Origin of the sequence: Methanolobus psychrotolerans (assembly GCF_002243045.1) — an archaeon.
Taxonomy (GTDB): domain Archaea; phylum Halobacteriota; class Methanosarcinia; order Methanosarcinales; family Methanosarcinaceae; genus Methanolobus; species Methanolobus psychrotolerans.
Genome location: NZ_MBKP01000004.1, coordinates 1 through 111,977 on the forward strand (window position 1 = coordinate 1; position 111,977 = coordinate 111,977).

Sequence of the window (111,977 nt, forward strand, 5' to 3'; positions counted from 1 at the left end):
CAAGCATCTCTTCCAGATGCTTGACACGTTCTTCCAGTTTTTCTATTATCAAAAATAGCTGAGTAACAAGTTCGACGACTGCCTCAGGACCAGCATCATAAACTGCAAGTATTTCTTCCCGTTCTATACAAATCCCCTCTGATCAATAAAATCTTTTTTCTGAACGTTAAAATGAGGTCATAGTATATTGATTTTTACTTTAGTGCTGGAAGGATGGCTGAATAGTTACAATTTTTCTTAATATAATCACAAACAGAATTGAAAATTTCCATTCGGGAAAATTATTATTTTTGTTCTTTCTCCTCTTACAGTTCTTGTTGATAATGTTTTATAACGATATATTTATGTACAATGCACAGTTTCTTATTTCCTAACAATTGTAATCTTATTTATATAAAGTAAAATTTACTCCGTACTACCTCTTAATAACGTGATTGAAAAATGACATACATTCTGGATGATTATGCAGTATTAAGTCCATTGAGGTTCAGGAATAACTGGCTGAAATTAGCTATAGTAACTTTCGGAATTCTGGCAGGTGTTTCATCTTCATCTCCGCTTGTTCCTTTAACAATAGCATTATGTATGAGTTTTACAACGATTCATTTTGGAAAGGTTCCTGCAAGGTTCTATCTCCATATACTTGCGGTTCCGGCAGGCTTTGTGCTTGTGAGTGTTGTTATTATTGCCTTCTTTTTTGGAGACGGTACTAAAATTTTTTCATTTGATGTTTTTGGCTATTCTCTGGGTGTGGATCCACAGGGTTTGAATATGGCTCTGCTGATCCTTGCAAGAACAATTGGCGGTATGTCATGCCTGTTTTTCCTGTCATTGACAACTCCAATGATAGAATTGTTTGCAGTTTTAAAGAAGGCAAAATTCCCGGATTCCTTTGTAGAGATCTCAATGATGATGTATCGCTATATCTTTGTATTTCTTGATGTTGCAATGGGCATAAAATATGCTCAGGAAGTCCGTTTGGGATACAGGAATTTTAAGACATCATTCAGGTCTATGGTGATGCTTGGTGCTAATCTTTTCATAAGGTCATGGGAGCAGGGTGAAAAACTCTACCTGTCTATGAATTCAAGATGTTATGACGGTAAATTGATAATGTATGACGAAAAAAGACCCGTGAAGATGCCTGAACTCTTACTGACTGGAGCTTATTTTACTATTGTGCTTACAGTTTTCTATCTTACAAGGGGAATGTCGCTTATTTGAGGTGAAATTGTGGTTATTTTAGAAACAAAAGATCTCAGTTACTCTTATCCCGATGGTACTCTGGCCCTTGATGGCATCAGTATAAAGATTGAGAAGGGAAAGAAAATAGCTTTTGTTGGTCGCAACGGGTCAGGAAAATCCACCCTTTTCATGACACTTAATGGTACTCACCGCCCTCAGAATGGTGAGGTGCTCTTTCATGGGAAAACCCTTAAATATGATTCAAAATCCCTCCGGGAAGTAAGAAAAAGTGTGGGTATCGTTTTCCAGAATTCTGATGACCAGATATTTGCTCCAACTATTTACCAGGATGTGGCTTTTGGCCCCACGAATCTTGACTATCCTAAAGATAAGGTTGCAAAGATAGTACATGATACTCTGGAGTATGTAGGACTGACCCACCTAAAGGACAAACCTCCTCATCATTTAAGTGGCGGGCAGAAAAAGAGGGTAGCAATAGCAGGAGTGGTTGCCATGGATCCCGAAGTAATAGTTCTCGATGAACCCCTTTCCAATCTGGATCCTGTGGGTGCCGATGAGATTATGGACCTCCTGAATGAACTGAATTATTTCGGTAAGACAATTATCATCTCAACTCATGATGTTGACCTTGCATACGGTTGGGCAGATTATGTTTTCCTTATGAACAATCGTAAGGTTATAAGTGAAGGCACTCCTGAGGAGATATTCAGGCAGACTGAGAAGTTAAAGGAAGCCTACCTTAAAAGGCCTATTACCCTTGAGATTTACGACGAGATCCGAAAAAGGGGTATTGCACGTGCTTCGAGGCCACCTCGTGACATTCCTGACCTAGTCCATACTCTGAGGCCACAGAATCTCATGTGGGTCGATGTCCCTCCTGAAGTGAAGGAAGGTGAGATCATAAACATGGGTATCCTTTACGGGGAGTTTGCCCAGGACTCTATGTATGAAGCGGCAAATTGTAAAGTACTTCACATACACGATGACGGTCTTGCAATAGTTGAGATGGGAAGGAAAGCCCTAAGGGCAGGTTCGATTGGCATCTATGACACTTCCCGGTATGACAATGAAGAACTTCTAAAGATCATAAAAAGAGATGGTTTTGAATGTGTCGGTGCCATGGGTAAGAAAAGCAAGATAGTCGCTGAAAGGGACGAGATCTATCTTGATGTCACCGCAGGTGTCATAGACCGCTCGATCCTAAATGCACTTTCAGGTCAGCGCTGCCTTATTCTCACACACGGTGGCATGGTGGACCATGCTCTTGATAGGATAAACGGGTATATTGAAAAGAGCGGAATAAACCTTCATGTGGGAATTGTTAATGGTGGTATGAAAAAAAGTGAAGGCGAGGAGTCACAGTGATTGGAATCGAAGTTCATACAATCTCACATGTTCTCATAGGTCTTTTTCAGCAAGAGTGCATCACCTTCGTTATCGGGGCTTTCACATATTAAAAGACCTTTTACTTTGAAGTCCTTCAATGCTTTCATCAGTCCGGTATATTCAAGATCAGAATCTTCAAGGTTAAGATGATTCTTCTCTCCTTTTTCACCATATTCGATACCTGATACATGCATGTGCATGTCATCAAGTCCTTCTCTGCCAAGTTTGTTTTCGACCAGTTCCAGCGTGGAAATGAATTCTTCGTAACAGTTCTCTTCTCCGCAGCTTCTTGCATGAAGGTGTGAAAAATCAATACATGGTAGCACGTTCTCAAGATCAAAGCCAAGCATTACGCTCTCTGTGAGACTACCGAACTGTGTTGCCTTTCCAGTGGTTTCCGGGCGGAGGATAACTTCGATGCCTTCATCTGCCAGTCGTGTAGTGAGCTGCTTTAATAATCCTGATACTCTGGCGTACACTATTTCCGATGTATCCTTCTGGTAGTATGCAGGATGGAACACGATATTCTTTGCACCACAAAGGCTTCCTATCCTTGCGGAGGTGTATATCCTTTCTATGCTCGCATCTACCTTTTCAGGTTCGGCTGAGTTGAGGTTGATGTAGTAAGGTGCATGCGCGCTCAGTGCAATATGTTCAGTTTTAGATTTCTCAAATACTTCTCGGGCGGTAGCTTCACCCATTTTTACTCCGCGGACAAATTCAAGTTCCATGCAGCCAAGTCCAAGTTCTCTTATTCTTTCAATGCCTGAGATGCTGTTACTTTTTTTTGAGCTGTTTGGAGTTCCTGCAGTTCCAAAAAGCAGTTTCGATGTTTTCATTATGCTATGCCCAGCTTTGCTTTAAGTTCCTTCAATTTTTCAGTTGATAATTTAATCTCAACCAGTTCCATGAAGGTGTCAATATCATCTTCTTCAAGTGAGCGGATGTCCTCTTTTCCTTCCATAGCAAGCTGAAACAGGTACTCCATTTCTTCCGGGTCCAGTTTATCCATCCTGTTCCTGAAATCTGCTCCATCCTCTGCAATTTTGTGCGACAGGGGCCTGAGGATAAAAGGATAATTGTGTCCTGCTGAAGACACAGTATTTCCGCTAAGTTCAGGTGCAAGTTTGTTAAAGATCCTAGTGTCAATTTCGTTGAATACTCTACCCATGGTCTCTAGTTGTAAAAAATAGTTTATAAAATTATGTGCTACAACCAGATTTCAGGTGACCGTGAATATCTATCTCTCCGTGGGCTATCCTTGTTGAAGAAATAGGTTTTTCGTCATCAGCAAGGACGTATTCAATTCTCACAACCTTTATGTCCTTCATACCATTCTCATTCCTGATTTTGTTGATCTTTAGGGCAACAGGATGTGTTTCTGGGGATACTACAATGTAGTCATAATCTTGGACGAGGGTATTCCCATAAGGGTCATTAAGTTCTATTATACTATAGTCCCGTTTTTTTGAAATTTCATTAATGTATTTACAAACCCTTTCCTTCCGGATGCTGTAGTCAGGGACACTGCGGGATCGCTTGTTTGCCATCTCGTTGGATGTAAGGCCGATATCCACATTTCCATTTTCGGCAAGTTCGAATGCTTTTCTTAAAAGTTTTCTGTGTCCGTCATGGAGCCATTCAAAAGTTCCGCCAACTACTACTCTGGCCATTGCTCCTTAATGCCTGCTTTTAATGATAAGCTTTGTGTTATAAATAATACTTTCACCCTGCTCTCTTCAGGTATATATACTCACAGATCAATTAGGTAATCGAATTGTGCACCAGAAGAAAACATGTGCACCCATGGAGTTAAGATAAATGTCAGAAGTGTTATTGGAAGAACTGGATCATGTAGGTCCTGCAACCGCACAGAAATTGAAAGATGCAGGATTTACGACGATTGAAGCAATTGCTGTATCCTCTCCGGCAGAGCTTGCAACTGCAGCCGAGATTGGTGAATCTACGGCATCAAAAATAATTCTTGCAGCTCGCCAGTCTGCTGATATAGGTGGATTTGAGACGGGTGATGTTGTATTGGAACGCAGGAAACTGGTGGGCAAACTATCTACCGGATGTACCGAGTTCGATGAGATGATGGGTGGAGGTATAGAAACACAGGCAATCACTGAACTCTATGGTGAATTCGGGTCCGGAAAGACACAGGTTGCGCATCAGCTTGCTGTCAATGTGCAGTTGCCAAGGGAAATGGGCGGACTTGGTGGTTCAGTAATCATCATTGATACTGAGAACACTTTCAGGCCGGAAAGGATTAAACAGATGGTAGAAGGTCTGTCTGAAGTATACGGTCAGGAATATGACCCCGAACAATTCCTTAGTCACATACATGTAGCACGTGCTTACAATTCCAATCACCAGATACTCCTTGTTGATTCGGCGATGGAACTTGCCAATGAATTGAAAGATACAGACATGCCGGTAAGGCTTCTTATTGTTGACTCTCTGACAGCTCATTTCAGAGCGGAGTACATAGGTAGGGGAACACTTGCTGATAGGCAGCAGAAGCTCAACAAACATCTTCACGGCCTGCAAAAGTGTGGAGATCTCTATAATTCATGTGTAGTAGTCACAAACCAGGTCATGTCCAAACCGGATGCATTTTTCGGTGACCCTACAAAACCAATCGGTGGCCATATTGTGGGACACACCGCAACTTTCAGGCTTTACCTGCGTAAATCCAAAGGTGACAAGAGGATAGTCAAACTAGTAGATTCTCCAAACCTTCCGGATGGGGAAGCAATTATTTCGGTAACTACTCCGGGTCTGCGTGATCCATAATTACGGATAATTAAGCTGGGAATCAACGTAAGGGGATTCCATCTCCATTTTTAATATCTGATTTTAGATTGTCAATATTTCTTATTTTGCGATGTTTTTCATTTCCAGTTTGCCTGATGTACCCTGAGCATCGAAAACACTTTTATCTCTCTCTTGCAATCTATTTGTTATGAAATTCAAGGCTCTTGTAATTGACATCGATGGCACTATCACCCACATTGACCGTAGGCTCAGTCTGGAGGCCGCTGCTAAACTGCGTTCACTTGACATTCCTGTTGTGATAGCAACCGGAAATGTCCTCTGCTATGCCAAAGCCGCAGCCAAGCTTGTGGGCGTATGCTGCAATATCATTTCTGAGAATGGTGGTGTCATAGTCGATGGGTTTGATAAGGAGCCTATTGTTTCAGATGTAATTCATGAATGTGAAGAAGCTTATGAATTCCTTTCCGGAACCTTTGATCTGGAGAAACTTGATTCGGTGCACAGGAAAACCGAAATCGTACTGAGGAACAATTTTGATGTAGAAGACGCCAGGAAACTGCTGGGTTCACGTTTTCCCGGAGTGGAGATAATTGATACCCATTTTGCCATCCATATAAAGAGCAGGAAAATAAACAAGGGTACAGGACTCATTAAAATAGCAGAATTAATGGGGCTTAAAACTTCTGATTTTGTTGCCATTGGTGATTCAGTGAACGACCTTGAAATGCTTGAAGAAGCAGGTTTTGCAATTGCTGTAGGCAATGCAGATGATTCCTTAAAAGAAATCGCTGATTACATCAGCACAGCAACATATGGTGACGGTACAGCAGAAGCCATTGATTTCCTTTTATCAAAAGATCTTATCTAAGCCTGCTCTAAATCAAAATCAGTGACAGAACTGCAAAGGTGGGATCATGCTTTGCAGCCTGATTATTTATATACTGCTATGTTCTAAAGTCAATCCGCGTGCTATATTCTTGTCAACAACTATGTAGTCCTTTATTGCCCTGACGGATTCAAAAGGCAATAATATATACTGTTCGTCAACTTTGTATCTTGATGTATCAAGACTCATATCCGGTTTAACTATCAGGTCTATAAGGTCTCCTGTCCTGATATCCATTACAATATTGAACAGAATACCTATTTCTGTTCCATCTGTTGCCATTACCTGTTTGCTCGAAAGGTTCTTTGCAAAGACATTCGCCATTTTCATTCACCCTTTGATATAAAAATCACATTTAAATTTTCATTTATTTATCTGTATCCTATATAAGAACTTGCTTCTTCTTTCTTTATGCCGCCCTTGAAGTGTGCCTGTATTTTCTCATAATATTCCATCATGTTCTCAGAAAGCGTTGGTCTTACCTTGTTCAGTGCTTCCCTGAAATATTTCATGCCAATTTTTTCCACTTCAAAGTTCTCTCTCAGTGCAAGCATAACAGCTTCCCTGCAAACAGCTTCTATATCTGCTCCGACGAAACCTTCTGTAATGGCTGCAAGATCATCTATTGTTACATCATCATCCAGGGGTATATTCTTGGAATGTATCCTGAAAATATCTTTCCTGCCTGTTAAGGTGGATTGACCTACAAGCACCATTCTGTCAAATCGTCCTGATCTCAGGAGTGCCGGATCTATAATGTCAGGGCGGTTAGTTGCAGCGACTACAACTATTTCTTTTAGAGGCTCAAGACCGTCAAGCTCTGTTAAAAGCTGGTTCACAATTCTTTCGGACACTTTAGAATCTTCAGACATCGTGCTTCTCATTGGTGCAATGGAATCTATCTCATCGAAGAATACAATGCATGGGGCTACCTGCCTTGCCTTTTTGAATGTTTCCCGGATGGCTTTTTCAGATTCTCCTACCCATTTTGAAAGCATTTGCGGTCCTTTGACACTAATGAAATTTGCATTTGATTCATTGGCAACTGCCTGTGCAATTAGTGTCTTTCCGGTACCCGGTGGGCCAAACAGTAAAACTCCTTTTGGAGGTTTAATTCCCATGCTGACAAATTTCTCAGGTCTTGTAAGTGGCCATTCCACAGCTTCCCTTATTTCTTGTTTTGCCTTGTCAAGCCCGCCGACATCATCCCACTTGACAGATGGTATTTCCACAAGCACTTCCCTCATTGCCGAGGGTTCTATTTCTCTCAGTGCATTCTCAAAATCGTCCTTGCATACCATTATAGTATCAAGTATCTCTTGGGGTATGTCTTCATCTTCGAGGTTGATATCAGGTAAAGCACGTCTCAGAGAACGCATTGCAGCTTCCTGTACAAGTGCAAGAAGGTCTGCACCGACAAATGCCTGTGTGTGTTTTGCAATGTAATCCAGAAAATCCTGATCAACATCTTCAGCCAGGGGTACGCCTCTGGTGTGTATCTGCAGTATCTCAAGACGGTCATCGGTATCTGGAACGCCTATCTCTATCTCCCTGTCAAACCTTCCAGGTCTGCGGAGTGCCGGATCAATGGCATCCAAACGGTTGGTGGCACCAATAACAACGACCTGTCCTCTTTCTTCAAGACCGTCCATCATTGTAAGCAGCTGGGCAACAACCCTGCGCTCAACTTCTCCTGTAACGTTCTGTCTTTTTGGTGCGATGGAATCGATCTCATCTATGAATATAATTGAAGGTGCTTCATCTTCAGCTTCCTCAAATATCTTACGGATACGCTCTTCACTTTCACCGTAATACTTACCCATGATCTCGGGTCCTGCGATGTAGAGGAAATTTGCCCTGGATTCATTTGCAACAGCTTTGGCAATTAGTGTCTTTCCGGTACCCGGTGGTCCGTAAAGAATTATTCCTTTTGGAGGTTCGATGTTAAGTCTTTGGAAGAGCTCAGGATGTTTCAATGGAAGCTCTATCATTTCCCTGACGCGCTGCATTTCTGATCCAAGGCCACCGATATCCTCATAGGTTATTCCTCTGGTTGCACCATCATAACCGCGGACAGGTTTCTGGCGAAGTTCAATTTCTGTAAATTCTCCGACGATAAGAATCTCTTCCTTAGGTTCGGCATCCACTGCTATAAGTGGTATTGCCTGTCCCCCTCCCATCTGGGTTGACATAGGCTGTGTCATCGAACTGATGATGGGGATTATGTCTCCTTCAACAAGAGGTCTCTTCATGATATTACGCTTGATTATTTCGCTGATATGGTCTCCGTACTCCATGGTGACGCCTTCAGGAGGTGCCAGCACAACTTTTGTAGCAGTTACAACGTCGGCTTTCCTTACAGTTACTCTCTCACCAATTCCAACACCTGCATTCTGCCTGATAAATCCGTCTATCCTGACAATTCCCTGTCCCCAGTCCTGTCTCTCAGCTCTCCATACCTTGGCTGCGGTTTTTCTCTTTCCTTCTATCTCAACAATGTCTCCTGGTGAGAGTTGCAGGCTTAAGAGTGTAGTAGGGTCCAGACGGATAATTCCCCTTCCAAAATCATTAGGGTGCGCTTTTTCTACTTTGATCTGTACTTCGTCCATTATTTACATCCCAAAAATCATTTTGAATCAATAGTTGATTGTGATTTATATCTACCTATTTTATTCTAAAGAATAAATAAGATATGGTGTCCGTCTTTATCTCCACTATGTTTTCCTGTCAAGAACATTTAAATACCTGTTGTGTATACTTATCGGTGTAAGATTTGATACTATTCTGGGATTCAGTAAAATTGGATTTTTAATCTATGGCGTTTTTCAGCATGGTCTTCAGTCTTAGTTTTGAATTAAAGGACGTGCATTATTTTGTTTAATAACAATGACAGAGAATCAACAGCTCCTGTAGATGTTGGAGAGACCTACGAAGTAACGATTGAAGATATCGCAAGAGAAGGAGATGGCATCGCCAGGGTAGAAGGATTTGTTATCTTTGTACCACAGACACAAGTCGGCGACACTGTAAACATTAAGATCACAAGAGTATTGCGTAAATTCGCTTTTGGAGAGAAAGAAGAATAATTCTTTCAAGAATGGTTATTAACCATTCTTCATACTCTTTTTGTTTTATTTCTTATTCATTTTCACGCATTCTATAGGAAACTTATTTATGTGCTAATATCTCATGTTTTGATATGGGGTTAAAAGCATTATTTCTCAATTGCACGCTCAAGCGTTCTCCTGAAATCTCAAATACCAGAGCTCTTATTGACAAAGCGGTCCGGTTATTTGGGGAAATTGGTGTTGAAAGCGAAGTTGTAAGAGTTACAGACTACAACGTCATGTTTGGTGTTTCTTCTGATGAAGGGGAAGGGGACGAATGGCCCCAAATACTGGAAAAGATCAAAGCATGTGATATCCTTGTCATAGGCTCTCCAATATGGTTTGGTGTGCGTTCATCTGTGGCACAGATGGTTTTTGAGAGGCTTGACGGTACTTATGAGGAAAGTGACTCAGATACTGGGCAATTCCCTCTTTACGGTAAAGTAGCTGGTGCAATCATAACCGGCAATGAGGATGGAGCCCATGACGTCGCAGCAAACACTCTTTTCAACCTGACGCATCTTGGATGTACCATACCACCGAATGTGGATAGTTATTGGGTCGGTCCGGCAGGTCCCGGTCCAAGCTATATTGAAGCCGGGGGTGAAAAGCATCTCTATACCAACAAGACAGTGCGGTATATGGTGCATAACCTTGCTTTCTTTGCGAAATTATTGAAAGATAATCCCATTCCTACAAATCTAAAGGAACTCTATGCTGATGCAGTAAAGGAAAGTGAATCGTCATTTCCATGAACGTTTGCAATTACATGAAATATTCCGACAGATATTATGCTATTTCAATAAACATAAATATCTATAAAACAATAATTCATTATTAGTATATGGGGTTTAAAGGGAGGTGAGTATCTTGCCTGAGATGAAAACTTTGGACTTAGTAGCTTTGGTTCTGGTCATAATTGGTGGTCTTAACTGGGGACTTGTGGGTATAGCCGATTTTAACCTTGTTTCTGCTCTTCTGGGAACAGGAATCGTGGCAAAAATTATCTATATCGTCGTAGGCCTAGCTGCTCTTTATATGATTTATTTTGCAACCAAAAAATGATAAATACAGTTGTAAAATTTGGTTTATATTACGAGCTAAGCAATGGATTGATAATGGTTTATTCCATCATCAATGTCATGAGACTTTCCCTTGCTTCTTTTATTTCTTCAGTGGTCAGTTGTATCTTCGAATCTCCTATTCTGATGCTCAATACATTTCCTCCAACAGTTCCAATTATTGCATGTGGTACATCCTTCAGGAGTTCTTTAACAGCATCAGGTTCAGAAGTAACTACCAGTGCTCTTGCATATGATTCGGAAAACAGGATTTCATCTGCCCGGAGGGTGTCTCCTACATTGGTCAGGTTAATATCCGCACCATAGGTTTCACACATTTCGCAAATTGCAGCTGCAATTCCTCCAAGTGATATATCGTGTGATGCACTGAGTTTTCTGCTTTTTACAAGGCTGATGAGCGCATCTATGATCTTTGTGACATTCTCAGGTACCTGTGGGGCTTTTCCTTCCTTTGCCTTTCCGATGATGTTGTAGTATTCAGAACCACCAAGCTCCTCACTCGTCGCCCCTACCAGAATTATAGTCTCGCATTCTTTTGTGAATATTCCGGAAGGTGCCATACTTACATCTTCGATGTAGCCCACAAGGCCTATGGATGGTGTAGGAGCTATTGCGGTCTTGAATTCCCCGCTTTCGTTGTAAAGAGAAACATTTCCTCCCACAACAGGTATTGTCAGGTCTCTTGCCGCATCTCCGAGTCCGCGGATTGCGTGCTTGAATTGCCAGTATATGTCCGGTCTCTCAGGATTTCCAAAGTTCAGGCAATCTACAATAGCAATCCCTCGCGCTCCTTTTACTGCAATGTTCATGGCATTTTCAATAACAGTTCCTTTTGCGCCGGAATATGGGTCAAGCAGGGTGTGTCTTGGGTTGCAGCCGCATGAGAGTGCTATACCCTCATTGCCGTCAATACGCAGTATGCCTGCGTCATCACCTGGCTTTCGGACAGTACGTACCTGAACTTCATGGTCGTATTGCCTGTAGATCCATCTCTTTGATGCTACATTATGGGATGAGAGTACGTCAAGAACAGCCTTTTTAAGGTCCGTCGGTACATCTGGTTTTTCCCCGATCTCACGGGGTGCGGGAGCCATAGATGGACGTTCAAAGGTTGGTGCTCCTTCTGTTAATAGTTTAATTGGTATGTCTGCAACAATCTCTCCTTTGAACACAACAGTGTAGTTCAGCTTTTGAGTGAGTTCTCCTATCATGCTTCCGTTAAGGTCGAACTTCGTTGCGATATCCAGAACAGCATCCACATTTTCAGGTTCTACTTCAAAAAGCATACGTTCCTGTGATTCTGCAATGAGTATCTCATAGGGTACCATGCCGGTCTCCCGCAGAATTACATTGTCAGCAATGATCCTCATTCCGAGGTTGCCTTTCGATGCCATTTCTGAACTTGCTCCTGCAAGTCCTGCGGCACCAAGGTCCCTGCATGACTTTACATATCCTTTTCCGATGGCTTCGAGGGTTGCTTCAATTAACAGTTTCTCTGTGAAAGGGTCGCCTATCTGGATACTTGGCCTGTCCTCTGCCTCTGAATCTTCCGAAAGGTCCCTTGATGCAAAAGATGCGCCTCCAAGTCCGTCCCTTCCAGTAGTTGATCCTATCAATACAAGCTTGTTACCTGCTTTTTGTGCGCAGGCCGTTACAACATTCTCTTCACGTGCAAGTCCTACTGCAACCACATTTACCAGTGGGTTTCCACTGTATGATTTGTCAAAGAATGCCTCACCACGTACAACGGGCACTCCGATACAGTTTCCATATCCTGCAATTCCCTCAATGATGTGTTCAAAGAGATAGAGGTTCTTAGGATTGTTAAGCGGTCCAAAGTATAGGGGGTCCATAAGTGCAATCGGTCTTGCTCCCATGGAAATTATATCGCGCACAATGCCACCGACACCAGTGGCTGAGCCGTTGTATGGGTCTACGTATGAAGGATGATTGTGGCTCTCCATCCCGATTGCAAGTACCCACCCGTTTCCAAAATTTACAATGGCTGCGTCGTCTCCGGGACCAATAATGACCTTATCTCCGGTTGTTGTAAATGTCTTAAGCAGTGGTGCACTTGAGCGATATGAGCAGTGCTCACTCCACAGGTTCAGGAAACAGCCCTGCTCCACGAGATTTGGTTCCCTTCCCATCTTCTCTGTTATGATCTTAAAGTCATTTTCAGGTAACATTCATGTGCCTCAGGTTTAATATGATGATTAATTATAGTGGTTAAATACATTAATTAAATAAGTGCTTTTTCAGGGCTTTAAAGAACCCGGAATGTAATAAACGTTTCTTTGAACAGGTTTTAAGGCAGATTTCTATATTCTGGCCTATGTGCCGGCTATGCTCCTATTAGCATTGATTCTCAAATTCAAATCTGTCGCCTGCACTGATTCCCATGTTCTGTGATTTACCGTGCGTAGTTTCGATGATGTATTTAACTTTATCTTTGCAGGAACATGTGCCAAGCCATGGACGCAGGCTTGTAGTCTTAATGACTCTTTTTTGCTCATCAAGAAAAATAGCATCAATGGGGAAATTAACAAAAAGCATGTGCAATGAGACTTTTTGTGTTTTTTTCATAACAAATACAAGGGCATAGTTATCATGTATCTTACTGCTGAACATGAGCCCTTTTACCTGCTTAAATAAGCTGCAGGCAAAATCAATGTCCGTTGCTACTTCTTTACCATTAGATTTTAATATCATCGAAGTTTTACTCTTATCATCTATTTTAGTTAAATACACATATATGGAGTGTTTAAAATAGATAATAATGTCGGAGGAAATACTGCAAGATGAGTTCTGAAATGTGTTCAGTATGTGGATTGCCAAAAGAGCTTTGCATATGTGAAGAAGTGGCAAAAGAACAGCAAAGAATAACTGTTAAAGTAAACAGAAGAAGGTACGGTAAGGAAGTAACAGTCGTAGATGGTTTAGATGCCCATGAAATCGATCTTCATGAACTTTCAACTTATCTCAAGTCTAAATTTGCATGTGGTGGTACAGTAAAAGGCAATTCCGTAGAATTGCAGGGCAACCACTTGAGCCGTATGAAGGACGTTCTTATTGAAAAAGGATTTTCTCCAGATCAGATCAAAAATTGATTTTATTCTCTAATGTGTGGAATATCCACACATTTTTGCGGGATGTATTCTGCCTGCACACAGTCCTGAAGGATATTTATTTATTGCAAGTCTTCTCTACTATTTGTAGATATTATGAAGCGAATCTATATGGATCATAGTGCAACCACTCCTGTGGACACTTTGGTGGTGGACGCCATGTTACCTTACTTTAGTGAAATGTTTGGTAATTCCTCCAGTTTGCACTCATTTGGCATGGAGGCAGCAGAAGCTCTTTCCACGGCACGAAAGCAGGTTGCAGATGCCATTGGTGCCCTGCCAGAAGAGATTATATTCACATCAGGAGGAACAGAATCGGATAATCTGGCAATAAGAGGTGTGATTACACATAATTCCGGAAAAAAACACGTTATCACATCAGTCATAGAGCATCCTGCAGTGCTCAATACGTGTGCTTTTCTTGAAAGCCTGGGTCATGAGGTAACATACGTCCCGGTTGATGCTGAGGGGTTGATAGTTCTGTCTTTATTGGAAAGGTCCATTCGTGAGAACACAGTTCTCATCAGTGTCATGCATGCCAACAATGAGGTCGGTACCATTCAACCAATAAAGGAAATTGCACAAATTGCAAAGAAACATAATATTTACTTCCATACAGATGCAGTACAGAGTGTGGGAAAAATCCCTGTAAATGTGGACGACCTTGGGATTGATATGCTCTCCCTTTCGTCTCATAAGATCCACGGGCCAAAAGGTGTTGGTGTACTGTATGTCCGCAAGGGCACAATAATTGAACCAATTGTCTTTGGTGGCAATCATGAAAAAGGTATGCGCTCGGGGACTGAGAACATCCCGGGTATTGTGGGTCTTGGTAAGGCAATGGTTCTTGCGCAGCAGCGCCTGGATACTGATTCAAAGTACATGCAGCAAATGCGTGATGGTATTATAAGTAAGATATTTTGCTCAGTTGCGGATGTTCGTCTTAACGGTCATCCAACGCAACGTCTTCCTAATAATGTAAACTTAAGTTTCAAGTACGTTGAGGGTGAATCCATGCTAATGCTCCTTGATATGAAGGGAATTGCAGTATCTACCGGCTCAGCATGTTCTTCCAAATCCTTAAAGGCATCACATGTGCTTAGCTCTCTTAATATAGAGGACGATTATATACATGGTTCCCTGAGGATAAGTCTTGGAAGAGAGAACACAATTGAAGATGAAGATTATCTGGTTGAGAGCCTGAAGGAAACAGTTTTTAGGCTGAGGATGATGTCTCCACTTTCCAGCCAATGATGTAAGGAGGAGTAAGTCTGTATTCAAAGAAAGTTATTGAGGAATTCAGCAATCCCCAAAACGTGGGCATCATAGAGGATGCTGATGGTGTGGGTGAGATTGGAAGCACCGTAGATGGCGATATAATAAATATCTCCATCAAGATTAAAGACAATGTGATTGAAGATGTCAAATTCAAGACATTTGGTTGTGTTGTTGCTATCTCCACATCAAGCATGGTTACGAATCTGGCAAAAGGAAAGACGATTGCTGAAGCTCTTGCATTAACAAATAAAGATGTTATCACTGCTCTGGATGGTCTTCCTGAAGGAAAGGACAGGTGCTCGGGCTTTGCCCTTGATGCCCTTAAGCGGGCTATTGAAGATTACCAGCATAAAAATAAATGACAACAAAAAAGGTGGCTTCTTGTGAAAACAACATGTGAGATCATGGTTCAACGGGTACTGCCTGCTATACGTGCAGAGCTTGCAAGATGCATGATCTGGGACCATGGGAAAAACCAGCAGGAAGTTGCGGAAGTACTGATGCTTTCAAGAGCAGCCGTGTCTCAGTACCTGAATGAAAAACGTGGGGCAGAGGTTGATTTTTCAGAGGATGCCCAGCAGGAGATACAAAGATTTGCTGCAAGCTTACTTGAAGGAATGAATTCCAGGGACCAGGTTGCTGGAATGTGCAACGTTTGCAAGTTCGTCCAACGTTCCGGCTGGCTCAATAAGAACGAACCTGATGCAGGTTATTGTGTTCTTTGCGGAGATGGCGAGGACCATTGACTCCGAATCTTTGCATAAAATGTAAGGGGAAAGGTCTCTGTGGAAGGCCAAGATGCCCTATCCTGGAAAAATTCAAGTCTATAGAATCTGTAATCCCTAAATCCTCAGGTGAAACTTCTATTTTTGGAGCATCTCCTCCATCGGTTTTTGTAGGGAGATACAATTATCCGGAGGTAAGGGCAGGCCCCATGATACCGCCCCAGCTTGGTGGGGATGAGGCAATGTTACTCGAAGACCCTAAAGCTTTGCTAAAAATGAATATACAGGATGTTATATCCTCCCGTTCCCAGCTTGTAAGGGCTAATACCGGCATTAATGTGAAAAATGCCCACTTACCTGATAATCCTTTGATCGAGAGATCACAGGAGCTAGCTCTTTCAAAAAAACCAGTGGATACTGAAGCCTGGTTCAATAAACCCATAAGTAACAAGCTCAAGTTCGATAATGTCCTGACGCCTATGGGTCCTTCAGGTGACCTGAAAAAATTCGATATAACGGAGAATCCCAAAGTCCCAAAGAAAGTGGATGCTCTGGTCTATGACACCGATGCACTTGCAAAGGATGCAATATCTGAATTATGGGACAGTAATATCCCGGCGGAACACATCACCCGCCTTCTTTCGATCGGGCTTTTGGGCCAGGAAAGAAAACTGGTTCCAACCCGATGGTCCATAACTGCAGTTGATGACATGGTGGGAAAAGACCTTCTTAGAGGTATAAGGGACTACCAGCAGTTAAGTGAAGTTCAGGTTTTCAATGGCGGTGTATTTGGCAACCACTTTGAGATCGTTCTCATTCCCCGTATGTTCTCATTTGAATTAATAGAAGTCTGGATGCCACGTACCGTCTGGTCAGGAGGGAACACGTGGATTGAAGCAGATAACGAGGGCTTTAGTGGGAAAAAGAATTATTCTAATCTTGCAGGCGGTTATTATGCGGCTCGCCTGGGTGCTCTTGAATATCTTCATTCCATACACAGGCAGGCAACTGTATTCATGGTGAGGGAGATAAGGCCTGAATACTGGGCACCTCTTGGTGTATGGGTTGTCAGGGAAGGTGTCAGGAAAGCTTTCAATAGTGAAGTCCGGAGATTTGAGTCCGTAGAACTGGCACTTGCAGATATTTCAATGCGTTTGAATACCTCTTCCTCGCAATGGATGCCAAAAACCTCTCTATTACCAGATATCCGCTTCCAGCGGACACTTGATTCTTTCTTTAAATGATGTCTATATAGATTATATAGCACTATATATAATATGGCACGCACATTTATGTCAGTGGTTTCCCTTGCCATACTACATCTATATAGTGGAGAATATTATCGATGAGTCTTTTTGATCCTCTCGTATTGTTACTGGTTGCAGCAGGTCTGTATATGGCATGGAACATAGGTGCCAACGACCTTGCAAATGCCATGGGAACGTCAGTAGGCAGTGGGGCGCTGTCTATCAAACAGGTAATAATCATCGCAGGTATTTGCGAGTTTGCTGGTGCCGTATTCTTTGGTAAAAGGGTCACGTCCACTATTGCCAAAGGTATTGTACCTGTTGATTCCATCAGTGCTATAGATCCGCATCTTGTGGCCGTTGGAATGCTTGCAGCAATCCTTGCAGCAGGTTTCTGGATCACTCTTGCTACTTTTTATAATCTGCCCGTATCAACAACTCATTCTATTGTGGGTGCAGTTCTTGGATTTGGTCTGATGGCAGCATATAAAGGCATCATTGGTTTTGAAGAGATCAGCTGGTCGGTACTTGGTAAAATAGTTGGCAGTTGGCTGGTCTCACCACTTCTTGGTGCATTGCTTGCTTATATCATATTTTCTTTTATCCGGTATTTCATTCTGCAAAAAGCGGATGACCCTTACAGTATTGAGAAAAAATTCGTCTTTCTTCAGACAATGACCGCATGTTACATTGCCTTTGCACATGGTTCCAATGATGTGGCAAACGCAATCGGTCCGCTTTATGCAGGATTGAACGCACTTGGTATGGCAGGTCTTAACATTCCTATTTGGGTAATGGTTCTTGGAGGGTTGGGGATGGTTGTAGGACTTGCGACATGGGGGCACCGTGTGATCGAAACAATCGGTACTCGCATAACTGAACTGACTCCGACACGAGGTTTCTCAGCAGAATTTGCCACAGCTTCTGTGGTGGTCCTTCATAGTTACAGTTCCCTGCCGATATCAACGACACACACCCTCGTGGGTTCTGTTATAGGTGTTGGTCTTGCAGGCGGTCTTGCAGCGGTTGATTTAAGTGTTATCGGTAAGATAGCTGTTTCCTGGATAGTTACTGTGCCAGTGGCGGCACTTACATCTGCGTTAATATTTGCGGGACTATTGGGAGTTGGAATATGATAAAAAAAGAGTATATACGTTCTGTATTGAACATATTTGCGAGTTCTCCTTTCAAACCACTGGTAATGCATGCCAACAAAGGCGGCGATTGTGTCAGGAAACTTAATGAATCCCTGCTCGCTTTCTGCGATGGTGACATGGAGAAAGTAGAGGCATTAAACCATGAGATCGATGTCATTGAACACGAAGCTGATGTCATAAAACAAACTATCCGCTCCGAGCTGTCCTCATCCATAATGCTTCCCGTGCATGTAATTGACCTGCTCAACTTCCTCAAACCACAGGACTCAATATCAGATGATGCCCAGGAGGTATCATTCTGGCTTACTGTAAGGAAGTTCGAGGCACCTGATGATATACGTGACGGATTCAGGGAGTTAATGGCGAAGACACTTGAAACAGTGGAATTGTATGAAGATCTTGTCTCAACTCTTGGCGAATTACTGGAAACATCTTTCAGTAAGAGGGATGTTGAAGACACGCTTCATCTTGTAGTAAAAGTAGAGGAAATGGAACATCAGGTAGATGTTATCGAAAAAGACCTGACAAAAATGATTTTCAGAAATGAAGATACAATCGGGGCACTTGGTGTATATCACCTGGCTCGCCTTGTGAGGAGTATTGGTGATATTGCCGACAAGTCTGAACATGCGGCCGACAGGTTAAGGACAATGATCTTGAGAAGGTAATAACCTTCTCCTTCTCACTTATGAAGGCATCCATCTTCGTTCATCTTTTTAAGTAATTCTATTATCGAATATGCCGCACGGGTAATTCCCATACTTCTTTTATCCGTATCGGTGCCTGCTGTATAAAGCCCTCTGATGGGTGTTCTCACATCGGCAAAATAACCATCTATTGTCACAGCTGCCTTTTCGGGGATGGTTATCTGGTTGTGCTTCATCTCGATATGGTCTTCAATTCCCGGAATTGCATTATATATGGTCTCATATGCTTTTTTTATCTGGCTGTCTTCGCTCTTTTTCCCATCAATTATGAATGTGAAGCCCACAAGTTGTTTACCCTTTGGCGCCAGCGAAGCATCATAATTGCTGATGGGCATGGCCCAGTAGGGTGCGTTTTTAAACCAGATTTCTGATCCAATATAGCTGAATTCCTCCATCACAGAATCAAGCCCTGTCCAGGCGGTCAGGCTCTTGGTATGTACAACACCCTTGAGTTCCTGGATGTAAGAGTTTGGAAGACTCTCGATCATGGAGGGAAAGTCGGTGACAAATCCTGTGTATATTACCCTCTGGGCATTGTATACTTCATCAGCCTCCACACCGGTAACCTTACCCTTTTCCGTTAGTATCTTCTTTACTTCACAGCCGGTTTTTATCTCTACTGTCTTTGGAAGTGAGAACAAAAGGGCATTGAGAAGTGCTTTTAATCCTCTTCTGGGATAACCCTGGGAATAGGCGACCTTGTTTGTTGCAAGTCTCCCAAGAGACGTAAATGGATTTGACACTTTATTGATCCTTGTCTGCAATGAAGCATGCAGGTTTGGTGGCAGTATGGATCTGGGGACAGGTTCCACAGCCATCTTCTCATTTGATTTCATTATATTCTCAAGCTGCTCTTCCGGCACACTGTCGCGCACAAAACTGCTGCCTGCAAGAATCCTTTGCACAGATGTCTGTTTCATATCCTTGCCAGAAAGGAAGTGACAGATGGTATTGACGAAATCATATGTATCTGCTGAAAGGTTGCCTGGCATGAATTCATACACTGATTGTTTTGCCAGGTCAGTCCCAAATGTAGAAAGAGTAAGTGCCTTTGTGATGGCCTGCGTGAGAACTATCCTATCTTTGCGCGGAAGAATATCGAATGTGACAAATTCCTTGATATTTGAAGGAACTTTCATGAACTGGTTCTCAGTTCTGATGTAATAGTTTCCGTAATCCTCAAAGACCGGAACGTAATCAAAATAATTGTCCATGAGCCTTCTTAGAGGTCCTACTTCAAGGTGTGTGATTGCATGAGCGCCTGTATCTACCTGGAAACCATCAACCACGTAGCTGTTACAATTGCCGCCAACAAATTTGTTTTTTTCAAGTACAAGTACTTTATTTCCGTGTTTAGAAAGGGTGAGAGCGGATAAAAGTCCGCTTATACCTGCACCCACAACTATCACATCGTAATTTTCCATCATATCCCCTCATTACGAGCAAAATGTGTGTGCTTATTCAAAGATCTCAGGCACTATACGCCTGGCAACTTCTTCGTATGCCTTGGAAAGGTCTCCCTTGTCAAAGCGGAAAATATCCTTGTCCATAGACTGGCCGGTGCTTTTATCCCAGAGACGGCATGTATCGCATGATATCTCATCTGCTACAACGATCTTGCCGTCAACCCTTCCGAACTCAAGTTTGAAATCCGGGAGTAGAAACCCTTTTTTATCAAGGTATTTTACAAGTATATCATTGACCTTCAGGGCCATAGTGCGGATCTGAGCAATCTCTTCATAGGTGGCAATTCCCATGGCTACTGCGATATCTTCGTTAATCATAGGGTCGCCATGCTCATCGCTCTTGTAATCCATCACAAGTACAGGTGTTTTGAATACAGTACCTTCCTTAATAGGATACTTACGTGTAATGGAGCCCGCAGCAATGTTACGTGGAATTACTTCGATCAGTATTATCTCGACAGCACGAACAAGCATCTCATTGTCAGATACCATGCTTATGTAGTGAGTAGGAATTCCTTCATCTTCAAGCATTTCAAAGATTTTTTTTGATATCTGGGCATTGAAATAACCCTTGTTCTTAGCTTCACTTTTCTTCTTGCCATCAAATGCCGTTAGGCTGTCCCTGAACTCGGATATAAGTTTTTCCGGGTCTTCAGTTTTGTAGATGGTCTTCGCTTTTCCTGAGTACAACTGTTCTTTTTTCATATGCATCCTCTTTTTGTTAATGGCTTTGTTGGTTACTCTTTATACCAGATGTTCTATAATTATTTATGTCTTAATTTAAGTATAATAAAAGTATTATTACTGCATACTAAATGTTATTATGGTATGAATGATTATAGGTGAATCATATGGAACAGGAACTTATGCGCATAGGGGTATCGCTTCCCGAAAATCTTCTGACCAAATTTGACACGATCATCGAACAGAGGGGTTACTCATCCCGTTCAGAGGGAATACGGGACTCAATTAGGAACTATATTACTCATTATGAATGGATGAGTGATGTGAAAGGCAGGCGTGTAGGTACTATAACTTTGATATATGATCATACAAAACGTGGCCTTTCAAGTGCTCTAACTGAAATACAGCATGATTATTCTCATATTATTAAGTCTTCTGTCCACATTCATCTTGACCACGACAACTGTCTGGAAGTCATCATACTGGATGGCGAAGGCGAAGAGGTAAAAGCGGTTGCAGAAAGGACAATGGCACTAAAAGGTGTCAATTACGTAAAACTCAATACAGCTCTTCCTACAGAGAAATTGTAAACTCATATCTCTTTCTTGAATGAGGATTCAATTGTCCTCAACATTTTTTCCCCGGGCTCTGTAAGATAATATATCTGAAAATTCTTGTCCCGTCTTGAATCCACCAATTCTGCATCCTTGAGCAATTTCAGGTGATATGAGAGTGCAGAATGTTTATAATCAGTAATTTCCACTAGAACGCAGACGCACAGCTCACTAACCCGAAGGGCTTTGAGGATACGTATCCTGACAGGATCTGAAAGCACTTTAAAAAGGGAAACCAGAGTGTCAACATTCTCTTTCATGACCTCATGGACTTTCAGAGTTGTTTCATCTGGAAGTATGTAAGGCTCCTGACATCCGTCGGTTTCCTGTATTGTCATCTGTTGGATTATTAGGTTTAACGGATTAATAGGTTTTGCAATAAGATTTTGAAAACAAATAAAAAAATTAGTTAACGCCTTTTTCTATAAACAGAGGTGCATACTTCTTATCTGTTAACTGGATATGTCCTACAAGCCATTCTTTAAGGAAGTTCAGTATTTCGTAGCTGACTCCAGCTTTCCCCTTCTCATATTCATCCCTGAATTTGAGCACATTTTTCACAAATTTTTCATGCTCAAGTTTGTGGTTAGAATAATCAGGATATGCAAAGCGCTGCATGTATTTCTCTTCAGTGGAAAAATGGAATTTAGTGTATTCTGCCATTTTATTGATGATTTCCAGGGATACTTCTTTACTTTTTGCCTGTTTCATGGCTTCATGAAGATCATTGATCATTCCTACCAGGACTTTGTGTTGGTCATCTATCTCTTTTATTTGCATACTGTATTTATCGGACCATGTAATAAGCGACATTGATTTTCACCATAATATAAAAGGCAATTAAAATATATATATGTTAGTATATTACAGTTGTAATTTCTATCATGGTCTTGCTTTCAAGTACCATTCTCTAATTCCAATTTAAGTTTCTGCGACCTGTAATGTATTTCAGACCCTCCGCGAAAAGGAATGTTGCAAAAGCAACACCAATGGGCATAATCCATTCACCCGGAGATAATGGCACCAATCCGAATGCTTCGTTCAGGCGGGGGATATACATGACTGACACAGTGGCAAAGAACGTAGCTAGCACGCCTGCTATCATGAGTCTATTGGTAAAGATGCCTATACTGATGATGGATCGCTCAAGTGACCTGAATGCCAGCGGTATGAAAAGTATCATGCTGACCACGGTTGCAAATGTTAGCGTTCTCGCCATGACAGTGTCGCCTGCCGGGTCGCTCAGGGCAAATACAAGGAAAGATGCTATTCCCATTATGAATGCCAGAGAGATTACCAGGAACAGGTTCCTTTTTTTCAGGAAATTATCATTCGGGTCCCGTGGAGGCTTTTTCATGATTCCGTCTTCAGAAGGGTCCAGTCCAAGTGAGATTGCAGGCATTATTTCGTTGAACATATTGATAAAAAGTATCTGTAGTGCCAGCAGCGGGATGAGGTCAAAACCAAGAAGGCTGATGCCCGCCATAATAAGTATGATCAGGGTAAAGTTCCTTGATATAAGGTATGTTATGAACTTCTCTATATTATTGTAGATTGTTCTCCCACCTTTCACCGCTTCCACGATTGTGGCAAAATTATCGTCCTGCAGGATCATTACACTTGATTCCTTTGCAACATCAGTACCTTTGATTCCCATAGCAATACCGATGTCTGCTTTTTTAAGTGCAGGCGCATCATTGACACCATCCCCTGTCATGGCAACAATATGTCCTTTTCTCTGCAGGGCATCAACGATCCTGAGCTTCTGCTCCGGCATTGTCCTTGCATACACTCTGATGTTTTCCGCAACGATTGAAAACTCTTCATCACTCAACTCGTTAAGCTCATCTCCCGTGACTGCACAGTCGGCTGCTATACGTTGCAGTTTTTCATCTTCATAAACTCCGCATCCCTTTTTTTCCTCAAAAAGTCCGATGCTCCTGGCTATAGCTTTTGCAGTTTCCTGATTATCTCCTGTTATCATAATAACCTGGATACCGGCTTCTTTGCACATTTCCATAGCACCTTTTACCTCTTCACGCGGAGGGTCTATCATGGCAACAAGCCCGAGGAAAGTCATATCTTTCTCAAATTCCCCGTCCAGTTCCTCTCCTGGACTTTCTTTGCATGCAACTGCCAGCACGCGATATGCCGAACTTGCAAATTCGAGGTTCTGTTCCAGTATTGTTTCCATGTCCTGCTGGTTCATGGCGTATAACTTACCTTTATTTTCAATATTGCTGCATTTGGGAAGTACAAATTCAGGCGCTCCCTTTGTGAATGATATCATTCCATTTCCTGTTCTATGGACTGTTGTCATGAGTTTTCTTTCGGATGTGAAAACAATCTCCTCGATCATCTCATAGTTCTTTGCCAGTTCATCTTTCCACAGTTCTCCCTTTGCAGCGGCAACAGTAAGTGCTATTTCTGTAGGGTCGCCGATAACTTCCCATTTATCCTGTCTCTTTTCTATGGCAGAGTTGTTGCACATGGCAATGGAAGTTAGCAATTTGACAGAGGTAGGGTCACTTGTCACATCGATGGCATCACCTCCTTTCAGGAACTCTCCTTTTGGCACGTACCCTGCACCAGTCAGTTCAAGCACGTTTCCGCTGACCAGTATTTTTTCCACGGTCATCTCGTTCTTGGTGAGGGTGCCTGTTTTGTCTGTGCATATGACTGTTGTGGATCCAAGGGTTTCAACAGCAAGCATCTTCCTTATAATGGCATTATGTCCTGCCATTTTCTTCATGCCGTATGCAAGGGTTATTGTAAGTGTAAGGGGCAACCCTTCGGGCACTGCTGCCACTGCGAGTGCAAGTGAGATTAGCAGCATATCTGCAAGTGGGGCGCCTATGGCAATACCTATGGCAAAAGTAATTGCAGAGGCAAATATTGCAAGTACTGCGAGGATAAGGGATAGTTTTGTTATCTTGATCTGTAAGGGAGTATCTTCCTCTTTTGTCTGTATAAGACTGGCTATCTGGCCAATCTTTGTCTGCATTCCTGTTGCATTTACCACTGCCTTGCATTTTCCGTGTACCAGTTGGGTACCGGCAAAGATATTCTCACTTTTGGCTTTACCGACAGGAACGCTTTCCCCTGTCAGGGCGGATTCATCTATTCTCAGGGCAACAACTTCAAAAACGACGGCGTCTGCAGGGATTTTGTCCCCTGTTTCAAGGACAAGCACATCACCGGGAACGATCTCCTCGGTGAGTATTTTCCTAAGTTTACGATCCCTGATTACAGTTGTTTCGGGCTGTACTATACTCTTGAGAGCTTCCATTGCCTTTTCAGCCCTGTACTCCTGAATAAAACCAAGTACAATAACAACGGTAATTGTGAACATTATCACCCAGAAATCAATCACTTCGCCTATTAGCAGGGAAATAACGGCAGCAGCTACAAGTACCCAGACTATCAGGTTCATGAACTGGCTGGCAAAGACCTTCAAAGCAGTAGTTTTCTTTTTCTCTTCAAGTTCGTTCTTTCCATACTTCTGCAACCTTTCAAAGGCTTCCTGCATGGAAAGCCCGGTTTCGGAACTCTGGAGGTCCTTGAATATATTCTCGATTTCCGTGGGTGCTTTTCCCATTCTATTTACTCCCTGTGTGCTTTTCTGTATAATAGGATACTTTATACTATAATTGTTACTGGCGATATATCCTTTTGAAACCTGGCAAAATCGTGGGATATATAGTTCTCATTGCTCATGCATACGTGAGATGAGAAATCAATCGCTTTTCCGATAATCTCATCCCATACCTGCTCAGTAATATTTTCCAGATTCCTGTCCTTTCTTGCATGCAACATGTAGACAATGCCTGCGTTGAAACTGTCTCCTGCACCCACTGTGCTGATAGTTTCTATTGCAGGGACTTTGTAGTATTTTGAACATGAAGGTGTCTTCAGATACACGCCATCGGAACTTGCGGTATATATAAGGTAATCACAGCCATTCTCTTTTATGAACCCGTATGCTTCCTCTGAGCTTCTGCAACCCTGTATCATTCTCATATCCTCATCTGAAGCTCTTACAATATTTGAGTATGCTATGTTTTCGAATATCATGGATCTTATTTCCTCTATCCTAAAAAGTTGTGATGACCGGAAATTTGGGTCATACAGGACAGTGGAGCCGGCATTCTTTGCAGCATTGATTAATTCTTCCAGCTTAGTCCTGGCTTCCTTTGTAACAGACAGGATGGAGCCAAACATTACAATGTCATCCGGAGAAAAGCATGGGATATCTATTAGAAGGCGCTTTTTTGGAAACTTTTCGTAGAACTCATAGGTAGCATCATTCCTGTTGTCTAAAAAAGCAAGTGATAAAGGCGAGTTTCCGTCGTACAGGCAGAGATAATCGGTGGATACTTTGTTATCCCTGAGAAATTCAAATATAATATTTCCTATATTGTCACGGCCAAACTCACTTATAAGTGAAACCGGAACACCTGACCGTCCAAGTGAGATAGAACTATTGAGCATAGCTCCGCCCGGGCAGGCAGAAATAGGTTTCCCTTTAGTGAATATTATATCGTAGAAAGTTTCGCTTATTGCAAAAACGCGGGATATGCTCACACCTGCCTTATTTCAGGTCATTGGTTATCGGTTATATCTTCCAGAACTCCCTGATAGTATATGACCTTTCCATTCTCATCTCTCATAATAGCGGTTCTGTCCTCTACTATCCGCACATGCCCTTTTTTCGTTCTGAACCGATATGTCTGCCTGAGGTCATTCGCGCCTTCCAATGCATTCTCGATAAGTTCCAGGTGTATGCGGTCAGCATCATCGGGGTGTATAAGGTCTTTGAATGTAACTTTGCCGGAAGTGAAGTCTTCAACCTTATATCCAAGAGCTTCTATTCCTGTAGAAATGAATTCAAACGGTGCATCTTCCTTCGGGCTGCGCAGGAATGCTATCATTCCGCTGTTGTTCACCAATCCCTCAAGGGCTTTAATACGAAGCTCCATCTTTTTGTCCATATCTATTGATTCGGTATTGCATTCCACAATTTCCGGATTTGTGTCTTCTTCCAGGCTATCTTCTTTTCTGTCATTATTGGAAAACTTACAAAATCCCATATTATTAGTTATAATACTCCCTCCTTTACCAAAAGATGGTCCTTATTAATCATCTAATTCAATAATTTAAGTAAATTGTTGTCCCGGATATTTGCCTACTAAGATGCTATTAATCCTTTTTCTTTGTATCTGATGGACATTTCCAGTAGTATGGGGGAAATAATGATTGAAATGACAACCATCAATACAATGGCAGAGAATACTTCATTGCTGATTATCTCAAGTTCTTTTCCTATGGCTATGACCACAAGTTCAACTCCTGCACGCGGCATCATGCCTATTCCAAATATCAGGCTATCCTTTGTAGTAAAACCTGCCAGTTTAGTACCAATGAATCCTCCTATCAGTTTTCCAGAAAGGGCAAATATGATAACAAGGATAGTAAAAGTCCCTGCTGTGAATAATACTTCGGTTTTCATCGAAAGCCCGATGAAAGCAAAGAACATGGGTGTAAAAAATCCATAGGCAATACCACTAACCTTTTTCTGTACGGTCTCTATCTTTGCAAGCGGCAGGTCTGAGAGGATTATCCCGCCAAAAAAAGCACCAATGACGGCATGCAGCCCAAAGACCTCGGCCAGGTATGCCGAGAACAGTGCAATGAGTAGCACAAAAGAGAACAGTGATTCTTTTGTGTGCATTTTTTGAATGTACTTAAAAAGAAAGGGAAATATCTTCCATCCCAAAAAGCCCATGATAAGTATGAACACCACTATCTGCCCTAGGGTCAAGAGTATCTGAATACCCGACGGGAACTGGCTGATTGTTGCAACGGATATTACAATGGATAACAGGAATATGCCAATAATATCATCGAATACTGCTGATGTCAGCATCATTGAACCTGGTTTACTTGATAGGTAATCAGTATCTATCAACGTTTTAACTACAACACTGATGCTTGTAGGACTGAAGGCAACAGCCATGAAAAGGCTCTCTGCAAACCCAAAACCAAACATTTCCCCGAGCATGAATCCCAAGCCAAATGCAACAATTATTTGTGATGCTGTAGGAATAAGTGCACTTGTTGATGCAGCTTTCAGGTCTTTTACATGAACTTCTTTGTAACCTGCAGTAAATAGCAGGAATATAGCTCCCAGTTCGGCAAAGAATGAAAAAGTCTCAATATCAGCAGGCTTTAAAACAAGTGCAAAGATAAACCCGGCCCCTATCTCTCCAACGATACCGGGCAGCCCAAGTCTTTCACCAAATTCACTGAAGATCCTTGCCAAAAACAGTATGACCATTATCTGGAGAAGAGTTTCCATTGGTCATTTTCCCCGTAATTCGTATATCTTTTTAATGATGTCTGATTTTGAAACGACACCAAGCAGTTTTTTATCGTGAACAACACATAAGCGGTCAATATGGTGTTTTATCATGAGGTCCGCTGCATCACAGAGGCTGGCATCATGGAAAATTGTGACCGGGTGATGCACCATAAGGGTGGCTGCTTCTTCACTCAATGCCTTTATGGCCATCAAATGGGTATGGTGGTCTCGGTGGCTTCTTTCAAAAAAGAGTAATTCAAGTATGGTGTCCTGGTCGATAACACCAACCAGTTCCCCATCTGAATTCAGGACGGGGAAACTGTGGTAAGGTGTCCTTGCCATGAGTTCAATGATAGCTTCAATAGGTTCATCATCCTTTATGATAGTGGCCTCTTTTGACATTATCTGGCTGATCTTTATGTCCGCGCAGATATCGGATAATCTGTTCCTGTCTCTTGGACTATCTCCAGTGTCTTTTTCATTTTCTGTTTTTTCCAGGTTTTCCTCTTCCGCTGTCATATGAATTAGGATATTAGATATGGAAAAAAGATTATCAGGAGTATTTACAACTCCATTTTCACCAATCAAAAAGAATATTTTAAGTTACTTTATGTAAAGTCCGCATTTGCATGCGCCACGCATTTCAACATCTCTGGCTCTTGCAGCACACGGACAGATAATCTTTTTATCCTGTTCCTTGTCTCCGGTTCTTTTCTGGCAGAAGCAGTACCATTCACCATACTGTTTCTTATTGTTGCAAATGCCCTTTACGGCAGTTGTGATAACATCCCAGTCAGTATTGAGTTTGTATCCGGTCGTTTCCGCATTTTTCTTTGACCTGTCATAGAATTCGGCTTCTAGATCATTTTCGAATCTCATTTTAACACTCTCGGTATTTTCATATCAACATTAATTTCCATTAATTTAATATTTTGCATTCTCTTTAGCCATTTCACCAAGCTTGTAGCCGATATCACGGCAAGCTTTTTTATCTTCTTCATAAGGTCTGAATTTAACCTGCATACTTTCCATGGCAAGTTCGAATTTTCCGCTTTCCAGCTCCTTCTCCATTCCCTTTACAGCCCCGCCGCCCCATCCGTAAGAGCCGAACAGGAAGTATTTCTTGCCTTTGGGTCGCAGTCCTTTCATATAACTGAGAAATCCGGACACGGTAAAGAACATTCCGTTGTTCATTGTGGGTGAGCCTATCGCAACGACCGGTGCATCCATGAGTTCTTTCATGGTCATGCTCCAGTCGTTCTTACGCAGGTGCCTCAGACGCACTTCTACCCCTGTTGCTCTTGCCCCTTCAACTATCTCCATAGCCATTTTCTCAGTGCTTCCCCACATGGTGTCATAGATAACAAGCACTTTCGGGACAGTATCTCCCCTTGCCCACTTTTCATATGCTTCCACAATTTCCTGTATACTCTTTCTCCAGATCACTCCATGTGCTGGGGCTATCATTTGAGGGTTGACATCAAGCTTTTTCAGCTTGTCAACATATTTGAGTACCTGTGATCCGAATGGTAACAGGATGTTAGCATAGTATATGCCCGCATCTGCCATTACATCATCAACTTCATCATCAAAACGTTTTGAGGTTGCAATATGCTGCCCGAAAGCATCATTTGAAAAGAGAATCCTGTCCTCTTTCACATATGTCTGCATGCTGTCCGGCCAGTGCAGCATAGTGGCTTCTATGAACATTAAAGTCCTTTTACCAAGGCTCAATTCATCCCCGGTCCCAACTATTCGCAGATCCCATTTGTCAAAACCTTCCTCTTTGTAATACTCGGAAAGTCCTGTCTGTCCTTTGGATGATGCAAACAACTTTGCGTTGGGCGCAATGTCCATAATAGTTGATATGGAGCTAGAATGGTCCATCTCAACGTGGTTGGAAATAACATAGTCTATCTTTGCTGGATCGACTATCTGTCTGATGCGTTTGAGCATCTCTTCTGCAAAAGGTGCTTTTACAGTATCTACTAGGGCAATTTTCTCATCAACTATAAGGTATGCGTTATAACTGCCACCTTTTGGTGTTTCGTATCCGTGGAAATCACGCAGGTTCCAGTCAACTACACCTACCCAGTATATACCTTTGGCCAGCTCGAGTGGTTTGTAATCATCCATAAACATCCCTCTGATTCATGTCTGCATTCTGAATTCAGTTGCAGCGCCAAGTAACTCGTCAATTATCATGTAATGACCTCTTTCAGCAGCAGCCACCTTCTCAAAGAATGCTCGCTGCTCATCATCCTCTGCTCTTTTTGCAAGCTCTGTATAGAAATATTCGCTCTTGTGTTCAAACCGTAAGGCTGCAAGAAGTATGCCTACTTCTTCGAGTTTCTCATCTGAGAATTCCTCGGTGAAAGATGCCTCGAATTTAGGATAAATGAATTCAACTTCCGGGATCTGCTTGCTTTCCCTATATTGCATAAGGTAACCGGAATGTTTTTTCTCTTCGTCGGCAAGGAATATGTATAATTTGCTTGCAGTCTCGTTCTTCATAACGGATGCTTTTTCGCTGTAATACTCCATCCCCTCCTCTTCAAGTTCTATTGCCAGAGCAATTGCTTGGTCTATTGATTTTAGTTTATCCAGCTCTTCTGCGATCTCGTGTAGTATATCTTTCATCTTAAAATCTCCTATAGAGCAATTAGTTATCATACTTAAAGTACCAACGCCCGCCTGTCGAACGAAGGCAAAACCCACTGTGTTAAATATTATTTAATTCTGGCTTAATATATCTTTCGAGCTCTGCTTCATCTTCCTGCAATTATATTCCCATATAAAAGTTGGCAACCATCCCCTATTTAGAAAACTTTTTATTTGTAACAATACATTAATGTGCTTATATTTATCTGTCATTGGTTTTAAAAAATCATTTTTATTATAGAGGTAGTTGAATGGACAAAATCAAGATCGCAATTGCAGGCATTGGTAATTGTGCAAGCTCTCTGATTCAAGGCATTGAATATTACAAAAACAAAGAGGAAAAAGATGCAGTAGGTCTTATGCACTGGGATATTGGTGGGTACAGGCCATTTGACATTGAAGTAGTTGCTGCCTTTGATATTGACGAAAGGAAAGTTGGAAGGGATGTTTCGGAGGCCATTTTTGCACCACCTAACTGTACGGCGGTATTTTGCCATGAGGTGCCTAAAACCGGTGCAATCGTCAAAATGGGGTGTATTCTTGACGGTGTTTCTGAACATATGCTAAATTACAGCGATAACCGGAGATTTATTCCTTCCACTGAAAAGGAAGCCAACAAAGAATTTGTAGTGAATGAATTGAAGGAGTCAGGTGCAGATGTATTACTTAATTATCTTCCTGTAGGCTCTGAACAAGCCACCTGTTTCTATGCTGAATGTGCCCTTGATGCAGGAGTTGCATACATTAACAATATGCCTGTTTTCATCGTAAGCAATCCAGAATGGGCTGAGAAATTCAAGAAAAAAGGTATTCCCATAATAGGTGATGACATAAAGGCTCAGCTTGGTGCAACTATCACCCACAGGACCCTTGTAGACCTCTTCCGCAAACGTGGTGTCAAACTCGAGAGGACATACCAGCTTAACACGGGGGGAAACACTGACTTCCTTAACATGCTTAACAGGAGCAGGCTTGCTTCAAAGAAGGAGTCAAAGACCGAAGCGGTCCAGTCCGTAGCTGGTCAGAGAATGGACGATGACAACATCCACGTCGGTCCTAGTGACTACGTGCCATGGCAGAACGATAACAAAGTCTGCTTCCTTCGAATGGAAGGTAAGCTTTTCGGCGATGTGCCTATGAACCTGGAGCTTCGTCTCTCAGTAGAGGATTCTCCAAACTCCGCTGGCGTGGTCATTGATGCTATCCGGTGCTGTAAGATTGCCCTTGAAAGGGGTATCGGTGGCATTTTGTACTCTCCGTCATCCTATTTCATGAAGCATCCCCCAAAGCAGTTCACAGATGATGAAGCCTATGTGATGACAGATGAGTTCATCAGAGGCCTGCGCGATAATTGAACCGGAATTATACATGACCTTTGATGCTGCCGGAAGAACACGCAGAATATATGGAGTTGATTTCAGTGGTGCAAAGGATGCAGGCCGCAAAATATGGATAAGTGAATGTGTTGCAGAGGGAGATGCACTCTTCCTTCTCAACTGTTATCCTGCATATGACCTTGTTCCTGGTAAGTTCAAAGATCGTGAGCTTTGTCTTTCTGCTTTGTGTGACCTGATTGTTTCAAGCAGAAATTCTGTTTTCGGGATGGATTTTCCTTTCAGTCTTCCGGAACAATTGATGTCCGGAAAGGACTGGTATTCTTTTGTATCTGATTTTCCTTGTGAGTATCACTCTGCAGACGAATTTCGAAAGGCTATGCAGGCAGCAGGGGGGAATACTGAGTTAAAGCGTCTGACAGATGTTGAGGTCAAAGCACCTTTTAGCGTGTATAATCTCTGGGTATTCAAACAGACATATCATGGGATTTGTGATGTTGTGCGTCCTCTTGTAATGGCTGGTAAAGTCTGTGTACTGCCAATGCAGAAACCACTGAATGATAAACCGTGGCTTATGGAGATATGTCCGGCATCAACACTAAAAAGTGAGGGCCTGTACATTACTTATAAAGGCAGGTCTGAAAAAGAGAAAAAGACAAGAGAACATATCCTGGATGAAATGCTCTGCAAAGGAATAACTATCCCGGAAATCCTCAGGGAAGAAATCATACATAATAAGGATGGGGATGCCCTGGACAGTTTCATTGCGGCATATGCCACATTCCGGTCTGTCAGGAAACTGGGCGATATAGTTGGCAATCTGCCCGATATCTATCTCCGGGAGGGTTATACTTTCTTCTAGTCCTTACTGACGCCAAGTAATTCATAGATGTCTTCAGGTTTTTTGAGTACAGTTATGTTCTCCATCTGCATGAGTTTCTCGGTATTGGATACATCTACTTCACGCATTTTTAATTCCATCACACGTCCTTCCGGGGATACTGTCTTCAATGTGCCTCTTTTCTGGTCAACAGGAAGGATGTAAATGGGTGTTTTTCCCTTTGCGGTTTGTGCAACAACGTTTGTGACAAGGGTATCTGCAATGCCGTATACAATCTTAGCCACGGTGTTTGAGGTTGTAGGGGCAATGATAAGGGCATCGTAATATCCTACTTGCAAGGGGCCAGCGATGAAAGGAGAATTAGGTCCTGCATCAGTCTTGAAATTAGGAAAGTCCTTTTGTATATCATTCCACATACGGTACCATTTCATGACGGTTTCGCCTTCCTTGGACAAGAATACCATTATCTCGATGTTGCTCTTCTTCTTGATATCGACCATTACGTCGTATGTTTCTTTTATCAGGTCTCCTGACCCGGTAATTCCCCATGCTATTCTTTTCATAATCCTTCCTCACCTCATGTATAGCTTAATTAATATCCTATCAACGATTCCTTGTTGATCTTGCTATCGGATATTTGTATATTGTGTAGCATCTCCATCATTGAATCCACCATCGGGGGTGGCCCGCAGACGTAGAATACCCTCTCTGCATAATCCGGCACTTCTCTCAGGAGCAGGTTCTCACATATACGCTCCCGGCATCCTGTCCATTCCTCTGAGGCTCTTGTGAGGGTATTGAACACTTTCAGTCCGGGATTCTTCACTTTCATTTCTTCGAGTTCTTCTACAAATATCATGTCCTGCTCAGTCTTGTCACTGCATATCAGCATAATATCCGTACTGAGCTTCATATCAGTGCAACATTTACATATGCTGATCATCGGGGTGATGCCGATTCCACCGCTCAGGAGTGCTATCTTCTCATATTCTCCTTCAAAGGTCATCTTTCCAAAAGGTCCTTTTATATCTGCGACATCTCCTGTTTCCATGTAATCCAGCATATTGGAGAATTCATGACCTGTAAGCTTCTTTGTAAATTCAATATGGTCTTTTTCAGTGGGACTGCTTGACAGGCTGAACGCCTTGCTCATCTTTTTCCCGTTGGCATTGAGTGCGACTGTGATGTATTGCCCTGCTTTGTAAACAAATCCATCAGGCCTTCTGAACCGGAAGCTCTTCACATTGTATGCTCTTTTTATTATTTCGGTTACAGGTTCTTCAAACTCCAGGCTTGCACCTCCTACCGGATATTTTTCATTGTGATGGCAGTCTTCATTAGTTTGTTGATGGTTCTGTGAAGGCTTCGGATCCCTTCTGAATCTTCAGCAACTCCTTCAGCACCCTTGTCCTTTGACCAGAAAGTTCCTCCCAGGTTCGATCCAAAGGAGCCGCCTCCAACGGGTATCATCTCACTGATAACATAAAAGTTGATAATTGCCTGTATTGCCGGTTCCTGCCCTCCGATCCTGTCTCCGCCAACTGCAGTTGCGGCACCTACTTTGTTCATGAAGGCCTTCGGGTCACGGGCAACAACCGCACGGCACCGGTCAATTATGGTTTTTGTCTGGGCACTTAAAGTGCCTTGATATACGGGAGTGCCAATTATCCAGGCATCAGCCCAGAGCATTTTGTCATAGAGCTCCACAAGGTCATCCTTGTGAATGCATCCTTCTTTTTTACGGACACAGTAATCGCAATGAATGCAGAATTTCATGTTCTTGCCACTAGCAGAAAAATATTCAATTTCTGCACCATATTTTTCATGTGCGTATCTAAGAGCTTCATTGACAATATAATCTGTAGATTTCTTCCGGGGGCTGCCTGAGATTCCCAGTAGCCGAATGCTGGTGTCATCGGACATTTATGGCACTCCGTTTTGTCTTAGTCCAATGTTATTGCTTCTGTGGGACAGGCATCAACACAGTTGCCGCATTCCACACAGTCATCAGGGCGTGCGATGACGGATTTGAGTTCTCCGTTCTCGTCTGCTTCAATGTCTATAACATCAGTTGGGCATGATTCAGAACATGCACCTATTCCTTCACATTTGTTCTTATCTACCTTTGGTGGCATTTTTCATTTCCTCCTTTATTTTCTGTTAATGTACATCCTCAGGATAAGGGCGATTGTAGCAGTAAAGGTGCTAAATCCTGGCGTTGGCTCTGTTCCCTCTTTAGGAGATGCATCAGGATGGTATATTGTATTGGAAGCTTCGTTCATCTGTATTACAGGTACTTCATAAGTTCCCTTCTCAAACAGTTTATCGATAAGTTCCTGGGATGCTGACCTGTAATTCAGGCTGGTTTCCACCTTCAGCGGATAAACAACATCTTCGGAGAGGATGAATGTGTGCTTTTCCTCCACAGTTTTCTCTGGTCCTATCCTGTTATCCTCCAGTACCCTGTCAGCCAGCCAGAAGCTTTCGGTTGCGGTACCTTCACTGTCGCCGAGTACATTATTGTAAATTCTCTTTGCTGACTTGATACTTCCCTCGGTGTCAAGGGTTCCGGCACTGTAAATCTCATGACCTTCAGCGTCTGTGACTACCATTTCAAGCCATATTTGCCTTATCTCGGAAACCCCGGTTGGTATATTGTGCCCGGCTCCAGAATTTGTGATGGATACTTCAATAATTACCTCTTCTCCTGCGGATGCAACTTCCGGTGCTCTTACCTCTAGGGTAGCAGCGTTCTGAAGTCTTTCAGTAGCCATTTTAGCTACGTCTTCAGCACCAAATATCATGGGGATGAATGCATTTCCACCCGTTATTGCATGTAATGAGATGTGTTCTCTTTTAGGGGCACCTGACCCCGAGCGTCCGGGATTTGCTTTATACTCTGTGATGCCTTCTGTCATATGGCAATCCTGGCAGACCACATTGTCTTTGCCATACTGGCTGTCCTTCCAGGTTGAATACGTGTCATCTATAACAAGTCCGTTTACGGGATGTATCACTTCATGGCACATGCCGCAATATTCTGCCTGGGTGTATAGCTTGAGGTATTCAGAATCATGATATGCAGATTTTGAGTCTTCAAATGGTCCCCATTTAATATCTCCGGGGGTAATTATGAAGGGTGCATTGCCTATTCCGTCACTTCCTGATATTACATGGCAGAAATCACACTGTACTCCAAGCTTGGAAATGTCACTCATTCCTGATCCGTCTATGGGTGGTATCTCACCTGATACAACGCCTATAGGTGTGTGGCAACGAGCACAAAATTCGTCTACAAGTCCGTCAGTGTCTATGCTTGCAACTTTTACTTCTTCCAGGTAGAAAGGGTCCAGATATGCATTGAAATGCATTGTGCCTTCCCATTGTCCATAAATAATGGCATGGCATTGACGACATCTACTCTCATATGTAAAGTCATCAGCAGAATATTCCCCAAACTTTGTAGCTTCTGCTGCAGCTGTAAAACTGCTGACCACAGATGCTAATATGATGGCTGCCAGTAAAAACAGCCCCCATTTTACACTAGTCCCCTTCATTTCCTATCCTCAGTAGCATATGGATGTCAAATTAAATAAGCTCAAAAGGGATCAGACAGGTCCCTTAACAGATTTTCTTACTTCAGCAGTTTCAATGCATCTCTGCATGCAGCAACTGCAGGAGCACCAGATGTTATGAATATAACATCCATTGTCTCCATTATTTCTTCTTTAGTTGCTCCGTTTTTCAGTGCACTCTTCATCTGTGATGCAACACAGCGTTCGCACTGCTTTGATGCAACGACCGCAAGAGCCATCAGTATCTTTGTTTTAGCAGGCAGTGCTCCGTCACTGAGTATCTTGTTATTGCACATATTGTATTTGTGAAGGAATTCCGGTTCAAGCTCTCCAAGGATTTCCAGTATCTGAGGTGTGAATCCTAATTTTCCGGACATGTCATCAATGATCTCTCTGTGTCCGCATCCTCTTCCTTTATTTTCTCCGCACATAATTTTCCTCCTTATTGTTACGTATGACTGTATAATTAGTCAAATGCATCTTCAATCGTCTGGTTAAAACAGTAGTGACACATGATCCTTGGCAATCCTTTTGGAAGCCTTTTAACATGAGGCGGCTGTCCTACTGATACAGGAAGTTCGAGTTCCTTTACATGTTCGGTACAAAGACCTTTTCCGCAAGTAATACATACACAAGTTGCTTCAGTGTCTTTCGCTTCTTCCATGCAGTCATAACATTTCATCATGATATCACCTAATAGTTCTCTACAAGTGCCTTATGGCAGGGCATGCAGAGCACTTTCTTCCAGTGCTGGACATCTTTGTAATCGCAGGCTATTCCCATGCCGCACTTTAGTTTTATGCTGTATTCACCTTCCCATACGGGTGTTTCTTCCCTGACCAGGTGTTCCTTACAGACACCTCTCCCACAAATTATGCAGATAGCCAATGTATCACTATCTTTCCCATTTTTTGAACATTCATAGCATTTCATGATGGTCACTCTATTCAAAATTCAATTTAGTCTCAAACAGTTCTCTTATTTGTTTCATATCTTTGCAGATATGTGAATGCTTATCCTGAGTAATAACTCAGTAACTCCCAACACCCTCACCTCCTGCAAATATGAACAATATGTGAACATTATTTCTTCTGACATTTACTGGATATATCTGTAACGGTAAATGCATGTTCATTTTATACATAGTGTTAGTTTCTAGCAGTTCTTCATGATATTACTGGCAGGCCTGATCATTTGCACTTTTGGGAGTATTTTAGTCTTGCTCTTTGCGAATTATATTTCTATGTTCTGCCAGTATCAAACCAACAAAGTTTTAAATATGTATAGATACCTGATTAGCAACACACTTTAGAGGAGGATTCAAATGACATTTGGAATAGAATTTGTACCTAGCGACCCGGTTTTGAAAATAGCACACTATGCAAAACTTGCTGAACAGCAGGGCTTTGACAACGTATGGATCACAGACCACTACAACAATCGTGATGTATACTCAACCTTAACTGTGCTTGCAATGAGCACAAACAGTATCAAGCTCGGCACAGGTGTCACAAACCCCTACACAAGGAATGCAGCTGTCACCGCATCAAGCATTGCTTCAATCAATGAGATTTCAGGCGGCCGTGCAATTCTCGGTCTTGGTCCTGGAGACAAGGCAACCTTCGATGCAATGGGTATTTCATGGGACAAGCCATTGACCATGACAAAAGAGAGCATTTCTGCAATCCGTGGTTTCTTCTCCGGTAAGAAGGTAAACCAGGATGGGGAAATGGTAAAGATCAGCGGTGCTAAGATGGCATTCAACGCTGGTAATGTGCCTATCTACATGGGTGCACAGGGTCCAAAGATGCTCGAACTCGCAGGAGAGGTAGCAGACGGTGTACTGATCAACGCATCACACCCTAAGGACTTTGAAGTTGCTGTACAGCAGATCGCAGCAGGCGCAAAGAAGGCAGGCCGTGACCCTAAGGAAGTTGACGTTGCAGCATACGCATGCTTCTCAATCGACAAGGATGCTGTAAAGGCATCAAAGGCAGCACAGGTAGTTGTTGCATTCATCGTTGCAGGTTCACCTGACATGGTACTTGAGCGCCACGGCATTGATGTAGCAGCAAAAGCTGACATCGGTGGAGCAATCGCAAAGGGTGACTTCGGTGCACTCATGGGCGGTATGGTAACAACTGACATGATGGATGCATTCTCAATCTGCGGAACACCAGAAGACTGTAAGGCAAGGATCAATGACCTGCTTGACATCGGTGTGACACAGATAGTTGCAGGTTCCCCAATCGGACCTGACAAAGAGAAGGCTATCAAGCTCATCGGCAAAGAAATCATTGGTAAATAAGAAAAGAACGTCGGAGGCAGTTAATGGCCCATCCAAAGATATTAGAGGTCATTGAGCACGACGTCTGTACTGCTTGTGGGGCATGTGTTTCAGCATGCCCTGCTGGCGCAATTGTTATGAACAAGCGTGCAGAAGTCCGTGACCCTGATAATTTAGAACTGTACGTCAAAGGAGCAGCACCTAATGTATGTGAAGGATGCCTCACATGCGGCAGACTCTGTCCTGTAATTGACGGGTATATGGAAGACGAATTTGCAAATGTAAAAGAGTTTTTTGGAGCAAAGAGCACTATTAAAGGTCAGGACGGTGGAGTAACCTCAATACTGGCAAAGGCTTTGCTTGAGACTGGTACGGTAGATTGCATTGTCGGTATCACCAAGGATGATAAATGGGGTACTGAGCTTATAGTCATGACCAAACCGGAAGATGTTGACAGAACAACAGGTACCAAGTATACTTATGATTCAGTTCTATCAGCTCTCAGGGAACCATTTGAAAAATATGATAAAATAGGTGTTATTGGAGTTCCTTGTCAGGCACATGGTGCACGTCTCCTTGTTGAGAATAACAACGACAAGATCGTTGTGATCCTTGGTCTGTTATGTATGGAAAGTTTCCATCATGATGTTATGACCGAGAAGATTGTTCCTGAGGTCATGGGACTTAACCTTGATGATGTCGTCAAGATGGATTTCGGTAAGGGTAAATTCTGGAACTACACAAAGGACGGTGAAGCCCACAGTGTGAAGATTCCTGAAGTCGCTCACTACGCAAGGAATCCATGTCACCACTGCTGTGATTATACATCAGTATCCGCAGATATCTCACTTGGTTCAGTCGGTACTCCTGACGGATGGAATTGTGTGCTTATACGCACAGATGTAGGCAAGAAGATATTCGAACTTGTCAAGGACAGGGTTGAGATCATGGAAGATCCAAAGCCAGGAATGGACCTCATCCAGAAACTTGCCAAAATGAAACACGATAACAACTCAGGACACTATCTTGAAGTGTGTGAGAAGTTCACATTCGATGAATGTGGCATTCACTGATGGTTATCATATATGTACATGAGAAGGGCGTTCTATATAGGACGCTTTCAACCATTCCATCTCGGGCATTATTCTATAATTAATGATATTGCCCGGGATGTGGATGAGGTAGTAATTGGTATAGGAAGTGCGCAGAAAAGCCATGAGCCTATGAATCCGTTTACTGCAGGTGAGCGCGTAATGATGATCAAGCACGCTCTTGAGACAGCTGATGTGAAACATTATGCAATACCTATAGAAGACCTTCAACGGAATGCCGTGTGGGTCTCTCATATCATTTCTATGACGCCGCCTTTTGATGTAGTTTATTCTAACAATCCGCTTGTTGTGCGTCTTTTCAAGGAAGCAGGTATCACTGTCAGGCAACCTCCCATGTACAAGAGGGAAGGTTATTCCGGCAGCGAAACAAGAAGGCGAATGTTGAATGATGAGGACTGGAGGTCTCTTGTTCCGCAGGCTGTTGCTGATGTCCTCGATGAGATAGATGGTGTGAACCGGCTTAAAAGCGTTTCAAAATCGGATATAGATTAGGTGTTTTATATTTTCAGATCCATTTTTAGTTTTCTTTTTAACCCTTTCTCCACTTCGTGCCGTCATTTCCATCTTCAATGATGATGCCTTTCTCCTTCAGTTCATCCCTGATTGCATCGGCCTTTACCCAGTCTTTACCCTCACGTGCCCTGTCCCGAAGTCCTATCATCTCCATTATTTTATATTCAGGTAGTCCCTCCGGTATATTTTTGTAAGCTTCATGTTCCTCCTCGCCAAATATGCCGAGTATCCCATCTATCTCTGAAATGAATTCCAGTACATCTTCAAGTGCAGCACGACTGTGCGCTTCGTTGGAAACTATATAATTTACCTTGCGGCTGAATACAAAAAGATTCCCTATCGCTTCTCTTGTATTGAAATCATCATCCATGGAATTAATGAGTGTTTCTCTGGTCTCATTAATCAATTCCGTAAGTCTGCAATCATTTCCATCTTTATGGGCTTCATTCAGGGCATGTTTTACGTTCGAGATTGTATTCAACAATCTCTTCCTTGCCCTGGCGGCCTCTTCCAGACTTTCCCCGCTGAAATCAATGTTGTTCCTGTAGTGTGTATAGACTATAAAGAATCTGATAGTTCCGGGAGAAAATTTATCAAGCACTTCTTTGATGGTAAAGAAATTACCAAGGGACTTTGACATCTTTTCCTTATTGATAGTTAGAAAACCATTGTGAAGCCAGTACTTGCTGAATGGATGTTTTCCGGTGCAGCTTTCAGACTGGAGTATTTCAGCTTCATGGTGCGGAAAAATGAGGTCCATACCGCCGCCATGTATATCCAACTGCTGCGAACCATACTTCATAGACATAACGGAGCATTCTATATGCCATCCCGGGCGACCTCTGCCCCAGGGGCTCTCCCATCCAGTTTCTCCCTGGGGTGCAGATTTCCACAGGACAAAGTCAAGCTGGTATTTTTTATCGTTTTCAACCTCAATCCTGCCGCCGGAACCTTCCAGAAGTCCTTTCACAGTCTGGTGGCTCAGGGTCCCTATTTTCTCCTCTGATCTCATTAGGTCATAATACACATTGCCTTTGTGGGTTGAGTACGCAGTACCTTTGTTTATCAACGTTTCCACCGCTTCAATAATCTCAGGTATGTGCTCCGTTACTTTGGGCTGGGCGTCTGGAGCCAATACCCTGAGAGCTTTCATATCTTCAATGAAAGATTCAGTAAACTTCCGGGACAGGGCAAAAAGGTCTTCACCTTTTTCTTTTGCGCGGTCTATCACCTTGTCATCGATATCCGTTATGTTGGATATATAGTTTACATCATATCCTCTGTAAATGAGATACCGTCTTATGACATCAAAAGAAACGTAGCTTCTGGCATGTCCCAGATGACAGTGGTCATATACTGTTGGGCCACAAATATACATGTTTACTTTTTTTCCACAAAAGGGAATAAAGTTCTCCATCTCCCTTGTCAAAGTATTGTAGACCCTTAATACCACATTAAAACTCCCACGAACTATATATGCGAATGCCGAGGGGAAGATTCGAACTCCCGGAAAACCGCTCTGCAGGCGGTCACATTAGCCACTCTGTCACCTCGGCAAAGAAATATCAGATTTATATTATAACTGAATACTTACTGGCAGCTTTATTTAGTTTTTGATTAATATTCATACAGTACTACTCTTTATTGCATACTTCTTAAATGAAGGACTATTGTAAAAAAGGGATGCATATCCTGAAGTTGCATTGTTTACAAGGTTTTTGAAAGTATACATAAGGATATTTTCAGTTTAAAAATAAAAACCCAGCTCATAATTTTTATTTCAACCTCCTATCATTTATATATAATAAACATTCATAATTGATATTCATGAAATATGTATTAACTACACACAAAGCCAGGTTCTATTCGATCAGTTCTCTTCAGATCTCAGGTATGTTCGATCGTCCTTGGAACTTTTCAGTTTCATAGTTACGAATAATGCAGAATTCAGGGATAGGTAGCATGCAAGTAAAATTCACAGGTATTTTTGACATGGGGGTTTTGTATGAACATTGAAGCGTTATTGTCTCTGATAAACAATGCAGCTCTGCTTCTTGCTTTAGTTGTCCTGTACGATGTCCTTTTTTTCAATATGAATATTAACACTCGCTTAAAAGGAGCAGTAATCGGGATTTTCATTGGCATGATAGGCATTGCTTTGATGTTAAACCCCTGGGAACTATCCTCCGGAATCTTTTTTGATACACGTTCCATTCTTCTGAGCATAACTGCTCTTTTCTTTGGTTTGATCCCAGCGGTCATTGCAGCAGTAATTGTCGGTTTTTATCGTTTTTACGAAGGTGGTGCTGGTGCCTGGCCGGGTATCGCTGTAATAGCAAGCTCTGTGATAATAGGACTATTATGGCGTCATTTTCATGATAGATTCAAAAAAGTCTTTAGTTGGTCCGAGTTATATATTTTAGGTATTCTGGTCCACATTGCTATGCTGATATGCATGTTATTGCTCCCATGGTCGATTGCTATTGAAGTTTTAAGCAATGTAAGTTTTCCTGTCATGCTTGTCTATCCAATAGGTACTGTTTTACTGGGAAGCCTTCTGAATAATCAGAATTCTCGGAAAAAAGCGTATGATATTGTAGAAGAGAATAAGGTAAAGCTTCAAAGCTTCATAGACAATGTACCTGTAGGCATTTTTCGCACCACTTCCAAAGGAAAAATGATCCAGGCAAATCCTGAAATGGCAAAGATTGTGGGTCTGAGAACCTCAGAAGAAGCTGTTGCTTATTTTCAGGATATAGGAACACAACTATATGTGAACCCGGATCGCCGTAATGAATTCCTGAACATCCTGAAAACTCAGGGTCATGCAGAGAATTTTGAATATGAGGCTTTAAGTGCAGATGGCAACCACATCTGGTTATTAATGAATGCAAGAGTCAGCGATGAATTGAACGATGATGGATTCATTATCGATGGTTTTATCCTTAATATAACTGAACTGAAAAACACCGAAAAAGTACTGAAAAAAACAGAGTCCCTTTTATATGAGGTCAGCTCGATAGCTCATATCGGTGGCTGGGAATTTGATGTTTCTACTGGTGAAGGAACATGGACCTCGGAAGTTGCATGTATCCATGATGTTGATCCTTCCGATGAAACTAATAAAAATATCGGATTGAGCTTTTATGCCCCCAGCTCAAAAGAGATTATCGAGAAAGCTATCCATGATGCAATCGAAAAAGGTGAACCTTATGATGTTGAACTGGAATTGATATCTGCTAAAAAGATTCACAAATGGGTACGTACACTTGGACGTCCGGTATTTAAAGATGGTAATGTTGTGAAGTTGACAGGCTCCATGCAGGATATAACAGAGCGTAAAATTGCCGCAGATAAGTTGCTTGAGAGCGAGGGGCGTTTCCGTGCCACTTTTGAGCAGGCAGCAGTGGGAATGTGCCAGTCAACCATGGAAGGTAGCTTCATTCAGGTCAACAAGCGTATGTGTGATATCACAGGTTACAGTTCCAAAGAACTGCTCTCTATGAACTTCGCAGACATTACATATCCTGAGGACTACCCAAAGGAAATCTATCATGTTGAAAACATTCTTGCCGGAAAAATAAATGATTATTCCATTGAGAAAAGATATGTCTGCAAGGATGGAAAGGTCGTATGGGTAAACTTGACCGTGGCTATCGTACGTCATCAAGATAATAAACCTTTGTATTTTATCGGTATCGTTGAGGATATTGATAAACGTAAGCATGCAGAGAAAGAAGTAAAGCATTATAATGAACGTCTTAATATGCTGCATGAGATAGATAAAGGTATAATCTCCTCTTTCTCCTCGGAACAGATTGCAAACACTGTGCTAAAACATTTGCGTAAACTCATTTCCTGTTCTCTTGCCCGTCTTATGTTAGTGGATAAGGACACAGATGAAATATTTGTCTTTGCCATGGATTCCGGTCATGTGTCTCAAATCCGTATCGGCACACGTGTGAAGCTAAATCATAATAGACAGCTTGATCAATTGCGATCCGGCAGGTCGTTGGTCTTTTCTGATCTGAGTATATTGGAGGAACCCACTTCTCCTATGGCAAGCATGTTAGTAAAAGAGGGTATATGTTCAGGTCTCAGTGTACCACTCATAATCAAAGAAGAAATGATAGGTATTCTGAATCTAGCTTCTTTCACACCTGGGTTCTTTAATCCGGACCATCAGGCAATAGTTGAAGAAGTTGCAACTCAGCTTTCAATAGCAATCCGTAACTCACATCTAAACGAGCAGGTCCGCAAGCACACGATTGAACTGGAGAGATATGTCAAGGAGCGTACTTCACAGCTGGAAGAAGCCAACAGTGAGCTTGAGGCATTTACTTATTCAGTGTCTCACGATCTTCGTTCTCCCCTGCGGGCCATCGATGGTTTTTCAAGGATAATAATAGAAGACTATGGTTTTCTCTTTGATGAGGAAGGCAAACGCCTGTTTGATATAATCAGGACAAACACACAAAAAATGGATAAGCTCATCACGGATCTGCTGGCATTTTCCCGGATTGGCAGAAATGAAATGAATTGCATTGATATTGACATGAATGCCCTGGTAAAATCGGTTTTTGCTGATCTTATAGTGCATGAAGACAAAAAAGTTGTATTTACAGTGGCTGATCTTCCGGGTGTTTGTGCTGACCCTACGTTGATCAGGCAGTTGTGGACAAATCTTCTGTCCAATTCTTTAAAGTACAGTATGCGCAGTGAAGAGCTGATAATTGATGTGGGGGCATATGCTGAGAATGGCATGAATGTCTATTATGTAAAGGATAATGGTGTGGGCTTTGATCCAAAGTACAGCCACAAACTCTTTGGGATATTCCAGCGTCTGCACAACGAAAAAGATTTTGAGGGGACAGGTGTGGGGCTTGCTATTGTCCAGCGTATAATTCACAGGCACGGTGGAAAGGCATGGGCTGAAGGGAAAGTAAATGAGGGTGCTACATTTTATTTTTCATTACCGGTAATGGAGAAAGAATATGTGTGCGGAGAATGAAGTAGAGATCTTACTTGTGGAAGACAACTCCAATGATGCAGAGTTGGCTCTGAGGGCTTTGAAAAAGAATAATATTGCAAACAATATAGTTGTTCTTGGGGATGGTGAACAGGCTCTTGATTTTATCTACGGCCGGGGAGAGTTTGCGGACAGGGATGTAAATGCACATCCCCGTTTGATTCTCCTTGACCTGAAGCTCCCAAAGATTGATGGGCTTGAGGTTCTGAAAGTAATAAAAAGTGACATGGATACTAAAGCCATCCCGGTTGTTATGCTGACATCTTCAAAGGAAGAATGTGATATTGTGGAGAGCTATCGCCTGGGTGTGAATAGTTATATTGTAAAACCTGTAGATTTTGACAACTTTGTAGAATCTATTAATAAGATTGGTTTTTACTGGTTACTTATGAATGAATTTAAAAGGTGCTAGAGGTCCACACCTATGGGAAACGATTCTAATATCCATATTTTGTTTGTTGAGGATATTCCCTCAGATACTGAATTGGCAGAAAGGATTCTTATAAAGGATGGAATACAATTCCAGTCAAGAAGAGTGGAAACAAGTGAGGATTTTTCAAGGGAACTTGCAGAATTTGCTCCTGATCTGGTGATATCGGATTATAGTCTTCCTGCGTTTGATGGTATGCAGGCACTGAAGATTTTGCAGGAATTTGACGAGAAGATACCTTTTATAATCTTCACTGGTTCTTTGAATGAAGAAACAGCTGTCACATGCATGAAGGCAGGAGCAACCGATTATGTTCTGAAGGATCGGATAAGAAGACTGTCGTTCTCTGTCAGGGAAGCCCTTGATAAAAAAGCTGCTCTTATGGCACAGGAAAGAGCAGAGTCTTCGCTTTTGAAAAGTGAGGAAAGGCTTAAACTTGCAATGGAAGTCTCAAAGCAAGGTTTCTGGGACTGGGATATGGACACAAACGATGCATATTTCAGTTCTGGCTGGTACTCCATACTAGGTTATGATCAGGATGAGCTTCCCAGGACATTTGAAACATGGAAATCCCTTCTCCACCCAGATGATCGTGAGTTTATAGTTTCAACATTACTGGGGCAGCTAACCAAGCTGGAGGTTTTCCAGATGGATTTTAGAATGCAATCCCGGTCAGGGGGATGGATATGGGTGACAGGCCGTGGGAAACCGTTTGATGTAGATCAAAATGGTGTTCCTCACCGGGCTATCGGGACTTTCATTGACATAACCAGCAGAAAGCTTGCTGAACAACAGATGTTGCGCGCAAGGATAGCTGCAGAAGAAGCCAACCGTTATAAAAATGAGCTACTGGCAAACATTAGCCACGAACTGAGGACTCCATTGAGTTCTGTAATAGGTTTTTCAGACGTGTTGCTGGAAGGCTTATCGGGCAATTTGAACCAGACACAGAAGAAACATGCATTGTCAATCTACAAAAGTGGTAACAGATTGCTTGAGCTTATTAATAAGATGCTGGACCTTTCCAGAATAGAGTCAGGGCAAATGGACCTTAGTTTTGAGAGCTTCGATCCAAGGTATGTCCTGTCTGTAGTTCTCAGCAGAACCCGTTCAATGGCAGCCAAAAAGGGTATTGTTATCATCACAAGGATAGACCCGAATCTGATAGAGCTAATAGCCGATGTTGATAAAATAACAGAGATCCTTTATAATCTGGTGGAAAATTCTCTGAAATTCACGCAAGAAGGTGGCAAAGTATCAATAAATATACAAAAAGAAGGTGACAGTATATTCATATCTGTTTCAGATACCGGGATTGGTATAAAAGAAAATGACAAGGAAAGGATATTTGAGCCTTTTGTACAGGTAGATGGTTCAGCAAGCCGTACGCACGGGGGTATAGGTTTGGGCCTAATGCTTGTCCGGGAATATACAAAAATGCATAATGGTGAGATCCGGATGGAAAGCGATTATGGTAAAGGCAGTACATTCACTCTGAAATTACCGGTATGTCCAAAAGATAATTCCTGGCAGATTTTTCAGGAAAAAAGTGTTAGGGATGACATCTAATCCCCGAAAAATTCGCTCCAGTCAACAGTTCCCGGTCTGTATCTATTTTCCAGTTCATTGGTATCTCCCATGCGAATTCCCATTATTATTTTTCCTATATCCTTGACAGTTCTTTCCACATTTCCTTCGGTTGTATCGAGTTCAAAGACCTTCTCGCACCAGTCCACCGCTTCTGCCAGGATGATATCGAGAGCTTCTGCTTCGAGGTTTTCCCGTACTTTTTCAACAGAATACTTCCTTTTTTCCAGTCTTTCTTTTAGTTTTGCAGGCGATGTTCTCAGTACGATTACAATATCAGCAATATGATGTGAGAGATGACTGTCAATTATGGTTACAGGATACGATATATCCTGTAGTTCAAGGACTCTGTTGTACACCATGTCCATATCAGCAACGACACAGTCTCTTTCAGTATCCACCTCGGAGTAGAGTTTCTCTTCTTTGATGAGTTCGTTGAGGTGGATCACCTGATACATATAGTCCTTTTCAAGCAACTTTGTCACCGATGTCTTTCCAGTTCCCGGTGTTCCTGTGATACCGATAAGCATAGTTAACAATAAGTCCGCAAATGCTTAATTCTTGTGCATACCATCAGCTATTTTCAGGAAGTTCTTGATTATCTTCAGTCCTTCATCTGTAAGGATAGATTCGGGATGGAACTGCACACCGTACACTGGGTACTTCCTGTGTTCAACTGCCATGATTATGCCATCATCTGTTTTTGCAGTGACTTTCAGGTCATCAGCCAATTTTTCAATCGCAAGGGAATGGTATCTTCCTCCCTTGAATTTTCCAGAAAGCCCGTCAAAGAGTGGTGAACTCTCATGGATTATATAGGATGTCTTTCCATGTACTGGTCCACTCTTCGCATGACCAATGGTCCCTCCAAAAGCGGCATTTATGGCCTGGTGCCCAAGACATACTCCAAGTACGGGTATCTCTGAACCAAAATCCCTAATGATGTCAAGGGATGTTCCGATGTCATCTGATCTGTGAGGTGTGCCGGGTCCGGGTGAAACAACGATAGCATCCGGGTTAATAGCTTTAACTTCTTCAAGGGAAATGGTGTTAGGAACTACAACGGTGTCTGGCTCGTATATGGAAACATAGTCCACAAGGTTCCAGACGAAAGAATCCTTGTTGTTGATGAACAGTACTTTCATTATTTGCCTCCTATCGCTTTTATCATTGCAGCCATTTTCCTTTCCGTTTCATTGTATTCGTATGTCGGGTCCGAATCAGCCACGATGCCTGCTCCTGCCTGTACATAAGCTGTGTTATTCTTTATCAGTACTGTCCTTATGACAATTGCAAAGTCTGCATCACCATTCCATGAATAGTATCCAACGCCTCCGCCGTAAATTCCTCTTGATTCCGGCTCAAGGTCGTCTATTATTTCCATTGCCCTTATCTTTGGTGCACCGGAAAGAGTGCCCGCAGGGAATATAGCTCTTGTGGCGTCGAACTGGTCGCATTCATCCCTTAGTTCTCCGCTTACTGTGCTCTCAATGTGCTGGAGATGAGAATATTTGACAATGCTCATGAGGTCATCAACCTTAACGGTCCCGCTCTTTGAAACCATCCTGACATCATTACGTCCAAGATCAACTAACATAACGTGCTCAGCACATTCTTTTTTGTTATTCAGCATTTCCGAGGCAAGCAATTTGTCCTCTTCATCGTTCTTCCCGCGAGGACATGTGCCTGCAATCGGATTTGTGATGACTTTCCTGTCAAAGACTGTCATAAGGGTCTCAGGACTTGCACCCACGATGCCAATGTCCTTGAAGTTGAAGATATACATATATGGGCTTGGATTGATGTTTCTGAGCCTTATGTAGAGTTGTAGGGGTGTCTGCTTCATCTTAACAGTATACCTGCGGGAGACTACTACCTGGAAGATGTCACCGTCGATGATGTGCTGTTTAGACTTTCTCACTGCTTCTTCATAGGCTTCCTGGTCCATGTTAGCGACAGGTTTTTCAGAATCTGCTGCCGGGATGTCTTCGCTAATGCCTATGACGGATGCCATCTGCAACGATCTCTCCATTAATTGCGCCTCTGAGTCCGCATGGGCGTAAACAGCTTCCAAGTCGCTGGTTTCTGTTATAAACGGTGTGATGACTATGTAGGTCTGGTTGGTTATATGGTCAAAGATAAAGGTCTTTGTCATTATTGCAAAGTGCATATCCGGCGTGTCAGAATCTGGCTTTTTGCCTATGTCCATCCAGGAATCGTAGACAAGGTCATAACTGTTGTACCCAATTGCTCCTCCAAGGAAGGTCTGCCTGTCAAAACGCTTCTGGTTAAGGATTGTTGTATCGGTACTTGTGGGGTATATCCTGCGGAATGCCGCAAGAGCATCATCATTCTCGCTGAATTTAACTCTGAACTTGCCGCCTATAAGGGATTCAACATTTCCCATAAACTTGAGTTTGCTGTAGATGTGTTTTGTAAGCTCGGAGTTCATCTGGCATTCGATGGTCAGGTAGCGGTCCTTTATAGACACTACCATTTCCGGTTCGTAACCTACAAATGAATACCGAGCATGTCTTTTTTCTTTCTCGACGGATTCAAGGAGATATGAATGTCCTGCATTCTGCAGGGTTGCGTACAACTGCAGGGGTGTACATATCGTATCCACTTTAGTCATAAGCTGCACGATTGCAGGCTTCTGTGAATTTTCAATAAGGGATATGAAATCCTCTTTACTAAAATCAAAATCAACCATTGATACACCTGATTTCTTCTATAAACCTGCACACTTTGGCAGGATCTTTTTTTCCATCGCTCTCTACACCCGAGGCAGTATCCACGGCAAATGGCATTACCTCTTTTACTGCATTTCGCACATTTTCAGGATTAAGTCCGCCGGCTAGTATTACGGGTGCATCAGTGTTATCGACCACCTGCCTGCTGATGGACCAGTCATGCACCATACCGGTACCGCCACTGGCACCTGCTTTGCCGGAGTCCAGAAGTATTCCATCTATAAGGTTACTATCAAGCAGTGCATTCATCTGTGAAATCATGTCTGCTGGCAGGTCTTTGCTTTTAACAGGTATGACAAATGTCCTTATGATCTTCTGGTGAGTGCCGTTGCGTATGATCTCTATTTCCTCAGCACTGAGCTCATTATGAATCTGAACTACGTCAGGTTTTACCTTCTCTATGAGGTCGAGTGCCTGTAGTCCGTTAGCTGGCATTATCACAAGCACTGAGTCTACAAATAACGGCACAGTCCTGACAAGGTATGCTGCTGTCGGTGCATCAAGTTTCCGGGGCGTGTTCACAGGAACCTCTGTGATAAAGCCAACAGCATCAGCTCCGCAGCTCGCTGCAAGTTCTATATCTTCAGCACACCGCATTCCGCATATCTTCACTCTTGGAAGCTGCTTCATTTATAACCTCATGAGTGATGTCTTCATCACTGAATTCCAATAGTTTCTTCATGGCTTTACCGCTGTCAATTATTTCTTCTACTATTGGTATGGCTTCTTTTATGGAACCAGCCTTGCCAGCAACATAAAGAACTGCTGCAGAGTTCATTACAATTATATCCCTCTTAGGTCCTTTCTCACCTTTGAGGATGTATATTATATCAAGTGCATTCTCTTTCGGCGTACCACCTACGATCTCATTTGCTTTTGCCCTACTGATTCCAAGTTCTTCAGGAGTGAGGGTATAGGTAGTGATCTTTCCGTTCTTTAGCTCGGCAACGTACGTCTCGGATATGTTTGATATTTCATCCATGCCGTCCCCATGAACTACCATTGCCCTTTCTACTCCAAGTTTTTTCATTACCTGTGCAAAAGGTTCGCATAGTTTCTGATCATAAACGCCAACAAGCTGCACCTTTGCGTTTGCAGGATTTGTGAGTGGTCCAAGTATATTGAAAACAGTCCTGATTCCCATTTCCTGTCTAATGGGTCCGACCCTTTTCATTGCAGGGTGGAAGATGGGGGCGAACATGAAACCGATACCGTTCTTTTCAATTGATCCCATTACCTCTTCAGGGGATTTATCTACTTTTATGCCGAGTTCTTTCAACACATCAGCACTTCCTGAAAGTGAAGTGATGGAACGGTTGCCGTGTTTTGCAACAACAACTCCGGCAGCTGCAGTAACAATAGCAGATGCAGTTGAGACATTAATGGTATTGTGTCTGTCGCCGCCAGTGCCTACAACATCCACGAGCACTCCTTTGACATCAGGTTTGATGGTATTTGCGGCCTTTTTCATCCCTATCGCAAAACCCGCAATCTCATCAGCAGTTTCTCCCTTCATTTTCAGGGCTATGAGGAGGCCGGCGATCTGTGCGTCTGTAGCATCAGTGAATATCTGTGTGATGGCATCCTCTGCTTCCTGTATTGTAAGGTTGTTATTTTCACTTACTTTCTTTATGTAATCCTTCATGTTAGCACCACGCAATGCATCAATGTATATTATTGTACAGCAATGATTAAAAATGCTTAATTCTATTTAAGGTTTATGGCTTTGCCGGGTGCGGCACAAAATGATGCGAACAGAAGGATGAGAATCAGCGAGCCCAGAAACTTATGAATACATGGATGACCCTAAAAAAAAGAAGAAAAATATGTTACCAGTTATCAGGACAATCCTTCACAGATTGCCCTGCCTTTTTCCGTGAGGCTGTATGACTTTATTTTACTGTTCCTTGCAGATAGTTCGGGACCTGCGCAGAGCTTTGAGCACGCCATGCAGTTCCCTGCGCAGTTGATCGCACCTTCAGTGACACATTTTATATCTCCTTTATTTACCATGATGTTCAGGAGGTCCCTGAACTCATCCTGTCTGAGGTTGAGCCGGTTAGCAATGGTCCTGATGGTGAGATTCTCTTTTGAATCCATTATTGTGGCCATTCTTCGCAGGAAGAATCTGTAACCGACTACCATTATGCTCCCTCCCGGAAAACAAGCACTTCATTCAAAGAGAACCTGTCTTTCCAATACAGTATTCCTGCAAGTGAAAGTATTCCCAGGTAAATTCCCGGCCTGAATGTTTCCATTATGCTCCATCCTTCGTAATCTTGCGGGACTATGAAGGAATCAAGCAGGTTCCCTCCCATTATTAGCAGATAGACCATCATGAATAACAGGGACATGAGTATTCCAACATACAGGAAAGAAACTCCTGCATTTATTCCCTGCATCATTTCTTTGAATCCGTAAAGGAATACTCCTCCTGTGACCACAAGGCAGAATCCACCCAGTATGTCCCCTGGGATGAACAATGATCCTGCCATTCCTTCATATATCCCGATATCTATACCAATCCCTTCAGCTATGTGATACATCCCTAATATTGTATACAGCACCCCGGCAAGTGCAGCAAAGGTGATTTCAGTTTTTCCGTAGTGTTGTTCCATTTCTGTCACTCTCCTTGTTGATTCAGGCAAACAAACCTATCCTGCTGCCCACCTGGTACAATACAAATGCGAATATCCATGCAAGTCCTGTGCCGTAGAGCAATTGGAAGACTGTCCATTTCCAGGATCCTGTTTCCCTTTTGATAACACCTATACAGGCAAAGCATGGCACGTACAGCAGGGTGAATACCATAAGTCCCAGGCCTGCAAGAGGTGTCATTGCTCCGGCGGCGAGTATTTCGGTAAGGCTGTCCTCATTGTCACCAACTCCGTATAACACTCCCATTGAGCCGACTACGATCTCCTTGGCAACAACACCAAACATCAGTGCAACTGCGATCTTCCAGTCAAATCCAAGTGGTGCTACTAAAGGTTCTATGATCTGCCCGATGAAACCTATCATGGAATCTGTGGTGCCGTATATCTCTTCTGAAGCAAAGGTGCCGCCACTTCCAGGGGCAGGTATGGATGCAAGGAGCCAAATTCCTACAACACCGATGAGTATTATACCACCTGCTTTTTTGAGGTAGATCTTGCCCCTTTCCCACATGTGGAGGATACTGCCTTTCAATGTAGGGATCTTGTATGAGGGCAGCTCCATAATAAAGGGTGTATCCTCTCCTTTTACTATGGTGCTGCGCATGAGCTTTGCGCTGATGAGTGCAACAAATATGCCCAGGGCATACAGGCCAAAGATCACGATACCGGCATCCCTTCCAAAGAAGGCACCTGCCAAGAGCACATAAACTGGCAGCCTTGCGCCGCATGATACAAAAGGAGCGATTAGTATCGTGATGAGCCTGTCCCTGCTGTCTTCGATGGTGCGTGTTGCCATTATGGCAGGGACGTTACACCCGAATCCCATTATGAGCGGGATGAATGATTTGCCGTGCAGCCCTATCTTACTCATGACCTTGTCCATGATAAACGCAGCTCTTGACATGTATCCACTGTCTTCCATGAGCGATATCATGAAGAAGAGCAACAGGATATTTGGAAGGAATATCAGTACGGAACCGACACCTGCTATCATGCCGTCCCCAACAAGGGAGGCCAACCAGGAGATAGTTATCACATCGGAGGCAGTTTCTGCAAGCCATCCGAAGAATATGTCTATTATATTCATGAAGGGGGTGGCAAAAGTGAATGTGACCTCAAAAGCCGCCCACATCAAAGACAGAAATATGGGAATTCCCAGGTATTTGTTGGTAACCACACGGTCGACCATGTCCGAGCCGCTGAGGTGGTCCGTGTTGATGTTACATACCTGCCTCAGCATTGTCTGTATGGTCTTGTATCGCTGGTCCGCTATCTTAGCCTCAAAACTGTCGGCATCGGTCCTTTGTAGTATTTTCCTTATTTGCGGGTAGTTTCCACTCTCCTTTGCTTTCTTAATGATATTTTCGTCTCCCTCAAGCAATTTCATGCTGAACCAGCGTGAAGGATAATGTGAATAATAAGGGTCATCTGCAAGGACATTTCCCAGTTCATCTGCACTTTTCTCAATTTCCCCGTCATAAACGAAGACATTCTCGTTTGTTCGTGTCCTGTGTATCTCCTCGGTGATAGAGTCCAGAAGATCCTCTATTCCTCCACCTCTGCTTCCAATCGTTGATATAACAGGTACCTCAAGGAACTCCTGCATTTTCTGAACCTCGATACTGTCTCCTTTTGCAAGGGCCAGATCGGTCATATTGAGCGCTATTATCAGCTTGGTGCCCAGTTCCATCAACTGGGTTGTCAGGTAAAGGTTCCTTTCAAGGTTTGTTGCATCTATAACCTGCACCACGATGTCAGGCTTTTCTTCAATGATGAAATCACGTGCTATTATCTCATCAAGGGAATATGCCGTAAGACTGTAAGTCCCTGGCAGGTCCACGATCTGCATTTCAATGTCTTTGTGCTTCCTTTTACCCATTTTTCTTTCAACGGTCACTCCGGGCCAGTTTCCTACATGTTGTTTTGAGCCGGTTATTGCGTTGAATATGGAGGTCTTCCCTACATTCGGATTTCCGGCCAGGGCAACGGTTATCTTTTCTGTCATTCGGTCACCATCCTAATCTTGCTCCTGTCTTTTCCGTTCATTCTATGATCTCAACAAGAACTGTTTCTGCTTCTTTTTTCCTCAGGGACAGGTTGTATCCCTTCAGCTTGAATTCGACGGGATCTCCTAATGGTGCCCGGCGGATGACCTCTACTCTTGTTCCGGGGGTTAGTCCCATGTCAAGTATCCTCTTTCTTGAAGATTTCTGTCCAGTGACTTTCAACACCTTTACAGATGTTTCGGGTTCGATGAAGTTCAGTGTTTTTTCCTTCATAGTTTCTCCTTTGTAGTCTTATACTTTGTAGATATGCCTAATACAAGTAAACAAGTATATATTCGTTTTGTTTAACTTTGAATAATAGGGTCTTTTAAACTGATTATCTATGATAAAATGTTAATATTCAGGTTGCAACGGGTATGTTTACTGCAGTGTCTTGAAAAAAGCCAGAGCTACAGGTTCGAATAGAAAAATCACTGTAAAAAAAGAGAAATCTGCAGCAGCTACTGCAATTCAAAAAAGGCTAAAAATCATTCCTGATCATCGATGAGTTGGTATATTTTCTTCATATCCAGGCAGCTCTCCACAACTTCTGCAAGTTCTTCGTAGGCTTCTTCTTCGGTTGTGACTGTTTCAGGATGGTACTCTATTCCCTTCTTTTCAGCCAGATATATCATGAGTGCATGCCTGATGTTCTCATTTTCGAAAAGTCCGTGCAGGTATGTGCCCACCACAGTTCCACTTTCATCAATGCTGCCGTCATCTCCAAACACAGTTCTTGCTGTCTTTGTTGCGCCCATGTGTATCTCATAGCCCCATATCTTGTCACCTTTGATATTCTTAAAAATGGGGCCATCGGCAACGATATCTTTCTGTACCTGGACTGTCCTCTTTTTGTATTCTCCAAAAGTGGTTTCGGTATCAAGAAGTCCAAGACTTTCGTAGTCTGCCTCAACTCCGTTCTCTACTCCGGAATCGTGGATAACCTTGCCAAGCATCTGGTAGCCGCCGCAAATCCCGAAGATAACTGCTCTACCTTTGAGATTGCATATTTGTATGTCCATGCCGCTCTCTTTAAGATCCAGAAGATCGCTGACCGTATTTTTTGTACCGGGGATAATCACACAGTCTGGTGTTCCCAAGTTTTCATCAAGGTCAACATACCTGACATTCGCAATCCTCTCAAGTGGCTCGAAATCGGTAAAATTTGAGATCCTTGGCAGGCGTATGATTGCAATGTCAATATCATTAATATTTTCTTTATCAGCTCTGCCTTTCTTCTTCCTGATGGCCATGGAATCTTCTGAAGGTATCTTGAGCTTGTAATATGGCAGTACTCCAAGAACAGGTATTCCTGTCAGGTCTTCAAGCTGTTTTAATCCGGGTTCGAGTATTGCAGGGTCACCCCTGAACTTGTTGATGACAAATCCCTTCAGGTTCTTGCTGACGTCATCGGGCAGCAGTTCCTTGGTGCCGTAAAGGCTTGCAAAAACTCCTCCGGATTCGATATCTCCGACCAGTATGATGGGTGCGCCTGTTATGCGCGCAGTTCCGATGTTGACGATATCGCGGTCATAAAGGTTGATTTCTGCAGCTCCTCCGGCTCCTTCCATAATAATGAGGTCATATTCGGATTCTAGCCTTCCAAGAGCTCCTCTGAGCACGCCATGCATTTCTTCTATAGAATCATAATAATTGCCCGCAGTTTTGTCTGCATAAGGCTCACCAAGCACGATAACCTGTGACGTCCTGTCTCCTTTGGGTTTGAGAAGCACAGGGTTCATATCAGCAGTTGGCTCGATGCCGGCAGCTTTGGCTTGTATTGCCTGGGCAATTCCGATCTCTTTTCCATCCTTTGTGATCCATGAGTTCAGGCTCATGTTCTGGGCCTTAAATGGTGCAACCTTATATTTTCTGGAAAGTATCTTGCACAGGCCGGTGACCATTATACTCTTGCCGACATCCGATGCAGTGCCCAATACCAGTAACTTCTTTGCTTTTTTCTTGTTTTCCATTGCAACCGCCCTAAATATTTTTGAATTGCTATACTATTTCGTAATAATGCAACAGTTTTATGAAGGACAACTTATATCTACTTAACTCCAGTTTATCTTAGTTAAGGTGGAATATGACAGAACTTTTGCACGTAAGTGGCGGTCCGACGAAGCCGGAGATAATTGCAATATCCCTATCAAAACTTGATTTAGTAGATAATTGCAGATTTTTCGACATTGGTTGCGGTACGGGAGCTGTGTCAATAGAAGCTTCAAAAATGGTACATAATATAAATATATGTGCCATGGATGCAAGGGAAGAGGCAATTGATGTAACGAAGAAAAATTTCGAAGCATTTAAGATTACCAATGCCCAAGTGTTTTCCGGTGAATCTTCTGAGATCCTGGAAAAGCAGGATGTCGGGTCTATCGATTGTGCATTCATCGGTGGCACAAAGAATATTTCCCGCGTGCTTGAAGTGCTTGCTGAGAAAAAGGCAAAGAGTATCGTAGTGAATGCAGTCAGGATCGAAACGGTCGTAAACGTAATAAATAAGATGAAAGAACTTGACTTATTCGATGAGGTACTGCATGTGATTGTCTCACGTGGTGCACCGATTACTGGTGAAACGATGTTCAAACCTGAAAATCCGGTATATGTTGTTGTCGGAAAAGCAGGTAAAAATTAATCATAATGGTGATAAAAAAATGCTTGTTGGAGTTGGACTTGGTCCGGGAGATCCGGAGCTTCTCACATTGAAAGCTGTTGAAAGCCTGAAAAATGCATACAAAGTATATGTTCCCGGTCGCCTCGCAGCTGATCTGGTGGCACCATATGCAGAAGCGGAAATCTTGGAATTCCCCATGCTGACAGATTATGATGTGCTTACATCCGTCTGGAAAAAGAATGCTGACATGCTTGCTGAAGAATCAAAGGATAATCTTGTAGTTTTCGGCCTGATAGGCGATCCGAACTTCTTTTCAACATTCACTCATTTGAAAAGAGTGATGAAAAAATTCTATCCTGATGTGGAAACAGCAACAATTCCGGGTATAAGCTCAATTACTTCATTTGCTGCACAGACCGGAGCGGAAGTAGACTCTTCCTTTGAGGTCAGCGATGGCTCGGACAGCAAGTATAAGATCAGGCTGAAGGCCAGCCGTCCACACGAGATCATCAGTTCATTTGAAGAGGAAGGCTATAACAAATTCACATTTTGTGAACGTCTTTTCAGCCCAAATGAAGTAATAATCACAGAAAGAGAAAAGATTCCTGAAAAGGGTAATTATTTCAGTATTATCTTTGCAGAAAAAGAATGATCGCAAGGAGAATCCAGATGACAAACAAAAAAGTCTATTTTGTAGGTTCCGGTCCGGGAAACGCAAAGTATATCACTGTAATGGGTAAGGAGCTTCTTGAAGGAGCAGACCTTGTAATATATGCAGGTTCCCTTGTGAATCCGGAAGTACTTAATTATTCAAAAGGGGAAAAGATCGATAGTTACGGACTGACCCTCGATGAAACTAACAAACTGATCTTGGACAATCTCAATGCAGGCAAAAAGGTAGTCAGGCTGCATAGCGGAGATCCGTCCCTATATGGTTCCATTGTGGAGCAGATGGCAGAGTTAAAGGACGCAGGTGTTGAGATCGAAATAATACCAGGTGTCTCTTCAGTATTTGCAACTGCAGCTGCATTGCAGACACAGCTTACCCTGAACGATGTTTCAGAGACTCTGATAATCACACGCCCGGCAGGTAAGACCCTGGAAAAGGACCAGATTAAGGAATTGTCAAGGCACAATGCAACCATGGCTGTTTTTCTGGGCACCCAGAAAATAGAGGAGATCATGGAAAAGGTAGAATATGCACCAGATACCCCGGTTGCAGTTGTTTTCCATGCATCCTGGCCTGATCAGAGAATCATTAAGGGCACTGTGGCAGATATCGCCGGAAAGGTCAAGGAAGCAGGCATTAAGCGCTCCGCAATGATCCTTATTGGCGGTGTTGTGGACCCGGTGAACTATGGGAGGTCTTACTTATACGGAGTGGCACAAGAACCGCTGTTATAACCTTTGAGAGAAATCTTGAGGTTGCAGAGCGTCTGGCAGGACATCTGAATGCTGATGTCCTGATGTATGACAAAAGTATCTTCAAAAAGGCCTTTGAGCAGTATGATGCTATTGTGGCAGTCTTTGCCACTGGCATCGTGGTTCGCGAGATTGCGCCTCTTATTGTGGACAAATGGAAGGATCCCGCAGTCATTGTGGTTGATTCGAACATGAATTTTGCAATTCCTCTGCTTGGCGGTCATCATGGGGGCAATGAGGTTGTCCGGAAGATAGCTGAGATTGGGCCCATCCCTGTTGTCACAACGGCTACTGAGGTTCATAACAGGAACTCTGTCGAGGGCATTGCCAAGGTACTTGGTTGCGATATCGTTAACAAGCCTTCCACTGTGCAAGTTAACTGCGCTCTGCTTGATGAAGATGTTGAGGTCCTTGAGATAAAAGGTCCCAAAATCGTCATTGTCGGGGATGATGTATCTGTCCTGAAAAAGGAAAAGGCTGAGAACTCATGATAATTGGTATCGGGGCCCGAAGGGGTATCAACAGCCAGGAAGCTATTGATGCAATCAACAATGCACTTGTGGAGGCAGGCAGGAGCATCGATGAAGTGGAAGGGCTGGCATCTGCAAAATTGAAAGAGAACGAGGCTGGTCTCCACGAGGCAGCAAAGATTCTCGATCTTAAGATTACGTTCATAGAACATGATGAATTAAATAATTATGATACGCCGTCGGCTTCGCAGGCAAAACGCTTCGGGCTTACAGGTGTGGCAGAACCTGCCGCGCTGGCGTTGTCGGAAAAAAAAGAATTAATACTAAGGAAGAAGGTTTATGGAAGGGTCACAATCGCAATCGCAGAGTGAAGCAAAAGGAAAGCTTTACATCATTGGTATAGGTCCTGGTTCAGTCGATCACCTGACAGTCAAGGCCAGAGACGTAATCATAAACTCAGGTTATGTTGTTGGAAACGGCACTTATCTGGATCAAATGGCAAGTCTGCTGGATAAACAGAAGATCGTTCGCAGTGCTATGGGTAAGGAAGTTGACCGCTCACGCAAGGCAGTGGAGCTTGCACAGGAAAATGTTGTTTCCATGATAAGCGGCGGGGATGCAAACATTTATGGGATGGCAGGTCTTGTCCTTGAAGTGGCAGAGCACGCAGGTCTGAATGTTGAAATAGAGGTCTTACCGGGTGTTACAGCTATCACGGCAGCAGCGAGTGTACTGGGTGCACCTATCGTTAACGACATGTGCACCGTAAGTCTCAGTGACCTTCTGACGCCGTGGGAAGTAATTGAGAAAAGGCTTGATGCAGCAGCGTCAGCAGACTTTGTAATGTCACTTTACAATCCAAAAAGCCGCCAGCGCAATTCTAATTTTTCAAGAGCTATCGATATCATCAGACGTCACAAGGATGCTTCCGTTCCTGTAGGTCTTGTAAAGAATGCCCTGAGGGACAGCGATCAGGATTATATAGTTACTACCCTTGGCGAGGTCATGGAATATAATGACTGGGTGGACATGAGTACTACTATCCTTATCACGACCAACGATTCCCGCATATGGGATTCACCATACGGCAAGAGAATAATAACTCCAAGGGGGTATCATCGGAAATATGACTACTGAATCCAAAAAGCAAACTGACACAGGTCTTGAAGAGCTTGTGGAAATGACTACTGAGATCGATCCGGAGCTTATTGCTATCTGTACTGACCTTGGGGCACAAACCGATGAAGCAAAGGCAATTTACATGACCAGTCGTAATATTGCTAAAAAACTCGTTGGTGATGAGACTATTGAGGACAAGGTCAGACAGCGCTGTGTAACCTCAACAGGTGACCCGGCAGTTGCAGATATCATGCGTTTTGTCAACGATCCTATGAAAGCAGGCGTAGAAGCTATCAAAAAAGGTGTTCCTATTCTTGTAGATATCAATATGGTCAAAGCAGGTATTACCAAGAGGGGTCACAATTGTGAGATCATCTGTGTACTTGATAAGGATGAGGATGCAGAACTTGCCCGCAAGTACGGTATTACAAGGACCGCAGCAGGTTTCCTGAAATGCAAAGACATACTTGAAGGTTCAATTGTTGCTATCGGCAATGCGCCATCAGCTGCTTTTGCAGTTTGCAGGATGATAGAACACGGTATCAAACCGGCAATTATTGTTGGTACTCCTGTGGGATTTGTCAATGCCGCAGAATCAAAAGAAGCTGTCAGGAACGCACCGGTACCTTCCATCACATGTGTGGGGACACGTGGCGGAACACCAATGGCAGTTGCCTGCATCAATGAACTTGTGGCAATGGCAAATGAAGATGAATGTGTCATTGATTAAGCACATTCATCATTTCAAAACTGAATACTACTTTTTTCTTATTTTCTCTTTTTGGCAATATATGAGCTTACGGCTATGACTACAGTTGCCATCATTCCTGTGAATCCGGGTCCTTCTTCCTGATCTCCTTGTAGTGCATTGTTGTCATTGCCAGCAAATTTGAAATTTCCATTTGCTCCGATAGTGAAGACTCCCAAATCAGGTGCTCTGTCGTACAATGTCCTGCCATATTTATCAGGATTTATGTACACCGAACCATTCTCCTTTCTCAAAGAATCAGGTATATCTGCCCCATAAGGGACCATGGCGGTTTCGATAAAGATATTCATATTTCCGTCATCAGGCACAAATTCCGCTGGAATACTTAGGTACATCTTGTTTCCCTGCATCGTTATAAGATGAGTTGCCTCCCTTACATTATATTTTCTATCATATGTCCCGAAGATTGTTCCGGAGAGTTTTCCACTGTGTAGACCAAAGCCAATTAAGTAATCCATGCTTTGGTCTTGATCAGTATCAAAATAAATTGTGGTGATCGCCCCGTCATCCATGCTTAGGCTTGTATATTCAATAGTGATAAGCATGGTATTATCAGTAAAGCCAACATCAGCAGAAACAATATCATCTCCGTCATACCCAAAGCCAGTGGAATCACCTGCGGCATCAGTTAGTGTCTTCTTGTCTGCACCATATGACAGGAGGGGCTTTATTGACCCATCTGCAGCATTAAGAGCACCTTGCCCGTTGTCCGGTACGCTATCCATGGCTCCACTAAGCGAACCCTGCAGGGTGAAGGAATCGGCTGTCAGGTACATATTCCCATCGTCATTTCCAAGCAGTGTAAGAGGTATTCCCAGGGATGCTTTATTTCCTGATACTTTGAAGGTAGCATCGTTGTAGGGGATTCCAAGGGGTATATTCTTTGTATCCGAGTACCCCATTTTTTGCATATCTGAACCAGTTTTCATCATCTTAATGCTTGCATCGGTTCCTGTAAGGCTGCCTACTGCATATTCGATTCTATAATCCACTCCAAATGTAGGGGGTGCCTGCTCGGTATTTGAAAAGCCGGTTGCAAGTTTCTGGTCTGCATCAATAGATATCCAGCCGCTGATATCTTCTCCGTAAGAATATCCGCTAGGTTCTATATTGTGGTTGTAGGTTATCTCAAGGTTCAGGACACCATTCGTTACACTAGCACTGACCTCTTCAATGTCACCTGAGCTGCTGTCTCCGGTTCTATCGCTAATACTTCCGCCTCTCAGGTTGGGACCTGTTGTTTCAACTTCTCCGCTTGCAGTGTTGAAGATTCCATGATCAGGTGCCCGATCAAATTCGAGGGCTTTTACTATTTGGTCATGGACTGCAACAAAAACATTGACGTTTCCATCGTCATTGCCCAGTATCGAAAGGGGCAGTGTGATGAAAATATTGTTTCCTTGTGCTTGCAGTGTGTTCATGTACAGCGTATCATCGTTCAGTGTCGTAGTTATTATGGGGTCAGAATAGATTATGCTCATGTAACTGAACTGGTATACGTAATCTGCTCCGTTGTCAGAATATCCGGTCCGGCTGTTCTGGTCAGTGTCAACAAACACCGCCCCATAGAAACTATAATCTGCGACATCCTCTGTGCATGTTATCACTATATTGAGATTATTTCCATCATTTGAAACCTCAAGTGAACTTATATCTGGAGAATAAAAGTCTCCGATAGTGTCAGAAATGGCTGCAAATGCCGTGGTTGCCATCCCAATATATATCGTAATAACTATTCCTGTAAATAATATTTTTTTAAATATCATCATACCACCAAAAAACTATATTTATCAAATCATTTTAATCTAATTTAATTAAAATAGTAATTGGTTGGTATTTATCATTTGTGTAATTGTTTAGGGAACAGCATAAACCGGATTATAAGTAAGCGGCAATATGGTTTGTGTAGGCCATCCACAAGCCTGCAAGTACAAGTATCAATCCTGCCGCTTTTTTCATTTCAATGTCATATTTGGATAATCTGCTAAGTCTGTCGCCGGATATTTTTGCAGAATATGCAATGAGGATCATTGGGATGGCAAAACCTAGGGAGTATATAAATAGAAGTCCTGCACCGTAAAGGATATCACTTTCCATTGCCACCAATGTGAGAATGGAGGCAAGAATGGGTCCCACACATGGGACCCAGACAATTCCAAGTGAGATCCCAACGATTATTCCTCCCAGAAGTCCTTTTCCTTCAGTATGGAATTTTCCTGTGTAATGTGAAAAAAAACCAAACATGTCTTTTTCGATAAGCATTGAAATTCCGATGGAAATTATCATGACCTCTGCAATTATTCTAAGCTTGCTAATATGAGTCCATAGCAATGTCCCAAAAGCAGAAGCTGCAATGCCCATGACTGTAAATGATACGGTAAGCCCAATTATTATTGCAACAGGACGAAATTTGCTGTCGCCTGTTGAATAGGCAAGCACTATTGGTAGCAATGGGAGTACGCAAGGCGATAGTACGCTCACAATCCCGGCAAAAAAAATCGCAAGTGGTGTGAATGAACTCGCTTCCATTATTTTACCTGCCTATTAATCATTGCCTATAATCAATTGCTGCATCAAGAAGATTTGTCAGTGTTTTCCTGGCAGTCAGGCCTATGAACCTTGCTTCATTTCGATTATTTGTTGTTTGTCCATCTGTTTTCATGTAGATGTAGCCATCGTCACTCTTTGCAGCAATGACAAAGATGTCAGGAATAGAATATATATTGAAGCTGCCAGCTAAAGCCGGGCTTTTCCCGGAATTAATATATATAACGGTGGCTTTGCCCCGATAATCGTTTGCAATATCTATCATGATAGGTTTTTGAGCAATGCATGCAGGGCATGTATCTGTGCCAATTTCTACTAGAACAGGACCTTCTTTAAGGGCATCATTTAATTGCTGTATGTTGCTAACAGTGGTGAGTGCACTGTTTTCATTTGCTTCTTTATTGTCTCCTATAAGTCCGACAGCAATGAAAAGTACAGATATGATAAATATTACAGGCAGAATTGTCTTGTTCATGGTATCACTTTTACTTGCCTAATATAGCATGTATTTATTTATAAGTTGTGTGGTGTTTTGGGGAAGTCGCACTAAACCATATATTGTACTATTTTATTATATACGATATAACTAAGCTATCTTACAAGTACTTTCCATTTCAAGAGAATGCCGTGTTCTATTTTTTCGGCATCGATGAGCTCAAGTTTCAAAAGCTCTTTTTCCGGGAAACCTTCACCATCAACAAAGGTCGGAGAACTATTTCCACCGATTATAAGGTTTCCTACAAAGATATATATCTCATCGACAAGACCATTGGATAGCATTCCCCAGTTAAGTGTTGCTCCACCTTCCACCATTAACCGGTTGATACCCCGTTTCCTGAGTTCATGCATGGCTTGCAGAAGATCTACTTTATCCTTCCCGCTTACAATTATGTCTGCCTTTTCCTGAAGCTTGGTCACTTTCTCATCAGGGGCTGATTCAGAAACGATTATAATTCGTTTCCCTTCCCCTTTTTTGAAAATATCGGCATCAAAGGGTGTTTTTGCTTTACTGTCTACAATAATCCTCACAGGATTTTCATTGAGCCCTGCCTTTATCCTGTTTTCCCGAAGTTCTGGTGATTTTACAGTAAGGCTGGGATTATCTGCAAGAACGGTTCCAATACCTACCATAATAGCATCAGACTCTGCCCGGAGTTTATCCATGCGGTTAAAATCGACTTTGCCGGATATTCTAACCTGTTTTCTCTCCTTTGTGGATATCTTGCCATCAGCAGACATCGCTGAATTTATGAATGTAAAAGGGCGTTCCATCAGAATCACCAAATAAAAAAAGGATTTCGGGTACTACTACCCAAAAGTATATCTTATTAGTAGTCTACGATTGCCTTCATAATATTACGATCACGTAGAAGTCCAAGGAATCTCTGGTTAGCATTGACTATCGGAATCTGGTCAACCTTATTCCTCTTCATCTTCAATGCACACTCGCTAACCCCTGAGATATATGCAGCTTTAACAAGTTCTTTGACCATAACATCCTTTACGGGTACATCAGGTACCTTTACTCTTGAAACACTATAGTAAATGCTCATGGTGTCTCTCATGGACTCCCATGTCCACTCATCGTCATCCGAACCATTGGACATGTCGGACATTTCCACGGAGTCCTCAATGACACTGGCACTTATAATGTCACGGTCTGTAATTATGCCAACGACTTCAAGATTGCTATCAATGACAGGGGCTGCTTTGGACTTTGCAAGCTCCATTATTCTGGCGGCAACATTCAATGGAGTATCTGTCCATACAGGTAAAACCGTAGGATTAAGATATTGCCCTACATGGTCGGTAATATCCATTTCTGCAATAGAGGCGACAATGTCAGCAACAGAAACGATTCCCACCAGTTTTTCATCCTTTACGACAGGTAGCCTTCTGATATTGTTCTCCAGAAGGATCTTTGCTGCAACTGTCATGTCCGCATCAGGGTCTATTACTATGGGGTTGCGTGTCATCAAAAGAGCTAATTGCTCTTCTTCAGGATTCTTAAGAAGGTTCGCCCTGCTGACGACTCCAACAATCTTCCCGTCTTTTAATACAGGAACTCCGGATACTTTTTTCTCTTTAAGCAGGGTATGGACTTCATCCCTTGAGCCAGGGAGGGTTGCATAGGCAACACTAGTCCTCATTATGTCAGAAACTTTGATGTTTTTTGGCATTAGTAAAACTCCTTATTTATCCTCTTCGGAGTCACCCCGTACTACAAGTACAGGTACCTTTGAGTTTCTTGTAATCTTTTCGGCAACACTTCCAAGCAGGAATCTGTCAAATCCGGTTTTTCCAAGAGTGCCCATTACTATCAGGTCTATGTTATTATTGTCCGCAAATTCAATGATCTCATGACTTGGGTTTCCTTCAAGGATCACTGTCTCAAAAGCAATGCCTGCATCCAGTGCCATTTTTTCAACGGATTCTGTCGCAATATTTGCTTCCTTTTCAAGGAGCTCATACATCATTTCCCATCCGGCATCCATTGGAATAGAAGCAAAAGCTGCAGTATCGACAACATATCCTGCATACAATTTTGCCCCACTCAATTTCGCAAGTTCAATACTGTGCTGAACTGCTTTTCGGTTTGGTTTGGATCCATCGGTTGCAATAAATATATTTTTATACAGAGTACTTGTCATAATCCCTCTCCTGTGTGAATATTTCCCTGTTATATAATCACTGATAGTATATCATCAGGTCGCCCTCTCCTAACAATTCCACTGATCGGGTCTTTTATACCTGTGAGATTATTTGAATTTCCATTAATGATCATTATTTTTGCTATATTTCCTTCCAGAATAGAACCTGTTGTCTCAAGTCCTAATATTGCTGCTCCCATAAGCGTACACATCATAAATACTTGTCTGTCGTCTATTCCGAAAATTTTAGACAATAACTCCATTTCAGCAAACATATTGACTGAATTCAACATTACATTGTCTGTTCCAACTGCAACTTTGATCCCGTTATCAAGCATTTCAATAATAGGAGCCATCCCCACTCCGGTTATGAAATTCGATCGGGGACAAACCACCACCGGTATATCCATATCAGCAACTCCCCTGAGATCCTGGTTTGTTGCCTTTGTCATATGTATAAGAATATCAGGGTCAAAGGTTAATGCCTTTTCGATATCATCACGGCTGCTTTCTCCAGCATGTATTGCAAAGGTCTTATTTCTTTTTAAAGAATGTTGCCTTGCTGTTTCCAGGATAGTAATATCCATGTCATTTGCGCCACTCATGCCAAGTCCGTCTGAATTGATAAGCAATTCTTCCAGTTCTTCTGAGATGTCTCTTTTCTCTTTGCAGTTCCCTGGTCTTCCAAAGATCTTAGCATTAATGTCTGAAGATTCCAGTGCTTCTTTTAATGCAATAACTCCCTTGATCCCTCCTTCTCTGAAATCTGCAAATGCATATGTGCCGGTGTTATTCATATCCATCAGGGAGTTCTTCATTGCTTGCACCATTTTTTTATGTGATGTCCTAGCCAGTATCCTGTGTTTTAGTCCATGTGGAGGTTGTACCAATTGACTCAGATCCCTCTCCACATAATGTCCTCTCACCTTTCCAAGGACCGGATCCTTATAGATAGAATCGCCGATATGGGTATGTGCGTTAACAAAGCAGGGTGCAATGATATGTCCAGAATCATTCCGTTTTTCTTCCACTTCCTTTATTATTCCATCTTCGACTAAGATATAACCTTCAATGACCTCTGCTTCAGGTCCGTATATTATTTTTCCGTAGATGGTCTGTTGACAGGGCATGGACTATAATTTATGGTTTTTATTGTTTATAAGCGCATCAGGACTGCGTGGATATCGAAGACGCTACCTTTATATGTCTCATCTGTAGTATTGTATGTGCGTATTGTTAGGTCCTTGCATGAGAGTATGGCAGAGCCTATCTGTGATTGTACAGACAACCTCAATGCGATACACCGGATAGTGCGATAAAGCCTGTCACGAGGGAAACTGGGAAGGACAGCGGAAATTCCATAGGATGATCTCCCGGAGTTAGTGCGTCAGACGACAGCATTATCCTATCCATTATTCTCTATTTTGAGTTGCATGTTATTGTATTGGAATGTCAGCGGTGCTGTGAATGTCTTTTGAGGATGCATTAAAAAATGTGGATGGCGGAGTTATCATTGATATAGAGGTTACTCCGGGTTCAAAGAGTCTTTGTGTCCCAAGTGGTTACAATCTATGGAGGAAGCGCATTGAAGTGCGTTTGTCCCAGAATGCCCAAAAAGGAAAGGCCAATGAACAACTTATTGGCAGTATCGCAGACCTTTTCGGACTGAGACCTTCTGATATCTCCATTGTAAATGGTATGCATAATTCAAAAAAATCCCTTCTTTTAGGGAATGCTGAGTATTCTGTCATCATTAGCATCCTAAATGATAAGTTGCCCGCTCATTGTGATTAGTTGCCTGTTCTCCCAAATTGCGGCTCGAATACTTTCACCGTGCTTGCCTTCGCTTAATATACACTGATGACAATCTAGTATCTGAGGTGAAATACATGGATGAATATTTCGAAAATCTGGTAGAAAGGGCAATCCACTACGAACAATTTGAAGAATTCGTTCGTTATTACAAGTGAATATCATTTCCCTGTCAAAAAAAGTACCCTCCAATCCCAAAAAGTTTGCTTTTTATTATGACAGGGCATTTACTTGTGAACTTACTTTATTAACGTTTCCTATGTGTTGTGGATGGTTATATCTGAATCCAAAGGTCAGTCTTTAATCTGATGAAAGGCTACTCTCAATCAGGATTTTAAAAAAGATTTAATCGGATATTTTCATGCAAAGAAATAATTCACATTCCAAAAGAACATTAAAGGTATCTTTTGATATTTATCAGAAAAGGCTGGAAAAGATCGAAGACTTGCTGGATGAATTGCAGGAATTTGTCAGAGATGGCTCGATCATTGTTGTTGAGGGGAAAAGGGACATATTTGCTCTTAATGCCCTGGGTCTTAATGGGGATTTTCGTCTTGCAACTCACCACTCTCTTATCAATTTCTGTGAGGAGCTATCAGTGAGTGGTCAAAAGATTGTCATTCTTACAGACTGGGACCGAAGGGGGAATATGCTGGCTTCAAAGCTACTAGAAAACCTGCAGTCTCTAAATACAAATCCTGATACGAGAGTAAGGGATCTTATTGTTTCCCTTGTCCAGAAAGAGATTAAAGATGTTGAAAGCTTGCCTGGCTATGTCCGAAAGCTACGGGAGATTACCAAAGCTACGGATGTTACGGATACTTTCTAGGCCCATTCCTCATTTTCAGTGGTGTTGGGGTTCAAAACTGCGCTCAAATTCAGGATATAGTTCAGATTTATCCATGAGTTCTTCATAGATCTCATGTCTTGGACTTACTATTACCACGTGAGCTGGTGGATGTATCTTTCTTAATTTGCTGATGGCAGCACCTGCATTGTTGTCAAGCTCAACCAATGCGGCAGAATTGCATTTTGCCCTTAGTGGCACACCTGCAACACTAACCAGCAGATTGTCGGCATAAACCGGTTCGATCCTTTTTGGTTTTGATACGAATCTCATTCGACCATAATGTTCAAGATCATGTAACGCCACATTGACCTTGTCAGCATTATCGCCCCGGATTACGGCAAAAGATTTAACTCCAATCCCCATTCCAGAAAATCCCCTTGTGTAATTTTTTCATAATGTTTTCTCTTTATTTACGTTTTTTAGGTTCCCGCACCTAATATGCCTGGATTTCCTAGCTTAATGATAATTAAAACTTATTAATATAATAAACTTTTCTATCCGGGTGATGTGCAGGATTTTTATATGAGTGTAATTATTTTGCCAACTCTTTTGAACGGTTCGATGACTCGATAACAGCTTTCATAAAAGCCGCTCTGACGCCACATTCTTCCAGAACTCTAATCCCTCGGATAGTTGTTCCTGCAGGTGAAGTTACCATATCCTTGAGTTCTCCGGGGTGCATTCCTGTCTCAAGTACCATTTTTGCAGCACCAATTACGGTTTGTGCTGCAAGGATAAGAGCACTATTCCTGTCTAGTCCTTCATATACAGCGCCATCTGCCATGGCCTCTATTATTGGGAATATATAAGCTGGTCCACTGCCAGACAGGCCGGTCACTGCATCCATCAGATTTTCAGAGACCTGAATAGCACTTCCGACTGAACGGAATATTGAAAGTGCATCTTCTGCATCTTCATTTGATGCATTCTTTCCCTGGGTAATAGCGGAAGCGGCCTCCGCAACTGTTGCAGCTATGTTTGGCATAACTCTTACAACACGGGTACCCTCGTCGAATTCCTTTTCGATATCTTCCAGTTTGACACCGGCAGCAATTGAGATTATTAACTTGTTTCCAGTTACATCTTCTTTCATGGCTGCTATAACTGGCCTGAGTATCTGGGGCTTGACGGCAAGGACAATTATATCGGAATTGGTGACCGTAACTTTATTGTCAGTGGATACATTGATGCCAGTGTTCTGTTTCAAATCCTCAAGGGATGGTTCATAAAGGTCACTTGCATAAACATCGGATGGGGTAAAAAGTCCTGCACCACATATTCCTTTTATCAATGCACTGCCCATTTTACCGGTTCCTATAAATCCCAGTTTTTTACCTTGCAGACTCATTTTATCACTTATATTATTCTCATTTGCGTTTGATTGTCACGATATCACCAAGTGTAGTACCACGGTTCAGGCGGTCACCACTCCAGTCACTATCGCCGGTTCTTTCAGTGAGCTTGATGTCGAGGGCTTTTTCTATCTTCTGGCGAACATCATCTTCAGGTACGATTTCCCCGCGTTCTATTTTCTTTATCAGCGTTGCTTTTTCCTTTATAGATAAAGCTAGCTGTTCATGTGTCCATTTCTTGTTTTCTCTTGCTTCCTTTATCACATGTTCATAATTATCAATAAGTTCATCGACTACCATTCCTGGGGCTTTTCTTGGTGGTCTGCGGACTCCTGATGTCAAAGGGCCACGGCTGACCGGTGCAACTTTCTTTGATACGGGGGTACGCTTACCAGTTGTGTTTCCGTATTGTGAACACCTTCCACATACAGTAAGTTCACTTCCATCAATACTAACTTTAAAAGAATCGCCTCTTATTTCAGCGCCACATATTTCACACTGCATAGATCTCAACTCATATAGGGTCTAATCTCTTCTTTACGAAAGGGCTATATACCCTTTGCACTTAAATAGTATTCGGAGGCACATGAACGAGACTACTGGCAGTGACTTTGAGCACAGAAGGTATGATTTTACATCTGTGAACAAGGCAGACTATGAATATGTCGGTTCAGATAATGAGGAAGATTTTTCCAAATATCTGTTAGATCGTATGAGGCAATTAGAGTCAAGGAATAATCTCCTTAAAGAACAATGTGATCAGATTGAATCTGAAAAACGTTTTGTTGAGAGTCAGAAACTCAAATACGAACGTGAGGTACGCAGGTTGCAGGCGGAGATTGATCGTCTGAAGACAGTTCCTCTTGTTGTGGCAACTGTAATGGAGGTCATTAGTGAGGAAAAGGTCCTTGTAAGAAGTTCCACCGGTCCGCAGTTTATGGTAAATGTATCACAGTACCTTACAGAGGATTCACTGGTTCCAGGTGCAAAGGTTGCATTGAACCAGCAGACACTTGCTATTGTAGAGGTAATTCCTACGACTGAAGATCCTGCAGTTTCAGCAATGGAGGTATTGGAGTCACAGGATGTTGACTACGAAGATATTGGAGGACTGGAAGTGCAGATACAGGAACTGATAGAATCCGTTGAGTTGCCTTTAACAAAACCGGAATCTTTCTCACGCATAGGCATCACACCTCCAAAAGGTGTTCTTCTCTATGGTGATCCCGGTACTGGAAAAACCTTACTGGCAAAGGCTGTTGCACATAGGACAGAGGCCACTTTCATAAGAGTGGTAGGTTCGGAGCTGATACAAAAATACATTGGTGATGGCGCAAAACTTGTCCGGGAACTTTTCGACATGGCAAGGAAAAAATCCCCAACTATCCTTTTCATAGATGAACTGGATGCAATTGCTTCAAGACGCCTGAATGACACCAACGGTGCAGACAGGGAAGTCCAGAGGACTCTTATGCAGTTGCTTGCAGAAATGGATGGGTTTGATAACAGGGGTGACATAAGAATAATTGCAGCCACCAACAGGCTGGATGTTCTTGACCCTGCAATACTCAGGCCCGGAAGATTTGACAGGATCGTCAATGTACCAATGCCGGATGAAGTGGCTCGTGAGAATATATTCAGGATACACACACGTTTCATGTCCGTTGCAGATGACATTGACTTTAAGAAACTGGCAAAACTTACTGAAAGTGCAAGCGGTGCAGACCTTAATGCAATTGCGATGGAGGCTGGTATGCTTGCTGTCAGATTCGATAAGGAGTCTGTAGGTATGGCTGATTTCCTTGAATCCGTGCAGAAAGTAATGTCTAAGAAAGAAACTCAAAAGGAAGTTCTTCCGGAAGGAATGTTCATTTAGGCCTTCTTACTGGTAAGTTACTTCAGTACCCTCTTTCATATTATTTTTTGTGCAAGGACATTTTCATATTAAAAACGAGATCCGCATATTGGGAATAGATGACTCTGCGCTTATAAGTGATTCTATCACGATAGTCGGGGCTTTTTTCCGTGGTGGTATGTGGCTTGACGGCGTACTTCGTTCTGAAATTATTCGTGATGGGATGAATGCAACGGAGCGCATAGTTGAAATGGTTCTCCAGAGTAAGCATTTTCCACAGATTCGAGTAATTATGCTGGATGGCGTCACATACGGAGGCTTTAATCCTGTGGATATTGTTATTCTTTATGAAAAAACAGGAATCCCGGTGATTGTCCTAATGCGAAACCTTCCGGATTTTGAAAAGATAGAAGTTGCTCTTTTGAATCTCCCTGAAAAAGAGAAGCGGATGGAAATCATCCGAAAAGCTGGCAGAATCTGTAAAGTGGTTACAAAGGATGAGTCAAATCCTGTATTCATACAATGCTGTGGGATAGATCCAAAATTAGCTGCCCGTATCGTTGAGATATCTTCAACAAGGAGCAATATTCCTGAGCCACTCAGGGTGGCTCATCTTATTGCAACAGGAATTGTCCTTGGTGAATCAAGAGGTAAGGCCTGATCACTTTGACCTGTTAACAAGTTCAACTCCTTTTTTCATTAGGTCATCTGCTCTTTCCTTTGTTTTAGATTCTGCAAATATACGGATAATTGGCTCTGTTCCGGATGGTCGTATAAGCACCCAGCCATCGTTATGCCATACCTTCACACCGTCGGTTGTATCGACTTCATTGCCTTTGGAGAGCACTTCTTTTTTGACCTTTTCCATGGTTTTTGGGAGGTCATCTGCTCTGACCTTCGTTTTTGAATTGAAGTATGCAGGTACGCTCTGGGCAAGCTCCGACAACTTCTGTCCGTTTGCGATGATCTCCAGGAATTTAGCGCAGGCCATTGCACCGTCACGGCAGTACTGGTGTTCGGGGAAAATAAGTCCTCCGTTTCCTTCTCCTCCAAAGACCGCACCGGTGTCCATCATCTTGCGAGCCACATTGATAGAACCTACAGCAGTCCACACCAGTTCCACGCCTGCCTCCTTTGCAACATCGAGCATGCGTGAAGACGAACTTACGGGTGTGACAACAGGGCCTTTTTTCCTTTCAAGCACATATTTTGCCATCATTGCAAGCAGGACCTCTTCCTCAATGAAATCGCCATTCTCATCAAAGAATACTGCACGGTCTGCATCTCCATCCTGTGCGACTCCCATGTTAGCTCCTGAGCTCTTAACTATGCCTGCCAGTTCTGTGAGCACATCGGGAGTTGGCTCTGGATTTCTCCACGGGAATGTTCCATCTACCTGTCCATTAAGGGTCATAACCTCACATCCGAGTTTCTGGAGGAGGAACGGGAGCGTAACTGACCCTGCACCGCATCCTGTGTCTATTACGACCTTAAACTTTTTTCCGCGTATCAGTTCGTGGTCAACGGAATTGATAATTCCTCTGATGTAGTACTCATTGGCATTGTCATCATGGCGTAAGTCCCCTGTTTTTTGCCAGGGTGCGGCACTGAACTCTTTCGAATAGTATATCTTTTCGATTTCTTTTTCTCCGTCCCTTGAAAGTTCAGTTCCGTCGCCTGCTATTAATTTGATTCCATTGTATTCCCTTGGGTTGTGGGATGCAGTTATAACAATTCCTGCGTCTGCATATTCTTTCACATAGTACTGTACAGAAGGCGTAGGGCATATGCCTATGTCAATTACAGTAAGACCTGCAGAAAGTGCACCGGCAATTGCTGCAGATTTTAGCATCTCGCCTGAAGCTCTTGTATCCCTGCCGATAGCAACTACTCCGCTTGATCCCATGTATGTTCCAAGGCTTCTTGCAACATCGATTGCCAGTTGCGGAGTTATGTATTCATTTGCTATTCCCCTTACTCCATTAGTTCCAAAAAATGCCATCCGTTATCACCATTGTTAAAAGTATTACAAGTTATACGCTTGAATCCTATTTTATGTTTTGTGAGAATATGCTTAATAATTATACTCCACATATTCTTCCTGGATGGTCAATGAAAAACTGGAATTAATAAAGCAAGGCATATACGAGAAAGGGAGTGTCCTGATCGCCTTTTCCGGAGGAGTTGACAGTGCCACTCTTGCATCGATAGCTTATGATGTCCTTGGTAACAATGCGGTTGCTGTAACTGTCAAAATTCATTCATTTCCAGAAAGGGAAATGGAATTTGCTCGAAAAATTGCTGCTGAAATAGGTATTGAGCACAGGGTCATTTATTTGAATGAATTGAGTGTGCCCCTTATATCCGAAAACAGTTCAAACCGATGTTATCACTGCAAAAAGGAGATTCTTAAGACTTTAAAATCCATGAAGGATAAACTGGGTTTTAACGTAATCCTTGAGGGGAGCAATAGTTCAGATCTCAATTCTTACAGGCCGGGAAAAAGGGCGATAGATGAAGCAGGAGATGATGTTTACTCTCCTTTTATTGAATTTGATGTGAGCAAGGGAGAAATAAGGCAGATTGCAGGAGAACTCGGACTTTCTGTTGCAGACAAGCATCCTTCTCCATGTCTGGCATCTCGTTTTCCATATGATGATGCTTTGACTGAGGAGGCCATTAAAAGAGTGGAAATGGCAGAGGACTATCTGATCAAACTGGGTTTTCAGGAGTTAAGAGTGCGGGACCACAGGGGCATTGCACGCATAGAGATTCCTCCCGCTGACATGCCGGCATTGTTACAAATGCGAAATGACGTTGTATTTTACATGAAGGGACTTGGTTTTAGTTACATCACTCTGGATATGGAAGGTTTCAGGAGTGGAAGCATGGATGAGGTATTATGACCTGTGACATGACCTATGATGTAAAAATCAGGAAGGCACATAACGAAGATGAGGTGGCTATTGAGGTGCTGATGTCCACCTATTTCCTTGATATCGAAGGTACCGAAGTCGATGATTTCATTGTTGCAACAATTGATGGCCGGATAATTGGGGCAGCATGCCTTGAAACTGGAAAATTCCCGGAGGTTCACTCTATAGCTGTCCATCCGAATCATCGCGGGAAAGGAATAGGACGGCTGTTGCTTGATGCTCTGGTTTCAGATTTAAGTGGTGAGAAATTCCTTTTTGCAAGGACCACTTCACCAGTGTTTTTTGAAAAAGCCGGTTTTATCAGGCTTGATGATTCTGAAAAGAGGGAAATATGGGATGATTGTGCGCAGTGCAATAGGTTTAATACTTGTAAGCAATCTGTGTTGCGTCTGGAGATCAAAGATAATACCAGGTATTAGGTGATATTTTTTGCTGACATTAGGAATTGTTAATACTTATGATAAGATCAAAGTGTTGGATGCTCATTACAGGGCAATAGCAAGGGCGGCACCCATATGCCATGCATTTGGATTTTCTCTTGCTCTTTTTGATTTTCCTTTTAAGATGACTCCAGATGAGCTTGTAGAATATGTGGCAGATAAGACCACTATTGGTGAATCTGGCAAGTACCTGAAGTTGTTGCATGATGAGCATCATTTGTTCGTTTTTGACTTGCCTAAGAAGGGATTCCAGTCGCAGTTAGGCTCGGTGGTCGTGACAACATCAAAACCTGAAAAGAAATTATCCATCACCGCAGATGCCTTTGCAGATGAGATACTGCATAACAGATCTTTCCTCGTACTTGTGGGACTTGGTCATAAAGGGCTGCCTAAAGACCTTTTTAGCCTTGCCAGATACCATCTTGACATCACATCAAAGGGTGTTTCTCTTGAAACATGCACGGCAATTGGCTGTATACCTGCTTATCTTATGGGTATAGTTCATTCAAAAGGTACAGGAAAATAAGCAGGGAACTTTATTTAGTATCATATGTATACTATGTTGCATGCGTCTGAGTGTTTTTTATTCAGGAGAGTTTGGAAAGAAGGTTGTTGGTAACCTTGTCAATTCCGATAGTTTTTGCGTATCATGTGGTGACGTGTGTGATCACTGCCGCGAACCAAGGGCAAGCTTTGCATCTATGATAGTGGGTCTGTTTGAATTGCGCACAGATCTTCCTGATTTTGTAGAAGAACCTATGGAATATATTCCTGATAACTTGCCGCTGTCAGATCTCATTATTGCTATAGATCTGCATCCGGACATTTTGATGGCTGTTCCGGATATTGTGGCAATGACTGGTGCAAAAGCTGTCATAATACCGATAGACGATTCCAGGCTGGTGCCGGCTGGTCTTGCAGAGCAGGTAAAAAATAAGCTTGAATCTCAGGGTGTGGAATGCGCATGTCCAAAGCCTTTCTGCTCACTTGAACTCACGGGAAAATCACTTATTGATGATTTCGTAAAAATGGGATTTGGTCGTCCGTTGCTAAAGATTGATGCTGACCACGTGAACGGACTTTTCACTCACATGGAGGTCCTTAGGGATGCTCCATGCGGTGCAACATGGTTTGTTGCCAAGAAACTGAAATGGTCTGACCTGAAAGACTACAAAGAGACTATTTCAAGTGCTCATCACTCATATCCCTGTACAGCAAGCATGGAAAAAGATACACAGATAGGCGATACTATACTGCATGAAGCAGGATATATCATACGAAAAAGCGTAGAAGAAGTTATGGAAAGCAACTAACCAGCCGAATCTAAAAATGAAGGTTTAAAGGAGTATGATTACTCCTTTCTGCGCTGGAAGAAGAAAGCCAGTCCAAGGATTGCAGCTATTGGGAGTGCAATGGTTGGGAATTCCGGGATTTCTCCATTTTTACCAGGGCAGTAGTCGGAAATGACAAACTGTGTGTTACCTAGTGTTCCATTGTAGTTGAAAGTAGCAGAGAGTCCTTCTACCTCGTAGTAAGGAGTGAATATACTAAGTGCTCCTCCATTAATTTCATATTCTGTATATTGATCTCCATTAACAACGAGCTCAGCGTCTGTGACCTCACTTGCTCCTGTGATTATCCAGTGAATCCATCCAGCTTCGGTGCGTTCGGGGCTTTCACCAAGCTTATCGCATCGAAGTGAATCTGCACCTTGTCCATTCCATACCAATTGTCCATCCCATTCCGCAACAACTGCCATCGCCAATGGCATACATGCTACTAGCATAAGTATCATCGATATAGTTAATACTTTTCTCATTTTCGTACCGCCTTCCTATGAGTTAATAGTCTTTTCAGTAGACTAGTATATTATCTCTTCTTCTTTGTTCTTATACTTACCGAATATGTTCATAAAGTTATTATACTCATAATAATAATGTGGTATCTTATATAGTTCACATAAGTCCCTTCTTTCCACTCATCGCAATCTTCAATACTTATTTTAATCCTCCATCCTTACATATCATGTATGGTTTCCAAAGTATCTATTGTTCGATGTGATGATTATTCCACATCTGGAGTCGCGGTGGCTGAAGCAATATCCCTTATTGGTATTCTGGAGTCCATAATTTCCGAAGGTGACCGCGTACTCCTCAAGCCCAATGTGCTCGCGGCCCGCAAACCGGAGGATGCTGTCACAACTCATCCTTCTATCGTTGCTGCAATGTGTTATCTCGTAAAGGATGCCGGCGGTATCCCGTTCATCGGTGATGGTTCAGGCATGACCCATCCAGGAGCAACAGCTGAAGCTTTCAGAATCTCAGGTATTGAAGATGTGGCAAAGGCTCACAATGTTGAACTCATAAATTTCCAGACCGCAGGATATCTAGAAGTTGAAGTCCCGGATGCAGTCCATTTTCCAAAACTGCATATTTCAAAAGCCGTACTTGATGCAGATGTAATCATATCCCTGCCTAAGATGAAGACCCACGAACTGACTCGTTATACAGGTGCTGTCAAGAACATGTTTGGAGCATTACCCCTCAGAACCCGGAAGGAAATGCACCTTCTGGCCGACAGGAAACTGTTTGGTGAAGCGGTCATCGATTTGTACTCGGTAGCAAAGCCTCATCTTGCGGTCATGGATGCCGTTGTGGGTATGGAAGGCAACGGTCCTTCTCATGGCACGCCAGTGAATACCGGAGCGATCATGGCATCATATGATTGCGTTTCTCTCGATGTAGTAGCCTCAGGTATCATGGGTCTTGACCCCATGACAGTCCCGACCACAGTTGCAGCTCTGGAAAGAGGTTTTGGTGAAAACAACCCTGAAGTAGTAGGGGTTGATCCAAACAATGCAAAAATGAGTTATAAGCCATCAAGTGGAGGTATACTGTTCAACATACCACCTTATTTAACCAGGTTTTTTGGAAGGTACTTTGAAATGAGGCCGAAGATAGACACTTCCAGATGTATCCGATGTGATGCATGTGTCATTAACTGCTCAGCCCATGCAATTGAAGATATTGATGGGCATCTTGAAATTAACAGGCAGAAATGCATTTTGTGTTATTGCTGTCGGGAACTCTGTCCGCAGGATTCGGTGGATATTGAAAAATCACTTCTTGCAAAGGTCATCACAAGAAGATGATGCGCAAAGAACAAAAAGATGAATAACGTATGCCAGTTCAAAGCTGGCATACCTGGCTCTTGCGGAGCCAGTCAATGTCTGAATGGTACAACTGGCGCAGGTCCTTAAGCCCCAATTTCAGCATGGCAAGGCGGCTAACTCCAAGTCCCCATGCAAGTACGGGATATTTGATTCCCAGCGGGTGTGTAACTTCTTTCCTGAAAACGCCTGCTCCTCCGAGTTCAACCCATCCAAGGCCGTCCACGTATACTTCAGGCTCAACACTTGGTTCGGTGTATGGGAAGTATCCCGGCCTGAACCGTACATCCTCAAAGCCCATCCTGTGATAGAACTCAGAAAGACATCCTAATAAATTTGAGAATGACATGTCTTTGTCCATCACAACACCTTCGAGCTGTTCGAACTCGGGTGTGTGTGTAGGGTCGATAGTTTCCCTGCGGTATGCCCTGTCTATTGAGAAAGCCTTTATAGGAGGTTCCGGGTTGTCTGCAAGGTATTTGATTGTCAATGCAGTTGTATGTGTTCTTAAGACATTCTTGCAGGCAATCTCCTCGCTCCATTTACTCCCCCATCCGGTTGATCCCGTCTCTCCGCCGTGCTCATGCATGGCACATACATTATCCTTGTATTCTTCTGGAAGTTCTGATGTGCTGGAAAGGTGGAAAGTATCCTGCATTTCCCTTGCAGGGTGGTCTTGTGGCTGGAACAGTGAATCGAAGTTCCAGAATGAACTCTGTATTGCCTCTCCCTTGATCTCAGTGAATCCCATATCCAGGAAAATACGTCTCATCTCATCGATAAGGCGCTGGTATGGATGTATCTTTGCTCCGTATACTGGTTTTGGAGTTGTATGAATGTTATAGGGTCTGAACTTCTTATTTTTCCACTCGCCACTCTTCAGGAGTTCGGATGTTATCTGCGCAAGCTCTTCTTCGATCACGATACCTGCGGCAGCAAGTTTTTTTCCATCTGCCGTGACCTTGATCTTCCTTTGTTTGTTCTCGCTCTTTGCCACAAGCTTGCGTTTGATGAGGTCGTTGATAATTCCTTCATCTGCTCCAAGATCATCGAACGCCTTCTCTCCCCCTGCAAATGCAACCAGTGTTTTTTCATCAGCACCTGTTTGAGCGTCTCCTATTGGAATTATCATACCTTTGTCGATCCCTGCCCATCCTTTGCGGCGCAGCCACCCAGTAGCAATGCCCACAAGGGCCGGTGAGAACTTTTCTTTAAGTTCCTCCATGGATGCAGGTTCGAATATGGCATTGATAATCTGTCTTTCAGGAAGTCCTTCTTCAGCGTACTTCTTTCCTTCTGCAGTAAGTCCAAAAATGTCGGTAACAGTTTCCTCTACCTGCACAAGCCCTTTCTCTTCAAGCAAAAAGGCGGCTTGCATTGCAGTTTCCATTTTCATTCCGGCCTTTTCAGCTAACTCACCGGGGCTTGCATCATCTAGATTTTCCAATGTTATCAATACATTCTTCTCATTGGATGTAAGGTTGTACTGGGAGCTCATAATTACACCTGTTAAATTGATACGTATTCATCAAGTCTGTCTCTGGCAACTTCACGCAGTTCCTGATGCTCTTTGAGGAATTTTTCTGTCCTCTCAGCTGCAAGGGCTTTGCAGTTTCCACAAACTCTGCTACCCTGACGGCATTCTGTGTAGATCTGTGCCAGTTCCTCATCGTCTTCCACAAGATGGAAAAGGAACATTTCATAGACAGAACATTTCTCTGGTTCGCCACCAAGTTTCTTCTGTTCTTCAAGTGTCATCCTGCCGCCGGTCTTTGCCCTCTTCACCTTCTTTGCTGCACCAGCCGGGTTTTCAGTGAGTGATATATAACTTTCAGGAACACTGCTTGACATCTTTCCGCCCTGCAATCCTGACATAAAACGGTGATATGTTGAGGAGGGTGGTACGAATGCATACCCTCCTGCTTCAAGTTCTACTTCCCTTACAGTCTTCAGAAGCAGTTCATAATTATCAGTATCAAAGATATCAACATGTCCATCAAAGAGTTTTGTCTTTCCGGGGATACGCTCACTCAGTTCTTTCAGGGCTTCTTCTGGAGCTGCCTTGCTGCGGACACTTAAGTATTTATTTCCTTTATTGTCTTCCCTGCCTTCTATCTTGAACATGTTCATCTTGTGGCCCAGACCTCTTGTCAGGCGAATGTGCGGGTCCTGGTCTGCACCAACAGGTATGACAGTTGGTTTTGGTCCGCCGTACTCTTCAAGCTGAGGGTGGAGTATGTCTGCACTCTGGGTGACTGCGCTGAGCATGTGTGAGACGCTGGTCTCACCTGTGAATCCGTAGATAGCACTAAGTTCCGAGAAATTTGCCTTTGAGCCAAGTTCAAATGCAAGGTCTTTGACCTGCTCTGATCCTGACTGGAAGTAAATATGTCCATCAGGTTCAAAACCAAGGGCAATGAGACTGATTATGTATTCGTTTATGCCTATGTCCCTGCATTTTTCCCATGACATTCCCCTGACTGAATGTGCTTCACGGTCCGCGATGCCGACAAAGGCATCTCCGCCCTGTTGCTGATGCCATATGATCTCTTCCATCACCATTTTGTGTCCGAGGTGTATCTTCCCGGAAGGCATGAACCCGCTCATGACCGAGAACGGTTTTTTATTCTTCATTGCATCGTTTATCAGGTCATAACTGCGGTGTCCGAAAATGATCTTACGGTTCATGAACTTGTGAGGATTCTCTATCTCCCGGACCATTTCATCAAATGGCAGTATTCCAAATTCATCGAATAACTTGGAATAATCGTCAATGTTCAATGCGCTCCATGGGTCGATCTTCATGTTCATATATGTCCTCTTAGCTTTCCGGTTCTCGGATATCTTTTTTACTTAGTGTCAGGCACTTAAAATTGTTAGTAAAAATACCTTGTGATATGTAAAGGTTCTTATTGCAGCTTTGCAGTCAACACTATAATATTAATTTAATTTATCGTAAATATTAAGTATAATTAACGTAATTTCTTACTGTTCATTTTTACTTGCTAGTGTGGATTACGTGAGGATTAAGGCATGGATATAACTTTCTTTCATTTTGGAGCATTGTTCTTTGGTTTGGTGGCATTATATAATTTGTATTCTGCGCATAAATATGGGGAAAGCTATTTGCCTGTGATCGTGGGTACGATGATGTTCATTTCATTAGTATTAATCATCATTTTTCCCTGGCAATATGGCTACATTGCTTTCATGCTTACTGCAATATTCTCTGTTACAAAATACAGAAGGGTCCACGATATTAATAAAAAGAAAATGAAAAGGTATATGGACGATTCAAAAAACAATGAATCATTAAAACCTATAGATTATTTCACTGGATGGAAATTACTTCATCGTTTAAATAAAAAATATGGTCCCAATAAAGCTTCACTTATCAACTCATTCTTTATGTGGGTGTTCGGTATCCTTCTGATATGTATATCCCGATATATGTGGCCTGACATATTCTCAAATCTCCGTTACATTGCATTTATCATGACATTGGTGGTGCTTGGATTTTACTGGCAGAACAAAAAGCTTCTTGAAAGTCTTGATTCAGGCGATGCCAGCAAGTAAAAGAAAAGTAAAAATGATTAGGATTGAACCTTATCGATATCATAAGGCTTCGATGCATCTTCAGGTATCTTGTCCACAAGAAGCAGATACTCTTTTTCCTGCATCAGGCATGTTCCGCGCTGGCCTCGGAATCGTTTATCCTTACGTATCTTGCTCCATACATCCTTTATGGAGCTGTCCTGTATGTTACCATAGCTGAATGGAATGTAGGGGCAGGGTTTTACCAAACCGTCAACGCATACATGCATCCACCTCTGGCCTGCCATGCAGCCAAGCATCTTTCCCTCAAAGTAAGAGTTAGCAAAAATGCGTGGTCCACCTTTGGTGGAATTGATGCGGTGATACATCTCAAGTACTTTCTGCCTATCGTCTTGGGATATTATGGGGTCATCTTTCTTCTTTGGAACGGATTCCCACAGAGAAAACTCATGAACTCCTATATCTTTTGCCAGCTCGTACATTGCAGGAAGTTCATCTATGTTCTTTGGTGAGACGTGGGTTGCCATTGTAACAAGTAACCCAGCTTCAAGTCCCATTCTCATTGCATTTGTCGCTATCTCAAAAGCACCGTCCAGGCGACGTACTGCATCATGCTTTGAAGGGTCTGTGGAATATATGCTGACAAGCAGGTTGTATAATCCTGCTTCCTTGAGGCGCCTTGCAGTCTCAGACGTCATCTCAGTACCCGGGGTGTACATATTGACAATAGCACGCTCCTTGTCAACGTAACTGATGAGCTCGTAGATATCTTCCCGTAGCATTGGGTCCCCTTCAGTGAATACAATGACCATTGCTCCCATGTCAAGCACGTCATCTATGGCCTTTTTTATAGTTTCGATGTCCAGGTCCCCTTCTCCTCCGCTGACCACGCAATGCTCACAATTGCATTTGCAGTTGCGTGTTATCTCAAAGGAAACAGTTTCAGGGACATATCTTCCCAATGCTATCTGTGTTTCGGCCAGCAGTAACCGGTTGAACGCTTTACTGGGTATGGGTGGCACCCATGTGGATGCTATTACTGTATCGTCATCCACAAAAGCAGGTTTTTCCTCCTTTAACCTTTCATTGATCTTCTTTAAAAAAGAATCACAAGCCTTGCGTAAAGCTCCATATGCCTTAAGCTGAACAAAGTCCGCTTTTTTATCCATTTTGATTGAAAGTCCGGGTATTGAAACCAATGTAATATCTTTGTTATCTGAACCTTTCTGATCGGCTTTCATTTACTCTTCCCCTAAAATCGAAAATCTTTCCAAGGAGAATACGTCCGCTTCCTTGCTGATAACAGATTCAGATGGGTACACAATAATGCCTTTATCAGTTATCACATATGGCCGAAGCGCTTCATCATGTTTGACGCCCCGCATTTTCAGTATCTCAAGGGACCTGATCCGTTCTCCACCAATCCTGAATACCTTAAGGCAGATAACTCCTTCGGCAAGGTATTCCTCTACACTGAAATTGTTAGGGTCTTTATTTACCTCGCTCGTTATTATGGTGGTACAATCAAAACTTTCAACATTTTTTATGAATTCGAGGATAATATGTCTCACATTTACAGGGTCAGGGGATATCTTAAGCGATGTCATTGAATCAATAAAAAGACGTTTAGCATCAATTTCCCGGATGCTTGCGTATATTTGTTTCAGCACGGTTTCAAGGGTTGCGTTCTCATGATCTTCCTGCTTGTCAGGTTCCATGGTTTTTTTTATATAACGGCCATATGCAATGGGGTCGACCCTTATTAAGCGGAGTTTGTTTTCCTTAATGAGACGTTCCATATCCCATCCGTATCTCCACATATTTCTCATAATGCGTCCGGGCGTCTCTTCAAAAGTGACATAGACTCCCGGCTCATTGTAATTAGTTATTCCCGAATACAGGTAATGTGAGCCAAAAGTAGATTTTCCTGCGCCAGGTCCTCCTGTCAGGAGAATTACATCGTTTTCAATAAATCCGCCTTCGATAAGTTCATCAAAGCCTGGTATTCCTGTAGGTACTCGTGCCATATATTTCCTCGGGAAATTATTTAGAGCGGTTTAATAGAATTCCCGCGCAATTTATATAAACAATTGCTTCTGAAAAAAAGAGATAATTGATACCTGTTTGCTCAGGTATCACACTTTCTCGGCAAATGCAAGGGTTCCGCTGATTCTCTTGACTCTGATCTTGAGAGTTTCACCCTTTGCAGCACCTGGTACAAATATGGTGAATTTGTCCATCTTTGCAATTCCATCGCCTTTGGAACCGACTGCATCAATACGAACATCGTATTCTTTACCTTCTTCAATGGAGTCTTGTTTGACAGGTGCACTGGCACGTCTTTTCTTCACAGGTCTGTGTGCTCCGCAAGCTGAGCACTTCAACACTATGATCCTGTCCATCTTCATAAGCTGGGTATCCGGTCTTCCACATTCTGAACACATGACAAACTCTTCTACATATGCTTCGATGTTCGACTGGAACTGCTCCTTTGAGAACCTTCCCTGGAATATAGCTCTCATTCCATCTATCTTACCTGCAGTACCCATTTCACGTGTAAGGTACTTCATCAGATGGTCAGGGTCCCTGTTCACAACATCTGCAATGTTGTTGAAATTATCAAGGATCGTGGTCTTACCTTCCACCATAATTTTAGGTTCAGGGATTACGAAACGGGCATCCGTAGTCTCCATGTCAGGTAAGTTTGCTATTGCACGATCCAGAAGCGCTTCGTAATCTTCCATCTTTAATCCCTCGTTGTTATCTAATACTTACTTTACAAGTTCCTGTCCCTGATCTACTACAATCCTGACAGGTGTTGGCAGTTTATGGCCTGCTTTTCGAAGTGCATCTTTTGCCATTACAAAGTGCTCTTTGTTTACAGAGATTGTAAATATCTTCTGGCCGGCTGAAACTCTTGCTGCAGTTCCGACGTTCTTTCCGTATGCACCACGCATACCACTTGATACACGGTCTGCACCTGCTCCGGTAGCTTGCTTGTTCTCCCTGAGAACCTCGTGTGGGTAAACTCTCAGTTTGATGTGGAAACCCGTACGTCCTGCAGCGTTCGTCATTGCCCTGTTGGCAGTTATACGTGCAGCTTCAAGTGAAGTGTGACGTAACTGGCATCTTTCGTTTGCTATAAGTGTGACCTTTATAGGGAACTCTGCACTTTTGTTGCCCATGTCGTAGTGAATAACCTGACTTCCAGGTACTCCACCCATGTATTTCCTTCTTGTGAATGAACGTTGTCTGACGTTCCTATACATACTTGCTGGTTTTCTTACCATGAACTAAAATCTCCTCGAATTGATTATTGCAATAAAGCATGATACTATTAAAAGTACCGCTGGTTTTTCCGCATCTTAATTGATATGTATATATTTGTATTTGTTGATGTTGCTTATCAACAATATAGCGTAATCTCGATGGCTGTTCTCATACTACCTTGGTGTTTATAAGCCTTATCACCGGATCAAAGGTCTCCCTTTAAATGGGAGGTCAGCAATCCGTAACAACCAGAGAGCATCATATTTCCAAAAGGTGCTGCAAAATGAAGTTTTTCCCATATATTTCGTTCCCTGTCTTCATCTCTCATGTTCTGCAGGATGTTGCGCCTGGGGCCCGTGATCATTATTGAATGAATTGCTTTTAATCCCATGCTTTCTTTTATATAACATCCGTGTCCGCCTTCATTGTAAATATCTTCAAATTTTAGGTTTCCGCAGGCAAAGTCATTGATATGCTGTTGGAGTTTTATTCCGTCAAGGGCTGAAGTGTGATGTTCAAAAAGAGCTACAATCCTGTTATTGTCAACTATTGCCGCAAGGGTATGTCCGTTCCCTATATTCACGACAATTGCTGGTTGTATGGCTTTAGGATCAAGGAGTGCACCAAATATCGCTGCAGGTCCGGTGTCCATTATAACACTATCCTTTTTGCCAATTGTGCGTGACACCGATGCCATGCGGGTGAACTCTTCAGGAATTGCATCTCCTTTATAGGCAAACCTGCCAAAGTCTCCTCCTTCATCAATCAGTCTTTCAAATATCCTGAACCTATAAATGCGGTTACTTATGTCCGGCGAATTTCCGTGGTCCTGCACAGCCACAGCAACTTTGTCAGGCATATCCTCCCCAAAACTCTGAAGTGCATTCTCTATTGCATTGAGGTCAATGTCCTGTAAAAATATCTCTTCCAGTTCATCAGGTATGTTCTCACTATCTTTTAATATAATAATTCCCAGTGCTCTTACTTTTTCAAGATCATCCTTTATTGTAAGGGCTGCGTTTTCAGTAGCGTATACTTTGCAACCCTTTTTAATGTGATCCTTGATAGCTCTTACAGAAGGTCCTCCTCCCATTACATCTCCTTTAAGAACTATATCATGTCCCATTTTAGTCGCTTTCTTGATCCTGCCAGCAATAATAACAGTTGGTGATGGCATAACCATCACAAAGCTGTTCTCTACTTCTCTTTCAGTATCGTGCAGGAGTATGTCCTGAGTACCGGTGCCTACATCAATCGCAAGTATTCTCATGCTTATATCGAGTGATTCTTATACTTATTCAGGTATAAATACTTCGTATGAGCAGCCCAACAACAAGAGAACATAAAAAAGATGCAGAGGGTTCTTATTCTTTTTACCTGATCACAATTTCAACTTCAAGGTATGAGAAACATGGAAGTGTTTTATCTCCCGATGATGCAGAAGACGTTTCTGGAAAACTGATGCATGATCTCGTCCTTTCAAAAGGTCATCATGTTTCAAAATATGAGCTTGTTCCAGATAACCCTTCGGTTATAATCGGTTCTGTGCACCATGCTCTTGACTCAGATGCAGATATTATAATAACAAGTGGCGGTACAGGACTAGCTTCAAAGGATGTGACTATAGAATCACTTGTGCCCATGTTTGAAAAAGAAATTCCCGGATTTGGTGAACTGTTCAGGTATAAAAGTATAGGACAGATCGGAAGTTCAGTTATCCTTACGCGGGCATCAGCTGGCTTGCTTAAAGGCAAAATTATCTTCTGCCTTCCAGGTTCCCCTTCAGCAGTCGAACTTGCGTTGAGTGAGATTATCCTTCTGGAGGCTGGCCATCTTGTGAAACATGCTCGTCAGTAACCAAAAAAGGTTTATAGTGTGTCCTTTATTTAAGCAAGGTGTGCTAAAAGGCACTTTTATATATGTTAGTATTTATATATTGTACAGGATTTCATATATATCTCAATCATTCCTTTACCGCAAATCGGGAATTTCGTTAAAGGGTAAATCCTATATACAATCCCAATGAAGAGGGAAACATGTCCGGCTACTCTTTAGGTATCAAGGAACTGGATGAACTGCTTGGCAGTATCCGGGAAGGAACCAATCTGATGATGATAGGTCCTCCTATGAGCCGCAAAGATGATCTGCTGAATGCAATTATTTATAATAGTTACAGTTCGGATGATTCCGCCATTCTTGTTTCCACTCGCGAACCAGGGGAACGCGTACTTGGTTGGTTTGAGGATAACGGTATGGACATTTCAAATGCCGATATTGGTGTCGTTGACTGTGTAACCAAAACGCTTGGGCTGAGTGCAGGCGATACTGATAAGATCAAGAGGGCGTCAAGTCCTGTCGACCTTACAGGTATTGGGGTCAAGATCAGTCAGTTCTTTGAAGAAATGCTGGTGAGAAAGCAGAAGCAAAAAATACATCTGTGTATTAATTCGCTGTCTACCATTCTCATGTATTCGAACATACAGACAGTTTTCAGGTTCCTTCACGTATTTACCGGACGCGTCAAAGCAGCTAATGGATTTGGTCTTTATGTTGTAGAGGACGAGATGCATGATGTACAGACCATAGCTACGCTGAAACAGCTCTTTGATGGTATGATCGAGATAAAGGCAGTAGGAGATGCTTATGCCATGAGGGTAGTAGGAATGACCTCAAAACCTACGCCATGGTTTGAGTACAGTATTGACGGGAAGGATATATCCCTCAAGAGAACATAATATCTTCTCAAATACCTGAATCTTTAATGTTTCCGGTATATTGCTCATTTTATCTTTTTGAATGGACATGCTTTTTATAGTATCTTACAATTGAATCATTTATAGTGGACTATTATCAGGTGTATTATTATGGATAAAGAAAAGTTATATCAGTTAAAAGTTGAAGCCACAAAAATCAAACCGCTTATTAATATCGGAAAGAACGGTATGACTGAGTCTGTTGTGGAAGAGATTAAAAAGCAGGTAAAGGCAAACCATCTGGTCAAGATAAAAATGTTAAAGACCAGTGTGGAAGGCGAAGATATCAAAGTATCTGCGGAAAAGCTTGCAGAGGCAACCAAAACAACCCTTATAGATGTAAGGGGAAGCACAGTGGTGCTCTACAAGTAATCAGCAAATCTAAATATCTTCTTTAAAACCTTCTCCCGAAACGACCTCTGTCTCCTGGACCATCATCAGTTCCGTTGGCAACATTTCCTTAAGTTTTGGAATAAGGTTCCTTATTTTTTCTTCCTTGTCCACTGCCTGCACGATCACCGGAAGGTCTATTCCAAGCCTTAGCACGCTTGCAGTGTGTATTTTATGATGGATCCCATATCCTTCTATACAATGATGAACCGTGGCACCTGCAATTCCTTCATCCTTCAGGAATTCTATAACGGCATGGTGTGCAGTTTTTCCGTGGTATTTATCGTTCTCACTAAGATATATCCTCAAAAGCAATGTTCTCATGGCCGATTTCCTCTGCTGTATTATATAATGCTTTTAAACGTAACAATACTACATTTGTTTCCTGGTTATAATTAGTAAAGCCATTCTCAAGTACTTATTGTTCATTCTATTCAGCAACGTTTATAGCATAAATGCGATTACCATATTACTATGGAAAAAAGTAAACCCATAGTTGTCGCATCGCTGGCAGTTGTTGTATGTGCAAGTATTGTGGGTGCATATATGGTGCTTGGCCCCGGGGTCAATGGTCCGGATATCACTTCATCCCAGGCAATTGATATCGTTATGAGCAATCCGAATGCGTCTGAATACTTTTCGTCCCTTTACAAGGTTGAAGACTGGAGAGTTACAACTACAACACTTGTTGAATCCTCTCCAAACGGCAATGCTTCCGAAGTTGGGGTATGGAAAGTTGAGATCCTGGAACGCACTTGTGCCTGTGCAGGTGTAAAGCCCCTGAATGTGATAGAAGGATATGTATCAGCCAGCACCGGTGAGCTTCTGGAAATCAGTGTTGGATACGCTTCCGAAAGTGAATATGATAAGAACACATGTTCATCAACAGCCTGTCACTAAAAGATATGAGCAGGATAGTTTTTACTCTGATCCTATTTTTATTGCTTTCAGCCGGAATAGGCAGGGCTGGAAATACATCGGTCGAATATTTCTATGAGGGCGGATGCCTCAAATGTGAGCAAGCTTCGCCGGTAATTGAGAACGTAATTTCTCAGAATTCAGCCATCGATTTCTTTGCATACGAGATTGCTTCCTCATTCAGCATTGCCAGACAATATGGCGTAAAAACAGTTCCTGCGGTTGTCATTAACAGGAGCCTTGTCATAAGCTATGACGACTATAAAGGGGACATGGTGTTGTTTGAAACGCTGCTTTCAGAAGGCATTGAAACAGCATCCCCCATTACAGGTGCAACTCCCTCTGAGCTTCCAAATTCTTCAGCAGCATGGATTACCGATACGCAAACGCCTCTGCTTATATTCATTGCAGGTCTGCTTGCAGGATTCAACCCATGTCTCATTGCAGTGATGGCCTTCCTTGCATCAGTTGTAGTATCATCTGCTGGTTCACGCAAAGACATGCTTGTGCTAGTAACAGGTTTTTGTGCTGGTATATTTGTGACCTACATGGTTGTTGGTTTTGGTATACTGAACACTATCAGTTACTTCCCTGGAATTAGGAAAACGATTACAACTCTAATGGTCCTGTCGGTAGCATTCCTTGGGTTGTGGCATCTTTATGATGCATACTATATAAGAAGACACTTAAAATCGTCATTCAAAACCCCTCGATACTTCGTAGACTTCATGAGCAAGGCAGATGGCAAGAATATTCTGCTAATATCATTTGTTGGTGGCGGTCTTTTTTCCCTTGTCAAAGCTCCATGCGTGGGTGCAGTTTATCTCATGATTCTTGAGATGCTAATAACAGGTGACGATCTTGTAAAAGGTACTCTGTATATGGGTCTTTATAATCTGGGTGTCATTTTGCCGATATTGATTCTTGGTGCTCTCCTTGCTTTTGGTCTCGATCCGAAAAAAGTTCATGATTTCAGGGAGAAAAAGCGTGTGGAGGTACGCCTCATAACCGGTGTGATCCTTATACTCCTGGCTATACTTCTTAATTTCAATATAATCTGACTAACAGTGTTGTTTGAGGGTGGCCAGATAAGCCTATGGCATAATTATCCGGTATGCAAGGAGTGCTGCACTCAGGCACACTGTTATGTTGAGGATGATATTCAGCAGGAAATACTTGTTTTCTCCTTCTTCCAGCAATCTGAAACTTTCGTATGCAAAGGTCGAGAAGGTTGTAAAGGAACCTAGCATTCCGGTGCAGATAAAAAAACCGAGGGATCCTTCAACAGATGTGAAAGTCATTAATGCCAGCACAAAACTCCCGATGGAATTTACGGCCAGGGTTCCTGTGGGAATTTCATTTACTCTGGGAATTGCACCGGACACAAGGTATCGGAGTATGGCACCGATAAATCCACCTGTGCCAACAAATATTATTTCAGAGACCACCGCTTTCTTCCCTCCTTTTAACCACATAAAGGACAATTCCTCTTCCTGTGAACACACCGGCAAGGGTCAGGCAAACATTTGCAAGAATATTGAATGCTGCTTCAATAATATGCATCTGGAACGTCTGCATAGTAAATGCAGAAAAAGTGGTAAGTGAACCTAAAAATCCAATTCCGAAGAACATCCGGATTCTGGGAGATACATATCCCAGGTACTCGGAGTTATACATAAGAAAACCAAGCAGTATGCTCCCAAGCACATTAACTGCAAGAGTGCCTGATGCAGGTTCTAAGAGCCCTGCTACAAGGTATCTTGCAATTGCCCCGAGGAATCCTCCGATTCCGATGGTAAGGATTTCAAGACCTTTGTCTATAGAAGAATTGTTATTCAATGAGCACAACGTCCACTTTGTTTCCTTCTTCGTATCCTTCTACGTTCTCCGGGATAATCACAAATCCATCGGATTTCGCAATGGAACTTAGTATGCCGGCACCTGCTGTCATAAGTGGATGAGCTACATCTCCTTCTAGTATGACCCTTGCATAACTAAGGTATCCTTCCCTGGACATTATTTTCCCGCTAAGGGTTGCTTTTACCTTTGTATCAGGTATATCTGGTATATTTCCGGCTTTTCTAAGTGCAGGTTTCCCAAATGCAAAGAGAGCTACAAGGCCTGCAGCCGGATATCCTGGCATACAGAGGATAGGGACGTTGTCCGCAACTCCCAGTGCAGTGGGTTTTCCAGGGCTGAGCCCTACGCCGTGAACAAGCTTCTTTCCCAGTTTTTCAACAATTCCAGGTACATAATCCTTATCTCCCACAGAAGTTCCGCCTGAAACAACTATCATGTCAGCGTCAAGATTAGTTTTGATGGCCTCTTCTATGAGTTGTTTGTTCTCAGGAACAATTTCACAGTAACGTGCAATTCCGCCCCACTTCTTTACATATTCTCCTATCATGAGGCTGTTGATATCCAGTGTCTTGCCGGGTGGCAGGACATCATCACCGGGCAATGGCAGAAGGTCGTTACCTGTGGGAACAATGGCAACAACAGGTTTTGCATATACTTTCACATCATTGATCCCAAGGGATGCGAGTACGGCAACATCGCATGGCCTGAGAAAGTGACCTTTGTTGAAGATTATCTCTTTCTTCCTTACATCTTCTCCAATCTCGCCCACGTTCTTGCCCGGATGAACCTGTGCCCGGATCTCTATCATATCGCCGATAGATATTGTATCTTCCATCATAAGCACAGCATCAGCTTCATCAGGGACATAATCCCCTGTATTTACCGGAGCGCATGTGCTTTCCATCACTTCATCTGATACCTGCAGCATCACAGGGTTTGTGGGTGAAGCTCCAATAAGGTCAACAGACCTGACGGCAAAGCCGTCCATGGCGGAACGGCGGTAATGAGGTACGTTACGGGGTGCAAGTATGCTTGTTGAAAGCACCCGGCCAATCGATGATGTCGCAGGAAGTTGTTCTGTTCTGTCCATACTTTTAATTTCATCAAGGAACAGTTCCTTTGCTTTTCCTACGTCAGTACGTTCTCTGAATAACATTGTACTTCCTCTTTTTTACGTATGATAATCATCCGCCTGAAACCGGGGGGAAAACTCCCATTTCATCGCCGTCACTGAGGATTGTATCCAATCCTTCCATGTGTTTTATGTTGTTCCCGTTGAGGAATACGTTGATGTAACCGCAAAGTTTCACCTCTTTACCGGACTGGAATATGAGTTCATTCAAAGGTGGATATTGTTCTGTAAGGGAAAGCAGAACTTCTTTTACAGTATCTCCTGATATTGTTAGAGAAGACGTTTGTGCAATCTCTCTCAGATTTGCAAAAAGTTTCACATTAATGTTTGCCATGGGGACATTATTCCCCGCGGATATGTTATAAAACTAATCCATGTAAAAAATCAAGCAACGGTCAGGTAAACTGCGAAATTACATATATCACAAAAGATAGCATAAAAAGTTATGGTGGGATAGCGCGGATTTGAACCGCGGTCCAAGCGTCCCAAACGCTCGAGGATGGACCAAGCTACCCTACTATCCCAGTCAGCTTAAGAAGGGTAGCTCTGCAATAGCATTTATTGCATAAAAAGGTTTCGTGAGAATAAGGATACTATGGATAAAATATGGGCAAAAACACGGTAATATCTATGAAAAAAGCAGTTTTTTGATCACTGATCCTCTGCCCGGTCAAAAGCCCTGCTTCAACTTCCTATACTCACCAATAACAAAGACTGTGATAACTGTCACCGATAGCTCAATGGGTATTTCTGAGCTGTCAAGCAGCATTTATCTCAGGGCTTCCACTCCGTATGCCAGAGGGTTGAGGTGAACCGGAGTGCTCAGCCACCCGGAGATTCTATCATTGATGCAAGTGTTATGCCAAGCCCGATGGATCCAAGCCTCATTCTGAGCATTCTCGGGGTACAGGGCAGTTTTCTCAAGAACGGCCCATATCATTCCCAGCGCTTGAAAACCTCGTTGTCAATGCCAATCAGGTCAAGGGCACGTCCTGCCATTGAGTCTACCAGATCATTAATAGTCTGTGGTCTAGAATAGAACCCCGGGCATGCAGGAAGTATGATCCCGCCAGCTCTTTCCAGCCTGAGCATATTCTCAAGGTGTATCTGGTTCAGGGGTGTTTCACGTGGCATCAGGATGAGTTTTCTTCTCTCTTTCAGGCAGACATCTGCAACCCTGCCAATCAGGTTATCTGACATGCCACCTGCAATCTCTCCAAGCGTCTTCATACTGCAAGGGGCAACAACCATCCCGTCAAACCTGTGGGAACCGCTTGCAATGGGAGCTGTGAAATCGCTTTCATCATAAACTACGTCTGCCAGTCCTTCGACATAGCTGATGTCATAGTCTGTCTCTATCTCAATTATTTGTTTTGCAGATCTTGTTATGATCAGGTGGGTCATTATATCTGTCTCTGCAAGTATTTCCAGTAACCTTATCCCGTAAGCAGAGCCTGATGCTCCGCTGATGCCTATTACTATTTCCATTAGAAGCCCTCCTGAATTATAACCGACAGCTCATCGATCATTTCCCTGGAAACAGAGACAATTTCCTCTATCTCCTTTTTTGTAATATTGTCCAGATGGATCCCAACTATAAATACAGATGCAGATTTGCTGGCCTCACTGATTACCTTTGCTCCAAGTAATGCAATATCTGTTTCCCTGTGTCCCGGATTTGTTATCACCGAAGAGGAAGATCGTCCTGAACTCTTATCGTAGAATCCCACGGCAACTGCTCCCACATGCTCATCTCCGCCCATGAGGCAGACAATGTGGTCTTTTCCTGCCTTATTCCATTCTATATGGAGGCTTATCCTAGCTGCAATTTTCTTTATCTGGTACATCCTACCCCTCTATTTCACTCAGACGAAACTGTTTTGTTGTTCTTTTTACATCAAAGAAATTCCTGGCGGCTTTGGCTACTTCTTCCCTGTGTTCTTTAGGAGTGTAGACTCCCATCTTCCAGTTATCACGGTGAGCCTGTTCAAGTGTTGCAACGATGTTTGAAGCTTCATCCAGGCGCAACATTCTGTTATTCACCTTCACCAATGCCTTCATTTCAGCTATTTCAGGACTCTTTGGAATATCGATTAGCACGCTTTCCGGGTCAATACCCACGTCTTCCGCAATCTCGGCCTCAACTCGTGTGATATTCTTGCGGTGTCTTAACACACCTTCACCTACTTCATCAAATCCTACGTACAATGCTCTTTTGTAGAGTTTCCTGTTGTCCAGTTTATTTGCCAGTTCTCCTGCGTAACCATCATCATTGCGTATCATTTCAAAAAGCCTTGAATCATCTATCTTCCGCAGGTCAAAGGGGTCTAATATTTTCTTTTGTATAAGGTCATCCACTGCCCTTATGAACATGGTTTCAGCTATCCTTGAAACGTGGTGATAGTAAACGGATGGATGCATCAGGAACCTGGATACTAATAATGATTCTGCTGCCTTGACACCGCCTGCGGTGACAACAAGTTTGTTCTCATAGAACTTCATTTCATTGATGAGCCTGACATGGTCGACAAGACCGAAAGCAACTCCTGTGTAATGCGAGTCCCTGACAAGATAGTCCATCCTGTCAACATCGATCTCACTGTTGAGTATCTTCCCAAGGTCTGTCTTTCCTTGTATGTGGTCCTCGATGGTTGCCGGATTCAAACCATGCTCGTTCAGTATCTCCCCAAGCTCGCCTTTTTTCAGAATTGCCCTGACATCCTCATGCCTTTGCCTTGTATAATGTTTAGTAAGGCTTTCTGTAACATGCGAAAAAGGACCGTGTCCAACATCATGAAGAAGGGCAGAAACTCTCAGTTCCTTTTTTTCTTCATCAGTCACAGAATCTATCTTCTCTGTGAGCATGGTGGCAAGATGCATCACACCAAGGGAATGTTCAAAACGCGTATGGTTTGCTCCGGGATACACAAGGTTTGAGAGCCCAAGCTGGCTTATTCTTCTCAGGCGTTGCATCTGCGGTGAATCTATTAGCGATAACGTAAGAGTATCAAGCTCAATATAACCATGAATCGGGTCACGGATGACTTTCATATATTTTAAATATGCGTCATCTTATAATGATATTCCGATAAACAGGAAGAGTAAAAAATGATAATTTTCTCAGGCGGTACCGGTACTCCCAAATTACTGAATGGTCTTCGGGAAGTGATTCCGGAGGAAGAAATAACAGTCGTAGTCAACACAGCGGAGGATATATGGGTATCCGGCAACCTGATAACGCCGGACATTGACACTGTACTCTATCTGTTTTCAGGCAGGATCGACAGTTCCCGCTGGTGGGGGGTCAAAGGTGACACATACAGGACACATGAAGCCATGAAAGCACTCGGGCACAATGAGGTCATGATGCTTGGTGACCAGGATCGTGCAACCCACATCATGCGCTCTGATTATCTCCGTAGTGGAATGACTCTTACAGAAGCCACAACTCAGCTTTGCAGTTCTTTTGGGGTTAAAGCAACGGTGTTACCCATGTCCGATGATCCTGTATCTTCAATAGTAAGCACACCAGAGGGAAAAATGCATTTCCAGGATTTCTGGGTAGGAAAACATGGAGAACCTGAGGTTCTGGACGTGTGTCAGGAAGGTATTGAAACTGCTTCCATCTCTCCGGCTGTTATGGATGCACTTGAGGACGAAGATGAGGTTCTTATAGGCCCCAGCAATCCGATTACAAGCATCGGTCCTGTAATTGAGCTACCTGGGATGCGGAATATTCTCAAAAACAAAAAGGTCATAGCTGTAAGTCCTATAATCGGCAATGAACCGGTAAGCGGACCGGCTGGTAAGTTAATGGCCGCAAGGGGAATTGAAGTTTCATCCTATGGGGTTGCCTCCTATTATTCTGATTTCCTTGATCTTATTGTCATCGATAAGCGTGATCGTATTGATGACAACATGTTCATTAAGCTCGGTTGTCATGTCTCAAGAGCGGATACTTTGATGAAGTCGGCAAATATAAGCACCAATTTATCTATTTTTATCAAACAAATATTCAGGGATATGAAATAGCCTTCTCTATTTCTATTTTTATTGCCATCTACACCGCTAAATATTTTAATAGGTATATTTTTATTATTTTAAAGCATATATTCGATATCTTCAATCAGAGGGTATAGATCACAAAACAGACTCTCAAGGTGAAATTTTGGGTGATGAATGGAAAATCGATATGAATCTCCCTGATATAGGGATGATGGTCACGCTTATGACAACTGCTATATGCTCGGTAATAATGGGCGCCGCAGAAATAGCTTACACTATGTTATGGATCACAGCTTCGTACGTGAGGCACGGAAAAGACTTTTTTCTTGATCTCTTAAATGCAAAAGCTCTTACATGGACTGCAGAATATATCCTTGTAGCAGGATCACTGTTGCTGCTGTCATCGATGTTGTTCCTGTTGAGTACGTCATTTTCTTTGTATGAACTTAACGGGCTTGCGAAGAAGGCAGAAAAAAAAGTACACATCAGAATAGTGTTTGGTTTTTTTGCAGGAGGGCTTTTACTCTTGTTCCTGGCTCTCATTTCTGCGATAATCCTAAGGTATCTGTAAATGCAGCCAACTGTTAACAAGTTACAATATGCAAGATTTCATTAGAGAAAGGCGATAATATGAGTTCAAGTATCACCGGGACAATTAAAGAAGTTCCAAAAACAGCAGAAGTACCTTCTCAATATCTGGAAGATGTAGCCCGCAAGGCCACAAGAACAGAAAGGGTGCTCTATCCTATATCTGCCATAGTCGGGCAGGAAAAAATGCTCAGGGCACTTATACTGAACACTATCAATCCTTCAATTGGTGGTGTACTTATACGTGGGCAGAAAGGTACGGCCAAGTCAACAGCAGTCAGAGGTCTGGCAGAGATATTGCCAGAGATCGAGGTTGTAGAGGGTTGCAAGTTCAACTGTGACCCGAAAGATTCTGAGAATTTCTGCTGGGAATGTATAGAGAAGAAAAGAAAAGGCATGCTTCATGTCAATAAGCGCCAGATGAAGGTTGTTGATCTTCCAGTGGGTGCTACTGAAGACCGCGTTGTCGGCAGTCTGGATATTGAAAAAGCTGTGCGCCAGGGTGTTCAGGCATTTGATCCTGGTATTCTTGCCCAGGCAAACCGTGGTATCCTTTACGTTGATGAGATCAACCTGCTGGATGATTTTGTCGTTGATGCACTTCTCGATGCTGCAGCCATGAACGTCAACACTGTTGAGCGTGAAGGTGTGAGTGTCAGCCACCCTGCTAATTTCATCATTGTTGGTAGCATGAACCCTGAAGAAGGAGAGCTTCGTCCTCAACTGCTTGACAGGATAGCATTACAGGTGGAGGTCACAGGTATCTATGATGTTGAACAGCGTATTGAGATTGTAGAGAGGCGAAACAGGTTCAATGACGAACCCAAACAGTTCATACGTGAATTTGAAGCTGAGCAGGAAAAGCTGCGTTCAAAGATAGTAAAGGCTATTCATGTGCTTCCAAGAGTAACCACAACCAGAGACAATCTGCGGACGATCGCAGAGATATGTATAGCTTTTAATGTGGACGGGCACCGTGCAGACATCATGATAGAGCGCGCAGCCCGCACAAATGCGGCTTATGAGGGCAGGGAACGCATAACCAATGATGACATCATTGAGTCATCAGAGATGGTCCTGCCGCACAGGATGCGCAAGAAGCCATTTGAAGAAGAAGAGTTCAGCGTAGACCAGCTAAGGGCAGTTGTCGACGGAAAGGTATGAGCGGGGTGCGGGAATGAGCGAGATCGAACTTGTTCAGCGCCTGCGCAGGAATCTTCCTCGCAATTACGGTATAAAAGTGATGCACATAGGTGTTCCTGTGCTCGGGTTGCGTATCCCCAGAAACTCGGTATCTGAATTCTCAAAGGATGACACTGAGATCCTGTATGATAACCTGTATTCTAATATGGAGCAGATAAGGCCTGATGAGGTAGAGAACATTTACATTGTTGCTGATTCAGACCATATAGTAATGGAACCTGCTGTTTTCTTCAAACCTTTGATCGGTGTATCCGATTCGGCAGTTGTAGCAGTTTTCAAAAGTTCACAGGATAATATACCATCAGATGACACTCTTGTACTGCCGGCAGATGTTGCAGAGCCGGATATTTCTTTAGTGTCTAATGTAATTCCGGAAGATACTTTTGCTCAGGTTCCAAAAAAAGATATTGATAACGATCTATCTGAAAAGTCTGTTTTTTCAGGAATGTTGGAGCATGAAGGGAATGCTACTGTCAACGATACTGATGAAGAGTTTGAAGAGTTTTCATTTGAAGTGCCACCTCCTGCATCGGATGTTATATTTGAAGAGCATGCTTTAAAGGCTTCATCTCCCGTTTGTCTTTATGAATCTGAAGTCCTTGTGGAGCTGACGCCTAAGGAATACGTACCTATTCTCTGTCATGATGACCTGGAAGCAGAATTTAAAAATGAATCTGGCGTTACCAGCAAGAGGTCTGGCTCTGAGAAAATGTTTGAAGACCTGAAAGATGACAAAACAGTTGGCAAGATACTCAATGACTTTGCCCGCAATTCTCAGAATAAAAGACTTGCAACAGGCAGGTTAAAATCAGGAAGGCGTGCTGAGGTCCTTACCAAAAGCAAACGTGGGCGTTATGTGAGATACAGGATGCCCGGTGAAAAGATCACAGACATTGCCATTGCTCCTACGGTCCGTGCAGCAGCGCACCATGCAAAGGACGGGAAGATCGAGATAAAAAAGAGCGATATCCGGGAAAAGGTAAGAAGGAGGCGTATCTCCAGCCTGATAAATATCGTTTTTGATACTTCAGGCTCCATGGATGAGCAGGAAAAGGTACAGATAACAACCAGTGTGGTTCTTGCACTCCTGAAGGATGCATATCAACGCAGGGACAGGGTTTCGCTTGTAACATACAGTGGGCGCAGCGGTGAACTGGTCCTTCCATTCACATCATCAGTGGAAGCTGCAAAGCGTTATCTTGAGAAGGTGCCTTTTGGTGGCACAACTCCAATGGCTTCAGGACTGCTGAGGGGAATGGATACTCTTGTCAGGGAAGTGAAAAAAGAGCCATCTGCCGTTCCAATCATGATACTTGTCACCGACGGGACTGCAAACTCTCCTCTTCATCTTGGGGGCAATATAAGGCGAGAGGTGATACAGATCTGCAAACAGATAGCTTCCAATCATGTCAACATCCTTGTGGTTGATATAAGTGATACCGGCTCCAGGCTTGCTAAGGAAGTTGCCATGCAAAGCAATGGAAGTTACTATCATCCAAAATCACTGAGCAAGGAAGCCCTGTATTCTGCTATAACACAGGAACGGGACCAGAAAACAGCATTTGTTGCAGTATGACCGTGGAGTTTTCCTCCAACGGTCGGTTTTTATATATTGGCAGGTAGTAAGCGGTAACTATGTTAAATATACTTCGTGAATCCCTTTTGAATGCACCAATTGTACGCAGGGGCGATTACTATTATTTTATCCATCCTATTTCAGATGGTGTTCCACAGCTTGAACCAGAGCTGCTTGAGGAGATCACATGGCATATACTGGGAATGGTGAGCAAGGACTTTGACAAAATACTTGCAATAGAAGCCATGGGTATTCCCCTTGCCACAGCGCTTTCTATGAAAACCGGTATTCCTTTCACAATTATCAGGAAAAGGCCATATGGGCTTGAAGGTGAGGTCAGGCTTTCCCAGGAAACTGGCTACTCAAAGGGTGAACTTTACGTAAATAATGTCAGAAAAGGTGACAGGGTTCTTATCGTTGATGATGTGATAAGCACAGGTGGCACTCTTGTATCACTGATAAAGGCCTTAGAGGGTATTGGTGCTGTTATCACTGGTACTATAGTTGTTATCGAGCGTGGTAACGGTGTTTCCAGATTAAAGGATCTGGGAATTGATGTAAAGACTCTTATCTGTATCGATGTGACTGAAAAAGGTGTTTCCATAGAGGCTGTTCATGAGTGAGATAGAAGCATTCGATTTCCAGCTGGCTCGTATCATTTCCGTCATAAAGGATACCGGTGCAAAGGTCATAGGATTGCAGTTTCCGGAAGGTTTTAAGAGACGGTCATTGGGGATTGCCTCAGGAATAGAGTCTGAAACTGGTACCAGTGTGATCATATCGGGAAATCCTTGTTTCGGGGCATGTGATCTTGACGTTGCTTTATTGAATGATGTGGAGATTCTTTTCCATTTCGGGCATGCACACCTTGACGATAACAAGCTTTCACAAAAGGTATATTTCATTGAGACACGGTCAGCAGTCGATGTAAAGGATGTTGTAAAGCTGGCTGTTCCTGAACTCCGGGGGCAGAAGATCGGTCTGATAACTACGGTTCAGCATGTGCATAAACTTGAAGATGCAACTTCAATTCTAAGGGAACATGGGAAAGAGTGCGTCATATGTTCAGGCGACAGCAAGATAGCATATCCGGGGCAAGTGCTGGGGTGCAATTTCTCAGCTGCAAGGGAGGAAATGTGTGACGAGTATCTATACATCGGGAGCGGTCAGTTCCATCCTCTTGGTGTTTCCTTGGCAACAAAGAGGCGAGTCCTGATCGCAGATCCTTTTGTCAATGAACTTCGTGAGGTAGACAGTTCCAGGGTTCTCAGGCAAAGAAGTGCAGTAATTGCAAAGTCAATTGATGCTGAAGTATTTGGTATTGTTGTGTCAACAAAGCCAGGACAGGAACGTATGGCACTGGCAGAGGAACTGAAGGAAATGGCAAAGAAGCATGGTAGGAATGCATATGTTTTCACAATGGACCTTGTGACTCCGGACCAGTTGTTACAATTCAAGGTGGATGCGTTTGTAAATACAGCATGTCCCCGACTTGCTGTGGATGAGGTTGGAAGGTTTCACGCACCAATGCTGACTCCCATGGAGTTTGAGATCGTTCTTGGTGAAAGGGAATGGGAAGACCTCATATTTGATGAGATTACAGGTGAGTGAACTTGAAGCAGCGAAAGCTTGAGATCCTGCTTGAACAGGTGGAGGGTTTTGATTCTCCCAGTGTGTCTCTTGAACAGTATGCAACCCCTGCACTGCTTGCAGCCGAAATGCTGCACTTTGCTTACATGCAGGGTGACCTTGAAGGTACTGTTTTTGATCTTGGGTGCGGGACAGGGATGCTTGCTATCGGGGCAAAGTTACTGGGAGCTGAGAAAGTAGTTGGTTTTGATATTGATCGGAAGGCTCTGGAAATTGCCCGGAGGAATGCTGAAAGACTTGGGGTGGATGTTGAGTTTGTCCACAATGATGTATTTGAGGTTGAAGGGCATGCCGATACGGTTGTAATGAATCCTCCGTTTGGTGCACAGGCTAAGGGCAATGATCGACCGTTTCTTTTAAGTGCGTTGAAAACCAGTGATGTGGTATATTCCATTCATAATTGCGGGAGCCATGATTTTATTAGTAAGTTCATAGGTGATGCCAGGATTACAGATTGGTACTCAACGGCATTTCCAATGAAACGAACATTTAAATTTCATAAGAAAGAAGTAGAAATGGTAAAGGTAGAGATCTATCGTATAGTGCGATAACACTTTAAGATATGTGGTTCTTACTTGAAATTGAAAAATATCATGGATTTTGTGCACTTTTATATATTGATTTCAGATTATAAGAGGGATTCTTATTAGGATTAGAAATAGACGAAAGACTTCACGTAGGAAGATCAAATCATCCAATTCCGCAGACCAGCAGGTTGGCGAAGAAGAGGTTCCTGTAAAAGGGCCGGAAGCAACAGGTGCACCAAAAAAGGTGGCAGCGGATTCCGCTGAAGCTGAAAAGGAACCGGTCCAAAGCAGTGAAGCAGGAAAAAAGAATATAAAGCCCAAAAAAGGGTCTACTGGAGAAGATGACATGGATACAGAAGATGACGTTAACCCAGAAGAAAGCGTTTTTGTAATGCCCGGTGATTTTGTAGGTACTACGGAAGAATTCAGGGCAGGTAATGGAACCTATGTCAACGTGGCAGACATCCATTCACTAGGTACCGGGTATGTGAACATTGACAGGAAATCAAGAACAATATCCATTGTTTCACAGACAAGTACTCCTCCCCAGATAAATGAAGGCGATATCGTCGTTGGAAGTGTTGTCAATATGCGCGATTCTGTTGTGTTGGTGGAGATTGGAGCTATTAAAGGTAAAGGTGAGCGTGAGTTCCAGACCAATGGGGCAGCAGCTATTCACGTTTCCAATGTGAGGGATTCCTATGTCAAGAACCTTGGCCAGGAGTTTTCCCTTTCAGACGTTGTAAAGGCAAAGGTCATTAATACACAGAACATGCGTCTGAGTACTGACGGTAAGTCCCTTGGCGTTATGAAGGCTTATTGTTCAAAATGCAGGTCTGGTCTTGTAATGGACAACGACAGGTTAAAATGTCCGGAATGTGGCCGCATAGAGAGAAGAAAGATTTCTTCGGACTATGGAACAGGAATTATCTGAAAATGGCGTATATTTTAGGGTGAGATTAAGATGGAATTGAAGATAATTGATAAAACTGATGATGAGATGCACCTTGAGATCATAGGCGAGAATCACACTCTTCTCAACATGCTCAAGTCGGCTCTGCTCGATGACAAAAGGGTTCAGATAGCAACATATGACATGAAACACGTATCAATAAGTGATCCTATACTTTTTGTGAAAACAGACGGTACAGATCCTATTGATGTTGTGAAGGATGCTGCAGGCAGTATGATCTCCCAGTGTGACGAATTCATGTCAGTTTTCAGGACAGCTATAGATATCTGAGTAGTCTGAATTAGCACTTTATGGTGCTTTTTTTCTTTTGTTTTTCGTTCTTTGTCCAACCAGAGCTATGATTTAGTGACAACATATTAAACTAATTTTCGATGAACATTTTTAACTAGTATTGGAAAGTTCAGTATCACTACTTCAGACCAGGGGAAATATTATGGAACTTGATGATTCTACTCTTAGTAAATTCGGATTTATCGAGCGTGGTCCCAAAGATGCTATAAACATCGACCCGCTCCAGACAGGTGGCAGACTCACAGAAGAGGCCCGCAGGGCATTGCTTGAATGGGGAGACGGATATTCGGTCTGTGATTTCTGTGGTGGTGTACTTGACCTTATCAAGAAGCCTCCGATAGAAGAGTTCATTCACAGTGCTCTGCCCGTATTCCTGGATACGGATGCTGTAAGGATTACCCATGGTGCAAGGGAATCAAAGTTTGCTGTCATGCATTCCATGGCACATGAAGGCGATTATGTTGTGCTTGACGGGCTTGCTCATTATTCTTCTTTTGTTGCTGCACAGCGTGCAAGGCTTAACGTTAAGACAGTTCCACACAGCGGCAGTCCTGAGTATAAAACGGATGTCGAAGGGTATGCCACAGTTATCGAGGAAGTCATAAGTGAGACTGGCAAGGCTCCGGCACTGGCACAGGTCACATATCCGGATGGCAGTTATGGCAACCTTGCAGATGTAAAGAGGATAGCCGACATTTGCCACAGTTACGATGTGCCGCTCATGCTCAATGGTGCCTACTCTGTGGGCAGGATGCCTATCCATGCAAAAAAGATGGGTGTGGATTTTGTTGTGGGCAGCGGTCACAAGTCCATGGCATCATCAGGGCCCATTGGTGTGCTGGGAGTTAAGGAAGATTATGCGGACATAGTTTTCAGGAAATCTCCCACACACAAGGTCAAGGAAGTAGAACTTCTGGGCTGTACCGCAAGGGGTGCAACAGTGATGACTATGATAGCTTCATTCCCACACGTGGTGCGCCGTACACGCAACTGGGAGAATGAGGTTGCAGATGCCCGCTGGTTCTCTTCAAAGCTGGAAGAGATGGGAATTATGCAGATGGGCGAGAATCCTCACAATCATGACCTGATGTTCTTTGAAGCGCCAGTATTTTACGATATTTCACAGACAGCAAAGAAAGGCAGGTATTTCCTTTACAGGGAACTTAAAGAGCGTAATATCCATGGTATTAAATCAGGACTTACTAAATACTTCAAGCTAAGCACTTTCCAGGTCGGAAGGGATAATCTGTCATATGTGGCAGATTCTTTCCAGGAGATTATCGATAAGTACCAGAAGCCAGAGTAAACTGTCTTTTCTATATACTTTATTTTCCTTTCTTTTTTGCCGGTTTCAACTCGCCTTTCTAAATAAGTAAAGTATATCGCTAAGATGAATGTTCTTAGTTATGATCTGATCTCTTGATAGTGCAAGTACGGAGCTGAAGTATGGGTGAGAATTCTTCACGTAAGAGCCTGATGAATGTTAAGTCAAAGTTGGTGCACAAGTTGCTGAACAAAGTCTTCCTGTTCTTTGTATTCATGATAATTGTTGCACTTGTATTCATTCACGTAGCTGAAACGCAAATAATACAAGTTCCTGTTGTTTTTACAGAGTCTCTGAGTGCACTGGTCACTATTTTTATGTCATATGCTCTTGCAACACTTTTCATAAAACTCACCGTTAATCATATCCTTGATCACTTTAAGGGTCTGGGGCATATTGAGGAACGAATACTCATTGGCAAGATGTACCTTGCTTTTGTATATCTTCTTGCGACCCTGGTAATTTTCTGGCAGTTTAATATCACCATACAGAATATAGCTATCTTCCTTGGATTGATGACCACAGGATTTGCTTTTGCTATAAGGGATGTGATCCTTTCCTATTTCATATGGTTTATTCTGCTTACCAAAAAACCCTTCAAGATTGGTGATTACATTAGGGTGGGAGAGGATGGTGACATGGAAGGACTGGTAAAGCATATCGGCCTGTTCTATGTGGTAGTTGACCCGACACCCGATAGTTACGAGGATTATTTCAAGATACCAAACAAGACTTTCCTTGAGAAACCCATCAAGAATTATGGCAGGGATAAGTTCAGGAATGAGTTTGAAATGTATTTTGATATGGATGACCTCCCGTCTGATCTTGCTTCAAAGATCGAGATCCTGAAAGAGAAAGTATGGAACAGTATCGATGTTGATGTAAGTTTCTTCCTGGGCTCTGACCGTGACGGCGTGAAGGTCACTGTTTATTACAAGTCAACTTTTGAGCGTCGTGAGCAGATCCGGCACCAGCTAACGGTCATGATGCTCAGTGAGTTGAAGATGGGAAATGCCAATGAACTTCCTTCTATGACTTAATCCTCCCCTCAAAAGAGATTCTGGATTGTGCATATGGTTATATAAATGAGCATAGTACTAGTGAAGTCTTCAAAAACGAAAATGAGTGAATAAAATGCTTAAAATAAAAGGACATGACATTGGTTCAGTAGTTGTTAAGGGCGCTAGTAACAGAAGAGCCATACAATTTCAGAATAACATTATTACGATCCTAAAAAAGATTGGTGTTAACGAAAATGATATTGATATCCCTCTTGAGCGCCTGTCAATGAAAAAAGTAAAAGCTTCTGCAACCTGGTGGATATCAGATCATCGCATGCATTACAGCCACAACATGCAAAAAAATTATGTAGAGAATCTCTATGTCCTATCCAGGGTAATTGAGATTGAAGCAAACCGGGTTCTTTCAGAGGACATCACACTATCTGAGTTCATTTTAGAGTTCAAAGAGGATTCTGATATTTATGATAAACGCCAAGAGGCGCGAGAATTCTTTGGCTGTGATCACGATGAGACTGATTTTGAGCTCATTAATAAAAAATATAAGCTCATGTCAAAAGAATTGCATCCGGATATGCCAACCGGGGACACTGAGAAATTCAAGCAGCTAAATGTCGCACATAAGATCCTGAAGAGGGAGCTGACATAAGATCAGTTTCAACTTACCAGTTTTTGCCTGTAAGTCCTGGAATACACTCCGTTCTAATCGCGAAAAAGACAGGAATACTCTTCATTTGAGTATTCCAATCTCATCCCTATTCTTGATCGAAATAGTCAACAGTTGATGATACTGAACTGACTATTACTGTAGAATTATTCCTGATAACGTACTCGCTCAGCCCGACATCACTGTCGGGATCTCCCCAATCGTATGTGTATCCCAGTCTGCTCCACGGGTACTGATCATAGGTGGTATTTTTAAGGGAATTGAACCATTCTGCATGTTCCTGTGAGACGTTCTCATAAAATTCAAGTTGGGACTGAGTATCTGTGATCTCAGGATCAGGAGATGGTCTGAAAAGGTCATCCGGTCTGACCCACATTTCTACAAAATACTCATTCCCGTCCTCATAAGGAAGGCCGATGAGCTGTTCCAGTCTGAGTGTTAGATCATCATCCTGGATATCATTTTGCTCAACGAAGTCTTTCAACTCAGGAATGACCATCACCCATGTGTCTCCCCACCATGTGGACACGTTTGAATTGACAGTGTAGCTCTCAGGATACTTGGTCCATGTGACAACAAGGACATATTTGTCACCGGACTCTTCCATCCATTGAAGTTCAGTATTAGACTCGATTATCGGGGACAGTTCTGTGTATATCTCATCCTCTTCAGCTACGATTGCATCTTTTATTGCAGTCCTGTACATTAGTTCAAGGTCTGTTATTTCAGATGGGAATGTATCCTGATAATCATCAAGAGCACATCCTGCAGATAGTATAGCCAGCAGATATGGATAATACTAACAATAAATTGTATTTTTCATTTATTTTTCCTTTGTTTTTCTTTTATGGTATTGGTCTGCGTTCGTTAATCGAGTCTCTAATGAATGCTTATGATCGTTTTAGCCTAAGAGCTAAGTTCTCCTGCTTTTTTATAGCATTCATTTGCTTCATCGGACCTGCCAAGTTCGTTAAGAGTATCTCCTTTTCCTTCCCATGCACCGGCATATTCCGGATCGATCTCTATTGCATTATCGTAACATTGGATTGCCTCGTCATATCTACCAAGTTTGTAGAGTGCATACCCTTTTTCTTTCCATGCAGAGGCAAATTCCGGATAGATCTCTATTACTTTATCGTAGCATTCTATTGCTTCATCATATCTTTCAAGTATACCAAGCATATACCCTTTATTTCCACATGCATAGGCATCTTCCGAATTAATTTCTATTGCTTTATCAAAGTGGTTGATGGCTTCATCATATCTCTCGAGTTTGTAAAGTGCATATCCTTTTCCTATCCATGCATAGGCAAATTCTGGATAGAGTTCTATTGCTTTGTCATAGTATTGGATTGCTTCATCATATCTTTCGAGTTCAATAAGTGCATCTCCTTTTCCTTCCCATGCATAAGCATCTCCCAGGTTGAGCTCTATTGCTTTCTCATAGGATTCTATTGCTTCGTCATATCTGCCGAGTTCAATAAGTGCATATCCTTTTCCTATCCACGCAAAAGCAAATTCCGGATTGAGCTCTATTGCCTTCTCATAGCATTCGAGTGACTCGTTGTTCTTGTTTTCGAGGTATGAATAAGATACTCCTTTGTTATACCATGGCTCATAATTATCCGGGTCAGAGTTTACCCTTTTGTCAGAATATTCTATTGCCTTCTCAAAGTATTCTGATGATTCATTATACCCGTAATTATAATACAGGACCATTCCTTTTCCTTCCCATGCTTCATCAAATTCCGGATCGATCTCTATTGCTTTGTCGTAGCATGCGTCTGCTTCGTCATAATTATAAAGTTCGAGAAAAGAGTCGCCTTTGTAAACCCATGCATCCATGTTCTCGGGCTCTATCTCTATTACTTTATTGTAACATTCGATTGCTTCATCATACCTGTTAAGTGCGTAGAGGGATTCTCCTTTATAGTTCTGGGCATCGGTATAGTATGGATCATCTGCCTGTATGCTATCCGCCGATGCAATTGCTTCCTCATACATGCTTGCCTTGTAAAGTTCACCCGTGTTTGGAACCTGCTGTTCCTCTTCGATGCATCCGGCAGAAAAACCCGCTATCAATAAAATGATCAAAATAAATGTTTTTACTAATTTCATAATTTGTCTCCTGTTCTGCTGTCATGATATTTTGTTTAGCAGAAATCTATGTAAAATATCCATTTACTTAATTAATATATTACTATTTATTATATCGTGCACATTCAATCTATTCTGCAAGTAATTATCAAAAGATCACCGAGGTTCCAAAAGATACAAAATCCGAAATCCTCTCTTTCACACAAAACATTATATGCAAACTCTTTGATTGCTCTCCTTACCAAAAAATCTATAATCTCAGACGTAATATTACAGACTATAATTTTTCGATGTGCGGCTGTGGTTTAGTGGCTATGACCGTGGCTTCCCAAGCCATGAACCCGGGTTCGAATCCCGGCAGCCGCATGAGGATTTTTATGGGGTATGAGTAAGTCCAAAAAACCGAACAGTATAAATAATTACACTAAACACACACATCCAAATTTAATTCATTGTTGATGTATAAAAACCAAATAAATCTACTATTGAGATAGTGTTATTTTCAATATATGGACTCAATGATAGGAACCAATATAGTAACAATGTAAATTATTATTCATATCATCAATGAAACAATGATGAAACTCATTTTATTTGTTCTAAACAAATGAGCTAGCAATGGATCTAGTGAATTCTTGCTATCTTTTATTTCTATGTTTTTGTCATCACCAAATTCGTCTATCAAATTAAAAACCACTCCACTCATTTTCTGTATTCTGCAACGTATCCTAAAATCTTGCAGATCGTGGAGTTGGTTTATTACTACAATTGTTGATAAGAAGGCATATATTCCTGTCAGGAATAATATTATTTGTTCTTGCTTTTGTTGCATTTTTGTCGGATACGACGAAGATAAGAATATTTTCATTGATCTTGATTGTAAAATCTGGGGTGTAAAATCTGGGGTGGAAAATATGGATAATGAGGATGATATGGATAGTGCGAATAATCCGGCATGGATCGATACAAATGAATATCCGTTCAGATCGCATTTTTTTAGGACATCTGTTGGGAACATGCACTATGTTGACGAAGGGGAAGGGGATCCGGTGGTCTTCATACATGGCAATCCTTCATGGTCGTTTGAATTCAGGGGTCTGATCAAAGAGCTGTCAAAGAGCCACAGGTGCATTGCGCCTGACCATATCGGTTTTGGTTTGTCGGACAAACCGGGGCACTTTTCATATTTACCGGTGGACCATGCTATAAATCTTGATGCTTTTCTGGAGTCGCTGGATCTGGAGAACATCACTTTGTTTTTTGGGGACTGGGGCGGGCCGATCGGATTATCCTATGCATTAAATCATCCTGAAAAGGTAAAGAATATCGTGATCACCAATACCTGGATGTGGTCTGTAAGATCAGATTGGTATTATCAGGCATTCAGCAATTTTGTAGGAGGGCCGAGTGGAAGATATCTCATCAAAAAGCATAATTTCTTTGCTAAGAATGTTGTCAGGTCGGTTTTTGGTGACAAAAGCAAACTGACCCCGCAGATCCATAAACATTATTTGATGCCACTGGATGATCCGAAAAAAAGGAAAGGGTCCTGGATATTCCCAAAACAAATAATCGGCTCAGCGGATTGGTTACAATCCATGTGGGATGAAATACATGTCCTGAAGGATAAAAATATACTGATAGCCTGGGGCATGAAGGACATCGCTTTCAGGAAAAAGGAACTGGATCGATGGGCAGGAGCATTCCCGGATGCAAAAGTCATCAGATTTCCCAATGCAGGTCACTTTATTTCGGAAGAGGAGCCGGATGAGTTGATTGCAGTTATCAAAGGATTCATTCCGGATCAATGACATGTGGGGCATTAAAAACAGGCTTTTCTAAGATAATAGAAAAAGCCAGTGATGCTACTGACCAGGTTGTTGCGTGGTTATTTAAATCAATGGTGCTATCTTTATACTGAAGAGGAATACCATGCCTAGATATTGTAAAGTATGCGGACAAAAAAGTGGCAGATGCAATCATCTGATGGTAGATTTTGGTGAAAGGGAAGAGCACAAGGAAGAAAAGAAGGAGGAATCCGGGGGTTCGGGAAGTCAAAAATAATCATTATCCGTTTTGGGCACTTTATTGTAGTTATTTGAAGTGATTCACATGATTCTGAAATTCAAAGATACTAATCCTAAAATCTCTCCAACAGCTTTTGTAGCTGCAAATGCAACGGTAATTGGTGATGTTAGCATCTCAGACCAGTCTAGTGTCTGGTTCAATGCGGTTATCCGGGGTGATAGTGGTGCGGTCAAAATAGGTGAGAGGACAAGCATACAGGACAACGTTGTCATTCACACGGATGCGCCGCAGAGGGTTAAGATTGGGGACGATGTCACTGTCGGGCACGGGGCTGTACTGCATGGGTGCAATATAGGCAACAATGTACTCATCGGGATGAACGCCACGGTACTTGATGGCGCAGAGATAGAAGATAACTGCATCATTGGGGCAAATGCACTTGTGCCGCCGGGGAAGAAGATACCTGCGGGAAGTCTTGTTGTCGGAGTGCCGGGAAAAGTACAGAGGCAGCTCACAGATGATGACATCGCCCATATACGGGAGAATGCGGCGGAATATGTCCGATTGCTCAAAGAATATAAAAGTATGCAGGATGAATGACTCCATCATGCCAGATTGGCTCTGCTAAAATTATATGATAGCTAGCACAAACGCGATTATTCCAACTGCGAACAAAGCTGTGAATATCATGATCGTCTTTTTTCTCAGGTCTCTCTCTTTTTGCGTAAGAGGCCTTAATTCATGTTCGTGTTTCTTTTCCATATTTGATCCTACAAAGGTGCCGATGACCAGGCCGACAATATATCCTGTAAAGATACTTTCCAGCACAATAGCTATTGGTATCCCTATTGCAATGCCGATTGCAAGTCCACGTCCCATATAATGGCCCCTGGGGTACTTGCCGGTAGCCTTGTACTCTTCTCTTTTAAGCTTGAATGCAAAAAATGACATAACAAGCCCTGCAAGGAGCAGCGCAAGGATTATGATCAGAACAAAAGAATATGCCATGCATCTGGTTTTGTATCCTTTAACTTAATAGTTTGCGGACAGGGGAAGTTATCATTGGCGTGACATCGCCGGTATTTAGTTTCAAATACTAGTGATGCGTAATATAATATATGGAGTAAATGGCATCCTGCGTTCTCAGTTAGGGCGAAAATGCAGGAATCAGCCTTAAAAAGGGCTTATCTTTTATAGAGTGGAACCAAGGAGTGAAACAATGATAGTTGGGGATATAATGACTAAAGACCCGGTATGTGTAAAAGAAAATGATCTGATGACACATGCCAGGCAGGTATTGCGTGATAATCATCTGCATGGCCTTCCTGTACTGGATGAAAATGGCCGCGTAGTGGGGATGCTGGATGTCCAGGACGTCCTCAGGTTACAGTCGGGAAGGTCTGAAGTAACAGTAGGAGGTTATGCGCGTGAATTCCCGTTTATCATTCCCCAGACCGGGGTAAGAGAGGCTGCAAAACTACTGATCGATGCACAGCAACA

At 42.6% G+C, this 111,977-nt stretch carries 130 protein-coding genes and 3 tRNA genes (1 of these 133 running past the window's edge); 63 read left to right on the plus strand and 70 right to left on the minus strand.

Annotated elements, in window-relative coordinates:
* Positions 1-441 precede the first annotated feature (441 nt).
* Entirely contained in the window at positions 442-1,224 is a 783-nt protein-coding gene (gene cbiQ / locus BB781_RS01010) for a cobalt ECF transporter T component CbiQ (protein ID WP_094226640.1), read from the plus strand.
* A 9-nt stretch (positions 1,225-1,233) separates the two neighbouring features.
* Positions 1,234-2,571, plus strand: a complete 1,338-nt coding sequence (locus BB781_RS01015) for an energy-coupling factor ABC transporter ATP-binding protein (RefSeq protein WP_094226641.1) — start codon at positions 1,234-1,236, stop codon at positions 2,569-2,571.
* A 23-nt stretch (positions 2,572-2,594) separates the two neighbouring features.
* Here BB781_RS01015 and BB781_RS01020 read toward each other — a convergent pair whose 3' ends face one another.
* From BB781_RS01020 to BB781_RS01030, 3 genes are read right to left on the minus strand one after another with little or no spacing between them, the layout of a single operon-like run.
* Positions 2,595-3,431, minus strand: coding sequence for a TIM barrel protein (locus BB781_RS01020; protein ID WP_094226642.1), 837 nt, complete (start codon positions 3,429-3,431; stop codon positions 2,595-2,597).
* On the minus strand, positions 3,431-3,763 hold the full coding sequence (locus BB781_RS01025) for a hypothetical protein (protein WP_094226643.1): 333 nt from the start codon (positions 3,761-3,763) through the stop codon (positions 3,431-3,433). The genes BB781_RS01020 and BB781_RS01025 overlap by 1 nt, the downstream gene beginning before the upstream one ends.
* Positions 3,764-3,794: 31 nt before the next feature.
* On the minus strand, positions 3,795-4,265 hold the full coding sequence (locus BB781_RS01030) for a phosphopantetheine adenylyltransferase (protein ID WP_094226644.1): 471 nt from the start codon (positions 4,263-4,265) through the stop codon (positions 3,795-3,797).
* A 148-nt stretch (positions 4,266-4,413) separates the two neighbouring features.
* Between BB781_RS01030 and radA the strand changes: the two genes are divergently transcribed.
* Together radA and BB781_RS01040 are read left to right on the plus strand one after the other, a co-directional pair.
* The gene (gene radA, locus BB781_RS01035) at positions 4,414-5,391 is read left to right on the plus strand and encodes a DNA repair and recombination protein RadA (RefSeq protein WP_094226645.1); all 978 of its coding nucleotides are present in this window, start codon (positions 4,414-4,416) and stop codon (positions 5,389-5,391) included.
* Positions 5,392-5,560: 169 nt separating this feature from the next.
* Positions 5,561-6,241: a phosphoglycolate phosphatase gene (locus BB781_RS01040; RefSeq protein WP_094226646.1), complete on the plus strand. Its 681-nt coding sequence runs from the start codon at positions 5,561-5,563 to the stop codon at positions 6,239-6,241.
* A 66-nt stretch (positions 6,242-6,307) separates the two neighbouring features.
* Here BB781_RS01040 and BB781_RS01045 read toward each other — a convergent pair whose 3' ends face one another.
* Entirely contained in the window at positions 6,308-6,583 is a 276-nt protein-coding gene (locus tag BB781_RS01045) for a PRC-barrel domain-containing protein (RefSeq protein ID WP_094226647.1), read from the minus strand.
* A 47-nt stretch (positions 6,584-6,630) separates the two neighbouring features.
* Positions 6,631-8,868 (minus strand): CDC48 family AAA ATPase, encoded by a 2,238-nt coding sequence (locus BB781_RS01050; RefSeq protein ID WP_094226648.1) that lies wholly within the window; start codon positions 8,866-8,868, stop codon positions 6,631-6,633.
* A gap of 264 nt (positions 8,869-9,132) precedes the next feature.
* Between BB781_RS01050 and BB781_RS01055 the strand changes: the two genes are divergently transcribed.
* From BB781_RS01055 to BB781_RS01065, 3 genes are all read left to right on the plus strand, one after another.
* Positions 9,133-9,345, plus strand: coding sequence for a TRAM domain-containing protein (locus BB781_RS01055; RefSeq protein ID WP_091935041.1), 213 nt, complete (start codon positions 9,133-9,135; stop codon positions 9,343-9,345).
* Between the two features lie 113 nt (positions 9,346-9,458).
* Positions 9,459-10,121 (plus strand): flavodoxin family protein, encoded by a 663-nt coding sequence (locus BB781_RS01060; RefSeq protein WP_094226649.1) that lies wholly within the window; start codon positions 9,459-9,461, stop codon positions 10,119-10,121.
* 124 nt (positions 10,122-10,245) lie between these two features.
* Positions 10,246-10,431 carry a DUF378 domain-containing protein gene (locus BB781_RS01065; protein ID WP_094226859.1) on the plus strand — a complete coding sequence of 62 codons (186 nt, stop codon included), beginning with the start codon at positions 10,246-10,248 and terminating at the stop codon, positions 10,429-10,431.
* A 58-nt stretch (positions 10,432-10,489) separates the two neighbouring features.
* On the opposite strand, the gene purL is transcribed toward BB781_RS01065, so the two are convergent.
* Both purL and BB781_RS01075 read right to left on the minus strand, forming a co-directional pair.
* The gene (gene purL, locus BB781_RS01070; RefSeq protein WP_094226650.1) at positions 10,490-12,637 is read right to left on the minus strand and encodes a phosphoribosylformylglycinamidine synthase subunit PurL; all 2,148 of its coding nucleotides are present in this window, start codon (positions 12,635-12,637) and stop codon (positions 10,490-10,492) included.
* Between the two features lie 166 nt (positions 12,638-12,803).
* Complete coding sequence (locus BB781_RS01075) at positions 12,804-13,160, minus strand: DUF192 domain-containing protein (RefSeq protein ID WP_094226651.1); 357 nt, start codon at positions 13,158-13,160, stop codon at positions 12,804-12,806.
* Between the two features lie 89 nt (positions 13,161-13,249).
* Between BB781_RS01075 and yciH the strand changes: the two genes are divergently transcribed.
* From yciH to BB781_RS01110, 7 genes are all read left to right on the plus strand, one after another.
* Positions 13,250-13,558 carry a stress response translation initiation inhibitor YciH gene (gene yciH, locus BB781_RS01080; protein WP_094226652.1) on the plus strand — a complete coding sequence of 103 codons (309 nt, stop codon included), beginning with the start codon at positions 13,250-13,252 and terminating at the stop codon, positions 13,556-13,558.
* Between the two features lie 114 nt (positions 13,559-13,672).
* A complete protein-coding gene (nifS, locus tag BB781_RS01085; RefSeq protein ID WP_094226653.1) occupies positions 13,673-14,830 on the plus strand; it encodes a cysteine desulfurase NifS in 1,158 nt (385 codons plus the stop codon).
* A 17-nt stretch (positions 14,831-14,847) separates the two neighbouring features.
* Complete coding sequence (locus BB781_RS01090; RefSeq protein WP_094226654.1) at positions 14,848-15,216, plus strand: iron-sulfur cluster assembly scaffold protein; 369 nt, start codon at positions 14,848-14,850, stop codon at positions 15,214-15,216.
* A gap of 21 nt (positions 15,217-15,237) precedes the next feature.
* Positions 15,238-15,600 carry a transcriptional regulator gene (locus BB781_RS01095; RefSeq protein ID WP_094226655.1) on the plus strand — a complete coding sequence of 121 codons (363 nt, stop codon included), beginning with the start codon at positions 15,238-15,240 and terminating at the stop codon, positions 15,598-15,600.
* On the plus strand, positions 15,597-16,823 hold the full coding sequence (locus BB781_RS01100; protein WP_094226656.1) for an Nre family DNA repair protein: 1,227 nt from the start codon (positions 15,597-15,599) through the stop codon (positions 16,821-16,823). Before BB781_RS01095 ends, BB781_RS01100 begins: the two co-directional genes overlap by 4 nt.
* Before the next feature lie 101 nt (positions 16,824-16,924).
* Complete coding sequence (locus tag BB781_RS01105; protein WP_094226657.1) at positions 16,925-17,962, plus strand: inorganic phosphate transporter; 1,038 nt, start codon at positions 16,925-16,927, stop codon at positions 17,960-17,962.
* Entirely contained in the window at positions 17,959-18,651 is a 693-nt protein-coding gene (locus BB781_RS01110) for a TIGR00153 family protein (RefSeq protein ID WP_094226658.1), read from the plus strand. Before BB781_RS01105 ends, BB781_RS01110 begins: the two co-directional genes overlap by 4 nt.
* 14 nt (positions 18,652-18,665) lie before the next feature.
* Here BB781_RS01110 and BB781_RS01115 read toward each other — a convergent pair whose 3' ends face one another.
* Together BB781_RS01115 and purC are read right to left on the minus strand one after the other, a co-directional pair.
* Positions 18,666-20,114 carry a phytoene desaturase family protein gene (locus BB781_RS01115; RefSeq protein ID WP_094226659.1) on the minus strand — a complete coding sequence of 483 codons (1,449 nt, stop codon included), beginning with the start codon at positions 20,112-20,114 and terminating at the stop codon, positions 18,666-18,668.
* A gap of 33 nt (positions 20,115-20,147) precedes the next feature.
* The gene (purC, locus tag BB781_RS01120; protein ID WP_094226660.1) at positions 20,148-20,861 is read right to left on the minus strand and encodes a phosphoribosylaminoimidazolesuccinocarboxamide synthase; all 714 of its coding nucleotides are present in this window, start codon (positions 20,859-20,861) and stop codon (positions 20,148-20,150) included.
* Positions 20,862-21,007: 146 nt separating this feature from the next.
* Here purC and nikR point away from each other — a divergent pair, with 146 nt between their 5' ends.
* A complete protein-coding gene (nikR, locus tag BB781_RS01125) occupies positions 21,008-21,430 on the plus strand; it encodes a nickel-responsive transcriptional regulator NikR (RefSeq protein WP_094226661.1) in 423 nt (140 codons plus the stop codon).
* Positions 21,431-21,432: 2 nt separating this feature from the next.
* Here the strand turns inward: nikR and BB781_RS01130 are convergent, their stop codons facing one another.
* The 10 genes from BB781_RS01130 to BB781_RS01175 all read right to left on the minus strand — a co-directional run bounded on the left by BB781_RS01130 (position 21,433) and on the right by BB781_RS01175 (position 30,455).
* On the minus strand, positions 21,433-21,792 hold the full coding sequence (locus tag BB781_RS01130) for an ArsR/SmtB family transcription factor (RefSeq protein WP_094226662.1): 360 nt from the start codon (positions 21,790-21,792) through the stop codon (positions 21,433-21,435).
* A 67-nt stretch (positions 21,793-21,859) separates the two neighbouring features.
* Positions 21,860-22,267 carry a bacteriohemerythrin gene (locus tag BB781_RS01135; RefSeq protein ID WP_094226663.1) on the minus strand — a complete coding sequence of 136 codons (408 nt, stop codon included), beginning with the start codon at positions 22,265-22,267 and terminating at the stop codon, positions 21,860-21,862.
* A gap of 97 nt (positions 22,268-22,364) precedes the next feature.
* Positions 22,365-25,052, minus strand: a complete 2,688-nt coding sequence (locus tag BB781_RS01140; protein WP_094226664.1) for a cation-translocating P-type ATPase — start codon at positions 25,050-25,052, stop codon at positions 22,365-22,367.
* Positions 25,053-25,093: 41 nt separating this feature from the next.
* On the minus strand, positions 25,094-26,038 hold the full coding sequence (locus BB781_RS01145) for a carbohydrate kinase family protein (RefSeq protein WP_094226665.1): 945 nt from the start codon (positions 26,036-26,038) through the stop codon (positions 25,094-25,096).
* A gap of 17 nt (positions 26,039-26,055) precedes the next feature.
* Complete coding sequence (locus tag BB781_RS01150; protein ID WP_094226666.1) at positions 26,056-26,544, minus strand: PAS domain-containing protein; 489 nt, start codon at positions 26,542-26,544, stop codon at positions 26,056-26,058.
* Positions 26,545-26,642: 98 nt separating this feature from the next.
* Positions 26,643-27,812 (minus strand): cation:proton antiporter, encoded by a 1,170-nt coding sequence (locus BB781_RS01155; protein WP_094226667.1) that lies wholly within the window; start codon positions 27,810-27,812, stop codon positions 26,643-26,645.
* A 3-nt stretch (positions 27,813-27,815) separates the two neighbouring features.
* Entirely contained in the window at positions 27,816-28,334 is a 519-nt protein-coding gene (locus tag BB781_RS01160; protein ID WP_129582595.1) for a CBS domain-containing protein, read from the minus strand.
* 84 nt (positions 28,335-28,418) lie between these two features.
* Complete coding sequence (locus tag BB781_RS01165; protein WP_094226669.1) at positions 28,419-28,694, minus strand: ferredoxin-thioredoxin reductase catalytic domain-containing protein; 276 nt, start codon at positions 28,692-28,694, stop codon at positions 28,419-28,421.
* 45 nt (positions 28,695-28,739) lie between these two features.
* Positions 28,740-29,951, minus strand: coding sequence for an FprA family A-type flavoprotein (locus BB781_RS01170; RefSeq protein ID WP_094226670.1), 1,212 nt, complete (start codon positions 29,949-29,951; stop codon positions 28,740-28,742).
* A gap of 15 nt (positions 29,952-29,966) precedes the next feature.
* Positions 29,967-30,455: a ferritin family protein gene (locus BB781_RS01175; RefSeq protein WP_094226671.1), complete on the minus strand. Its 489-nt coding sequence runs from the start codon at positions 30,453-30,455 to the stop codon at positions 29,967-29,969.
* 272 nt (positions 30,456-30,727) lie between these two features.
* Between BB781_RS01175 and BB781_RS01180 the strand changes: the two genes are divergently transcribed.
* On the plus strand, positions 30,728-31,831 hold the full coding sequence (locus tag BB781_RS01180; RefSeq protein ID WP_094226672.1) for an inositol-3-phosphate synthase: 1,104 nt from the start codon (positions 30,728-30,730) through the stop codon (positions 31,829-31,831).
* The gene (locus tag BB781_RS01185) at positions 31,800-32,672 is read left to right on the plus strand and encodes a hypothetical protein (protein ID WP_094226673.1); all 873 of its coding nucleotides are present in this window, start codon (positions 31,800-31,802) and stop codon (positions 32,670-32,672) included. Before BB781_RS01180 ends, BB781_RS01185 begins: the two co-directional genes overlap by 32 nt.
* On the opposite strand, the gene afpA is transcribed toward BB781_RS01185, so the two are convergent.
* From afpA to BB781_RS01225, 8 genes are all read right to left on the minus strand, one after another.
* On the minus strand, positions 32,669-33,214 hold the full coding sequence (gene afpA, locus BB781_RS01190) for an archaeoflavoprotein AfpA (RefSeq protein ID WP_094226674.1): 546 nt from the start codon (positions 33,212-33,214) through the stop codon (positions 32,669-32,671). The genes BB781_RS01185 and afpA overlap by 4 nt on opposite strands.
* Positions 33,215-33,243: 29 nt before the next feature.
* On the minus strand, positions 33,244-33,942 hold the full coding sequence (locus BB781_RS01195; protein WP_094226675.1) for a ferredoxin--NADP reductase: 699 nt from the start codon (positions 33,940-33,942) through the stop codon (positions 33,244-33,246).
* 11 nt (positions 33,943-33,953) lie between these two features.
* On the minus strand, positions 33,954-34,574 hold the full coding sequence (locus BB781_RS01200) for a flavodoxin family protein (RefSeq protein ID WP_094226676.1): 621 nt from the start codon (positions 34,572-34,574) through the stop codon (positions 33,954-33,956).
* Between the two features lie 20 nt (positions 34,575-34,594).
* Positions 34,595-34,786, minus strand: a complete 192-nt coding sequence (locus BB781_RS01205; protein ID WP_094226677.1) for a 4Fe-4S dicluster domain-containing protein — start codon at positions 34,784-34,786, stop codon at positions 34,595-34,597.
* 15 nt (positions 34,787-34,801) lie between these two features.
* Positions 34,802-36,208: a multiheme c-type cytochrome gene (locus BB781_RS01210; protein ID WP_094226678.1), complete on the minus strand. Its 1,407-nt coding sequence runs from the start codon at positions 36,206-36,208 to the stop codon at positions 34,802-34,804.
* A 77-nt stretch (positions 36,209-36,285) separates the two neighbouring features.
* Positions 36,286-36,657, minus strand: a complete 372-nt coding sequence (locus BB781_RS01215; protein ID WP_094226679.1) for a carboxymuconolactone decarboxylase family protein — start codon at positions 36,655-36,657, stop codon at positions 36,286-36,288.
* Between the two features lie 35 nt (positions 36,658-36,692).
* Entirely contained in the window at positions 36,693-36,911 is a 219-nt protein-coding gene (locus BB781_RS01220) for a DUF2180 family protein (RefSeq protein ID WP_094226680.1), read from the minus strand.
* Positions 36,912-36,919: 8 nt separating this feature from the next.
* Positions 36,920-37,159: a DUF2180 family protein gene (locus BB781_RS01225; RefSeq protein WP_094226681.1), complete on the minus strand. Its 240-nt coding sequence runs from the start codon at positions 37,157-37,159 to the stop codon at positions 36,920-36,922.
* Between the two features lie 391 nt (positions 37,160-37,550).
* On the opposite strand from BB781_RS01225, the gene mer reads away from it, so the two are divergent.
* Genes mer through BB781_RS01240 form a run of 3 tightly spaced genes read left to right on the plus strand, consistent with a single transcriptional unit; the run spans position 37,551 to position 40,117 of the window.
* Complete coding sequence (gene mer, locus BB781_RS01230; RefSeq protein ID WP_094226682.1) at positions 37,551-38,534, plus strand: 5,10-methylenetetrahydromethanopterin reductase; 984 nt, start codon at positions 37,551-37,553, stop codon at positions 38,532-38,534.
* Positions 38,535-38,557: 23 nt separating this feature from the next.
* Complete coding sequence (gene fpoF, locus BB781_RS01235; RefSeq protein ID WP_094226683.1) at positions 38,558-39,586, plus strand: F420H2 dehydrogenase subunit FpoF; 1,029 nt, start codon at positions 38,558-38,560, stop codon at positions 39,584-39,586.
* Positions 39,587-39,598: 12 nt separating this feature from the next.
* Entirely contained in the window at positions 39,599-40,117 is a 519-nt protein-coding gene (locus BB781_RS01240; protein ID WP_094226684.1) for a nicotinamide-nucleotide adenylyltransferase, read from the plus strand.
* A 37-nt stretch (positions 40,118-40,154) separates the two neighbouring features.
* Here the strand turns inward: BB781_RS01240 and cysS are convergent, their stop codons facing one another.
* Complete coding sequence (cysS, locus tag BB781_RS01245) at positions 40,155-41,591, minus strand: cysteine--tRNA ligase (protein ID WP_207205224.1); 1,437 nt, start codon at positions 41,589-41,591, stop codon at positions 40,155-40,157.
* A 30-nt stretch (positions 41,592-41,621) separates the two neighbouring features.
* Positions 41,622-41,694, minus strand: a tRNA-Cys gene (locus BB781_RS01250).
* Positions 41,695-42,143: 449 nt separating this feature from the next.
* Here BB781_RS01250 and BB781_RS01255 point away from each other — a divergent pair.
* From BB781_RS01255 to BB781_RS01265, 3 genes are read left to right on the plus strand one after another with little or no spacing between them, the layout of a single operon-like run.
* The gene (locus tag BB781_RS01255; RefSeq protein WP_094226686.1) at positions 42,144-45,149 is read left to right on the plus strand and encodes a PAS domain S-box protein; all 3,006 of its coding nucleotides are present in this window, start codon (positions 42,144-42,146) and stop codon (positions 45,147-45,149) included.
* Positions 45,133-45,579, plus strand: a complete 447-nt coding sequence (locus tag BB781_RS01260) for a response regulator (protein WP_094226687.1) — start codon at positions 45,133-45,135, stop codon at positions 45,577-45,579. The genes BB781_RS01255 and BB781_RS01260 overlap by 17 nt, the downstream gene beginning before the upstream one ends.
* Before the next feature lie 12 nt (positions 45,580-45,591).
* Positions 45,592-47,166 carry a hybrid sensor histidine kinase/response regulator gene (locus tag BB781_RS01265; RefSeq protein WP_094226688.1) on the plus strand — a complete coding sequence of 525 codons (1,575 nt, stop codon included), beginning with the start codon at positions 45,592-45,594 and terminating at the stop codon, positions 47,164-47,166.
* Here the strand turns inward: BB781_RS01265 and BB781_RS01270 are convergent.
* From BB781_RS01270 to BB781_RS01315, 10 genes are all read right to left on the minus strand, one after another.
* Positions 47,163-47,714 (minus strand): adenylate kinase family protein, encoded by a 552-nt coding sequence (locus tag BB781_RS01270; RefSeq protein ID WP_094226689.1) that lies wholly within the window; start codon positions 47,712-47,714, stop codon positions 47,163-47,165. The genes BB781_RS01265 and BB781_RS01270 overlap by 4 nt on opposite strands.
* A 24-nt stretch (positions 47,715-47,738) precedes the next feature.
* A complete protein-coding gene (locus tag BB781_RS01275) occupies positions 47,739-48,329 on the minus strand; it encodes an anthranilate synthase component II (protein WP_094226690.1) in 591 nt (196 codons plus the stop codon).
* Positions 48,329-49,897 (minus strand): anthranilate synthase component I, encoded by a 1,569-nt coding sequence (trpE, locus tag BB781_RS01280; protein ID WP_094226691.1) that lies wholly within the window; start codon positions 49,895-49,897, stop codon positions 48,329-48,331. The genes BB781_RS01275 and trpE overlap by 1 nt, the downstream gene beginning before the upstream one ends.
* A complete protein-coding gene (locus BB781_RS01285) occupies positions 49,890-50,567 on the minus strand; it encodes a phosphoribosylanthranilate isomerase (protein ID WP_094226692.1) in 678 nt (225 codons plus the stop codon). The genes trpE and BB781_RS01285 overlap by 8 nt, the downstream gene beginning before the upstream one ends.
* On the minus strand, positions 50,521-51,582 hold the full coding sequence (gene trpD / locus BB781_RS01290) for an anthranilate phosphoribosyltransferase (protein WP_094226693.1): 1,062 nt from the start codon (positions 51,580-51,582) through the stop codon (positions 50,521-50,523). The genes BB781_RS01285 and trpD overlap by 47 nt, the downstream gene beginning before the upstream one ends.
* A gap of 194 nt (positions 51,583-51,776) precedes the next feature.
* The gene (locus BB781_RS01295; RefSeq protein WP_094226694.1) at positions 51,777-52,082 is read right to left on the minus strand and encodes a FeoC-like transcriptional regulator; all 306 of its coding nucleotides are present in this window, start codon (positions 52,080-52,082) and stop codon (positions 51,777-51,779) included.
* Positions 52,082-52,555 (minus strand): hypothetical protein, encoded by a 474-nt coding sequence (locus tag BB781_RS01300; protein WP_094226860.1) that lies wholly within the window; start codon positions 52,553-52,555, stop codon positions 52,082-52,084. The genes BB781_RS01295 and BB781_RS01300 overlap by 1 nt, the downstream gene beginning before the upstream one ends.
* 22 nt (positions 52,556-52,577) lie before the next feature.
* Positions 52,578-54,599: a ferrous iron transport protein B gene (feoB, locus tag BB781_RS01305; protein ID WP_094226695.1), complete on the minus strand. Its 2,022-nt coding sequence runs from the start codon at positions 54,597-54,599 to the stop codon at positions 52,578-52,580.
* 37 nt (positions 54,600-54,636) lie between these two features.
* Positions 54,637-54,873 carry a FeoA family protein gene (locus BB781_RS01310; protein WP_094226696.1) on the minus strand — a complete coding sequence of 79 codons (237 nt, stop codon included), beginning with the start codon at positions 54,871-54,873 and terminating at the stop codon, positions 54,637-54,639.
* A 254-nt stretch (positions 54,874-55,127) separates the two neighbouring features.
* Complete coding sequence (locus BB781_RS01315; protein WP_094226697.1) at positions 55,128-56,612, minus strand: cobyric acid synthase; 1,485 nt, start codon at positions 56,610-56,612, stop codon at positions 55,128-55,130.
* 113 nt (positions 56,613-56,725) lie between these two features.
* On the opposite strand from BB781_RS01315, the gene cbiT reads away from it, so the two are divergent.
* From cbiT to BB781_RS01350, 7 genes are all read left to right on the plus strand, one after another.
* Positions 56,726-57,280: a precorrin-6Y C5,15-methyltransferase (decarboxylating) subunit CbiT gene (gene cbiT / locus BB781_RS01320; protein ID WP_094226698.1), complete on the plus strand. Its 555-nt coding sequence runs from the start codon at positions 56,726-56,728 to the stop codon at positions 57,278-57,280.
* A gap of 19 nt (positions 57,281-57,299) precedes the next feature.
* A complete protein-coding gene (locus tag BB781_RS01325) occupies positions 57,300-57,911 on the plus strand; it encodes a cobalt-factor II C(20)-methyltransferase (protein WP_094226699.1) in 612 nt (203 codons plus the stop codon).
* 17 nt (positions 57,912-57,928) lie between these two features.
* Positions 57,929-58,663, plus strand: coding sequence for a precorrin-4 C(11)-methyltransferase (gene cobM, locus BB781_RS01330; protein WP_094226861.1), 735 nt, complete (start codon positions 57,929-57,931; stop codon positions 58,661-58,663).
* Positions 58,664-58,725: 62 nt separating this feature from the next.
* Entirely contained in the window at positions 58,726-59,172 is a 447-nt protein-coding gene (locus BB781_RS01335; RefSeq protein WP_094226700.1) for a cobalamin biosynthesis protein CbiG, read from the plus strand.
* Entirely contained in the window at positions 59,169-59,522 is a 354-nt protein-coding gene (locus BB781_RS01340) for a cobalamin biosynthesis protein (RefSeq protein ID WP_094226701.1), read from the plus strand. Before BB781_RS01335 ends, BB781_RS01340 begins: the two co-directional genes overlap by 4 nt.
* Positions 59,491-60,288, plus strand: a complete 798-nt coding sequence (gene cobJ / locus BB781_RS01345; protein WP_094226702.1) for a precorrin-3B C(17)-methyltransferase — start codon at positions 59,491-59,493, stop codon at positions 60,286-60,288. The genes BB781_RS01340 and cobJ overlap by 32 nt, the downstream gene beginning before the upstream one ends.
* On the plus strand, positions 60,278-61,000 hold the full coding sequence (locus tag BB781_RS01350) for a precorrin-8X methylmutase (RefSeq protein WP_094226703.1): 723 nt from the start codon (positions 60,278-60,280) through the stop codon (positions 60,998-61,000). Before cobJ ends, BB781_RS01350 begins: the two co-directional genes overlap by 11 nt.
* Positions 61,001-61,038: 38 nt before the next feature.
* On the opposite strand, the gene BB781_RS01355 is transcribed toward BB781_RS01350, so the two are convergent.
* The 7 genes from BB781_RS01355 to BB781_RS01385 all read right to left on the minus strand — a co-directional run bounded on the left by BB781_RS01355 (position 61,039) and on the right by BB781_RS01385 (position 67,367).
* The gene (locus BB781_RS01355; RefSeq protein WP_094226704.1) at positions 61,039-62,805 is read right to left on the minus strand and encodes a hypothetical protein; all 1,767 of its coding nucleotides are present in this window, start codon (positions 62,803-62,805) and stop codon (positions 61,039-61,041) included.
* A gap of 112 nt (positions 62,806-62,917) precedes the next feature.
* The gene (locus BB781_RS01360; protein ID WP_094226705.1) at positions 62,918-63,568 is read right to left on the minus strand and encodes a cytochrome c biogenesis CcdA family protein; all 651 of its coding nucleotides are present in this window, start codon (positions 63,566-63,568) and stop codon (positions 62,918-62,920) included.
* A gap of 19 nt (positions 63,569-63,587) precedes the next feature.
* Positions 63,588-64,061, minus strand: coding sequence for a thioredoxin family protein (locus BB781_RS01365; RefSeq protein WP_094226706.1), 474 nt, complete (start codon positions 64,059-64,061; stop codon positions 63,588-63,590).
* Between the two features lie 116 nt (positions 64,062-64,177).
* Positions 64,178-64,858, minus strand: a complete 681-nt coding sequence (locus BB781_RS01370) for a 2,5-diamino-6-(ribosylamino)-4(3H)-pyrimidinone 5'-phosphate reductase (RefSeq protein ID WP_094226707.1) — start codon at positions 64,856-64,858, stop codon at positions 64,178-64,180.
* Positions 64,859-64,914: 56 nt separating this feature from the next.
* Positions 64,915-65,766, minus strand: coding sequence for a CBS domain-containing protein (locus BB781_RS01375; protein ID WP_094226708.1), 852 nt, complete (start codon positions 65,764-65,766; stop codon positions 64,915-64,917).
* A gap of 12 nt (positions 65,767-65,778) precedes the next feature.
* Positions 65,779-66,237, minus strand: coding sequence for a universal stress protein (locus BB781_RS01380; protein ID WP_094226709.1), 459 nt, complete (start codon positions 66,235-66,237; stop codon positions 65,779-65,781).
* Between the two features lie 29 nt (positions 66,238-66,266).
* Positions 66,267-67,367 (minus strand): amidohydrolase family protein, encoded by a 1,101-nt coding sequence (locus BB781_RS01385; RefSeq protein ID WP_094226710.1) that lies wholly within the window; start codon positions 67,365-67,367, stop codon positions 66,267-66,269.
* Between the two features lie 337 nt (positions 67,368-67,704).
* Here BB781_RS01385 and BB781_RS01390 point away from each other — a divergent pair, with 337 nt between their 5' ends.
* Positions 67,705-68,031, plus strand: coding sequence for a DUF167 domain-containing protein (locus tag BB781_RS01390; protein ID WP_094226711.1), 327 nt, complete (start codon positions 67,705-67,707; stop codon positions 68,029-68,031).
* Between the two features lie 379 nt (positions 68,032-68,410).
* On the plus strand, positions 68,411-68,878 hold the full coding sequence (locus BB781_RS01395; RefSeq protein ID WP_094226712.1) for a toprim domain-containing protein: 468 nt from the start codon (positions 68,411-68,413) through the stop codon (positions 68,876-68,878).
* Between the two features lie 15 nt (positions 68,879-68,893).
* On the opposite strand, the gene BB781_RS01400 is transcribed toward BB781_RS01395, so the two are convergent.
* The 3 genes from BB781_RS01400 to BB781_RS01410 form a co-directional block, all read right to left on the minus strand.
* The gene (locus BB781_RS01400; protein WP_094226713.1) at positions 68,894-69,262 is read right to left on the minus strand and encodes a DUF356 domain-containing protein; all 369 of its coding nucleotides are present in this window, start codon (positions 69,260-69,262) and stop codon (positions 68,894-68,896) included.
* Positions 69,263-69,431: 169 nt separating this feature from the next.
* Positions 69,432-70,247: a pyrroline-5-carboxylate reductase gene (gene proC / locus BB781_RS01405; protein ID WP_207205225.1), complete on the minus strand. Its 816-nt coding sequence runs from the start codon at positions 70,245-70,247 to the stop codon at positions 69,432-69,434.
* A 19-nt stretch (positions 70,248-70,266) separates the two neighbouring features.
* Positions 70,267-70,755 (minus strand): multiprotein bridging factor aMBF1, encoded by a 489-nt coding sequence (locus BB781_RS01410; protein ID WP_094226714.1) that lies wholly within the window; start codon positions 70,753-70,755, stop codon positions 70,267-70,269.
* A gap of 82 nt (positions 70,756-70,837) precedes the next feature.
* On the opposite strand from BB781_RS01410, the gene BB781_RS01415 reads away from it, so the two are divergent.
* Both BB781_RS01415 and BB781_RS01420 read left to right on the plus strand, forming a co-directional pair.
* On the plus strand, positions 70,838-72,127 hold the full coding sequence (locus tag BB781_RS01415; RefSeq protein WP_094226715.1) for a proteasome-activating nucleotidase: 1,290 nt from the start codon (positions 70,838-70,840) through the stop codon (positions 72,125-72,127).
* A gap of 49 nt (positions 72,128-72,176) precedes the next feature.
* Entirely contained in the window at positions 72,177-72,767 is a 591-nt protein-coding gene (locus BB781_RS01420) for an endonuclease dU (protein ID WP_094226716.1), read from the plus strand.
* Here the strand turns inward: BB781_RS01420 and glmM are convergent, their stop codons facing one another.
* Complete coding sequence (gene glmM, locus BB781_RS01425) at positions 72,768-74,108, minus strand: phosphoglucosamine mutase (RefSeq protein WP_094226717.1); 1,341 nt, start codon at positions 74,106-74,108, stop codon at positions 72,768-72,770.
* A gap of 103 nt (positions 74,109-74,211) precedes the next feature.
* Here glmM and larE point away from each other — a divergent pair, with 103 nt between their 5' ends.
* The 4 genes from larE to BB781_RS01445 are packed head-to-tail and all read left to right on the plus strand — an operon-like array spanning position 74,212 to position 76,795.
* A complete protein-coding gene (larE, locus tag BB781_RS01430) occupies positions 74,212-75,012 on the plus strand; it encodes an ATP-dependent sacrificial sulfur transferase LarE (protein ID WP_094226718.1) in 801 nt (266 codons plus the stop codon).
* Entirely contained in the window at positions 75,009-75,461 is a 453-nt protein-coding gene (locus tag BB781_RS01435; RefSeq protein ID WP_094226719.1) for a GNAT family N-acetyltransferase, read from the plus strand. The genes larE and BB781_RS01435 overlap by 4 nt, the downstream gene beginning before the upstream one ends.
* Positions 75,462-75,471: 10 nt before the next feature.
* Positions 75,472-76,008 carry a DUF531 domain-containing protein gene (locus tag BB781_RS01440; RefSeq protein WP_094226720.1) on the plus strand — a complete coding sequence of 179 codons (537 nt, stop codon included), beginning with the start codon at positions 75,472-75,474 and terminating at the stop codon, positions 76,006-76,008.
* Positions 76,009-76,048: 40 nt separating this feature from the next.
* The gene (locus BB781_RS01445) at positions 76,049-76,795 is read left to right on the plus strand and encodes a DUF166 domain-containing protein (RefSeq protein WP_094226721.1); all 747 of its coding nucleotides are present in this window, start codon (positions 76,049-76,051) and stop codon (positions 76,793-76,795) included.
* 38 nt (positions 76,796-76,833) lie between these two features.
* On the opposite strand, the gene BB781_RS16020 is transcribed toward BB781_RS01445, so the two are convergent.
* On the minus strand, positions 76,834-77,301 hold the full coding sequence (locus BB781_RS16020; RefSeq protein ID WP_242492487.1) for a PEF-CTERM sorting domain-containing protein: 468 nt from the start codon (positions 77,299-77,301) through the stop codon (positions 76,834-76,836).
* Positions 77,302-77,511: 210 nt separating this feature from the next.
* Between BB781_RS16020 and BB781_RS01455 the strand changes: the two genes are divergently transcribed.
* Positions 77,512-78,633: a DUF362 domain-containing protein gene (locus BB781_RS01455; RefSeq protein WP_094226722.1), complete on the plus strand. Its 1,122-nt coding sequence runs from the start codon at positions 77,512-77,514 to the stop codon at positions 78,631-78,633.
* A 37-nt stretch (positions 78,634-78,670) separates the two neighbouring features.
* Here BB781_RS01455 and pheS read toward each other — a convergent pair whose 3' ends face one another.
* Entirely contained in the window at positions 78,671-80,149 is a 1,479-nt protein-coding gene (gene pheS / locus BB781_RS01460) for a phenylalanine--tRNA ligase subunit alpha (RefSeq protein ID WP_094226723.1), read from the minus strand.
* Between the two features lie 11 nt (positions 80,150-80,160).
* Positions 80,161-81,462 (minus strand): tryptophan--tRNA ligase, encoded by a 1,302-nt coding sequence (locus BB781_RS01465; RefSeq protein WP_094226724.1) that lies wholly within the window; start codon positions 81,460-81,462, stop codon positions 80,161-80,163.
* A gap of 222 nt (positions 81,463-81,684) precedes the next feature.
* On the opposite strand from BB781_RS01465, the gene BB781_RS01470 reads away from it, so the two are divergent.
* The gene (locus BB781_RS01470) at positions 81,685-82,227 is read left to right on the plus strand and encodes a hypothetical protein (RefSeq protein WP_094226725.1); all 543 of its coding nucleotides are present in this window, start codon (positions 81,685-81,687) and stop codon (positions 82,225-82,227) included.
* A gap of 17 nt (positions 82,228-82,244) precedes the next feature.
* On the opposite strand, the gene BB781_RS01475 is transcribed toward BB781_RS01470, so the two are convergent.
* From BB781_RS01475 to BB781_RS01495, 5 genes are all read right to left on the minus strand, one after another.
* Positions 82,245-83,447, minus strand: a complete 1,203-nt coding sequence (locus BB781_RS01475; RefSeq protein ID WP_242492488.1) for a radical SAM protein — start codon at positions 83,445-83,447, stop codon at positions 82,245-82,247.
* A complete protein-coding gene (locus BB781_RS01480; protein ID WP_094226726.1) occupies positions 83,448-84,233 on the minus strand; it encodes an RAD55 family ATPase in 786 nt (261 codons plus the stop codon).
* 108 nt (positions 84,234-84,341) lie between these two features.
* On the minus strand, positions 84,342-84,950 hold the full coding sequence (locus tag BB781_RS01485) for a translation initiation factor IF-2 subunit beta (RefSeq protein ID WP_094226727.1): 609 nt from the start codon (positions 84,948-84,950) through the stop codon (positions 84,342-84,344).
* A gap of 27 nt (positions 84,951-84,977) precedes the next feature.
* Positions 84,978-85,496 (minus strand): 50S ribosomal protein L16, encoded by a 519-nt coding sequence (locus BB781_RS01490; protein WP_094226728.1) that lies wholly within the window; start codon positions 85,494-85,496, stop codon positions 84,978-84,980.
* A gap of 185 nt (positions 85,497-85,681) precedes the next feature.
* Positions 85,682-86,746 (minus strand): DUF1786 domain-containing protein, encoded by a 1,065-nt coding sequence (locus tag BB781_RS01495; protein ID WP_094226729.1) that lies wholly within the window; start codon positions 86,744-86,746, stop codon positions 85,682-85,684.
* Positions 86,747-86,793: 47 nt separating this feature from the next.
* On the opposite strand from BB781_RS01495, the gene BB781_RS01500 reads away from it, so the two are divergent.
* The 3 genes from BB781_RS01500 to BB781_RS01510 all read left to right on the plus strand — a co-directional run bounded on the left by BB781_RS01500 (position 86,794) and on the right by BB781_RS01510 (position 88,601).
* Positions 86,794-87,333 (plus strand): MogA/MoaB family molybdenum cofactor biosynthesis protein, encoded by a 540-nt coding sequence (locus BB781_RS01500; RefSeq protein ID WP_094226730.1) that lies wholly within the window; start codon positions 86,794-86,796, stop codon positions 87,331-87,333.
* Between the two features lie 179 nt (positions 87,334-87,512).
* Positions 87,513-88,211 (plus strand): RAD55 family ATPase, encoded by a 699-nt coding sequence (locus BB781_RS01505; RefSeq protein WP_094226731.1) that lies wholly within the window; start codon positions 87,513-87,515, stop codon positions 88,209-88,211.
* Between the two features lie 129 nt (positions 88,212-88,340).
* On the plus strand, positions 88,341-88,601 hold the full coding sequence (locus BB781_RS01510; protein WP_094226732.1) for a YhbY family RNA-binding protein: 261 nt from the start codon (positions 88,341-88,343) through the stop codon (positions 88,599-88,601).
* Between the two features lie 9 nt (positions 88,602-88,610).
* On the opposite strand, the gene BB781_RS01515 is transcribed toward BB781_RS01510, so the two are convergent.
* Positions 88,611-88,943 carry a DUF190 domain-containing protein gene (locus tag BB781_RS01515; RefSeq protein ID WP_094226733.1) on the minus strand — a complete coding sequence of 111 codons (333 nt, stop codon included), beginning with the start codon at positions 88,941-88,943 and terminating at the stop codon, positions 88,611-88,613.
* Positions 88,944-89,093: 150 nt separating this feature from the next.
* Between BB781_RS01515 and BB781_RS01520 the strand changes: the two genes are divergently transcribed.
* The gene (locus tag BB781_RS01520; protein WP_094226734.1) at positions 89,094-89,519 is read left to right on the plus strand and encodes a hypothetical protein; all 426 of its coding nucleotides are present in this window, start codon (positions 89,094-89,096) and stop codon (positions 89,517-89,519) included.
* A gap of 5 nt (positions 89,520-89,524) precedes the next feature.
* A complete protein-coding gene (locus BB781_RS01525) occupies positions 89,525-90,598 on the plus strand; it encodes a cytochrome c biogenesis protein CcdA (RefSeq protein WP_164997741.1) in 1,074 nt (357 codons plus the stop codon).
* Between the two features lie 33 nt (positions 90,599-90,631).
* Here the strand turns inward: BB781_RS01525 and crcB (BB781_RS01530) are convergent, their stop codons facing one another.
* The 5 genes from crcB (BB781_RS01530) to BB781_RS01550 all read right to left on the minus strand — a co-directional run bounded on the left by crcB (BB781_RS01530) (position 90,632) and on the right by BB781_RS01550 (position 93,053).
* A complete protein-coding gene (gene crcB / locus BB781_RS01530) occupies positions 90,632-91,012 on the minus strand; it encodes a fluoride efflux transporter CrcB (RefSeq protein ID WP_094226735.1) in 381 nt (126 codons plus the stop codon).
* Entirely contained in the window at positions 90,975-91,376 is a 402-nt protein-coding gene (crcB, locus tag BB781_RS01535) for a fluoride efflux transporter CrcB (RefSeq protein ID WP_094226736.1), read from the minus strand. The genes crcB (BB781_RS01530) and crcB (BB781_RS01535) overlap by 38 nt, the downstream gene beginning before the upstream one ends.
* Complete coding sequence (locus BB781_RS01540) at positions 91,369-92,553, minus strand: molybdopterin molybdotransferase MoeA (RefSeq protein WP_094226737.1); 1,185 nt, start codon at positions 92,551-92,553, stop codon at positions 91,369-91,371. The genes crcB (BB781_RS01535) and BB781_RS01540 overlap by 8 nt, the downstream gene beginning before the upstream one ends.
* Before the next feature lie 28 nt (positions 92,554-92,581).
* Positions 92,582-92,863, minus strand: coding sequence for a ubiquitin-like small modifier protein 1 (locus tag BB781_RS01545; RefSeq protein ID WP_094226738.1), 282 nt, complete (start codon positions 92,861-92,863; stop codon positions 92,582-92,584).
* A 112-nt stretch (positions 92,864-92,975) separates the two neighbouring features.
* Positions 92,976-93,053: transfer RNA gene (locus tag BB781_RS01550), tRNA-Pro, on the minus strand.
* Between the two features lie 54 nt (positions 93,054-93,107).
* Here BB781_RS01550 and BB781_RS15240 point away from each other — a divergent pair.
* Positions 93,108-93,341: a hypothetical protein gene (locus BB781_RS15240; RefSeq protein ID WP_129582599.1), complete on the plus strand. Its 234-nt coding sequence runs from the start codon at positions 93,108-93,110 to the stop codon at positions 93,339-93,341.
* 124 nt (positions 93,342-93,465) lie between these two features.
* On the opposite strand, the gene BB781_RS01555 is transcribed toward BB781_RS15240, so the two are convergent.
* From BB781_RS01555 to BB781_RS01565, 3 genes are read right to left on the minus strand one after another with little or no spacing between them, the layout of a single operon-like run.
* Entirely contained in the window at positions 93,466-94,017 is a 552-nt protein-coding gene (locus tag BB781_RS01555) for a UbiX family flavin prenyltransferase (protein ID WP_094226739.1), read from the minus strand.
* Positions 94,017-94,376 carry a prenylated flavin chaperone LpdD gene (lpdD, locus tag BB781_RS01560; RefSeq protein WP_094226740.1) on the minus strand — a complete coding sequence of 120 codons (360 nt, stop codon included), beginning with the start codon at positions 94,374-94,376 and terminating at the stop codon, positions 94,017-94,019. The genes BB781_RS01555 and lpdD overlap by 1 nt, the downstream gene beginning before the upstream one ends.
* 1 nt (position 94,377) lies before the next feature.
* The gene (locus BB781_RS01565) at positions 94,378-95,580 is read right to left on the minus strand and encodes an HD domain-containing protein (RefSeq protein ID WP_094226741.1); all 1,203 of its coding nucleotides are present in this window, start codon (positions 95,578-95,580) and stop codon (positions 94,378-94,380) included.
* Between the two features lie 57 nt (positions 95,581-95,637).
* On the opposite strand from BB781_RS01565, the gene cofD reads away from it, so the two are divergent.
* The 12 genes from cofD to BB781_RS01625 all read left to right on the plus strand — a co-directional run bounded on the left by cofD (position 95,638) and on the right by BB781_RS01625 (position 106,334).
* Positions 95,638-96,561 carry a 2-phospho-L-lactate transferase gene (gene cofD / locus BB781_RS01570; protein ID WP_094226742.1) on the plus strand — a complete coding sequence of 308 codons (924 nt, stop codon included), beginning with the start codon at positions 95,638-95,640 and terminating at the stop codon, positions 96,559-96,561.
* Positions 96,562-96,697: 136 nt separating this feature from the next.
* Positions 96,698-97,105 (plus strand): hypothetical protein, encoded by a 408-nt coding sequence (locus tag BB781_RS01575; protein ID WP_094226743.1) that lies wholly within the window; start codon positions 96,698-96,700, stop codon positions 97,103-97,105.
* Between the two features lie 59 nt (positions 97,106-97,164).
* Positions 97,165-98,286, plus strand: a complete 1,122-nt coding sequence (locus tag BB781_RS01580; RefSeq protein ID WP_242492489.1) for an ATP-binding protein — start codon at positions 97,165-97,167, stop codon at positions 98,284-98,286.
* 13 nt (positions 98,287-98,299) lie between these two features.
* Complete coding sequence (locus BB781_RS01585) at positions 98,300-99,901, plus strand: VWA domain-containing protein (protein ID WP_094226744.1); 1,602 nt, start codon at positions 98,300-98,302, stop codon at positions 99,899-99,901.
* A 59-nt stretch (positions 99,902-99,960) separates the two neighbouring features.
* Positions 99,961-100,524, plus strand: coding sequence for a hypoxanthine/guanine phosphoribosyltransferase (gene hpt / locus BB781_RS01590; RefSeq protein ID WP_094226745.1), 564 nt, complete (start codon positions 99,961-99,963; stop codon positions 100,522-100,524).
* Complete coding sequence (dph2, locus tag BB781_RS01595) at positions 100,517-101,512, plus strand: diphthamide biosynthesis enzyme Dph2 (protein ID WP_094226746.1); 996 nt, start codon at positions 100,517-100,519, stop codon at positions 101,510-101,512. Before hpt ends, dph2 begins: the two co-directional genes overlap by 8 nt.
* A 2-nt stretch (positions 101,513-101,514) precedes the next feature.
* Entirely contained in the window at positions 101,515-102,102 is a 588-nt protein-coding gene (locus tag BB781_RS01600) for an METTL5 family protein (RefSeq protein WP_094226747.1), read from the plus strand.
* A gap of 220 nt (positions 102,103-102,322) precedes the next feature.
* Positions 102,323-103,012 carry an exosome complex RNA-binding protein Csl4 gene (locus BB781_RS01605; RefSeq protein ID WP_242492490.1) on the plus strand — a complete coding sequence of 230 codons (690 nt, stop codon included), beginning with the start codon at positions 102,323-102,325 and terminating at the stop codon, positions 103,010-103,012.
* Positions 103,013-103,042: 30 nt separating this feature from the next.
* Complete coding sequence (locus tag BB781_RS01610; RefSeq protein ID WP_094226748.1) at positions 103,043-103,321, plus strand: DNA-directed RNA polymerase subunit L; 279 nt, start codon at positions 103,043-103,045, stop codon at positions 103,319-103,321.
* Between the two features lie 163 nt (positions 103,322-103,484).
* Complete coding sequence (pscS, locus tag BB781_RS01615; RefSeq protein ID WP_094226749.1) at positions 103,485-104,648, plus strand: O-phospho-L-seryl-tRNA:Cys-tRNA synthase; 1,164 nt, start codon at positions 103,485-103,487, stop codon at positions 104,646-104,648.
* A 140-nt stretch (positions 104,649-104,788) separates the two neighbouring features.
* Positions 104,789-105,706, plus strand: coding sequence for a mechanosensitive ion channel family protein (locus BB781_RS01620; RefSeq protein ID WP_094226750.1), 918 nt, complete (start codon positions 104,789-104,791; stop codon positions 105,704-105,706).
* Between the two features lie 94 nt (positions 105,707-105,800).
* Entirely contained in the window at positions 105,801-106,334 is a 534-nt protein-coding gene (locus BB781_RS01625; RefSeq protein WP_094226751.1) for a J domain-containing protein, read from the plus strand.
* 106 nt (positions 106,335-106,440) lie between these two features.
* Here the strand turns inward: BB781_RS01625 and BB781_RS01630 are convergent, their stop codons facing one another.
* Together BB781_RS01630 and BB781_RS01635 are read right to left on the minus strand one after the other, a co-directional pair.
* Positions 106,441-107,058, minus strand: coding sequence for a hypothetical protein (locus BB781_RS01630; RefSeq protein WP_094226752.1), 618 nt, complete (start codon positions 107,056-107,058; stop codon positions 106,441-106,443).
* A 200-nt stretch (positions 107,059-107,258) separates the two neighbouring features.
* Positions 107,259-108,470: a tetratricopeptide repeat protein gene (locus BB781_RS01635; RefSeq protein WP_094226753.1), complete on the minus strand. Its 1,212-nt coding sequence runs from the start codon at positions 108,468-108,470 to the stop codon at positions 107,259-107,261.
* Between the two features lie 273 nt (positions 108,471-108,743).
* On the opposite strand from BB781_RS01635, the gene BB781_RS01640 reads away from it, so the two are divergent.
* From BB781_RS01640 to BB781_RS01655, 4 genes are all read left to right on the plus strand, one after another.
* A tRNA-Gly gene (locus tag BB781_RS01640) sits at positions 108,744-108,815 on the plus strand.
* Positions 108,816-109,363: 548 nt separating this feature from the next.
* Positions 109,364-110,260 (plus strand): alpha/beta fold hydrolase, encoded by an 897-nt coding sequence (locus tag BB781_RS01650; protein ID WP_207205226.1) that lies wholly within the window; start codon positions 109,364-109,366, stop codon positions 110,258-110,260.
* Between the two features lie 121 nt (positions 110,261-110,381).
* On the plus strand, positions 110,382-110,513 hold the full coding sequence (locus BB781_RS16295; RefSeq protein WP_277985474.1) for a hypothetical protein: 132 nt from the start codon (positions 110,382-110,384) through the stop codon (positions 110,511-110,513).
* Between the two features lie 48 nt (positions 110,514-110,561).
* A complete protein-coding gene (locus tag BB781_RS01655; protein ID WP_094226755.1) occupies positions 110,562-111,077 on the plus strand; it encodes a gamma carbonic anhydrase family protein in 516 nt (171 codons plus the stop codon).
* A gap of 30 nt (positions 111,078-111,107) precedes the next feature.
* On the opposite strand, the gene BB781_RS01660 is transcribed toward BB781_RS01655, so the two are convergent.
* Positions 111,108-111,485, minus strand: a complete 378-nt coding sequence (locus tag BB781_RS01660; protein WP_094226756.1) for a hypothetical protein — start codon at positions 111,483-111,485, stop codon at positions 111,108-111,110.
* Positions 111,486-111,696: 211 nt separating this feature from the next.
* On the opposite strand from BB781_RS01660, the gene BB781_RS01665 reads away from it, so the two are divergent.
* A protein-coding gene (locus BB781_RS01665; RefSeq protein ID WP_242492491.1) for a CBS domain-containing protein crosses the window boundary here: on the plus strand, positions 111,697-111,977 show its start. The gene runs 520 nt beyond the window's last position; only the first 281 of its 801 coding nucleotides appear in the window; it begins with the start codon at positions 111,697-111,699; its stop codon lies off the right edge, out of view.

Excerpts from the sequence above, each read along its gene's own strand:
- BB781_RS01155 (WP_094226667.1), bottom strand. The coding sequence starts at position 27,812 with ATGGAAACTCTTCTCCAGATAATGGTCATACTGTTTTTGGCAAGGATC.
- BB781_RS01045 (WP_094226647.1), bottom strand. The coding sequence starts at position 6,583 with ATGGCGAATGTCTTTGCAAAGAACCTTTCGAGCAAACAGGTAATGGCA.
- purC (WP_094226660.1), bottom strand. The coding sequence starts at position 20,861 with ATGAAAAAAGAACAGTTGTACTCAGGAAAAGCGAAGACCATCTACAAA.
- cobJ (WP_094226702.1), top strand. The coding sequence starts at position 59,491 with ATGGAAGGGTCACAATCGCAATCGCAGAGTGAAGCAAAAGGAAAGCTT.
- afpA (WP_094226674.1), bottom strand. The coding sequence starts at position 33,214 with ATGAAAAGAATAGCATGGGGAATTACCGGGTCAGGAGACCTGATAAAA.
- BB781_RS01130 (WP_094226662.1), bottom strand. The coding sequence starts at position 21,792 with ATGACAATACAGGAAACCGACGGATGTCAGGAGCCTTACATACTTCCA.
- BB781_RS01380 (WP_094226709.1), bottom strand. The coding sequence starts at position 66,237 with ATGACAAGTACTCTGTATAAAAATATATTTATTGCAACCGATGGATCC.
- BB781_RS01580 (WP_242492489.1), top strand. The coding sequence starts at position 97,165 with ATGAGTTCAAGTATCACCGGGACAATTAAAGAAGTTCCAAAAACAGCA.
- BB781_RS01350 (WP_094226703.1), top strand. The coding sequence starts at position 60,278 with ATGACTACTGAATCCAAAAAGCAAACTGACACAGGTCTTGAAGAGCTT.
- crcB (WP_094226735.1), bottom strand. The coding sequence starts at position 91,012 with ATGTGGTTAAAAGGAGGGAAGAAAGCGGTGGTCTCTGAAATAATATTT.
- cobM (WP_094226861.1), top strand. The coding sequence starts at position 57,929 with ATGACAAACAAAAAAGTCTATTTTGTAGGTTCCGGTCCGGGAAACGCA.
- BB781_RS01135 (WP_094226663.1), bottom strand. The coding sequence starts at position 22,267 with ATGTCGCTTATTACATGGTCCGATAAATACAGTATGCAAATAAAAGAG.
- BB781_RS01520 (WP_094226734.1), top strand. The coding sequence starts at position 89,094 with ATGGAAAAAAGTAAACCCATAGTTGTCGCATCGCTGGCAGTTGTTGTA.
- BB781_RS01545 (WP_094226738.1), bottom strand. The coding sequence starts at position 92,863 with ATGGCAAACATTAATGTGAAACTTTTTGCAAATCTGAGAGAGATTGCA.
- yciH (WP_094226652.1), top strand. The coding sequence starts at position 13,250 with ATGAGTTCTGAAATGTGTTCAGTATGTGGATTGCCAAAAGAGCTTTGC.
- BB781_RS01455 (WP_094226722.1), top strand. The coding sequence starts at position 77,512 with ATGGTTTCCAAAGTATCTATTGTTCGATGTGATGATTATTCCACATCT.
- BB781_RS01105 (WP_094226657.1), top strand. The coding sequence starts at position 16,925 with ATGAGTCTTTTTGATCCTCTCGTATTGTTACTGGTTGCAGCAGGTCTG.
- BB781_RS16020 (WP_242492487.1), bottom strand. The coding sequence starts at position 77,301 with ATGAGAAAAGTATTAACTATATCGATGATACTTATGCTAGTAGCATGT.
- BB781_RS01170 (WP_094226670.1), bottom strand. The coding sequence starts at position 29,951 with ATGGATGATTACAAACCACTCGAGCTGGCCAAAGGTATATACTGGGTA.
- BB781_RS01240 (WP_094226684.1), top strand. The coding sequence starts at position 39,599 with ATGTACATGAGAAGGGCGTTCTATATAGGACGCTTTCAACCATTCCAT.
- BB781_RS01200 (WP_094226676.1), bottom strand. The coding sequence starts at position 34,574 with ATGTCCGATGACACCAGCATTCGGCTACTGGGAATCTCAGGCAGCCCC.
- BB781_RS01050 (WP_094226648.1), bottom strand. The coding sequence starts at position 8,868 with ATGGACGAAGTACAGATCAAAGTAGAAAAAGCGCACCCTAATGATTTT.
- BB781_RS01265 (WP_094226688.1), top strand. The coding sequence starts at position 45,592 with ATGGGAAACGATTCTAATATCCATATTTTGTTTGTTGAGGATATTCCC.
- BB781_RS01325 (WP_094226699.1), top strand. The coding sequence starts at position 57,300 with ATGCTTGTTGGAGTTGGACTTGGTCCGGGAGATCCGGAGCTTCTCACA.
- BB781_RS01040 (WP_094226646.1), top strand. The coding sequence starts at position 5,561 with ATGAAATTCAAGGCTCTTGTAATTGACATCGATGGCACTATCACCCAC.
- BB781_RS01335 (WP_094226700.1), top strand. The coding sequence starts at position 58,726 with ATGTATGACAAAAGTATCTTCAAAAAGGCCTTTGAGCAGTATGATGCT.
- BB781_RS01310 (WP_094226696.1), bottom strand. The coding sequence starts at position 54,873 with ATGAAGGAAAAAACACTGAACTTCATCGAACCCGAAACATCTGTAAAG.
- BB781_RS01390 (WP_094226711.1), top strand. The coding sequence starts at position 67,705 with ATGTCTTTTGAGGATGCATTAAAAAATGTGGATGGCGGAGTTATCATT.
- cofD (WP_094226742.1), top strand. The coding sequence starts at position 95,638 with ATGATAATTTTCTCAGGCGGTACCGGTACTCCCAAATTACTGAATGGT.
- pheS (WP_094226723.1), bottom strand. The coding sequence starts at position 80,149 with ATGAGCTCCCAGTACAACCTTACATCCAATGAGAAGAATGTATTGATA.
- BB781_RS01515 (WP_094226733.1), bottom strand. The coding sequence starts at position 88,943 with ATGAGAACATTGCTTTTGAGGATATATCTTAGTGAGAACGATAAATAC.
- pscS (WP_094226749.1), top strand. The coding sequence starts at position 103,485 with ATGGAACTTGATGATTCTACTCTTAGTAAATTCGGATTTATCGAGCGT.
- BB781_RS01165 (WP_094226669.1), bottom strand. The coding sequence starts at position 28,694 with ATGAGATTCGAAAATGATCTAGAAGCCGAATTCTATGACAGGTCAAAG.
- BB781_RS01490 (WP_094226728.1), bottom strand. The coding sequence starts at position 85,496 with ATGGTAAGAAAACCAGCAAGTATGTATAGGAACGTCAGACAACGTTCA.
- BB781_RS01075 (WP_094226651.1), bottom strand. The coding sequence starts at position 13,160 with ATGATATTAAAATCTAATGGTAAAGAAGTAGCAACGGACATTGATTTT.
- BB781_RS01175 (WP_094226671.1), bottom strand. The coding sequence starts at position 30,455 with ATGAAAGATATACTACACGAGATCGCAGAAGAGCTGGATAAACTAAAA.
- BB781_RS01275 (WP_094226690.1), bottom strand. The coding sequence starts at position 48,329 with ATGAAAGTACTGTTCATCAACAACAAGGATTCTTTCGTCTGGAACCTT.
- BB781_RS01650 (WP_207205226.1), top strand. The coding sequence starts at position 109,364 with ATGGATAATGAGGATGATATGGATAGTGCGAATAATCCGGCATGGATC.
- BB781_RS01315 (WP_094226697.1), bottom strand. The coding sequence starts at position 56,612 with ATGGAAAACAAGAAAAAAGCAAAGAAGTTACTGGTATTGGGCACTGCA.
- nifS (WP_094226653.1), top strand. The coding sequence starts at position 13,673 with ATGAAGCGAATCTATATGGATCATAGTGCAACCACTCCTGTGGACACT.
- BB781_RS01065 (WP_094226859.1), top strand. The coding sequence starts at position 10,246 with ATGAAAACTTTGGACTTAGTAGCTTTGGTTCTGGTCATAATTGGTGGT.
- radA (WP_094226645.1), top strand. The coding sequence starts at position 4,414 with ATGTCAGAAGTGTTATTGGAAGAACTGGATCATGTAGGTCCTGCAACC.
- BB781_RS01115 (WP_094226659.1), bottom strand. The coding sequence starts at position 20,114 with ATGGAAAATTACGATGTGATAGTTGTGGGTGCAGGTATAAGCGGACTT.
- BB781_RS01495 (WP_094226729.1), bottom strand. The coding sequence starts at position 86,746 with ATGAGAATACTTGCGATTGATGTAGGCACCGGTACTCAGGACATACTC.
- purL (WP_094226650.1), bottom strand. The coding sequence starts at position 12,637 with ATGTTACCTGAAAATGACTTTAAGATCATAACAGAGAAGATGGGAAGG.
- dph2 (WP_094226746.1), top strand. The coding sequence starts at position 100,517 with ATGAGTGAGATAGAAGCATTCGATTTCCAGCTGGCTCGTATCATTTCC.
- BB781_RS01480 (WP_094226726.1), bottom strand. The coding sequence starts at position 84,233 with ATGGCACGAGTACCTACAGGAATACCAGGCTTTGATGAACTTATCGAA.
- BB781_RS01525 (WP_164997741.1), top strand. The coding sequence starts at position 89,525 with ATGAGCAGGATAGTTTTTACTCTGATCCTATTTTTATTGCTTTCAGCC.
- BB781_RS01225 (WP_094226681.1), bottom strand. The coding sequence starts at position 37,159 with ATGAAATGCTATGAATGTTCAAAAAATGGGAAAGATAGTGATACATTG.
- BB781_RS01610 (WP_094226748.1), top strand. The coding sequence starts at position 103,043 with ATGGAATTGAAGATAATTGATAAAACTGATGATGAGATGCACCTTGAG.
- BB781_RS01270 (WP_094226689.1), bottom strand. The coding sequence starts at position 47,714 with ATGCTTATCGGTATCACAGGAACACCGGGAACTGGAAAGACATCGGTG.
- trpE (WP_094226691.1), bottom strand. The coding sequence starts at position 49,897 with ATGGTTGATTTTGATTTTAGTAAAGAGGATTTCATATCCCTTATTGAA.
- BB781_RS01620 (WP_094226750.1), top strand. The coding sequence starts at position 104,789 with ATGGGTGAGAATTCTTCACGTAAGAGCCTGATGAATGTTAAGTCAAAG.
- BB781_RS01355 (WP_094226704.1), bottom strand. The coding sequence starts at position 62,805 with ATGATATTTAAAAAAATATTATTTACAGGAATAGTTATTACGATATAT.
- BB781_RS01030 (WP_094226644.1), bottom strand. The coding sequence starts at position 4,265 with ATGGCCAGAGTAGTAGTTGGCGGAACTTTTGAATGGCTCCATGACGGA.
- BB781_RS16295 (WP_277985474.1), top strand. The coding sequence starts at position 110,382 with ATGCCTAGATATTGTAAAGTATGCGGACAAAAAAGTGGCAGATGCAAT.
- BB781_RS01500 (WP_094226730.1), top strand. The coding sequence starts at position 86,794 with ATGAGCAGCCCAACAACAAGAGAACATAAAAAAGATGCAGAGGGTTCT.
- BB781_RS01510 (WP_094226732.1), top strand. The coding sequence starts at position 88,341 with ATGGATAAAGAAAAGTTATATCAGTTAAAAGTTGAAGCCACAAAAATC.
- BB781_RS01185 (WP_094226673.1), top strand. The coding sequence starts at position 31,800 with ATGAGTTCATCAGAGGCCTGCGCGATAATTGAACCGGAATTATACATG.
- BB781_RS01410 (WP_094226714.1), bottom strand. The coding sequence starts at position 70,755 with ATGCAGTGTGAAATATGTGGCGCTGAAATAAGAGGCGATTCTTTTAAA.
- BB781_RS01635 (WP_094226753.1), bottom strand. The coding sequence starts at position 108,470 with ATGAAATTAGTAAAAACATTTATTTTGATCATTTTATTGATAGCGGGT.
- BB781_RS01540 (WP_094226737.1), bottom strand. The coding sequence starts at position 92,553 with ATGTTATTCAGAGAACGTACTGACGTAGGAAAAGCAAAGGAACTGTTC.
- BB781_RS01630 (WP_094226752.1), bottom strand. The coding sequence starts at position 107,058 with ATGTACAGGACTGCAATAAAAGATGCAATCGTAGCTGAAGAGGATGAG.
- BB781_RS01660 (WP_094226756.1), bottom strand. The coding sequence starts at position 111,485 with ATGGCATATTCTTTTGTTCTGATCATAATCCTTGCGCTGCTCCTTGCA.
- BB781_RS01025 (WP_094226643.1), bottom strand. The coding sequence starts at position 3,763 with ATGGGTAGAGTATTCAACGAAATTGACACTAGGATCTTTAACAAACTT.
- BB781_RS01295 (WP_094226694.1), bottom strand. The coding sequence starts at position 52,082 with ATGGTAGTCGGTTACAGATTCTTCCTGCGAAGAATGGCCACAATAATG.
- BB781_RS01625 (WP_094226751.1), top strand. The coding sequence starts at position 105,801 with ATGCTTAAAATAAAAGGACATGACATTGGTTCAGTAGTTGTTAAGGGC.
- BB781_RS01110 (WP_094226658.1), top strand. The coding sequence starts at position 17,959 with ATGATAAAAAAAGAGTATATACGTTCTGTATTGAACATATTTGCGAGT.
- glmM (WP_094226717.1), bottom strand. The coding sequence starts at position 74,108 with ATGGCATTTTTTGGAACTAATGGAGTAAGGGGAATAGCAAATGAATAC.
- BB781_RS01020 (WP_094226642.1), bottom strand. The coding sequence starts at position 3,431 with ATGAAAACATCGAAACTGCTTTTTGGAACTGCAGGAACTCCAAACAGC.
- BB781_RS01555 (WP_094226739.1), bottom strand. The coding sequence starts at position 94,017 with ATGGAAATAGTAATAGGCATCAGCGGAGCATCAGGCTCTGCTTACGGG.
- larE (WP_094226718.1), top strand. The coding sequence starts at position 74,212 with ATGGTCAATGAAAAACTGGAATTAATAAAGCAAGGCATATACGAGAAA.
- lpdD (WP_094226740.1), bottom strand. The coding sequence starts at position 94,376 with ATGTACCAGATAAAGAAAATTGCAGCTAGGATAAGCCTCCATATAGAA.
- nikR (WP_094226661.1), top strand. The coding sequence starts at position 21,008 with ATGGAACAGGAACTTATGCGCATAGGGGTATCGCTTCCCGAAAATCTT.
- BB781_RS01465 (WP_094226724.1), bottom strand. The coding sequence starts at position 81,462 with ATGAACATGAAGATCGACCCATGGAGCGCATTGAACATTGACGATTAT.
- BB781_RS01655 (WP_094226755.1), top strand. The coding sequence starts at position 110,562 with ATGATTCTGAAATTCAAAGATACTAATCCTAAAATCTCTCCAACAGCT.
- BB781_RS01585 (WP_094226744.1), top strand. The coding sequence starts at position 98,300 with ATGAGCGAGATCGAACTTGTTCAGCGCCTGCGCAGGAATCTTCCTCGC.
- BB781_RS01180 (WP_094226672.1), top strand. The coding sequence starts at position 30,728 with ATGGACAAAATCAAGATCGCAATTGCAGGCATTGGTAATTGTGCAAGC.
- cbiT (WP_094226698.1), top strand. The coding sequence starts at position 56,726 with ATGACAGAACTTTTGCACGTAAGTGGCGGTCCGACGAAGCCGGAGATA.
- BB781_RS01255 (WP_094226686.1), top strand. The coding sequence starts at position 42,144 with ATGAACATTGAAGCGTTATTGTCTCTGATAAACAATGCAGCTCTGCTT.
- BB781_RS01205 (WP_094226677.1), bottom strand. The coding sequence starts at position 34,786 with ATGCCACCAAAGGTAGATAAGAACAAATGTGAAGGAATAGGTGCATGT.
- BB781_RS01565 (WP_094226741.1), bottom strand. The coding sequence starts at position 95,580 with ATGAAAGTCATCCGTGACCCGATTCATGGTTATATTGAGCTTGATACT.
- BB781_RS01140 (WP_094226664.1), bottom strand. The coding sequence starts at position 25,052 with ATGGGAAAAGCACCCACGGAAATCGAGAATATATTCAAGGACCTCCAG.
- BB781_RS01370 (WP_094226707.1), bottom strand. The coding sequence starts at position 64,858 with ATGGAACGCCCTTTTACATTCATAAATTCAGCGATGTCTGCTGATGGC.
- BB781_RS01385 (WP_094226710.1), bottom strand. The coding sequence starts at position 67,367 with ATGCCCTGTCAACAGACCATCTACGGAAAAATAATATACGGACCTGAA.
- BB781_RS01435 (WP_094226719.1), top strand. The coding sequence starts at position 75,009 with ATGACCTGTGACATGACCTATGATGTAAAAATCAGGAAGGCACATAAC.
- BB781_RS01160 (WP_129582595.1), bottom strand. The coding sequence starts at position 28,334 with ATGACAGCGGAAGAGGAAAACCTGGAAAAAACAGAAAATGAAAAAGAC.
- BB781_RS01485 (WP_094226727.1), bottom strand. The coding sequence starts at position 84,950 with ATGGAAGATTACGAAGCGCTTCTGGATCGTGCAATAGCAAACTTACCT.
- BB781_RS01400 (WP_094226713.1), bottom strand. The coding sequence starts at position 69,262 with ATGGGGATTGGAGTTAAATCTTTTGCCGTAATCCGGGGCGATAATGCT.
- BB781_RS01375 (WP_094226708.1), bottom strand. The coding sequence starts at position 65,766 with ATGCCAAAAAACATCAAAGTTTCTGACATAATGAGGACTAGTGTTGCC.
- proC (WP_207205225.1), bottom strand. The coding sequence starts at position 70,247 with ATGAGTCTGCAAGGTAAAAAACTGGGATTTATAGGAACCGGTAAAATG.
- trpD (WP_094226693.1), bottom strand. The coding sequence starts at position 51,582 with ATGAAGGATTACATAAAGAAAGTAAGTGAAAATAACAACCTTACAATA.
- BB781_RS01365 (WP_094226706.1), bottom strand. The coding sequence starts at position 64,061 with ATGAACAAGACAATTCTGCCTGTAATATTTATCATATCTGTACTTTTC.
- mer (WP_094226682.1), top strand. The coding sequence starts at position 37,551 with ATGACATTTGGAATAGAATTTGTACCTAGCGACCCGGTTTTGAAAATA.
- fpoF (WP_094226683.1), top strand. The coding sequence starts at position 38,558 with ATGGCCCATCCAAAGATATTAGAGGTCATTGAGCACGACGTCTGTACT.
- BB781_RS01285 (WP_094226692.1), bottom strand. The coding sequence starts at position 50,567 with ATGAAGCAGCTTCCAAGAGTGAAGATATGCGGAATGCGGTGTGCTGAA.
- BB781_RS01475 (WP_242492488.1), bottom strand. The coding sequence starts at position 83,447 with ATGAAAGCCGATCAGAAAGGTTCAGATAACAAAGATATTACATTGGTT.
- BB781_RS01210 (WP_094226678.1), bottom strand. The coding sequence starts at position 36,208 with ATGAAGGGGACTAGTGTAAAATGGGGGCTGTTTTTACTGGCAGCCATC.
- BB781_RS01215 (WP_094226679.1), bottom strand. The coding sequence starts at position 36,657 with ATGTGCGGAGAAAATAAAGGAAGAGGATGCGGACACAGAGAGATCATT.
- BB781_RS01300 (WP_094226860.1), bottom strand. The coding sequence starts at position 52,555 with ATGGAACAACACTACGGAAAAACTGAAATCACCTTTGCTGCACTTGCC.
- BB781_RS01360 (WP_094226705.1), bottom strand. The coding sequence starts at position 63,568 with ATGGAAGCGAGTTCATTCACACCACTTGCGATTTTTTTTGCCGGGATT.
- hpt (WP_094226745.1), top strand. The coding sequence starts at position 99,961 with ATGTTAAATATACTTCGTGAATCCCTTTTGAATGCACCAATTGTACGC.
- BB781_RS01415 (WP_094226715.1), top strand. The coding sequence starts at position 70,838 with ATGAACGAGACTACTGGCAGTGACTTTGAGCACAGAAGGTATGATTTT.
- BB781_RS01395 (WP_094226712.1), top strand. The coding sequence starts at position 68,411 with ATGCAAAGAAATAATTCACATTCCAAAAGAACATTAAAGGTATCTTTT.
- BB781_RS01340 (WP_094226701.1), top strand. The coding sequence starts at position 59,169 with ATGATAATTGGTATCGGGGCCCGAAGGGGTATCAACAGCCAGGAAGCT.
- BB781_RS01150 (WP_094226666.1), bottom strand. The coding sequence starts at position 26,544 with ATGGGATTTTGTAAGTTTTCCAATAATGACAGAAAAGAAGATAGCCTG.
- cbiQ (WP_094226640.1), top strand. The coding sequence starts at position 442 with ATGACATACATTCTGGATGATTATGCAGTATTAAGTCCATTGAGGTTC.
- BB781_RS01220 (WP_094226680.1), bottom strand. The coding sequence starts at position 36,911 with ATGATGAAATGTTATGACTGCATGGAAGAAGCGAAAGACACTGAAGCA.
- BB781_RS01445 (WP_094226721.1), top strand. The coding sequence starts at position 76,049 with ATGCGTCTGAGTGTTTTTTATTCAGGAGAGTTTGGAAAGAAGGTTGTT.
- BB781_RS01060 (WP_094226649.1), top strand. The coding sequence starts at position 9,459 with ATGGGGTTAAAAGCATTATTTCTCAATTGCACGCTCAAGCGTTCTCCT.
- BB781_RS01470 (WP_094226725.1), top strand. The coding sequence starts at position 81,685 with ATGGATATAACTTTCTTTCATTTTGGAGCATTGTTCTTTGGTTTGGTG.
- BB781_RS01260 (WP_094226687.1), top strand. The coding sequence starts at position 45,133 with ATGTGTGCGGAGAATGAAGTAGAGATCTTACTTGTGGAAGACAACTCC.
- BB781_RS01505 (WP_094226731.1), top strand. The coding sequence starts at position 87,513 with ATGTCCGGCTACTCTTTAGGTATCAAGGAACTGGATGAACTGCTTGGC.
- feoB (WP_094226695.1), bottom strand. The coding sequence starts at position 54,599 with ATGACAGAAAAGATAACCGTTGCCCTGGCCGGAAATCCGAATGTAGGG.